The 115,343-nt window shown below is 58.9% G+C and carries 106 protein-coding genes (1 of these 106 running past the window's edge); 50 read left to right on the top strand and 56 right to left on the bottom strand.

Annotation, left to right across the window (positions count from 1 at the left end; all coding sequences use genetic code 11):
• The 3 genes from C7H09_RS03835 to C7H09_RS03825 all read right to left on the bottom strand — a co-directional run.
• Window positions 1-317 carry the beginning of an aminoacyl-tRNA deacylase and HDOD domain-containing protein gene (locus C7H09_RS03835; protein ID WP_106761306.1) on the bottom strand. It extends 1,054 nt beyond the left edge of the window, so 317 of the gene's 1,371 nt are visible here — the first part of the coding sequence; the start codon lies at window positions 315-317; its stop codon lies off the left edge, out of view.
• Window positions 318-433: 116 nt separating this feature from the next.
• Window positions 434-2,509: an ATP-dependent DNA helicase RecG gene (gene recG, locus C7H09_RS03830; RefSeq protein WP_106761358.1), complete on the bottom strand. Its 2,076-nt coding sequence runs from the start codon at window positions 2,507-2,509 to the stop codon at window positions 434-436.
• Between the two features lie 7 nt (window positions 2,510-2,516).
• Window positions 2,517-3,473 (bottom strand): hydrogen peroxide-inducible genes activator, encoded by a 957-nt coding sequence (locus tag C7H09_RS03825; RefSeq protein WP_106761305.1) that lies wholly within the window; start codon window positions 3,471-3,473, stop codon window positions 2,517-2,519.
• Window positions 3,474-3,549: 76 nt separating this feature from the next.
• Between C7H09_RS03825 and C7H09_RS03820 the strand changes: the two genes are divergently transcribed.
• Window positions 3,550-4,425, top strand: coding sequence for an NAD-dependent epimerase/dehydratase family protein (locus tag C7H09_RS03820; protein ID WP_106761304.1), 876 nt, complete (start codon window positions 3,550-3,552; stop codon window positions 4,423-4,425).
• Here C7H09_RS03820 and C7H09_RS03815 read toward each other — a convergent pair.
• From C7H09_RS03815 to gmk, 4 genes are all read right to left on the bottom strand, one after another.
• Window positions 4,418-4,804 carry a RidA family protein gene (locus tag C7H09_RS03815; protein WP_106761303.1) on the bottom strand — a complete coding sequence of 129 codons (387 nt, stop codon included), beginning with the start codon at window positions 4,802-4,804 and terminating at the stop codon, window positions 4,418-4,420. The two genes, C7H09_RS03820 and C7H09_RS03815, sit on opposite strands and share 8 nt — an antisense overlap.
• Before the next feature lie 74 nt (window positions 4,805-4,878).
• Entirely contained in the window at window positions 4,879-7,032 is a 2,154-nt protein-coding gene (locus tag C7H09_RS03810; RefSeq protein WP_106761302.1) for a RelA/SpoT family protein, read from the bottom strand.
• A gap of 178 nt (window positions 7,033-7,210) precedes the next feature.
• Window positions 7,211-7,423 (bottom strand): DNA-directed RNA polymerase subunit omega, encoded by a 213-nt coding sequence (rpoZ, locus tag C7H09_RS03805; protein WP_029654458.1) that lies wholly within the window; start codon window positions 7,421-7,423, stop codon window positions 7,211-7,213.
• 87 nt (window positions 7,424-7,510) lie between these two features.
• On the bottom strand, window positions 7,511-8,143 hold the full coding sequence (gmk, locus tag C7H09_RS03800) for a guanylate kinase (RefSeq protein ID WP_106761301.1): 633 nt from the start codon (window positions 8,141-8,143) through the stop codon (window positions 7,511-7,513).
• A gap of 193 nt (window positions 8,144-8,336) precedes the next feature.
• Here gmk and C7H09_RS03795 point away from each other — a divergent pair, with 193 nt between their 5' ends.
• From C7H09_RS03795 to C7H09_RS03785, 3 genes are all read left to right on the top strand, one after another.
• Entirely contained in the window at window positions 8,337-9,215 is an 879-nt protein-coding gene (locus C7H09_RS03795; protein ID WP_106761300.1) for a universal stress protein, read from the top strand.
• A 177-nt stretch (window positions 9,216-9,392) separates the two neighbouring features.
• Complete coding sequence (locus C7H09_RS03790) at window positions 9,393-9,716, top strand: helix-turn-helix domain-containing protein (protein WP_240616495.1); 324 nt, start codon at window positions 9,393-9,395, stop codon at window positions 9,714-9,716.
• A complete protein-coding gene (locus tag C7H09_RS03785; RefSeq protein ID WP_106761298.1) occupies window positions 9,706-11,055 on the top strand; it encodes a type II toxin-antitoxin system HipA family toxin in 1,350 nt (449 codons plus the stop codon). The genes C7H09_RS03790 and C7H09_RS03785 overlap by 11 nt, the downstream gene beginning before the upstream one ends.
• Window positions 11,056-11,225: 170 nt before the next feature.
• On the opposite strand, the gene C7H09_RS03780 is transcribed toward C7H09_RS03785, so the two are convergent.
• Complete coding sequence (locus C7H09_RS03780; protein WP_106761297.1) at window positions 11,226-12,095, bottom strand: YicC/YloC family endoribonuclease; 870 nt, start codon at window positions 12,093-12,095, stop codon at window positions 11,226-11,228.
• A gap of 178 nt (window positions 12,096-12,273) precedes the next feature.
• Here C7H09_RS03780 and rph point away from each other — a divergent pair, with 178 nt between their 5' ends.
• Window positions 12,274-12,990 (top strand): ribonuclease PH, encoded by a 717-nt coding sequence (gene rph, locus C7H09_RS03775; RefSeq protein WP_106761296.1) that lies wholly within the window; start codon window positions 12,274-12,276, stop codon window positions 12,988-12,990.
• 150 nt (window positions 12,991-13,140) lie between these two features.
• On the opposite strand, the gene C7H09_RS03770 is transcribed toward rph, so the two are convergent.
• Window positions 13,141-13,947 carry an exodeoxyribonuclease III gene (locus tag C7H09_RS03770; protein WP_106761295.1) on the bottom strand — a complete coding sequence of 269 codons (807 nt, stop codon included), beginning with the start codon at window positions 13,945-13,947 and terminating at the stop codon, window positions 13,141-13,143.
• Between the two features lie 81 nt (window positions 13,948-14,028).
• On the opposite strand from C7H09_RS03770, the gene pyrE reads away from it, so the two are divergent.
• Together pyrE and C7H09_RS03760 are read left to right on the top strand one after the other, a co-directional pair.
• A complete protein-coding gene (gene pyrE, locus C7H09_RS03765) occupies window positions 14,029-14,667 on the top strand; it encodes an orotate phosphoribosyltransferase (RefSeq protein ID WP_106761294.1) in 639 nt (212 codons plus the stop codon).
• Between the two features lie 3 nt (window positions 14,668-14,670).
• Window positions 14,671-15,318 carry a DUF4124 domain-containing protein gene (locus C7H09_RS03760; protein ID WP_106761293.1) on the top strand — a complete coding sequence of 216 codons (648 nt, stop codon included), beginning with the start codon at window positions 14,671-14,673 and terminating at the stop codon, window positions 15,316-15,318.
• 80 nt (window positions 15,319-15,398) lie between these two features.
• Here the strand turns inward: C7H09_RS03760 and C7H09_RS03755 are convergent, their stop codons facing one another.
• Both C7H09_RS03755 and C7H09_RS03750 read right to left on the bottom strand, forming a co-directional pair.
• A complete protein-coding gene (locus C7H09_RS03755) occupies window positions 15,399-15,815 on the bottom strand; it encodes a hypothetical protein (RefSeq protein ID WP_106761292.1) in 417 nt (138 codons plus the stop codon).
• Between the two features lie 133 nt (window positions 15,816-15,948).
• Window positions 15,949-16,287, bottom strand: a complete 339-nt coding sequence (locus C7H09_RS03750; protein WP_106761291.1) for a DUF2782 domain-containing protein — start codon at window positions 16,285-16,287, stop codon at window positions 15,949-15,951.
• A 108-nt stretch (window positions 16,288-16,395) separates the two neighbouring features.
• On the opposite strand from C7H09_RS03750, the gene polA reads away from it, so the two are divergent.
• The gene (polA, locus tag C7H09_RS03745; RefSeq protein WP_106761290.1) at window positions 16,396-19,116 is read left to right on the top strand and encodes a DNA polymerase I; all 2,721 of its coding nucleotides are present in this window, start codon (window positions 16,396-16,398) and stop codon (window positions 19,114-19,116) included.
• A gap of 90 nt (window positions 19,117-19,206) precedes the next feature.
• Here the strand turns inward: polA and C7H09_RS03740 are convergent, their stop codons facing one another.
• From C7H09_RS03740 to C7H09_RS03730, 3 genes are all read right to left on the bottom strand, one after another.
• The gene (locus C7H09_RS03740; protein ID WP_106761289.1) at window positions 19,207-20,667 is read right to left on the bottom strand and encodes an OmpP1/FadL family transporter; all 1,461 of its coding nucleotides are present in this window, start codon (window positions 20,665-20,667) and stop codon (window positions 19,207-19,209) included.
• 145 nt (window positions 20,668-20,812) lie between these two features.
• A complete protein-coding gene (locus tag C7H09_RS03735) occupies window positions 20,813-21,934 on the bottom strand; it encodes a PilT/PilU family type 4a pilus ATPase (protein ID WP_106761288.1) in 1,122 nt (373 codons plus the stop codon).
• A 262-nt stretch (window positions 21,935-22,196) separates the two neighbouring features.
• Window positions 22,197-23,231 (bottom strand): type IV pilus twitching motility protein PilT, encoded by a 1,035-nt coding sequence (locus tag C7H09_RS03730; protein ID WP_106761287.1) that lies wholly within the window; start codon window positions 23,229-23,231, stop codon window positions 22,197-22,199.
• A 52-nt stretch (window positions 23,232-23,283) separates the two neighbouring features.
• On the opposite strand from C7H09_RS03730, the gene C7H09_RS03725 reads away from it, so the two are divergent.
• The 10 genes from C7H09_RS03725 to C7H09_RS03680 all read left to right on the top strand — a co-directional run bounded on the left by C7H09_RS03725 (window position 23,284) and on the right by C7H09_RS03680 (window position 32,299).
• On the top strand, window positions 23,284-23,997 hold the full coding sequence (locus C7H09_RS03725) for a YggS family pyridoxal phosphate-dependent enzyme (RefSeq protein WP_106761286.1): 714 nt from the start codon (window positions 23,284-23,286) through the stop codon (window positions 23,995-23,997).
• Window positions 23,998-24,059: 62 nt separating this feature from the next.
• Window positions 24,060-24,893 (top strand): pyrroline-5-carboxylate reductase, encoded by an 834-nt coding sequence (proC, locus tag C7H09_RS03720; RefSeq protein ID WP_106761285.1) that lies wholly within the window; start codon window positions 24,060-24,062, stop codon window positions 24,891-24,893.
• Window positions 24,894-24,915: 22 nt separating this feature from the next.
• Entirely contained in the window at window positions 24,916-25,500 is a 585-nt protein-coding gene (locus tag C7H09_RS03715) for a YggT family protein (protein ID WP_106761284.1), read from the top strand.
• A 201-nt stretch (window positions 25,501-25,701) separates the two neighbouring features.
• Complete coding sequence (locus tag C7H09_RS03710) at window positions 25,702-27,666, top strand: dynamin family protein (RefSeq protein ID WP_106761283.1); 1,965 nt, start codon at window positions 25,702-25,704, stop codon at window positions 27,664-27,666.
• Between the two features lie 122 nt (window positions 27,667-27,788).
• Complete coding sequence (metX, locus tag C7H09_RS03705) at window positions 27,789-28,937, top strand: homoserine O-succinyltransferase MetX (RefSeq protein ID WP_106761282.1); 1,149 nt, start codon at window positions 27,789-27,791, stop codon at window positions 28,935-28,937.
• Window positions 28,934-29,539: a methionine biosynthesis protein MetW gene (metW, locus tag C7H09_RS03700; protein WP_106761281.1), complete on the top strand. Its 606-nt coding sequence runs from the start codon at window positions 28,934-28,936 to the stop codon at window positions 29,537-29,539. The genes metX and metW overlap by 4 nt, the downstream gene beginning before the upstream one ends.
• Window positions 29,536-29,991 (top strand): DUF4426 domain-containing protein, encoded by a 456-nt coding sequence (locus tag C7H09_RS03695; protein ID WP_106761280.1) that lies wholly within the window; start codon window positions 29,536-29,538, stop codon window positions 29,989-29,991. Before metW ends, C7H09_RS03695 begins: the two co-directional genes overlap by 4 nt.
• A 4-nt stretch (window positions 29,992-29,995) precedes the next feature.
• The gene (gene rdgB / locus C7H09_RS03690) at window positions 29,996-30,595 is read left to right on the top strand and encodes an RdgB/HAM1 family non-canonical purine NTP pyrophosphatase (protein ID WP_106761279.1); all 600 of its coding nucleotides are present in this window, start codon (window positions 29,996-29,998) and stop codon (window positions 30,593-30,595) included.
• A gap of 4 nt (window positions 30,596-30,599) precedes the next feature.
• Window positions 30,600-31,748 (top strand): radical SAM family heme chaperone HemW, encoded by a 1,149-nt coding sequence (gene hemW, locus C7H09_RS03685; protein ID WP_106761278.1) that lies wholly within the window; start codon window positions 30,600-30,602, stop codon window positions 31,746-31,748.
• The gene (locus C7H09_RS03680; RefSeq protein ID WP_106761277.1) at window positions 31,748-32,299 is read left to right on the top strand and encodes a hypothetical protein; all 552 of its coding nucleotides are present in this window, start codon (window positions 31,748-31,750) and stop codon (window positions 32,297-32,299) included. Before hemW ends, C7H09_RS03680 begins: the two co-directional genes overlap by 1 nt.
• A gap of 8 nt (window positions 32,300-32,307) precedes the next feature.
• Here the strand turns inward: C7H09_RS03680 and trmB are convergent, their stop codons facing one another.
• The 3 genes from trmB to C7H09_RS03665 all read right to left on the bottom strand — a co-directional run bounded on the left by trmB (window position 32,308) and on the right by C7H09_RS03665 (window position 34,945).
• A complete protein-coding gene (gene trmB / locus C7H09_RS03675; RefSeq protein WP_106761276.1) occupies window positions 32,308-33,024 on the bottom strand; it encodes a tRNA (guanosine(46)-N7)-methyltransferase TrmB in 717 nt (238 codons plus the stop codon).
• 59 nt (window positions 33,025-33,083) lie between these two features.
• On the bottom strand, window positions 33,084-34,613 hold the full coding sequence (locus C7H09_RS03670) for a YifB family Mg chelatase-like AAA ATPase (protein WP_106761275.1): 1,530 nt from the start codon (window positions 34,611-34,613) through the stop codon (window positions 33,084-33,086).
• Between the two features lie 80 nt (window positions 34,614-34,693).
• The gene (locus C7H09_RS03665) at window positions 34,694-34,945 is read right to left on the bottom strand and encodes an accessory factor UbiK family protein (RefSeq protein WP_106761274.1); all 252 of its coding nucleotides are present in this window, start codon (window positions 34,943-34,945) and stop codon (window positions 34,694-34,696) included.
• Between the two features lie 378 nt (window positions 34,946-35,323).
• Here C7H09_RS03665 and glnK point away from each other — a divergent pair, with 378 nt between their 5' ends.
• Window positions 35,324-35,662, top strand: coding sequence for a P-II family nitrogen regulator (gene glnK / locus C7H09_RS03660; RefSeq protein ID WP_106761273.1), 339 nt, complete (start codon window positions 35,324-35,326; stop codon window positions 35,660-35,662).
• A 70-nt stretch (window positions 35,663-35,732) separates the two neighbouring features.
• Complete coding sequence (locus tag C7H09_RS03655; protein WP_106761272.1) at window positions 35,733-37,004, top strand: ammonium transporter; 1,272 nt, start codon at window positions 35,733-35,735, stop codon at window positions 37,002-37,004.
• Between the two features lie 62 nt (window positions 37,005-37,066).
• On the opposite strand, the gene speE is transcribed toward C7H09_RS03655, so the two are convergent.
• Window positions 37,067-37,948, bottom strand: a complete 882-nt coding sequence (gene speE / locus C7H09_RS03650; protein ID WP_106761271.1) for a polyamine aminopropyltransferase — start codon at window positions 37,946-37,948, stop codon at window positions 37,067-37,069.
• Between the two features lie 130 nt (window positions 37,949-38,078).
• On the opposite strand from speE, the gene speA reads away from it, so the two are divergent.
• The 3 genes from speA to C7H09_RS03635 all read left to right on the top strand — a co-directional run bounded on the left by speA (window position 38,079) and on the right by C7H09_RS03635 (window position 41,358).
• Complete coding sequence (gene speA, locus C7H09_RS03645) at window positions 38,079-39,989, top strand: biosynthetic arginine decarboxylase (protein WP_106761270.1); 1,911 nt, start codon at window positions 38,079-38,081, stop codon at window positions 39,987-39,989.
• Between the two features lie 113 nt (window positions 39,990-40,102).
• A complete protein-coding gene (locus C7H09_RS03640) occupies window positions 40,103-40,723 on the top strand; it encodes a sigma-70 family RNA polymerase sigma factor (RefSeq protein WP_420844168.1) in 621 nt (206 codons plus the stop codon).
• Window positions 40,720-41,358, top strand: coding sequence for a ChrR family anti-sigma-E factor (locus C7H09_RS03635; RefSeq protein ID WP_106761268.1), 639 nt, complete (start codon window positions 40,720-40,722; stop codon window positions 41,356-41,358). Before C7H09_RS03640 ends, C7H09_RS03635 begins: the two co-directional genes overlap by 4 nt.
• Before the next feature lie 51 nt (window positions 41,359-41,409).
• Here C7H09_RS03635 and C7H09_RS03630 read toward each other — a convergent pair whose 3' ends face one another.
• Window positions 41,410-42,147: an SDR family oxidoreductase gene (locus tag C7H09_RS03630; RefSeq protein ID WP_106761267.1), complete on the bottom strand. Its 738-nt coding sequence runs from the start codon at window positions 42,145-42,147 to the stop codon at window positions 41,410-41,412.
• A gap of 197 nt (window positions 42,148-42,344) precedes the next feature.
• On the opposite strand from C7H09_RS03630, the gene C7H09_RS03625 reads away from it, so the two are divergent.
• The 3 genes from C7H09_RS03625 to C7H09_RS03615 all read left to right on the top strand — a co-directional run bounded on the left by C7H09_RS03625 (window position 42,345) and on the right by C7H09_RS03615 (window position 46,928).
• Window positions 42,345-44,120 (top strand): acyl-CoA dehydrogenase C-terminal domain-containing protein, encoded by a 1,776-nt coding sequence (locus C7H09_RS03625; RefSeq protein WP_106761266.1) that lies wholly within the window; start codon window positions 42,345-42,347, stop codon window positions 44,118-44,120.
• 138 nt (window positions 44,121-44,258) lie between these two features.
• The gene (gene tcdA, locus C7H09_RS03620) at window positions 44,259-45,059 is read left to right on the top strand and encodes a tRNA cyclic N6-threonylcarbamoyladenosine(37) synthase TcdA (RefSeq protein ID WP_106761265.1); all 801 of its coding nucleotides are present in this window, start codon (window positions 44,259-44,261) and stop codon (window positions 45,057-45,059) included.
• Window positions 45,060-45,080: 21 nt separating this feature from the next.
• Window positions 45,081-46,928 carry a cation:proton antiporter gene (locus tag C7H09_RS03615; protein WP_106761264.1) on the top strand — a complete coding sequence of 616 codons (1,848 nt, stop codon included), beginning with the start codon at window positions 45,081-45,083 and terminating at the stop codon, window positions 46,926-46,928.
• A gap of 9 nt (window positions 46,929-46,937) precedes the next feature.
• Here C7H09_RS03615 and C7H09_RS03610 read toward each other — a convergent pair whose 3' ends face one another.
• The 3 genes from C7H09_RS03610 to C7H09_RS03600 all read right to left on the bottom strand — a co-directional run bounded on the left by C7H09_RS03610 (window position 46,938) and on the right by C7H09_RS03600 (window position 49,981).
• Window positions 46,938-47,918, bottom strand: a complete 981-nt coding sequence (locus C7H09_RS03610; RefSeq protein ID WP_206074259.1) for an NADP-dependent oxidoreductase — start codon at window positions 47,916-47,918, stop codon at window positions 46,938-46,940.
• 94 nt (window positions 47,919-48,012) lie between these two features.
• Window positions 48,013-49,104, bottom strand: coding sequence for an SMP-30/gluconolactonase/LRE family protein (locus C7H09_RS03605; protein ID WP_106761262.1), 1,092 nt, complete (start codon window positions 49,102-49,104; stop codon window positions 48,013-48,015).
• 85 nt (window positions 49,105-49,189) lie between these two features.
• Window positions 49,190-49,981 (bottom strand): alpha/beta fold hydrolase, encoded by a 792-nt coding sequence (locus tag C7H09_RS03600; RefSeq protein WP_106761261.1) that lies wholly within the window; start codon window positions 49,979-49,981, stop codon window positions 49,190-49,192.
• 383 nt (window positions 49,982-50,364) lie between these two features.
• Between C7H09_RS03600 and C7H09_RS03595 the strand changes: the two genes are divergently transcribed.
• Genes C7H09_RS03595 through C7H09_RS03585 form a run of 3 tightly spaced genes read left to right on the top strand, consistent with a single transcriptional unit; the run spans window position 50,365 to window position 53,568 of the window.
• Window positions 50,365-51,405, top strand: coding sequence for an AraC family transcriptional regulator (locus C7H09_RS03595; RefSeq protein WP_106761260.1), 1,041 nt, complete (start codon window positions 50,365-50,367; stop codon window positions 51,403-51,405).
• Complete coding sequence (cls, locus tag C7H09_RS03590) at window positions 51,402-52,838, top strand: cardiolipin synthase (RefSeq protein ID WP_106761259.1); 1,437 nt, start codon at window positions 51,402-51,404, stop codon at window positions 52,836-52,838. Before C7H09_RS03595 ends, cls begins: the two co-directional genes overlap by 4 nt.
• Before the next feature lie 58 nt (window positions 52,839-52,896).
• Window positions 52,897-53,568 (top strand): GntR family transcriptional regulator, encoded by a 672-nt coding sequence (locus C7H09_RS03585; RefSeq protein ID WP_106761357.1) that lies wholly within the window; start codon window positions 52,897-52,899, stop codon window positions 53,566-53,568.
• Here C7H09_RS03585 and C7H09_RS03580 read toward each other — a convergent pair.
• Window positions 53,562-55,745: a patatin-like phospholipase family protein gene (locus tag C7H09_RS03580; RefSeq protein ID WP_106761356.1), complete on the bottom strand. Its 2,184-nt coding sequence runs from the start codon at window positions 55,743-55,745 to the stop codon at window positions 53,562-53,564. The genes C7H09_RS03585 and C7H09_RS03580 overlap by 7 nt on opposite strands.
• A 39-nt stretch (window positions 55,746-55,784) precedes the next feature.
• Window positions 55,785-56,384 (bottom strand): hypothetical protein, encoded by a 600-nt coding sequence (locus tag C7H09_RS03575; RefSeq protein ID WP_106761258.1) that lies wholly within the window; start codon window positions 56,382-56,384, stop codon window positions 55,785-55,787.
• Between the two features lie 234 nt (window positions 56,385-56,618).
• On the opposite strand from C7H09_RS03575, the gene C7H09_RS03570 reads away from it, so the two are divergent.
• Entirely contained in the window at window positions 56,619-56,984 is a 366-nt protein-coding gene (locus C7H09_RS03570) for a hypothetical protein (protein WP_106761257.1), read from the top strand.
• Between the two features lie 3 nt (window positions 56,985-56,987).
• Here C7H09_RS03570 and C7H09_RS03565 read toward each other — a convergent pair whose 3' ends face one another.
• Complete coding sequence (locus C7H09_RS03565; RefSeq protein ID WP_106761355.1) at window positions 56,988-59,720, bottom strand: ATP-binding protein; 2,733 nt, start codon at window positions 59,718-59,720, stop codon at window positions 56,988-56,990.
• Between the two features lie 140 nt (window positions 59,721-59,860).
• Here C7H09_RS03565 and C7H09_RS03560 point away from each other — a divergent pair, with 140 nt between their 5' ends.
• Complete coding sequence (locus C7H09_RS03560) at window positions 59,861-60,094, top strand: DUF2789 domain-containing protein (protein WP_106761256.1); 234 nt, start codon at window positions 59,861-59,863, stop codon at window positions 60,092-60,094.
• Between the two features lie 3 nt (window positions 60,095-60,097).
• On the opposite strand, the gene C7H09_RS03555 is transcribed toward C7H09_RS03560, so the two are convergent.
• The 7 genes from C7H09_RS03555 to C7H09_RS03525 form a co-directional block, all read right to left on the bottom strand.
• Window positions 60,098-61,498, bottom strand: a complete 1,401-nt coding sequence (locus C7H09_RS03555; protein WP_106761255.1) for a GGDEF domain-containing protein — start codon at window positions 61,496-61,498, stop codon at window positions 60,098-60,100.
• Between the two features lie 11 nt (window positions 61,499-61,509).
• The gene (gene xerC / locus C7H09_RS03550) at window positions 61,510-62,442 is read right to left on the bottom strand and encodes a tyrosine recombinase XerC (protein ID WP_106761354.1); all 933 of its coding nucleotides are present in this window, start codon (window positions 62,440-62,442) and stop codon (window positions 61,510-61,512) included.
• Window positions 62,443-62,477: 35 nt separating this feature from the next.
• Window positions 62,478-63,230, bottom strand: a complete 753-nt coding sequence (locus tag C7H09_RS03545) for a DUF484 family protein (RefSeq protein ID WP_106761254.1) — start codon at window positions 63,228-63,230, stop codon at window positions 62,478-62,480.
• Between the two features lie 14 nt (window positions 63,231-63,244).
• Window positions 63,245-64,159 (bottom strand): diaminopimelate epimerase, encoded by a 915-nt coding sequence (gene dapF, locus C7H09_RS03540; RefSeq protein ID WP_106761353.1) that lies wholly within the window; start codon window positions 64,157-64,159, stop codon window positions 63,245-63,247.
• 14 nt (window positions 64,160-64,173) lie between these two features.
• Window positions 64,174-65,424 (bottom strand): diaminopimelate decarboxylase, encoded by a 1,251-nt coding sequence (gene lysA / locus C7H09_RS03535; protein ID WP_106761253.1) that lies wholly within the window; start codon window positions 65,422-65,424, stop codon window positions 64,174-64,176.
• Between the two features lie 37 nt (window positions 65,425-65,461).
• A complete protein-coding gene (lptM, locus tag C7H09_RS03530; protein WP_106761252.1) occupies window positions 65,462-65,641 on the bottom strand; it encodes an LPS translocon maturation chaperone LptM in 180 nt (59 codons plus the stop codon).
• 71 nt (window positions 65,642-65,712) lie between these two features.
• On the bottom strand, window positions 65,713-68,562 hold the full coding sequence (locus C7H09_RS03525) for a class I adenylate cyclase (protein ID WP_106761251.1): 2,850 nt from the start codon (window positions 68,560-68,562) through the stop codon (window positions 65,713-65,715).
• Between the two features lie 127 nt (window positions 68,563-68,689).
• Here C7H09_RS03525 and C7H09_RS03520 point away from each other — a divergent pair, with 127 nt between their 5' ends.
• Window positions 68,690-71,134, top strand: a complete 2,445-nt coding sequence (locus tag C7H09_RS03520) for a sensor domain-containing phosphodiesterase (RefSeq protein WP_106761250.1) — start codon at window positions 68,690-68,692, stop codon at window positions 71,132-71,134.
• Window positions 71,135-71,160: 26 nt separating this feature from the next.
• On the opposite strand, the gene argH is transcribed toward C7H09_RS03520, so the two are convergent.
• Window positions 71,161-72,570 (bottom strand): argininosuccinate lyase, encoded by a 1,410-nt coding sequence (gene argH / locus C7H09_RS03515; protein WP_106761249.1) that lies wholly within the window; start codon window positions 72,568-72,570, stop codon window positions 71,161-71,163.
• 118 nt (window positions 72,571-72,688) lie between these two features.
• Between argH and C7H09_RS03510 the strand changes: the two genes are divergently transcribed.
• The 6 genes from C7H09_RS03510 (at window position 72,689) to C7H09_RS03485 (ending at window position 78,658) form a co-directional block, all read left to right on the top strand.
• Entirely contained in the window at window positions 72,689-73,729 is a 1,041-nt protein-coding gene (locus C7H09_RS03510) for a sensor histidine kinase (protein ID WP_106761248.1), read from the top strand.
• Between the two features lie 6 nt (window positions 73,730-73,735).
• Window positions 73,736-74,491 (top strand): LytR/AlgR family response regulator transcription factor, encoded by a 756-nt coding sequence (locus tag C7H09_RS03505; protein ID WP_106761247.1) that lies wholly within the window; start codon window positions 73,736-73,738, stop codon window positions 74,489-74,491.
• An 86-nt stretch (window positions 74,492-74,577) separates the two neighbouring features.
• The gene (gene hemC, locus C7H09_RS03500; protein ID WP_106761246.1) at window positions 74,578-75,519 is read left to right on the top strand and encodes a hydroxymethylbilane synthase; all 942 of its coding nucleotides are present in this window, start codon (window positions 74,578-74,580) and stop codon (window positions 75,517-75,519) included.
• Window positions 75,500-76,300, top strand: a complete 801-nt coding sequence (locus C7H09_RS03495) for a uroporphyrinogen-III synthase (RefSeq protein WP_106761245.1) — start codon at window positions 75,500-75,502, stop codon at window positions 76,298-76,300. Before hemC ends, C7H09_RS03495 begins: the two co-directional genes overlap by 20 nt.
• A gap of 10 nt (window positions 76,301-76,310) precedes the next feature.
• Window positions 76,311-77,420 (top strand): uroporphyrinogen-III C-methyltransferase, encoded by a 1,110-nt coding sequence (locus C7H09_RS03490; protein WP_106761244.1) that lies wholly within the window; start codon window positions 76,311-76,313, stop codon window positions 77,418-77,420.
• Entirely contained in the window at window positions 77,417-78,658 is a 1,242-nt protein-coding gene (locus tag C7H09_RS03485; protein ID WP_106761243.1) for a heme biosynthesis HemY N-terminal domain-containing protein, read from the top strand. The genes C7H09_RS03490 and C7H09_RS03485 overlap by 4 nt, the downstream gene beginning before the upstream one ends.
• Window positions 78,659-78,731: 73 nt before the next feature.
• Here the strand turns inward: C7H09_RS03485 and C7H09_RS03480 are convergent, their stop codons facing one another.
• From C7H09_RS03480 to rho, 3 genes are all read right to left on the bottom strand, one after another.
• Window positions 78,732-79,736 (bottom strand): 2Fe-2S iron-sulfur cluster-binding protein, encoded by a 1,005-nt coding sequence (locus C7H09_RS03480; protein WP_106761242.1) that lies wholly within the window; start codon window positions 79,734-79,736, stop codon window positions 78,732-78,734.
• A 1-nt stretch (window position 79,737) separates the two neighbouring features.
• Window positions 79,738-81,225 carry a 4-hydroxy-3-polyprenylbenzoate decarboxylase gene (gene ubiD / locus C7H09_RS03475; protein ID WP_106761241.1) on the bottom strand — a complete coding sequence of 496 codons (1,488 nt, stop codon included), beginning with the start codon at window positions 81,223-81,225 and terminating at the stop codon, window positions 79,738-79,740.
• A 155-nt stretch (window positions 81,226-81,380) separates the two neighbouring features.
• Complete coding sequence (rho, locus tag C7H09_RS03470) at window positions 81,381-82,643, bottom strand: transcription termination factor Rho (RefSeq protein WP_106761240.1); 1,263 nt, start codon at window positions 82,641-82,643, stop codon at window positions 81,381-81,383.
• 357 nt (window positions 82,644-83,000) lie between these two features.
• Between rho and moaB the strand changes: the two genes are divergently transcribed.
• The 4 genes from moaB to C7H09_RS03450 are packed head-to-tail and all read left to right on the top strand — an operon-like array spanning window position 83,001 to window position 85,511.
• Entirely contained in the window at window positions 83,001-83,573 is a 573-nt protein-coding gene (gene moaB, locus C7H09_RS03465) for a molybdenum cofactor biosynthesis protein B (RefSeq protein ID WP_106761239.1), read from the top strand.
• 12 nt (window positions 83,574-83,585) lie between these two features.
• Entirely contained in the window at window positions 83,586-84,800 is a 1,215-nt protein-coding gene (locus C7H09_RS03460; RefSeq protein WP_106761238.1) for a molybdopterin molybdotransferase MoeA, read from the top strand.
• Window positions 84,801-84,802: 2 nt separating this feature from the next.
• Window positions 84,803-85,063, top strand: a complete 261-nt coding sequence (gene moaD, locus C7H09_RS03455; protein WP_106761237.1) for a molybdopterin converting factor subunit 1 — start codon at window positions 84,803-84,805, stop codon at window positions 85,061-85,063.
• A 1-nt stretch (window position 85,064) separates the two neighbouring features.
• Entirely contained in the window at window positions 85,065-85,511 is a 447-nt protein-coding gene (locus tag C7H09_RS03450; RefSeq protein ID WP_106761236.1) for a molybdenum cofactor biosynthesis protein MoaE, read from the top strand.
• Between the two features lie 215 nt (window positions 85,512-85,726).
• On the opposite strand, the gene mobA is transcribed toward C7H09_RS03450, so the two are convergent.
• Window positions 85,727-86,317, bottom strand: coding sequence for a molybdenum cofactor guanylyltransferase MobA (gene mobA, locus C7H09_RS03445; protein ID WP_106761352.1), 591 nt, complete (start codon window positions 86,315-86,317; stop codon window positions 85,727-85,729).
• Window positions 86,318-86,374: 57 nt separating this feature from the next.
• A complete protein-coding gene (trxA, locus tag C7H09_RS03440) occupies window positions 86,375-86,701 on the bottom strand; it encodes a thioredoxin TrxA (protein ID WP_106761235.1) in 327 nt (108 codons plus the stop codon).
• Window positions 86,702-87,016: 315 nt separating this feature from the next.
• Here trxA and ppx point away from each other — a divergent pair, with 315 nt between their 5' ends.
• Window positions 87,017-88,498, top strand: coding sequence for an exopolyphosphatase (gene ppx, locus C7H09_RS03435; protein ID WP_240616497.1), 1,482 nt, complete (start codon window positions 87,017-87,019; stop codon window positions 88,496-88,498).
• Window positions 88,499-88,539: 41 nt separating this feature from the next.
• On the opposite strand, the gene C7H09_RS03430 is transcribed toward ppx, so the two are convergent.
• Window positions 88,540-90,483 carry an ATP-binding cassette domain-containing protein gene (locus C7H09_RS03430; RefSeq protein ID WP_106761233.1) on the bottom strand — a complete coding sequence of 648 codons (1,944 nt, stop codon included), beginning with the start codon at window positions 90,481-90,483 and terminating at the stop codon, window positions 88,540-88,542.
• 42 nt (window positions 90,484-90,525) lie between these two features.
• On the opposite strand from C7H09_RS03430, the gene C7H09_RS03425 reads away from it, so the two are divergent.
• From C7H09_RS03425 to C7H09_RS03415, 3 genes are all read left to right on the top strand, one after another.
• Window positions 90,526-91,056 carry a DUF2390 domain-containing protein gene (locus C7H09_RS03425; RefSeq protein ID WP_106761232.1) on the top strand — a complete coding sequence of 177 codons (531 nt, stop codon included), beginning with the start codon at window positions 90,526-90,528 and terminating at the stop codon, window positions 91,054-91,056.
• Between the two features lie 2 nt (window positions 91,057-91,058).
• Complete coding sequence (locus C7H09_RS03420; RefSeq protein WP_106761231.1) at window positions 91,059-91,439, top strand: DUF4124 domain-containing protein; 381 nt, start codon at window positions 91,059-91,061, stop codon at window positions 91,437-91,439.
• Window positions 91,440-91,573: 134 nt separating this feature from the next.
• Window positions 91,574-92,305, top strand: a complete 732-nt coding sequence (locus C7H09_RS03415) for a BamJ family beta-barrel-assembly machinery protein (protein WP_106761230.1) — start codon at window positions 91,574-91,576, stop codon at window positions 92,303-92,305.
• Between the two features lie 62 nt (window positions 92,306-92,367).
• Here the strand turns inward: C7H09_RS03415 and rsd are convergent, their stop codons facing one another.
• Together rsd and C7H09_RS03405 are read right to left on the bottom strand one after the other, a co-directional pair.
• A complete protein-coding gene (gene rsd / locus C7H09_RS03410) occupies window positions 92,368-92,847 on the bottom strand; it encodes a sigma D regulator (RefSeq protein ID WP_106761229.1) in 480 nt (159 codons plus the stop codon).
• Window positions 92,848-92,973: 126 nt separating this feature from the next.
• Window positions 92,974-93,474: a disulfide bond formation protein B gene (locus tag C7H09_RS03405; protein WP_106761228.1), complete on the bottom strand. Its 501-nt coding sequence runs from the start codon at window positions 93,472-93,474 to the stop codon at window positions 92,974-92,976.
• 117 nt (window positions 93,475-93,591) lie between these two features.
• Here C7H09_RS03405 and C7H09_RS03400 point away from each other — a divergent pair, with 117 nt between their 5' ends.
• Window positions 93,592-94,023 (top strand): flagellar basal body-associated FliL family protein, encoded by a 432-nt coding sequence (locus C7H09_RS03400; RefSeq protein ID WP_106761351.1) that lies wholly within the window; start codon window positions 93,592-93,594, stop codon window positions 94,021-94,023.
• Between the two features lie 100 nt (window positions 94,024-94,123).
• Here C7H09_RS03400 and rmf read toward each other — a convergent pair whose 3' ends face one another.
• From rmf to C7H09_RS03380, 4 genes are all read right to left on the bottom strand, one after another.
• Complete coding sequence (rmf, locus tag C7H09_RS03395) at window positions 94,124-94,339, bottom strand: ribosome modulation factor (protein ID WP_106761227.1); 216 nt, start codon at window positions 94,337-94,339, stop codon at window positions 94,124-94,126.
• A gap of 114 nt (window positions 94,340-94,453) precedes the next feature.
• Complete coding sequence (gshA, locus tag C7H09_RS03390) at window positions 94,454-96,013, bottom strand: glutamate--cysteine ligase (protein WP_106761226.1); 1,560 nt, start codon at window positions 96,011-96,013, stop codon at window positions 94,454-94,456.
• A gap of 59 nt (window positions 96,014-96,072) precedes the next feature.
• Complete coding sequence (locus tag C7H09_RS03385) at window positions 96,073-98,403, bottom strand: Tex family protein (protein ID WP_106761225.1); 2,331 nt, start codon at window positions 98,401-98,403, stop codon at window positions 96,073-96,075.
• Between the two features lie 52 nt (window positions 98,404-98,455).
• The gene (locus tag C7H09_RS03380; RefSeq protein WP_106761224.1) at window positions 98,456-100,189 is read right to left on the bottom strand and encodes a GGDEF/EAL domain-containing response regulator; all 1,734 of its coding nucleotides are present in this window, start codon (window positions 100,187-100,189) and stop codon (window positions 98,456-98,458) included.
• 146 nt (window positions 100,190-100,335) lie between these two features.
• Here C7H09_RS03380 and rep point away from each other — a divergent pair, with 146 nt between their 5' ends.
• Entirely contained in the window at window positions 100,336-102,354 is a 2,019-nt protein-coding gene (rep, locus tag C7H09_RS03375) for a DNA helicase Rep (protein ID WP_106761223.1), read from the top strand.
• A 66-nt stretch (window positions 102,355-102,420) separates the two neighbouring features.
• Here rep and C7H09_RS03370 read toward each other — a convergent pair whose 3' ends face one another.
• Window positions 102,421-102,834: a c-type cytochrome gene (locus C7H09_RS03370; protein WP_106761222.1), complete on the bottom strand. Its 414-nt coding sequence runs from the start codon at window positions 102,832-102,834 to the stop codon at window positions 102,421-102,423.
• A gap of 193 nt (window positions 102,835-103,027) precedes the next feature.
• Between C7H09_RS03370 and C7H09_RS03365 the strand changes: the two genes are divergently transcribed.
• Together C7H09_RS03365 and C7H09_RS03360 are read left to right on the top strand one after the other, a co-directional pair.
• Entirely contained in the window at window positions 103,028-103,369 is a 342-nt protein-coding gene (locus C7H09_RS03365; protein ID WP_106761350.1) for a hypothetical protein, read from the top strand.
• A gap of 36 nt (window positions 103,370-103,405) precedes the next feature.
• Complete coding sequence (locus C7H09_RS03360; RefSeq protein WP_420844170.1) at window positions 103,406-104,479, top strand: phospholipase A; 1,074 nt, start codon at window positions 103,406-103,408, stop codon at window positions 104,477-104,479.
• 186 nt (window positions 104,480-104,665) lie between these two features.
• On the opposite strand, the gene C7H09_RS03355 is transcribed toward C7H09_RS03360, so the two are convergent.
• The 10 genes from C7H09_RS03355 to C7H09_RS03310 form a co-directional block, all read right to left on the bottom strand.
• Window positions 104,666-106,018 (bottom strand): phosphohexomutase domain-containing protein, encoded by a 1,353-nt coding sequence (locus C7H09_RS03355; protein WP_106761220.1) that lies wholly within the window; start codon window positions 106,016-106,018, stop codon window positions 104,666-104,668.
• Between the two features lie 162 nt (window positions 106,019-106,180).
• The gene (bfr, locus tag C7H09_RS03350; protein WP_106761219.1) at window positions 106,181-106,657 is read right to left on the bottom strand and encodes a bacterioferritin; all 477 of its coding nucleotides are present in this window, start codon (window positions 106,655-106,657) and stop codon (window positions 106,181-106,183) included.
• Window positions 106,658-106,805: 148 nt separating this feature from the next.
• Window positions 106,806-107,012: a bacterioferritin-associated ferredoxin gene (locus C7H09_RS03345; RefSeq protein ID WP_106761218.1), complete on the bottom strand. Its 207-nt coding sequence runs from the start codon at window positions 107,010-107,012 to the stop codon at window positions 106,806-106,808.
• A gap of 107 nt (window positions 107,013-107,119) precedes the next feature.
• Entirely contained in the window at window positions 107,120-108,400 is a 1,281-nt protein-coding gene (gene pepQ, locus C7H09_RS03340) for a Xaa-Pro dipeptidase (RefSeq protein WP_106761217.1), read from the bottom strand.
• Window position 108,401: 1 nt separating this feature from the next.
• Window positions 108,402-109,307 (bottom strand): LysR family transcriptional regulator, encoded by a 906-nt coding sequence (locus C7H09_RS03335; RefSeq protein ID WP_106761216.1) that lies wholly within the window; start codon window positions 109,305-109,307, stop codon window positions 108,402-108,404.
• Between the two features lie 75 nt (window positions 109,308-109,382).
• Entirely contained in the window at window positions 109,383-110,393 is a 1,011-nt protein-coding gene (locus tag C7H09_RS03330) for an ABC transporter ATP-binding protein (protein WP_106761215.1), read from the bottom strand.
• On the bottom strand, window positions 110,390-111,388 hold the full coding sequence (locus tag C7H09_RS03325) for an ABC transporter ATP-binding protein (protein WP_106761214.1): 999 nt from the start codon (window positions 111,386-111,388) through the stop codon (window positions 110,390-110,392). Before C7H09_RS03325 ends, C7H09_RS03330 begins: the two co-directional genes overlap by 4 nt.
• A gap of 4 nt (window positions 111,389-111,392) precedes the next feature.
• Entirely contained in the window at window positions 111,393-112,325 is a 933-nt protein-coding gene (locus C7H09_RS03320; RefSeq protein WP_106761213.1) for an ABC transporter permease, read from the bottom strand.
• Entirely contained in the window at window positions 112,322-113,371 is a 1,050-nt protein-coding gene (locus tag C7H09_RS03315) for an ABC transporter permease (protein ID WP_106761212.1), read from the bottom strand. Before C7H09_RS03315 ends, C7H09_RS03320 begins: the two co-directional genes overlap by 4 nt.
• Before the next feature lie 79 nt (window positions 113,372-113,450).
• Entirely contained in the window at window positions 113,451-115,013 is a 1,563-nt protein-coding gene (locus tag C7H09_RS03310; RefSeq protein ID WP_106761211.1) for an ABC transporter substrate-binding protein, read from the bottom strand.
• Between the last annotated feature and the right edge of the window lie 330 nt (window positions 115,014-115,343).

The following is a 115,343-nucleotide window of genomic DNA, read 5'->3' as shown; positions in this document are numbered from 1 at the left end:
TGGTCGACCCGCTGATCCACCACCGTCGGCCAACCGGTCAGCGAGGGCAGAGCTGGCAGTTCCTGAAGCCCGGCCTTCTGGCGCACCCGCACCTGTTCGCGCCTCTGCATCATGCGAAGATCCCGGCCCAACCGTTTATTCAGGGCATCAAGATCCAGCATGTCGTCACGGCGACAGATCGCCTGCAAATTCCCTTCGCCATCGCTGAGGAGCGTCATCCGCAACAGATGCGAGGCATCAATCTGGTTGATACCGCGAAAAGACACGCCCGGAGCGTTGTCACCAAGGGCCTGTTGTACCACAACAGGAAGTTCCATAGTCTTCTCCAGACTTTTTGTTAAACGTCTACACCACTACATTCTGCAGTGATTCACCTGCCATGAACATAGCATAGAGCGGCAAAGTTGATATGGCCCCATATACCAAAACGCGATCAGACTTCCCCATAGCGAATATTTTCACCTAACCAGCGTTTGATCAGGGCATTCACCCGGCGGGGCTCTTTCATCAACCGGGGCGCCAGTTCACGCACCGGGGCTATCCAGCCTTTATCCCGTTCGAATTCCGCCAACCGGAACTGCATCAAACCGGTCTGCCGGGTGCCAAGCACTTCACCCGGGCCGCGAATTTCCAGATCCTTCTCGGCAATAAAAAATCCGTCCTGGCTATCCCTGAGCGCCTGCAAGCGGGCCTTGCCGTTTTGAGACAGCGGCGGGTGATACATCAACACGCAGAAGCTCGCCTGCTCGCCACGGCCAACCCGCCCCCGCAACTGGTGAAGTTGCGCCAGGCCCAGCCGCTCCGGGTTTTCAATAATGATCAATGAAGCATTCGGCACATCCACGCCCACTTCAATCACCGTGGTCGCAACCAGAAGATCGAGTTCGCCGTCTTTAAAACGATCCATCATCCCGGCTTTTTCCTGGGCTTTCAGGCGCCCGTGCACCAGGCCAACCGCGAGTTCGGGCAAACGCTCTGCCAACTCCTTGGCGGTCACCTCCGCCGCCTGGCATTGCAAGGCTTCCGATTCCTCAATCAGAGTACACACCCAATAGGCCTGACGGCCCTCCCGGCAGGCCGCGCGCACACGCTCGATGATATCTTCCCGGCGGAACTCCGGCAGCACGATGGTTTCAATGGGCTTACGCCCCGGAGGCAATTCATCAATAACGGAGGTATCCAGGTCGGCGTAGGCGCTCATGGCCAGGGTTCGGGGAATGGGGGTGGCGGTCATAATCAACTGGTGGGGCGCCAGGGTGCCACCCACGCCCTTTTCCCGCAGTGCCAGCCGCTGATGCACCCCGAACCGGTGCTGCTCGTCCACAATCACCAGCGCCAGACGGTCGAACACCACGTCGTTCTGAAACAGAGCATGGGTACCAATCGCAATGCTGGCACTACCATCGGCGACCGCCGCCAGCGCCGCTTGCCGGGCCTTGCCTTTCACTTTCCCCGACAACCAGGCAAGCTGAACGCCCAAGGGTTCCAGCCAGCTCCGGAAATTCTGATAATGCTGCTCTGCCAGTATTTCGGTGGGCGCCATCAGGGCCACCTGGGTGCCCGCGCTGATGGCTTGCAGGGCCGCCATCGCCGCCACCACGGTTTTGCCAGAGCCTACGTCGCCCTGCACCAGGCGAAGCATTGGCAGCGGCTGGCTGAGATCCTGGCGAATGTCTTCAAACACGTGCTTTTGGGCGCCGGTAAGCTGAAATGGAAGCTGCTCCAAAAACTGACGGGACAGTTCACCCGTAGGCAACAGGGGCAAGGCTGCCCGGGCCTGAATCTGCTGTCGTACCTGCAACAGACTGAGCTGGTGAGCGAGCAATTCCTCCATCACCAGTCGCTGCTGGGCCGGGTGCTGCCCGGCCATTAACAAATGCACCGGCGCTCCGGCGGGTGGTGCATGCACCAGCTTTACCGCCTCGCTGATAGCGGGTAGCTGGTAATCTGCCAGCATATCCTCGGGTAACCAGTCGGTAATCGGGTAACGGTCGAGATAACCGAGCGCCTGCTGGCACAGTGCTCGTAGCCGGGGTTGCTGGATACCCTCGGTAAGCGGATAGACCGGTGTCAATGCCGCCTGATCGGGTGCGGGCATAGCCGGAGGGTTGACCTGATATTCGGGATGGTAGAACTCGTAGCCGGCCCGACCCGGGCGGACTTCGCCAAAACACCTTACCCGGGCGCCTTCGGCCAGCTGGTTCTTTTGAGCCGCATTAAAATGAAAAAACCTCAGCACCAGAAAGCCGGTGTCATCCCGCAGGGTAACTTGCAGGCTGCGGCGGCGGCCCATAATCAGGTCGGCTTTCATAACCTCCCCTTCCACCACCGCAACGTCTCCGATTCGAAGGCTCCCCATAGGAATAATACGGGTACGGTCTTCATACCGGTGAGGCAGGTGAAAAAGCAGATCCTGAATCGACTGAATGCCGAGTCTGACCAGTTTTTCGGCCAGGGCATTACCCACGCCTTTAAGTTGGGTAACCGGGATGTCGTCCAGTGACATCATCATCGGCTCAGGCGCTGGCCGTTGCCGGGGTTTCGGTATGCGCCTTCTCCATCACCCGACACTGGCTGGCCGCAAGTGACAGAACATCAATGGCCTTGGGCCGGGGGAAGGTCACCCGCCAGGCCAATGCCACGGTGCGGAAGGGCACCGGCGGAGCGAACGGGCGCACCGCCAGAATGTCCTCGTGATACTTCATGGCAGTCGCCGCAGACAACGGCAGCACCGTAATACCCAATCCCGAAGCCACCATATGCCGGATGGTTTCCAGCGAACTGCCTTCCGTCACCAGTTCCGGCTTGCCGTTGTCCGCCCGTTTGGTGATCGCCTCGACCAGCGGCGGGCAGGATTCCAGAACCTGATCCCGGAAGCAATGCCCCGGCCCCAGCAACAGCAATTGCTCGGTGGCCATCTCCTCGGCGGTGATCTGCTCTTTTTCAGCCAGAGGGTGCGCGGCGGGCAGCAGCACCACAAAGGGCTCGTCATACAGTGGCAGGGTCACCACCTCGGGCTCTTCGAATGGCAGTGCGATGATGATCGCGTCCAGTTCCGAATGCCGGAGTTTCTGGCGCAGATTGGCGGTGTAGTTCTCTTCGATATAGAGCGGCATCTCTGGTGCCGCCCGGCGCAGTTCCGGTAACAGGTGCGGAAACAGATAGGGCCCGATGGTGTAGATGGCGCCCACTTTCAAGGGCGAGTTCAGCTGGTTTTTGCCATCCTGGGCCATATCCTTGATGACACCTACCTGATCCAGCACCCGTTGGGCCTGTTCGATGATGCGCTCGCCCACCTCAGTCACCCGAATGCTGCTTTTACTGCGCTCGAACAACGGAATACCCAGTTCGTCTTCGAGTTTTTTGACCGCCACACTAAGCGTTGGCTGACTGACATGGCAACGCTCGGCGGCGCGGCCAAAATGCCTTTCCCGGGCGAGTGTAACAACGTATCGTAACTCGGTAAGGGTCATGGAAAGCTCCGGTCGGCGTGTACGGGTCGAAGTTGCATGTACTTTATCAACGAAAGCATAAGGATTGAAATTGTCTATGGCAATGACAGACGGCAATCATAAAGCACAAATTCTGGTGGCTGGCTGCGGCAAGCTGGGTGGCGACATTGCCACCGCGCTTCTGAACCACGGGCAGGTGTTTGGGCTGCGCCGAAATCCGCAGAGGGTGCCGGCAGGCATCCGGGGTATTGGTGCCGACCTGTCAGACCCGGCATCTCTTGCGGGCAATCTGCCCCCGGCCCTGGATATCGTAATCTATTGCCTGACACCTTCAAGCTACGACGAACAGGGTTATCATCAGGCCTATGTGACTGGCCTTAAGAATCTGCTTGCAGCCATCGGCGAGCGCCCGCTGAAACGGCTGATCTTTATCAGCAGCACCAGTGTGTATGCCCAGGATGACGACAGCTGGGTAGACGAAACAAGCCCGGCAACACCGGCCCGCTCTACCGGCCAGCAGATCCGGCAGGGCGAGATTACGGCTCTGGAAAGTGGCCAGCCTGCCACCATTGTCCGGCTCAGCGGCATCTATGGCCCTACCCGGCAACGGTTTCTGGAAGAAGTGGTTGAAGGCCGTATGAATCCCCAGCCGCCCGCGCCTTACAGCAACCGCATTCACGAGCAAGATGCCGCTCACGCGGTGGCCTGGCTGGCGGGCAAAGCATTAGATGGCGAGGCTCTGGAGCCGGTATACCTGGCCACCGATTGCGAACCAGTAAGGCTGGATGAGGTAGTCGACTGGGTAAGGCAGCAGATACCGTGCAAAGCGCCGGTGGAAGGTGCTAGGAAAGGTGGCCGGGCGGGCAGCAAGCGCTGCAGTAACAAACAGCTGTTAGACAGCGGATTCCGCTTCCGGTACCCCGACTATCGTGCGGGATACCGGGAGATGATCAACCAGTTGTCGCTCAGCTGAGCACCATAACCGCTTCCATTTCCACCGGAACCCCTTTCGGCAGTGCCGCTACACCCACGGCGGCACGGGCCGGATAGGGCTGCTGGAAATAGGTGGCCATGATTTCGTTTACGGTGGCGAAATTGGCAAGATCGGTCATGTAGATATTCAGTTTGACGATGTCCTTGAGTTCACCGCCAGCCGCTTCGCAAACCGCTTTCAGGTTTTCGAACACCTGGCGGGTTTGGGCGGCAAAGTCGCCAGCAACCACTTCCATGGTTTCCGGGTCCAGCGGAATCTGGCCAGACAGATACACCGTGTCACCCGCTTTGACAGCCTGTGAATAGGTGCCAATAGCCTGGGGCGCATTGTCGGTCTGGATAACAGATTTGTTGGTCATAATCCGAAACTTCCTCTCGTCCAAAACGCCAATCCTCGCCTTTGGGCGTGGCGCCTGTCAACTGCGCAAAGGTCTCAGTAACGCACCCGGCTGATCTGGGTCACAGCCCGGATATTACGCACCCTTCGCATGACCCGTGCCAGATGCTTGCGGCCATGCACATGCACCACCAGGCTGACAATCCCAAATCGGGCGTTCTGATCCTCCACGTTGATTCGGGCAATATTGCCGTCGGCCATGGCCACGGCATTCGCCACCTCGGCAATCACACCACGCTGGCGCTCGAGTTCGACCCGCAACTCCACAGCGAATTCGTCAGTAATGTCCTTGGCCCAGTTCAGGTGCGTCAGCCGCGCCCGGCCGTTGTTGTCGTCTGGCAGCCGTGCACAGGTGTCGGAATGAATCACCATACCTTTGCCGCTGTCCATGACTCCGACAATCGGGTCGCCGGGTATGGGCTTACAACAACTGGCAAAACTCACCAGCAAACCTTCGGTGCCCCGGATAGTGACTGCAGCACCATTGGCTTCCGCCTCGGCCGCCTTCTCCAGGCTGGCGGGTTCGTCGGCCACCAGCTCGCCACCGGACACCAGTTGCCGGGCCACCAGGTAGGCCATCCGGTTGCCCATGCCGATATCACTGATCAGGTCATCAAAGCTGTTCACCTGATTGTGGCTGACCACGGCCTGCTTCTGGGCTTCACTGATATCCGACAGCTTGGCACCAAAGCCTTTCAGTGAACGCTTGAGCAGGGTTTTGCCCAGCTCCAGGGATTCGACACGTTTGCGGGTCTTCAGGGTGTGGCGAATACTGCTGCGGGCCTTGCCGGTAATGACAAAACCCAGCCAGGCGGGATTGGGGCGTGCACCCGGCGCGGTAATAATCTCCACCGTCTGGCCGCTTTGCAGAGGCTGACTGAGTGAAGCCAGATTGCGATTGATCCTGCAGGCCACCGCGGCATTGCCGATGTCGGTGTGAATGGCGTAAGCGAAGTCCACCGGTGTGGCACCGCTGGGCAATTCCATAATCCGGCCACGGGGTGTGAACACGTAAATTTCATCGGGGAACAAATCTACCTTCACGTGCTCGATAAACTCCATGGAGTCATCGGCCCGCTCCCGCATTTCCATCAAGCCCTGAACCCAGCGGTCCACCCGGGACTGGTTGATGGTGGTCACGCCGGAGGCTTCGTTCTTGTACATCCAGTGGGCCGCAATCCCGTTGTTGGCAATGTGCTCCATCTCTTCGGTACGGATCTGGATTTCGATATTCACGTGCATACCGAACAAAGTGGTGTGCAGCGACTGGTAGCCATTGGCCTTGGGCATGGCAATGTAGTCTTTGAAACGCCCCGGAAGCGGCTTGTAGAGGCTGTGGGCGGCCCCCAGAATACGATAGCAGTTGTCTTCGCTGTCGGTGATGATCCGAAAAGCATAGACATCCATGATTTCATGGAAAGATTTCTGCTTGAATTTCATCTTGTTATAGATGGAATTCAGGTGTTTTTCCCGGCCCATAATGCGCCCGGGCAAACCTCGCTCTTCCAGCTTTTCCTGAAGCTTGCCACGGATTTCCTCAATGATTTCCCGGTGGCTGCCGCGAAGCTTTTCCACCGCCTTGGAAATGTATTTGGAGCGCATCGGATACAGCGAGGAAAATCCCAGATCCTCGAGTTCCGTGCAGATAGCGTGCATGCCCAACCGGTTGGCAATAGGCGCGTAGATATCGAGGGTTTCGGCGGCAATCCGCAGGCGTTTTTCGTAGGGCATAGGCCCGAGGGTGCGCATGTTGTGCAGCCGGTCGGCCAGCTTCACCAGAATTACCCGAATATCCTTGGCCATGGCCAGAGTCATTTTCTGGAAGTTCTCGGCCTGGGCTTCGGCCCTGGAGCGGAATTCAATCTGGGTAAGCTTGGAAACGCCGTCGACCAATTCGGCAACATCGTCGCCGAACTGCTCTACCAGGGCATCTTTGGGAATACCGGTGTCTTCAATGACGTCGTGGAGCATGGCGGCCATCAAACTCTGGTGATCCAGCCGAAGGTTCGCCAGGATACCGGCCACAGCCAGCGGATGGGTAATGTACCGATCCCCACTCTTGCGCATCTGGCCTTCGTGGGCCTGCTCGGCGTAATAGTACGCCCTGCGCACCTGGTTGATGCGATTGGTATCCAGATAGGAACTGAGTTCTGTTGCCAGCTCCTCTACTGTTGCTTCTGCTGCCGCCACCGCGCCTCCGAAAATCCGTTAATTGCCGGGCAAACAAAAAGAGCCCGAATGCAAGCATCCGGGCTCTTTCAGTCCTTCCTGGCAAGTTCTATAAGTACACTATAAAACCGCAGGTGCAGATTTCAATGCCTGTTCGCAGTCGGCCAGTGTTTATTACCGGCGCCTGTCGCAAACGGCCTTAATCTTCGTCTTCTTCCAGAAGCAGGTCACGGCTGACCTTGCCTTCAGCGATTTCACGCAGTGCAATCACCGTCGGCTTGTCGTTCTCTTCCGGCACCATCGGCTCGGCACCTTTGGTGGCAATCTGGCGGGCACGCTTGGTGGCCAGCATAACCAGCTGGAAGCGGTTATCAACGTTTTCCAGACAATCTTCAACGGTAACTCGTGCCATTATCTTCCCCGAACAAAAGAATCACAGATTTAGCAGACCGCGTAGTTTACTGCCGCCGGCTCAATTTGTATACAGTGAAAACCCACATCAGCCCCGGTCGCACAAACCATCCAGCAATTGCGCGTAACGCACCTGTTGTACCGGCATCCGTAACCGGCGGCTGCGCGCAATGGCGAGAAGATCCCCAAGTGCCACCGAAAACTCGTCATTCACCACCAGATAGTCAAACTCGACCGCATGACGACACTCTTCCTCGGCTTCAGACAAACGGCGCTCGATGACTTCTGCCGCGTCGGTGCCCCGCCCCACCAGCCGCTCACGCAAAATTGCGGCCGAGGGTGGCACAATAAAAATACTGACACATTCCGGCATCAACCGGCGCACCTGGGCTGCACCCTGCCAGTCGATTTCCAGAATAACATCCCGACCGCTCGCAAGGCGTTCACGCACCCACACCTGAGACGTTCCGTAGTAGTTTCCGAAAACATCGGCATGTTCCAGAAAGTCACCGCGGGCAATCATGGCCTCGAACTCGTCCCGGCTGACGAAGTGATAATTCACACCGTCTTTCTCGCCATCCCGCATCGGGCGGGTTGTGTGAGACACAGACACTCCAAGCCCCGCATCTTCCCGCAACATCTCGGCAACAAGACTGGTTTTGCCCGCACCGGAAGGCGCAGAGATGACAAACAGGGTACCCTGCTCACCGGCCTGACTCATGGCGTATTCACTCCCTAAAGATGACACCGCAACCCGGAGGCGGCGTTAAAACGCCCGGATTATACGGAGTTTGACTTATGTCCGCACCCCGGGGCCAGACCAACTGGTAGTATCATCTGTAACCGCCTGCAAAGGCGTTTACCGGCACACGCACTTTTCTGCCGACACAGACTGACAATAGCGGACACGGAACATGGACAAACTGCTGATCATCATGGACCCCACATCCAAGCACCAGAAAGCGCTGGGGCGGGGAATCGAACTGGCCAGAAAAACCGGCGCCAGTGTGGAAGTGGTTGCTTTTGTGCACGAATATCTCGACGCCCTGCCCAGCGACCAGGCCGTACAACAACGGGCCAAAGAGGCTCTGATCGAAATCAGGGAAAAGTGGCTGCAGCAAATGCTGGCGCTGGCAAACTGCGAAGATCTTGATGTTGTTGCCCGCACCGTGTGGGAGAAAAGCATTCATCGCTGGATCAACCAGCATTGTCGGGACAACAGCATCTCTGCGGTGGTAAAAACCGGCAACCGCTCTGAAACCTTTCTTTACACCCCCACCGACTGGCACCTGATTCGTGAATGCTCCGCACCGGTCATGCTGGTGGCAGAACAAAAGTGGAACAAGGCCCACCCGATACTGGCAGCCGTGGATCTGAGCACCAACAAACCGGTAAAAAAGGCGCTGAACACTCGGATTATCGACCAGGCCTTCCAACTGGCGAGAGCCACCGGCGCCGAACTGCACCTGGTGCACGCCCTGCACACCTCCGTACTGCTGGCAGATCTGGACATCATCGACACCGACGCCCACACCCGCAAACGCCTGGAATCGCTGAAACCGAAGATCGACCACCTGTGCAACACCTGGCATCTAAAGCCGGAGCAGGTTCACGTTGAAACCGGCCCTGCCCAGAAAATCATTCCCAGCATCGCCAGCCGGATCAAGGCTGACATGGTGGTGATTGGCACCACCGGCAAAACCGGCGTCGCCGCCCGGGTGATCGGCAACACCGCCGAAAAGGTACTCACCCACCTGCGTACGGACCTGCTGGCCATCAAACCGGCTGAGTAACAGCGCAGGCTACAATAAAAACGGGGCGATACCCGCCCCGTATGTTGCCCGACATTTGCAGTCCGGCTTATTCCAAATTCCTAATCTGCTCATTGATTAGCGGCCCTTCGCATTTACTACCTCTTTGCTGCACTCCATGGCTACTATAATAGCCATTTTCGATCCTTTACCCCTATAATGGATACAATTGTATCCAATTGGCCGTTGCAGATGAACTTCTCCTTACTTGATGATACGGATGTGAGCCAAGCCTATGCGGCTTATTTGCGAAAGTTACGTCAACGCGCGAAGCTGTCAAGAGCTGCACTGGCAGAGCGAAGCTGTGTACCTGCTGCCACTATTAAAAAATTTGAGTTAACCGGGCAAATTTCATTTCGCCAATTACTGTTACTGTGGCAGACCCTCGACTCGCTGGATAGGCTTTATCAGCTAACGCAACCTGAGAAAGAACTCAGCACTATGCCCTCCAGCATTGACGAGGTGCTGAAAGATGAGTTTTAAACCCATTCAAAAGCTCACCGTAACACGAACGCTACAATCCGGCGAACAGATCGCTGCAGGGGTCTTGGCCCAGAATCGGCAAGGCGTTTTTTTTCAGTATGCAGACAGCTATTTGAAGCAGTTTGGCAATTTATCGCCCTTTACTTTAAGGGCGAGCACACAACTTCAAGCCGCACCTAAACAGCCACACCAGGGTGTGCATGGCGTATTCGGGGATTGCTTGCCTGACGGCTGGGGAATGCTGTTACAAGATCGTATTTTCCGGCAAAAGGGCATTCTGCCTAATCAATTAACAGCAATGGATAGACTGGCCTTTGTCGGTGATAAAGGCATGGGAGCGCTCTCTTTTTCGCCAGCATCTGGATTTTCAGCCACAGCGCACTTCGACATTGATTTGGCAACGTTAGGCTTGGAAGCGCAAACACTGTTCGATACTTCAATGACAGGCTATACGGATAGCAACCACGATGATTTGGATGGGCAGACCCAACATGTGTTGGCCGCATTAGTAGCCGGCGGTAGTTCAGGTGGCGCAAGGCCAAAGGCGCAGATTTATATGCCTGCCGGAGAAACTCAGCATTGCCGAACCTTGGCACAGCCAGGTGATGAAGCCTGGCTGATTAAGTTTACCTCGAAAAATCTAGCGCTCGGGCATGAAGAAGGCTTGTGCGAGGCGGTTTATTTACAGATGGCTGAGCAAGCAAAATGCCAACCGCCTGCCTGGCAACTCATTGAAGCGCCGCATACAAGCGGTGCACCCGCCTGGTTGGCGCTCAAGCGTTTTGATTATGTCGCTGACCATGCCGATTTAACCGGCAAACACAGCTCAGGGCGATTGCATATGCACAGCGCCTGCGGGCTGCTGGATGCAGACTTTCGAACGCCAAGCCTGGATTATATTGACTTGATCAAAGCCAGCCGTCAACTGTGCAAATCTCCAGCCGCTGGGCAACTGCAATTTCGACGTGCGATTTTCAACCTTTTGTCGTCTAACCAAGACGACCACAGTAAAAATTGGGCTTTTTTACAGCAGGATAACGGCCAATGGCAGCTTGCGCCCTTTTACGATGTCACTTATAGCCCGCATCCACTCAATGAACATGCCACCGCATTTGGCGGTTATGGTCACACTCCACCGACTAAGGTTATGCACAAACTGGCCGCAAGTGCTGGCTATGGGACTTGGAATGACGCAAGGCAAGTTATTGAAGAGGTGTCAGAAGCCATCAGCCAATTTACGTATCTGGCACAGCAACAAGGGGTCAGCAAAATCAAAGTATCAGGAATTGCCAAGACACTGGATCAGCGCAAACAGGAAAACGCAGCGCTTTTTCAATAAAGATAGAGCAAGCGTTAAGAATGTTGGTCGGGTCAACATATCAAGGCTCAATACATGAAGTTCGCCAAAGCCGGGTTCCGATCAGAAAGCTTGATAGTCGCACGCTATGGACGAAAAAACAGAAAAGCCCTGTATTAATAATCAAATAACAGGGCTTGCACGGGTAAAAACTATTCGATGTTCTGCACCTGCTCCCGCATCTGCTCGATCAGTACTTTCAGGTCTACCGCAGCACGGGTTACTCCAGCGTCAAAGCTCTTGCTGCTCAGGGTATTGGCCTCACGGTTCAGCTCCTGCATCAGAAAGTCCAAGCGCCGGCCAATCGCATCGTTGCCTTTCAGAGTATCCGTAACCTCACTGATGTGGGCTTCCAGCCTGTCCAGCTCTTCTGCCACATCACTTTTTTGCGCCAGCATCACCATTTCCTGGGCCACACGCTCCGGATCAAGGTCCACTTTGGCCTTCTCAAACCGCTCGCGCAGGCTCTTCTCCTGAGCCGCCAACAGCTCCGGCAGGCGAGCACGCACATCCACCACCAGGTTCGCCATGGTACTTAACCGATCTTCGAACAGGGGACGCAGACGCTCACCCTCCCGTTCCCGAACCTGCACCAGTTCAGTAACCGTCTCGGCAAACAGATCAGCAGCCGCATGGCGCGCGGCACTGTAGTCCTGTTCTGGCACCGACAGCACGCCAGGCCAGCGAAGAATATCCAGGGAATTGATGTGGGCCGGATTGTCCAGCATACGGTTAATGTGATTGGCCGCCTCGTTGACGGCCTTGGCGACGGTCTCATTAATTTCGAAACTCTGTTCGCCCTGCTCCGCCGACTGCAGGCGCATGGAAATATCCACTTTGCCCCGCTTCAGCCCCTTCTTGCGCAATTCTTCCCTGAACCGGTTTTCCAGTTCGCGGAAGGCCTCTGGCAAACGAAAGGATGGCTCCAGGTAGCGATGGTTAACCGTGCGGATCTCGCAGGTCAGTGTTCCCCAGTCTCCCCGGGTATCCTTGCGGGCAAATGCAGTCATACTGCGGATCATAATGGCTCCCTACCTGTGAACGTTTTACCGGAGTTTAACAGGCATTCCGCCCGGGCGGCGAACCCGACCAAAGCCGCACGGTCGGCCAGCGCCCAAAGACAGCGTGTTATACTCGTCCGCTCACATTCAACCAGACCGGCTCCCGCCGGACATTCAAACGGCAATAACAGGACACACTATGCGACCCAGCGGCAGAACGCCCGAGCAACCCAGAAACGTCCGGATCACCCGCAACTACACCCGCCATGCGGAAGGCTCCGTGCTGGTAGAATTTGGTGACACCAAGGTCATCTGCACCGCCTCCGTCGAAAACAAGGTACCTCCTTTTCTGCGGGGCGAAGGCCGGGGCTGGATCACCGCCGAGTACGGCATGCTGCCCCGCTCCACCGGTAGCCGCATGGGCCGGGAAGCCGCCCGCGGCAAGCAGGGTGGCCGCACCGTGGAAATCCAGCGCCTGATCGGCCGATCTCTGCGGGCAGCCGTGGACCTCGAAGCCCTCGGCGAGCACACCATCACCATCGACTGCGACGTTATCCAGGCCGATGGCGGCACCCGCACGGCCGCTATTACCGGTGGCTGCGTGGCGCTGGTGGACGCCCTTAACCACCTGGTGGCCGAGAAGCGCCTGAAGGCGTCACCCCTGAAGCAAATGGTGGCGGCTATTTCGGTAGGTGTGTACAAAGGTGAGCCGGTGGCGGACCTGGATTATCCGGAAGATTCGGAAGCCGAAACCGACATGAACGTAATCATGACCGACAAGGGCGGTTTCATTGAAATTCAGGGAACCGCAGAAGGCGCACCTTTCGAGCAGGGCGAACTGGACAGCATGATGACGCTTGCCCGACGGGCGATTGACCAGTTGTTCGAGATGCAGAAGGCGGCGCTGGCTGAATAAGACCTCAGGCTGACTAAAACGTAGCGGGTTCGGAGGGGGAGACCTTTCCGGAACCGTCTCCGGCCAGGGACGGCCGGAGTCGAGCGCACATGGATGTGCTTGTAGCGTGTCGCGGAAAGGTCTCCCCCTCCGGACACGCGGCAGGTTTAATCAGAAACCGATTTCGATGTCGTAATCCATGATCACCGGGGCGTGATCGGAAAACCGGGTCTCTTCATCAATCCAGCCATCGCGGATAGTTTTCCGGATCCCCGGCGTCAGCAGTTGATAATCCACCCGGATACCCGCCTTTTTGCGCGACCCCTCGGTTTGCTCCGGCCACCAGGTAAACTGGTTGCTTTGCTTGTTGATTTCACGGAACGCATCAACCGTACCCATCTCATCAAACAGTCGATCCAACCACGCCCGCTCGTGGGGCAGGAAGCCGGAGAAATCGGTCTTGTGGTACAGAGGGCTGGCGTCGGTTACATGATGAGCCGTTTGCAGGTTGGCACAGAAGATAAACTGGCGACGCTTGCGCAGGGTTTTCTGCATATGCACGCCAAAGGCGTCCATAAACTCGTCTTTGTGATCGAGAACTGTCAGGTCGTCCTCGCCGGTTAATTCCTCTTCGCGCCCCAAAGCACAGGGTGCCAGCACACAGGCCACCGACACCTTATCAAAATCAGCCTGGATAAAACGGCCTTCGCGGTCTGCCTGTTCGTTGGCAAAGCCGTACATGATGGCCTTTGGGAAATGCCGGGTATAGATACCCACACCACCATGCTCGTTCAGCTCACCGTCAATAAAGTAAGCCTCATAGCCTTCGGGAATCAGATTCCGGTCCTCAACTTCATACGCACGCATGCGGTGATCCTGAACGCAAACTACATCTGCGTCCTGCTCCGCCAGCCAGTCGAAAAAGCCCTTCTCAACGGCCTGTTCAAGACCATTGACGCTGATTGATACTACCCGCATACGTGTTCCCTGATTCGGTTTGTGTGTATGATACCGCTTTTGCGCCTTAATTAAAGATCAAACCCCGCCAGAAGCCTTGCCATGCACGACTATCAGAAAAAATTTATTGAATTTGCCATCCAGCGGAATGTTCTTCGATTCGGAGAATTCACACTCAAATCCGGGCGCACCAGCCCCTACTTTTTCAATGCAGGGCTGTTCAATACCGGAAACGACCTGCTTGAACTGAGCAAGGCCTACGCCGCCGCGATCGAGCGCAGCGGGCTAGATTATGACATCATTTTCGGACCTGCCTATAAGGGCATTCCGTTGGCCACCGTTACCGCCATGGCGCTGGCTACAGGCGGTAACAACAAACCTTTTGCCTTTAACCGTAAAGAGAAGAAAGATCACGGTGAAGGTGGCAATATTGTTGGCGCACCGCTAAAAGGTAAGATACTGATTGTTGACGACGTCATTACCGCTGGCACCGCCATTCGCGAGTCCATGGACATTATCCGGGCCGCAGGTGCAGAGCCTGCCGGAGTACTGATCGCACTGGATCGCCAGGAAAAAGGCAATGGCGAACTCTCAGCCATTCAGGAAGTGGAGCGGGACTTCGGCATCCCGGTTGTCAGCATCATTCGCCTGGAACAGGTACTGGATTACCTGAAAACAAATCCGGAGTTTTCAGGCCACGCGGAGAATGTGGCCCGTTACCGGGATCAATACGGAGTCTGATCCATGCAGCGCCGTCTGGCTGTTTCGTCTATGGTTGCCGGTATGGCGGCGATGGCCCTGCTCTATAGCGCAGGCGCCCAGGCCACCATGTACCGTTACACAGACGCAAACGGACAACTGGTGATCAGCAGCACAATTCCGCAGGAAGCCACCCGGCGCGGATACCAGATCCTGAATAACTCCGGCCGGGTTATCGATACCATTCCCGCAGCCCCCACCGCCGAAGAAATTGCCGCCCGGGAAGCCAAGAAAGAGCGCCAGAGGCAGCGCGAGCGGCAGCAGGAAGAAGACCGGCAGCTACTCAAGCGCTTCAGTCATCCGGATCAGGCCGTTCGAGCGATGCACCGGAAAATGCGCGAACTCGAAGGCATTATTCAGTTGAAGCGGGGCAATATTTCGGTCATCTCCAGCCAGCTGGACGAAGAGCAAAGCCGTGCGGCGAATATGGAGCGGGCTGGCCGGGCCATTCCGGATACCATGCTCGAGAAAATCCAGCGCCTCGAAGCCCAGATACGGGACATTGAGCGCGAAATTTCCGCACAGCGCCAGAGCATTGGGGAAATGAAAAAGACATTCGTTAACGAGGTTGAACGACTGGAAATCATCACTGGCGAGTCTCGCACCCTGCCACTGGATCCCGACGACGGCTAACATCCTCGCCGAACAAACTCCGTAAAGCACAAAGGGCGCCCGGTTGGACGCCCTTTGTGCTTAAACGGTACTCGCCTGCCTCAGGCCGATGCTGTCGCTTTTTTCGCGCTGCTCTTGCGGGCAGCAGGCTTGCGCGCTGCAGGCTTCTTCTCGGTCACAGACTTTTTAGCGTCTTGCGCGGCTTCAGCCACCTCTTCTGCGGCTTCGGTAACAACGTCAGCGCTTTCAGCGGCTTCCTTCTCCAGCTTGGCCACCAGGTCAGAGGCGAAGCTGCCAAAGCGGGTGTTCAATGTCCGCAGTTGCTCGAACAGGTTTTCAGAGTAGCCATTGTAGCGCTTGCGCAGGCCTTTCACGCTGTACTCACGGGCTTCAGCTTCCAGCTTTTCCGCATAGTCGAAAGGCTTGGAAGCCAGCTTTTTCTGCTGCGCTTCGGCACTGTTGATGCCTTTTTCTACGATTTCCTGCAGTTGTTCCTGATAAGTTTTCAGCTTGCCCATGGCGTGTCTCCTGATTTTCGAATCATGTGGCCTGCGGTTAAAACACAAGCACCTTGTAACGTTCGATTATGAGATTACGGCCAAAAATTAGAATGTTCATACTAAACCGCGGAGCAACAGCGAACTTTTCGCGCTACCAGCGAAACAGCACCCAGCTCGGCACCATCAGGCCAGACTCAGTATCCTGCTGCCAGCCACCCCCGTCGGCAGGAACCAGGTAATATTCGGGCCCAACCTCCGGCACTACTTTTATCTCCACCAGCTGCCCGTTTACCCGATACTCGTAAAACACTTCGTTCTTGCCCGGACGGATAACGATTTCCGGCCCGGCCTCCGGTGGCTGATAGTCTGAAATAACCACCGGTTCTTTTGGCGTCTCTACCGGGGTCTGATCCAGAGCGCCGGAATCCTGTGCCAATGCCGATGCACCGAAACAGCCCAGAAGCAGGGCCGAACACGCGATTCGCTTCATTTTCGTGATACCCTTTCCATGAACGACTGGCCGCCCCTTGACGGCCATTTGACTACAGAGTTGCACAAGCCAACCCACGCTTCAATCAGAATCCGGACCTGCTTTGACATGACTGAAAAATCCAACCCGCCTGTGGTTCTGGTAGACGGATCGTCCTACCTGTTCCGCGCATATCACGCATTGCCACCCCTGACCACCAGCAAGAACCATCCTACCGGTGCCATCAAAGGTGTGATCAGCATGCTTCGGCGCCTGGAGCAGGACTACCCGGGCTCGAAAACGGTGGTGGTGTTTGATGCCAAAGGCAAAACCTTCCGCCATGAAATGTACGAAGAATACAAGGCCAACCGCCCACCGATGCCCGAAGACCTGGCGATTCAGATCGAACCGATTCATCGGATTGTCGAAGCGATGGGCCTGCCACTTCTGATTGTGCCCGACGTGGAAGCCGACGATGTGATCGGCACACTCGCCCATGAAGCCACCAGCAAAGGCATTGATGTGGTTGTCTCCACCGGCGACAAGGACATGGCCCAGCTGGTCAGCGATCATGTCACGCTGATCAATACCATGACAGAAACCGCCATGGATCGGGATGGCGTGATTGAAAAGTTCGGCGTTACCCCAGAACAGATTATCGACTACCTGGCACTGGTCGGCGACAAGGTGGATAACATTCCCGGTGTGAACAAGTGCGGCCCGAAAACCGCAGTAAAGTGGCTGGAAAGCTACCAGAATCTTGACAACATCATGGCCCACGCCGACGAGATCAAGGGCAAGATCGGCGAATATCTGCGGGAAGCTCTCGAGACTCTGCCCCTGAGCCGCGACCTGGCAACCATTCGAACGGATGTGGAACTGGCGTTTGGTCTGGAGGATCTGCAAGAACGAACCCAGGATGATCAGGCCCTGCTGGCGCTGTTCAAAGAGTACGAGTTCCGCGGCTGGATTAACGAGCTGGAAGCCGTTGAAACCGAACCCACCTCCAGTGAACCATCTGAGCCAGCCGCTGCACTGGAAAAGCACTACGAGGTAATTACCGGTCAACAGGAGCTCGACCAGTGGCTTAAAGCCCTGGAATCAGCAGAATGCTTTGCTTTTGACACCGAAACCACCAGCCTGCGCTACATGGATGCTGAAATTGTCGGTGTGTCCTTTTCCATTGAGCCGGGTAAAGCCGCCTATGTGCCGCTGGGGCACGATTACATGGGGGCGCCGGAGCAACTCGACAGGGGCGAGGTACTGAACCAGCTGAAACCCTTGCTGGAAAACCCGGAACAGAAGAAAATCGGCCAGAACCTCAAATACGATAAAAACGTACTGGCCAACCATGGCATTCACCTCGAGGGTATTGCCGAGGACACCATGGTGGAATCCTACGTACTCAACTCCGTGGCCACCCGACATGATATGGACAGCCTCGCCAGGCTCTACCTGGATGAGCAAACCATCAGCTACGAGTCCATCGCCGGTAAAGGGGCAAAGCAACTGACCTTCAACCAGATCGATCTGGAGAAAGCCGGCCCCTACGCGGCCGAAGACGCCGACATTACCCTGCGCCTGCACCAGGCTCTCAGCCCCAGACTGAAAGAAACCGGCAAACTTGAGGCCATCTACCGGGACATCGACCTGCCCCTGGTGCCGGTGCTGTCGAGAATGGAACAGCGGGGCACCCTGATCAGTGCCAGCACCCTGCGCCAGCACAGCCAGGAGCTGGCAGAACGCATGGCAGAGCTTGAGAAAGAAGCCCATGAGGTTGCCGGAGAGCCCTTCAATCTGGGCTCCACCAAACAGCTTCAGGCGATTCTGTACGACAAACTCGGCCTGCGGGTGATCAAAAAAACCCCCAAGGGCGCACCTTCCACGGCAGAACCGGTACTTCAGGAGCTGGCTCACGAACACGAGCTACCACATCTGATTGTGCAGCACCGAAGCCTGAGCAAACTCAAATCCACCTATACCGATACCCTCCCGGAACTGATCCACCATCGTACCGGCCGGGTGCATACGTCTTACCACCAGGCAGTAACCGCTACCGGAAGGCTGTCGTCTTCAGAGCCTAATTTACAGAATATCCCGATCCGTACCGAAGAAGGACGACGCATCCGCCAGGCGTTTATTGCGCCGGAGGGGTACAAGCTGCTGGCCGCAGACTATTCCCAGATCGAGCTGAGGATCATGGCCCACCTGTCGGGTGACAAAGGCCTGCTGACCGCTTTCGAGCGCGGCGAAGACATTCACAAAGCCACAGCTGCTGAAGTGTTCGGGGTATCCCTGGAAGAAGTGAGCACCGACCAGCGGCGCAGCGCCAAGGCGATCAACTTCGGCCTGATCTACGGCATGTCTGCCTTCGGCCTGGCCCGACAGCTGGACGTGGATCGCAAAACCGCCCAGGAATACATCGACCGCTACTTTGAGCGTTATCCAGGTGTTCTGAACTACATGGACAACATCCGCAAACAGGCCCATGAAGACGGCTATGTAGAAACTCTTTATGGCCGCCGGCTCTACCTGCCGGAGATCAACGCGCGCAACAAACAGCTGCAGCAGGCCGCCGAACGCACCGCGATCAACGCCCCCATGCAGGGTACAGCCGCAGACATCATCAAGCGGGCCATGATCGAGGTGGATCACTGGCTGCGCAGCGAACATGCCGACGATGCCTGCATGACCATGCAAGTACACGATGAACTGATTATCGAGGTGCGTGAAGACGCAGTGGAGAAGATAAAGGAAGGGCTCGTCCGGCGCATGTCGGCCGCGGCAAGCCTGGATGTCCCGCTGCTGGTTGAGGCCGGTATCGGCGACAACTGGGATCAGGCGCACTGAAAACCAGACAGCCCCTGACATCTCTGGCAGGGGCTGTTTGAACAAAAGTGAGCGGGGCTGAAAAGGCCCCGCTTTAGCTTCAGGCCGACATCAGAACGCCTTGCTGATCTCGAACGCCGCACTCCAGGCACTGAGATCGTACTCTGCAGAGTAGTAGCTCGGGTCTTCCACATTCGGCGCGATCGGTGCAACCTGGCCAGGATTGGCATGCTGGTAGTTGCGCTCGGTGAACTTCGGGTCATCGGTAAACAGAAGGGTGCCAACCGCCACATCCACAGACCATCCACTGCGGGCATCTTTCCACTGGGTACCCAATGTCAGCCAGTGGCGGTTGCTGGACGGAATCCGCGCGGTCAGGTAGTTGTCGACCGGCGACTCATCCCAGGCGTAACCGGCCTTGAACGCCCACGCAGGCGTCGCCTGCCAGATGCCACCCACGTTCACCTGCCAGGTATTCTTCCACTTTTCCGTAATGTGGGTGATCGGGTCGCCCACCATGCCGGAAATCGCACCCTGACCGTTTTCGCGACTGTAGATATCCAGCTCCTGGAAACGGCTCCAGCGCGCATAGGTGGCACCGGCCAGAAGGGTAACGTCGTCGGTCAGTTGATGGCGCACACCAAGGGTTGCCGCTTCCGGAATAGCCAGGGGCACTTCAACACGCTCATTCAGGGTGGTGGTCATGCCGGGCTGAGACGGAACCGGGAAGTTACTGATTTCGGCATCACCCTTGAGCTCCAGTTCAGTTCCCGTCTGGGCACTCAGCGCAAATTGAGTGCGCTCGCTCAGCTCATACAGAAAGCCGACACGGAAAGTCACTCCGATATCATCGCCTTCAATGTCTGCGTAGGGATCCTGCATACCGGCAACGGCTTGTTTGGCCAGTGCATCGGCCTGTGCCTGGGTAGCACCACCCTGCAACGCCTGCTGGAAGGCGGCAGGATACACTCGCCCGGCAATATCCTGATATTTGGTCAGGCGCCCTTCCGCATACATGATGTTAAGCCCGACCCCCATAGACAGCCCTTTGCCGTTGTTCACGGAAATGGACGGTGTGAAGGCAATCGCCTTGAGCTCGGTTTTGTCAGCAAAGTAGCGGCCGACAAAGTTGTCGTCGTAATCGGCTGCCAGGCCGTAGGGCGCATGAATGCCGAAACCGACATCAATGGCATCATTGACTTCATGGGTCAGATAGAAATTCGGGAGTACCGCGAGATCGGCAATATCGCCGCCGGTGTTGCCTTCAACAGGAATGTTAACACCAGGCATGTTCCGGCGAGCTTCGGCACGCTTGGCTTCGGCATCAATATCCAGCACGGCCGCACCGAAAGAAATATTGGTACCAGACAACTGGCTCATACCCGCCGGGTTAAACAGAACGGTGGTGGCATTTTCCGGGTTTGCGGCAGCCCCCGCATTCGCCACGCCCATCTGGCTGGCGCTTTGCTCATTCAGGGAAAAACCGCCGGCAAAAACCGTTGTCGGAACAGCAATAACGGCCAGAGACGCAAGTCGGATAGCTTTTACGAGTGCATTGGAATTCTTGTGCATGGTATCTCCTTTTTAGAATAGCGCGGAGTATACGCAGCACATAGCAAAGGCCTCAAATGCCAAAACTATTGATTCGCAAAACTAACAGATTGCGACTTTAGTATAATACCCCGCCCCGCAACAGCGGGGTGAGGCACGGGCAACATCAGTCGTCCTGGATGGTGAGCTTGTCGACCGACGAGGACAGCTTATCTGCGCCCTGGGCGTCAGTTCCCAGCTTGATCATCAGGCGCAAGTCGTTGGCAGAGTCGGCGTGAGCCAGCGCATCTTCGTAGGTAATTGACCCCTCGGAATACAGCATGTAAAGAGCCTGGTCGAAAGTCTGCATGCCGGACTCGTTGGACTTGGCCATCAATTCCTTGAGCTTGTGCACCTCGCCCTTCCGGATCAGATCCGCCACCAGCGGTGTATTGATCAGAACCTCGATAACGGCTTTGCGCCCTTTTCCGTCCGGCGTGGGCACCAGCTGTTGGGCAACAATGGCGCGAAGGTTCAGCGAGAGATCCATCCAGATCTGGTTATGCTGCTCGGGTGGGAAGAACTGAATAATCCGATCCAGCGCCTGGTTGGCGTTGTTGGCATGCAGGGTGGCCAGACACAAGTGGCCGGTTTCCGCAAACTGCACGGAGTATTCCATGGTCTGGCGGGTACGCACCTCACCAATCAGAATAACGTCCGGCGCTTGCCGCAGGGTGTTTTTCAGAGCGACTTCAAAACTCTCGGTATCGATACCCACTTCGCGCTGGGTAACAATACAGCCCTGATGCTGGTGCACGAATTCGATCGGGTCTTCAATAGAAATGATATGACCCCGGCTGTTCCGGTTCCGGTGCCCGAGCATGGCCGCCAGCGAGGTGGACTTACCGGTACCGGTGGCGCCGACAAACATGATCAGGCCACGCTTGGTCATTGCCAGGTCTTTGATGATATCCGGCAGCGCCAGATCGTCGATCTGCGGAATCTTCACCTCAATCCTGCGCAAAACCATGCCACACAGGTTACGCTGGAAAAATGCCGACACCCGGAACCGGCCGATACCGCGGGCACTGATGGCAAAGTTACACTCGTGGGTCTCGTCAAATTCGGCGCGTTGCCGGTCGTTCATTGCTCCATAGACAAGCTCCCGGGTCTGCTCCGGCGTCAGGGCATTTTTGGTAACCGGCAGCACTTTCCCGTTTACTTTCATGCTCGGCGGCACACCTGCGGTGATAAACAGATCTGAGCCACCCTTTTCGACCATCAGCCGCAACAGTTTTTCGAATTCCATGGTTCTACCTATTTTTTCTCTGCTTAAGCAAACGCTGCAAAACGTTCGATGGCGCTGGGCGTTTGTCCTGCCCGGGACTGTCTGCAGCATGGATGCTGCAGTCAAGCGTACAGGGACGCATTTACAGCGTGTCCCGGGCAGGACAAACGCCCAGCGCCCCGCACCTGACTGCAAGGCCAGGGAGTAACGCCCGAGCCTTTCATAGACTAGTCGAGGATTTGATCCCCGAGAATTCTGTGCAGCTTACGCCAGCACAGATTACTCAGAAGTTATCCGGCATCTTCGCCTTCATACGCGCCGCTTCCCGGGAAATCAGCCCCTTCTGTAACAAACGCTCCAGGCACTGATCCAGCGTTTGCATACCCAGCGAACCGCCGGTCTGAATCGCCGAGTACATCTGGGCGATCTTATCTTCACGGATCAGGTTCCGGATGGCGGCGGTGCCGATCATGATCTCGTGGGCCGCAATCCGGCCACCACCCATCTTTTTCATCAGTGTCTGGGAAATAACCGCCTGCAGGGATTCCGAAAGCATGGAGCGAACCATGGATTTTTCCTCCGCCGGGAACACGTCGACCACCCGGTCAATGGTCTTGGCGGCCGAGGTGGTGTGCAGGGTGCCGAACACAAGGTGCCCGGTTTCCGCAGCGGTCAGCGCCAGACGGATGGTTTCAAGATCCCGGAGCTCGCCCACCAGAATGATGTCGGGGTCTTCCCGCAGGGCCGAACGCAGGGCTTCGTTAAAGCCCAGTGTATCCCGGTGTACTTCCCGCTGGTTTACCAGACACTTCTTGGACTCGTGGACAAATTCGATCGGGTCTTCGATGGTCAGAATATGCTCGTATCGAGTGTCGTTGATGTAGTCCATCATCGCCGCCAGAGTCGTGGACTTACCGGAACCGGTAGGCCCTGTTACCAGCACCAGACCACGGGGAACCGAGGCAATGTCCTTGAAAACCTGGCCCATGCCCAGATCTTCCATGGTAAGCACTTTCGAGGGAATGGTCCGGAAAACCGCACCGGCACCCCGGTTTTGGTTAAAGGCGTTAACCCGGAAACGGGCAACACCGGGCACTTCGAACGAGAAGTCGGTTTCGAGGAATTCTTCGTAATCCTTACGCTGCTTGTCGTTCATGATGTCGTAGATCAACCCGTGCACTTCTTTGTGCTCCATCGGGGGCAGATTAATCCTGCGCACGTCGCCGTCTACACGAATCATCGGGGGCAAACCGGCAGACAGGTGCAAATCCGACGCACCCTGTTTCGCCGAAAAGGCAAGCAGTTCAGTAATATCCATAGGATTCCTCGGAGGGCTTTTTCTTTTAGTCCAGAAGCGGCAAACTCACATCATGAGCAGCATAGCAGACAACATCGGGAGCGTAACCCGACGCATACAAAAAGCAACATTGAACGCAGGCCGGGAGCCAGGCAGTGTGCGCCTGCTGGCGGTTAGCAAGACCCGGCCGGCCAGCGATCTGAAAACGGCCATTGAAGCTGGCCAAACAGCCTTCGGCGAGAACTATCTTCAGGAGGCGCTCGACAAGATGGCGGCGCTGGAGGGCGCTGAGGGTATCGAGTGGCATTTTATCGGCCCCATCCAGTCCAACAAAACCCGGCAGATTGCAGAGGCTTTTGACTGGGTACACAGCGTCGACCGGCTCAAGATTGCAAGCCGCCTGAACGAGCAACGGCCCACTGGCATGCGCCCTCTGGATATCTGCCTCCAGGTGAACATCAACAACGAAGACAGCAAATCCGGCTGCGCCGTTGAGGACCTCGAGCAACTGGCCGCCGCCATTGAAGGCCTGCCAAACTTGCGGTTGCGGGGCCTGATGGCCATACCGGATCCGGATCAGCCAGAAGCCGACCTCCGGCTGAGCTTCCGCAAACTGGCAAAAGCACTGGCCTCGCTGCGCCAGGCGCTCCCTGCAGCCGGGCCTCTGGATACATTGTCGATGGGCATGTCGGGGGATCTCGAACCGGCCATTGCCGAAGGCGCGACCTGGGTTCGGGTCGGCTCGGCACTGTTTGGGGCCAGAGCGCCGAAACACAGCGAAAGCTGAGGCGCGAGGTTCCTGTTATTATCCGCCCTACGAATTCAAACGCAGATCATCTGGAGTGAACCTTGAGCAGATCACCCACCATCTCATTCATCGGCGCCGGCAATATGGCCAGCGGCATAATTGGCGGCATGCTGGACAACGGTTATCAGGCCAGCGATATCTGGGTAAGCGCACCGGATGACAGCCACCTTCAGTCAGTTCGCAAACGTTTCGGCGTGAGCGTCACCACCGACAACCGTCATTGCGCCGAACAGGCCGACATTGTGGTGCTGGCGGTAAAACCCCAGGTGATGGCCGAGGTGTGTAGAAACATTGCTCCGGTTGTGCAGAACACCCGCCCGCTGATGGTATCCATCGCAGCCGGCCTGACCGCAGACACCCTGGATAGCTGGCTGGGTGGCGGGCTGCCGCTGGTGCGGGTAATGCCCAACACACCCTCACTGGTCGGAAAAGGCGCCGCCGGGCTCTTCGCTAACAATCAGGTATCGCAAGCCCACCGGGAGGCGGTTCAGGCGATGTTCCAGAGTATCGGCAGCGCACTCTGGGTAGAGGATGAAAACCTTCTGCACAGCGTCACGGCACTGTCCGGCAGCGGCCCAGCTTACTTTTTCCTGATGCTGGAAGCACTTGAAGCAGCCGCCACCGAGGCAGGCATCGAGCCTGAGACTGCCCGGGCCCTGGCCATACAGACCATGGCAGGTGCCGCCGAAATGGCGGCCAGAAGCGATGACGATCCAGGCCAGCTCAAGCGCAATGTAATGTCGCCCGGGGGCACGACGGAAAGGGCCATCCATACCTTCGAGGACGGCGGTCTGCGCGACTTGGTGAAAAAGGCCTATGCCGCGGCCTATGATCGCTCGGGCGAAATGTCAAAAGAACTGGCCGACAAACAGTAACCGCTAACGGAGATTCAGCTTCATGCTGGCAGACATTGTTATTACCATCCTGCTGATCGCATCGACCTTCTACATGACCATCGTGCTGTTGCGGTTTTTGTTACAGCTGGCGCGGGCGGATTTCTACAATCCAATTTCCCAGTTTGTTGTGAAAGCCACCAACCCGCCCCTGCGTCCACTGCGCCGCTTCATACCGGGCTGGGGTGGCATTGATGGCGCCTCACTGACTCTGGCCGTACTTATTCAGGCGCTGACGTTTTTTCTCATCCTGGTCGCACTCAATGGCGGTATACCGGCAATCAACCCCCTCACCCTGCTGGTCTGGGCCGTACTGAACGTATTGAGTCTGATCGTAAAAATCTATTTCTGGTCGGTTATCGCCGTCGTGGTGGTCAGCTGGATCGCACCGCAGAGCGGCCATCCGGCCATACAGCTGGTTGCCCAGATTACCGAACCGGTAATGCGCCCGGTACGTAACGTTATGCCTTCCATGGGCGGCCTGGATATCTCTCCGATCATTGTGTTTCTGATTCTGAACGTCATTACCGTGGTCATCGACCACATGAAAGTGGCAGCAGGCCTCGGCGCTATCGGCCTGGGCATGTAAGACGCACGCCAGATGCACATCTTGTTACATTCTGATTCAGCATGTAACAAAATTATACTGGTCACTCAAGCCTTTGAGTGACCATACATTTTTCTTGAAAACCCCACCAAAATACCGAAAATGCCGACTCGCTCACCCTCAAACGATGCCCGAAAGGGTTATCATTAAGAGCATTTAATAGTCCCGCAGAAGGATAATCCGATGAACCCTCAGGGAACTCTGTCGCAACAGGTTGAGGCGTACCATAACTGGAAGAAAGAGCTGATCCGCCAGATTGGCCGCTACCGCCTCTGGCTGCAGGACAACAACCTGTTTTCAGACGACGTCAGCACGCGCATTCGTCGTGGCCTGGAGTTGCTGGTTGAAGACGAACTGACCATCGCGTTCGTTGGCGAATACTCCCGGGGCAAAACCGAACTGATCAACGCGCTGTTCTTCTCGGATTACGGCCAGCGGATGCTGCCATCCCAGGCGGGGCGAACCACGATGTGCCCCACTGAACTTTTCTACGACCGCAGCACCAACCAGAACTACGTGATGCTGCTGCCGATCGAAACCCGCACCGGCGAACTTTCCCTGCAGCAGCTGCGCAAACTGCCGCAGCAGTGGGTGAGGTACGAACTGGATGACGAGAATCCGGAGGTCATGCGCAATGTGCTTGCGGAAGTGGCCCGGATCAAAAGTGTATCACCGGACGAAGCCCGCGCACTCGGCTTTGATGAAGACATGCTGGAGCAGGATCGCAGCAACCCCGGCAACGTCCTGATACCCGCCTGGCGCAATGCCCAGATCAGTATTCGCCACCCGTTGTTTGAACGGGGCCTGCGGATACTCGACACGCCCGGGCTGAACGCCCTCGGCTCGGAACCCGAGCTGACCATCAGCATGCTGCCCCGGGCTCACGCTGTTATCTTTGTACTGAGTGCCGATACCGGTGTCACCGCCAGCGATATGACCATCTGGCGGGAATATATCGACACCGAATATGCCGATCACCGGGCTGGCCGGTTTGCCGTACTCAACAAGATAGACGTACTCTGGGACGACCTGCAGGGTGAAGCTCACACCCAGGAATCAATCAGTCGCATCCGCTCTTACACCGCGGAACACCTGGGCATTCGCAAGCATGATGTGGTTCCGCTTTCTGCCAAGCAGGGGTTGCTTGCCCGGGTTCGCAAAGATGACCAGCTATTCGATCGCTCCAATATCGAGCAACTGGAGCAACTGATTGTCCAGCGCATTCTGGTGCACAAGGAACAACTGATCACGCAAAGCCTGATCAACGATTTGCTGGGCATGCTGCAGAACAGCCAGGCAGCCATGCAACACCGGTTGGAAGACCTGGAAGAAGAGCGTCTCGCCTGCTCCGGAAGCACCCTCGACAAGGCAGCGCTGTCACGCCTGGCCGAGCGCGCCCAGCGGGATTACGACTTCTACTACAAAAAACTGATCACCCTGCGCTCTTCGCGGCGACTGATGGCTTCTCAGGGAGACATGCTGGCCAAGCTGGTCAACGAAGAGCGTTTCGAGTCTCATGCCAGCGAAATCCATCAGATGATGTCGAAAAGCTGGACAACCGCAGGCATGAACCGCGCTATGGATCTGTTCTTTGACCGGCTCGAAAGTGACCTGAGCAATCTGCTCGCGGAAGGCAGGTTGGCAGAAAAAATGGTGGGCGCCATCTACCGGCGGTACAACGAAGACACCAGGGCCAGACACCTGGAACCCATTCCGTTACGCGCCGGGCGCCACGTGATTGCCGTTCGAGAGCTGCGCAAAAAAGCCAGACGTTTCCGGGTTAGCCCGAAAAACCTGCTGGCGGAACAGTCAACACTGGTTCGGCGCTTTTTCAATGTCATGGTCGGCGAAGCCCGCACCCTGCATGGCCGGGTTCGTAACGATGTTGAGCGCTGGCCCAATGAAGCCCTGCTGCCCATCATGCAGTTCTCCATGGAGCAAAAACAGCTGCTGGAACACCAGATCCGCCGCCTGCGGGATATGGTGCGCACCGATAGGGACAGCCGCACAGAACGGCAGCGGCTGGACCACGCCACCGCCGACCTGCGCAGGCAGCTGGAACTGGCCGACGCCATGATGCGCCAGATCCGAAAGCCAGCGCCCACCATGTTGCAACAGAAAGTGGTCAACATCTCCGGCGCTGTTTGACAGCGCCGCTGGTTGCAGCAACCCCAGCCCGCCTTTACACTGCAGTGTTGGCGCCAGTTCCGGCGCCAACCCCGGCCTGTGGCCCGACTCCCTGTTGACCGAACCAGGAACTGAACAGATCCATGCCTGACGCCCTGCCCTCGGATTCCGTGGGCCTCGTAAGCCCGAAAACCATTCGCTTCGACGCCCCCCTTGAGCTGGCCTGCGGCCAGACACTGGCCCATTACGAACTGGTGGTGGAAACCTACGGCACCCTGAACGCCGACGCCAGCAACGCTGTATTGATCTGCCACGCACTCAGCGGCCACCATCACGCCGCCGGTTTTCATAGCCTGGACGACCGCAAGCCCGGCTGGTGGGACAGCTGTATCGGCCCCGGCAAGCCCATCGACACCAACCGCTTTTACGTGGTCAGCCTGAACAATCTGGGTGGGTGCCATGGCAGCACCGGCCCCAACAGCCTCAACCCGGACACCGGCAAGCCCTATGGGCCGGACTTTCCCGTCGTCACCGTGGCCGACTGGGTAGCCAGTCAGGCCCGCCTGGCAGACCACCTTGGCATTGAGCAGTGGGCCGCCGTGGTGGGTGGTTCCCTGGGCGGGATGCAGGCGCTTCAATGGAGCCTGGATTTCCCGGATCGCCTGCGCCACGCGGTGGTGATTGCCTCCACGCCCCGGCTCACCGCACAGAATATTGCATTCAATGAAGTGGCCCGCCAAGCCATCACCTCCGACCCGGAGTTCCACGAGGGCCGTTATTATGACGAGAACCTGGTGCCACGCCGGGGGCTGATGCTGGCGCGCATGGTTGGCCACATCACTTATCTGTCAGACGCCTCCATGGGCGAGAAATTCGGCCGGGAGCTGCGGGAAGAAGCCTACAAATTCGGCTTTGATGCCGAGTTTCAGGTGGAAAGCTACCTGCGCTATCAAGGTGAGCGTTTTTCGGAAGTTTTTGATGCCAATACCTATCTGCTGATGACTCGGGCACTCGATTATTTCGATCCCGCCTACGAATTCGGCGGCGATCTGTCGAAAGCACTGGCGCCCGCCACCTGCGAATATCTGGTGCTCTCGTTCAGCACCGACTGGCGCTTCTCGCCCGCCCGATCTGAAGAGATGGTCAACGCCATGATCTCGGCCCGCAAGCGGGTGAATTATGCGGAGATTGACGCGCCCTGGGGCCACGATGCCTTTCTGATTCCAACGCCCCGCTACACCGACATTTTTACCGCCTACATGGACAGGGTTGCCCGGGAGGCTGGCGCATGAGAGCCGATCTTGAAATCATCCAACAGTGGGTGCAGCCTGGAGATCACGTTCTCGATCTGGGGTGTGGTGATGGCACGCTGCTGGATTTCCTGCAGAAAGAGCGCAATGCCACCGGGTTCGGCCTGGAAATCAACCCGGATCACATCACCACCTGCATGGGCAAAGGCGTTCGCGTTATCGAACAGAACCTGGACACCCAGGGGCTGGACAACTTTGATAACGGCATGTTCGACATCGTGCTGATGACCCAGGCCCTGCAAGCGGTGCGCCGCCCCGACAAGGTCATTGATGAAATGCTGCGGGTGGGCCGGGAAGGCATTGTCACCTTCCCCAACTTTGCCCACTGGCGCCTGCGCTGGGGCCTGACCCTGAGCGGAAGAATGCCCGAATCCGACGCTTTGCCGTATAAGTGGTATAACACACCCAATATCAGACTCTGTACCTTCAAGGATTTTGAGGCTCTGTGTCGCCAGAAAGGCATTCGCATCAAGAGCCGGCGGGTGGTGGACGGCCAGCACCAGAATAGCTGGCTGGCCCGGGCCTGGCCTAACCTGATGGGTGAAATCGCGATCTATCGCATTACTCGGGAGACCACATCATGATCACTCAGCATTTACAGCGTTTTGCGCTTACCCTTGCCGCCCTGGTGGCGCTTGCCCTGCCCGCGTTAGCCAGTGCCGGAGAAAAGGACTTTGGTGACTACCGGGTGCACTGGAGCGTTTTCCCCAGCACCTTCCTGACCCCGGAAGTGGCCAAGGCCAACAACCTCCAGCGCAGTAAAGGCATTGGCGTGGTCAACATCTCGATCATGACCGATGATGAGCACGGCCAGATCCAGCCAGTGAGCGGGCAAGTGGAAGGCCAGGTAGCCAACGACATCCAGCAGATCAACTTTCTGGCGTTCCGCCGGATTCAGGAAGGCGATGCGGTCTACTTTATCGCTCAGTACCAGTACCAGTCCGGCGAACTGATGACCTTCAACATCAAGGCGCGGCCCAGTGGCCACGGTGAAGACCTGGCCGTGCGTTTTGCTCACTCTCTGTTCAACGATTAAGGCTATGAATCAGAAACTCGTTATTGCCAGCAACAACCGCGGCAAGATTGCCGAATTCACCGACCTTCTCGGGCCTCTTGGTCTGGCCCCGGTGGCCCAGGGTGAACTCGGCGTGCCTGAAGCCGAGGAACCCGCCGTCACCTTCGTTGAGAACGCTATTCTCAAGGCCCGCCATGCGGCCCGGGAAACCGGCCTGCCAGCCCTGGCCGATGACAGCGGCATTGCGGTGGACGCACTGAACGGAGCGCCCGGCGTTCGTTCGGCCCGTTTTGCCGGAGATCAGGCGTCTGACAGTGACAACGTTCAAGCCTTGCTGGCTGCCCTTAAAGACGTTCCCGAGGCCGAGCGCGGCGCACAGTTCCACTGTGTGCTGGTCTACCTGCGCCACGCCGATGATCCGACTCCTCTGGTGTGCCACGGCATCTGGCCCGGGCACATTCTCACCCAACCCAGGGGCGACGGCGGCTTTGGCTACGACCCGGTGTTTCTGGTGCCGGAACATAACTGCAGCGCCGCCGAGCTAACCCGGGAGCAGAAAGGGGCCATCAGCCACCGTGGCCGGGCATTGGCAAGCCTGATGAGCCAACTCCGGCCGGAGCACTGAGGCTGTGGCCGCCACAATTCCGGTGGCGGTGCTTCCGCCCCTGAGCCTTTACATCCACGTACCCTGGTGCGTACGCAAGTGCCCGTACTGCGATTTCAATTCCCACGCCATCCGGGGTGAGATACCGGAAGCCGCCTATCAACAGGCGTTAATCGAGGATCTGGTGCAGGATCTGGTGCTGGTCCGTGGTCGCCCGATAGAAACCGTGTTCATTGGCGGTGGCACGCCGTCGTTGATGAGTGGCGGGTTTTACCAGAACCTGTTCGCCGAACTCCGAAAACGCCTCGACTTTCTGCCCGACGCCGAAATCACCCTGGAGGCCAACCCGGGCACCCTTGAGGCCGGTCGCTTTGAGGCCTTTCGGGAAGCGGGCATCAACCGGTTATCCATCGGGGTTCAGAGTTTTGATCCGAACCAGCTTCACACGCTGGGCCGAATCCACAACGCAGAATCAGCGCACCAGGCGCTCGACGCTGCCCGCCGGGCCGGATTCGACAATTTCAACGTTGACCTGATGCACGGCCTGCCAGGCCAGACGCCGGAGCAGGCGGTGGCCGATCTGGACGCGGCACTCCACCATAATCCCAGCCACCTGTCCTGGTATCAGCTGACCATCGAACCCAACACCGAATTTTTCTCCCGGCCACCAGACTTGCCGGATGACGACCGGCTGTGGCGGATTTATCAGGCTGGCCGTCAGAGGCTCCGGGAGGCTGGTTTTGACGATTACGAAGTCTCGGCCTGGAGCCTTCCGGGGCGGGAAAGCCGCCACAATCTGAATTACTGGGCGTTTGGCGACTACCTCGCACTGGGTGCCGGCGGCCACGGCAAGGCCAGCCTGGTGGATGGCCGAATCACCCGGTACTGGAAAACCAGGCAACCCGACGCCTACCTGAAACGCATCGGCTCCCGAACGGCTGGCAGTGAAGACATTGCGCCGGAAGACCGGCCACTGGAGTTCATGATGAATGCGCTGCGGCTGAAACACGGCACAGAAGAACACCTGTATTCAGTCCGGACAGGTTTACCCCTGTCGTCGGTTAAGGTACAACTGAAGGCGTTGAGACAACAACAATTGATTGTCCCTGGTCGCATTCAGGCAACGGAACAGGGGCAAAGATACCTGAACAGCCTGTTGGAGCATTTTCTCTGATGGTCTCCGCTCAGCGCCCGCCGCTTATTCCCCTGCGCCCGATGAAGCGCCCCATGAAAGTATCCGTGGGGGTTACCCTGGTTCTGCTGCTGGCGTTGTTTGCCATGAATCAGCCGCTGCACACCGTGGCAGCCCCACAAGGCATAATCAGCCTGCAACTGGCGGGCACTGCGGAGCATGCCCAGCAGATACTGAGCAGTTGGCGGGGTGACAAGCTGGCGCTCGCCCGGGTCTCGCTCTGGCTCGACTTCGTGTTTATAGTCGCTTACCTGGCCACGCTCCTGCAGTTGACCCGCCACTTCACCCGGGACAGGCCGGGCATCCGTGAGCGTATGATCGCCCGCTGGGTACGTACTCTATTCGTGATTGCGGCCATGGCAGATATCGGCGAGAACATTGCCCTGCTGAGCAATTTTACCGAGCCCTCCGACAGCCTGAGCCTGACCGCCACCATTCTGGCGCTGATCAAGCTGACCGGGCTGGTTCTGGGCGTTGCCGGGCTGGTCATTATCAGGGCCTCCCGAAGGCGGCCCCTCACCCCATCAACCTGAGCCGAAACTCAGTTGGTGCGGTAGAACAGCATATCCCATACCCCGTGCCCCAGGTTCTCACCCCGTTTTTCAAACTTGGTGAAGGGGCGGTCGTCCGGGCGCGGTGAATAGCCACCCTGTTCCTGGGTATTGGCAAAGCCTTCAGACTCCACCATCACCTCCAGCATGTGCTCGGCGTAGTTTTCCCAATCCGTAGCCAGGTGAAGAATGCCACCGACCCGGAGCTTGTGGCGGATACGCTGAACAAACTCAGCCTGGATCAGGCGCCGTTTGTGATGCTTCTTCTTGTGCCAGGGGTCCGGAAAGAACACCATCACCCGATCCAGACAGGCATCCGGCAAACACAGGTCAATCACATCGTTGGCGTCGATACTGTACACCCGAACGTTCTCAAGCCCCCGGTCTTCCACTTCCTTGAGCAAGGCGCCCACCCCCGGCAGGTGTACTTCCACGCCGATGAAATCCTGCTCCGGAGCCGCTTCCGCCATCTCCGCCAGGGATTTGCCCATACCAAAACCAATCTCGAGGTTGAGCATGCTGTCACGGCCAAACACTTCCCGGGGGTCAATCATGCCGTCATCGCGGCTCAGGCCGAACTTTGGCCAGCTACGCTCATACGCCTTTTTCTGGCCCTCTGTCATACGACCCTGGCGCAACACAAAGCTGCGAATACCGCGGCGTGTGGTTACCGGGTTCGTATTCTGTGTCTCGTTCTGGTCAGTCATTCTCTGTCCTCAAACATTGCGGCCAATAAGTGCCGGACAGTTTACCAGAGTCCTTGGCGTCAGGCGGAGACTACTGACGATGAACCCTGCTGCCGGTCCAACTGCCGGTAACCCAGGGCCTCCATCACGTGTGACGATGCCAGGCTGTCTGCCCCGTCAAGATCTGCCAGTGTGCGCGCCAGCCTTAGCACCCGGTGCATGGCCCGGGCGGATAATCCGAGCCGCTCCATGGCCCGCCCCAACAAGCGCTCACTGTCATCCGACAAGGCGCAGGCGGTGTCCAGGGCCGCGCCGGACAACTCCGCATTAAGTGCCCCCCGGGCCTGCTGCCTCGCCCTTGCCGCCAGCACCCGGGCGCGCACCTCGGCACTGGATTCGCCAGCGTTGCCATGGCCCAGCAGCAGCTCGCCGGGTGGTACCGGCACCTCCACATGAAGATCAAACCGATCCAGCAATGGGCCGGAAATTTTTGATCGGTAACGCATCACCTGCTGTGGTGAGCATTGGCATTCAATGGTGGGATGGCCACTGTAGCCGCAAGGGCAGGGATTCATGGCCGCGATCACCTGAAACCGGGCGGGAAAGGTAACCTGGCGGGCCGCCCGGCTGATGGCAATGGCCCCGGTTTCCATGGGCTCGCGCAGAACTTCCAGCACCCGGCGCTCGAACTCGGGCAGTTCGTCCAGAAACAACACGCCGCGATGGGCCAGCGAGATTTCACCGGGCCGGGGGCTGCTGCCACCGCCCACCAGCGCCACCGCCGAGGCAGTATGGTGCGGTGCCCGGAACGGCGGATTCCGCCAGCCACCGGCTTTCAGGGGCTGTCCGGCCACCGAATGCACGCTGGCCACTTCCATGGCAGCGGTATCATCAAGTGGCGGTAGAATACCGGGCAATCGGCTGGCCAGCATACTTTTACCCGTCCCCGGCGGGCCGAAAAACAGCAGGTTGTGACCACCTGCGGCCGCGACTTCCAGGGCGCGACGGGGCACCGGCTGCCCCCGCACATCGGCCAGGTCGGCCACGGCATTCATGGCGGATTCATCCGATTCACTGGCTCGCGGCACCGGCACCAGTCGGGCCCGACCGGAAAGATGCTCACAGACCGTCAGCAGATGACTCGCGGCAAACACATCCTCCCGGCTTGCCAGCGCCGCTTCGGCGGCGTTGTCCTGGGGGATCAACAGGCTGTGGCCAGCCTCCCGGGCCGCCAGCACGGCTGGCAGCACCCCCTTCAAGGGGCGAAGCGCACCGTCCAGCGACAACTCCCCCAGAAACTCCAGGTTGTCCAGATTCTCCGCGGGAATCTGGCCAGAGGCGGCCAGAATACCCAGCGCAATGGGCAAGTCGAACCGCCCACCCTCTTTCGGCAAGTCGGCCGGTGCCAGGTTGATGGTGATTCTGCGGGCGGGAAATTCGAAACCGGCATTAAGCAGTGCGCTGCGCACCCGATCCTTGCTTTCGCGGACACCGGTTTCCGGCAAGCCAACAATCGATAAAGCGGGCAAGCCGCCAGACAGATGCACTTCAACCGCAACGGCGGGCGCAGACACGCCGATACTGGCGCGGGAATGAACAATGGCAAGCATGACAACCTTCCATGGCTGATTCAGTGAAAGCTCCGGCCTGACATCCTGTTGCCGGAGCCCTGTATATGGTGGTGCGGAGCTCAGCCCTGCTGGCGCTGCTCCAGTTCGGCAACGCACAACTCAAGAGCTTCTACTTTCTCACGGGTTTTCAGCAGCACCGCCTGCTGGGCATCGAATTCTTCGCGGGTAACCAGATCCAGCCGCGCCAGAATCGAGGTAACCGTTGCCCGGGCCTGTGCCTCGAAGTCGTCGCGGGCGGCTTTGGCCATATCCGGAACAAACTGGCCAAACTGCCCCTGCAGCTGAGAGAAAAGTTCCTGTGGTCCTTTCATAGATCACCTCGCAAAGGGAATAAGTTGTCGGCATCCGACCTTTTGCCATAGCCGTAAAGGGTTGCGCGGGAGTGTAACACAACGCTGGCACTGCCATACTGTACCCGGTCCGCAGTATACTGTCGGCGAGCGGCTACCGGCTGCTCTGTTTTGATTCATGGCTCTGCCTGGCGCACCAACAAGGTGCAAACCGGGTTTCCTGTTTCGGAGGCATTACAGGCAAAGCATTGTTTTAAAAGCTTTTATTTGCGTTGGCACAACCGATGCTAAAGCTCTTGTACGCAATCCGCACAATTGATGTGCGAGAGCGCAGCATCCTGAACTCAACACGCGGCCACCGGCCGTCACGGTTGGGAAGGCTTTACCAAGGAGAACTCAATGAAACTCGTGACAGCGATCATCAAGCCTTTCAAATTGGATGATGTCCGTGAGGCACTATCCGAGATTGGTGTACAAGGCGTAACGGTTACCGAAGTCAAAGGCTTCGGGCGCCAGAAAGGCCACACGGAACTCTACCGTGGCGCAGAATACGTGGTGGACTTTCTGCCCAAGGTAAAAGTGGAAATCGCCATTGGCGATGCTCTGCTGGATCAGGTGATCGAGTCCATCACCAAAGCCGCCAACACAGGCAAGATCGGTGACGGCAAGATCTTCGTGACCGAACTGCAGCAGGCTATCCGGATTCGGACTGGCGAGACCGGCGAAGAAGCGGTCTGAGCCGCCCCGGATTTCCCGACAGCCAACGCAAATACCCCTAACCTGAAGAGCCTTGTGCGGAGGGCTTCCCATGGAAAGCAATCTCTTTCAGCTGCAATACGCTATAGATACCTTTTATTTTCTGGTCTGCGGTGCATTAGTCATGTGGATGGCGGCAGGCTTTGCCATGCTCGAATCCGGGCTGGTGCGCGGCAAGAACACCACTGAAATCCTCACCAAGAACGTCGCCCTGTTTGCGGTGGCCTGCACCATGTATCTGGTGTGCGGCTACGCCATCATGTACGGCGGCAACCTGTTTCTGGGCGACATCGCCCTGGTCGATGTGGACGGTGTACTGGGCAACTTCGGCAGCCGTGACGGCGGCTTTACCGGCGACGCCATCTACTCCGGCGCTTCCGACTTTTTCTTCCAGGTGGTGTTTGTTGCCACTGCCATGTCGATCGTCTCCGGCGCGGTGGCCGAGCGCATGAAGCTCTGGGCCTTCCTGCTGTTCGCGGTGTTCATGACCGGCTTTATCTACCCGATGGAAGGCGCCTGGACCTGGGGCGGTGCCGATGTGTTCGGGCTGTTCAACCTGGGCGACCTGGGCTTCAGCGACTTTGCCGGTTCCGGCATCGTGCACATGGCCGGTGCAGCTGCGGCGCTGGCCGGGGTTCTGTTGCTGGGCCCGCGCAAGGGCAAGTATGGCCCCAACGGCGAGATCCGGGCCATTCCGGGCGCCAATCTACCGCTGGCCGCGTTGGGCACCTTTATCCTGTGGATGGGCTGGTTCGGCTTCAACGGCGGTTCGGTTCTGAAACTTGGTGACATCGCCAGTGCCAACGCCGTTGCCATGGTGTTTCTGAACACCAACGCAGCCGCCGCCGGTGGCGCCATCGCCGCGCTGATTACCGCCCGCCTGATGTTTGGCAAGGCCGACCTGACCATGCTGCTGAACGGAGCCATTGCCGGGCTGGTGGTGATCACCGCAGAGCCCTCCACCCCAAGCGCTCTGATCGCCACCCTCTGGGGTGCGCTCGGCGGCACCCTGGTGGTGTTCAGCATCATCACCTTGGACAAACTGCGCATTGATGACCCGGTCGGCGCCATCTCCGCCCACGGTGTCTGTGGCTTGCTCGGCTTACTGCTGGTACCGGTCACCAACGGCGACGCCAGCCTGGGCGGCCAGCTGATTGGCGCTCTGACCATCTTCGTCTGGGTGTTTGCCGCCAGCCTGCTGGTGTGGAGCATCCTCAAGCTGACCATGGGTATCCGGGTCACCGAGGAAGAGGAGTATGAGGGGGTGGATATCTCCGAGTGCGGCATGGAAGCCTATCCGGAGTTTGTCACCAGCAAGCCCTGAACCGGCTTGCTCTTACGGCAACACAAGACAGGGCGCTCCGGCGCCCTGTCTTGCATTCAGGATCAGGCTTCCTCTGGCCGCACTTCATCTTCCAGCGCATCAATCATGAACTGGGGCATGGCCAGGGCACCGTGGTGAACCCCGGCGTTGTAATAGCGGGTAACAAACGGCCGGTTGTTGGCGTCGTCCTCACGGAAGTACTTCAGTGGGTTATCCTTGCTGCCCATGGTGCAACTCCACCAGCCGGTCGGGTACACCGGTTGCGGAAACGGCAGGGTACGAACGTGAGACAGCCCGGCTTTGGCCATGTCCTGATGAATGTCGCGGATGATGCTGTCGGTATGCAGTAGCGGCGACTCGCTTTGCTGAACAATGATGCCGCCGTCCCGCAGTGCCGCCATGGCATCCCGGTAAAAATCCAGCGCAAACAGACCTTCCGCAGGCCCCACCGGGTCGGTGCTGTCGATGATAATCACATCCACGCTGGCAGGCTCAATGTCCCGCATCCACTGGATGCCGTCGCCGAAAAAGAAGTTGGCGCGGGGGTCGCCGTTGGCCTCACACAACTCCGGAAAATACTTCTCTGACATCCGGGTAACCCGTTCGTCGATCTCCACCTGCCAGGCTTCTTCCACATCCGGGTGCTTCAGCACTTCTCTCAGGGTACCGCAATCGCCACCACCAACAATCACCACTTTCTTCGGGTTCTTGTGGGTGAACAGCGCCGGATGCGTCATCATCTCGTGGTACAGAAAGTTGTCACGGGTGGTCAGCATCACACAGCCATCGAGCACCATCAGGTTGCCGAAGGTTTCGGTTTCATAGATCTCCAGCTTCTGGAACGGCGTCTGTTCTTCGTGCAGCTTACGCTTCACCTGCAGAGAAAAGGCCGTGCCCTGATCCTGGAATACTTCGGTGAACCAGCCTTCGTTCAATGCGGTCATATCTGTCTCCCACTGTGTGCAACTAGCCCGCGCATCTGAAAAGGCCGTATTGTAGGTGCAGCACTGTGCTCCTACAATGCAGAATCACACCGGCCTTCGGGCCATCCGGGTTCCTGACAGGATAGCAAGAATGGCTGAAACCACCCCATCACCCGCCCACAGGGTCTACAACATTGCCCACTGGAGCGACGGCTATATTTCCGTTAACCCTGAGGGCGAAGTGGAAATCTGCCCCGACAGGGGCCGCAGTGATGCCCGCATCAACCTGCCAGCCCTGACCCGCTCACTAGCGGAATCCGGCGTTGCCATGCCGGTGCTGTTGCGGTTCACCGATATTCTGCACGACCGGGTGAACAAACTGTGCGGCGCCTTCAACAAGGTCACCGCCGAGCAGGGCTATCAAGGCCATTACACCGCCGTCTACCCGATCAAGGTGAACCAGCAGCGCCGGGTGGTGGAAGAACTCCTCGCAGCCGAGCCCGCCGCCTCGGCCAATCAGGTAGGCCTGGAGGCGGGCAGCAAACCGGAGTTGATGGCGGTACTGGCGCTGGCCCGTCGACAGGGCTCGGTGATTGTCTGCAACGGCTACAAAGACCGGGAATACATCCGCCTGGCGCTGATTGGCCAGAAACTGGGGCACCGGGTATTTATCGTGGTGGAAAAACAGTCAGAACTGCCGCTGATTCTGGACGAGGCCCGCAACCTGGAGGTCAAGCCGCTGATTGGCGTTCGTGCCCGGCTGGCCACCATCGGCAAAGGCAACTGGCAGAACACCGGCGGTGAGAAGTCCAAATTTGGCCTGTCCGCCAGCCAGGTGTTGGATGTGGTGAACACCCTGCGCCAGGCCAAGGCCCTGGACAGTCTGCAATTGCTGCACTTTCATCTGGGCTCGCAGATCGCCAACATTCGCGACATCCAGACCGGCCTGAAGGAGTGCGCCCGTTTCTACAGCGAGCTGCACAGCCTGGGCGCGCCCATAGGCACGGTCGACATTGGCGGGGGGCTGGGTGTGGACTACGAGGGTACCCGTTCCCGCAGCAGTTGCTCGATGAACTACAGCGTGTTTGAGTACGCCTATAACGTGGTGCATGTGCTGCAAGCAGAATGCGACCGGCTGGGCATTCCCCACCCGGACCTGATCAGTGAATCCGGCCGGGCGTTGACCGCCCATCATTCGGTACTGGTTACCAACGTGATTGACCGGGAAGCCCCGGACAACCGGGCGCCCACCGAACCGGGCGCCGACGCGCCTTCGCCATTACTGGATCTGTGGCGGGATCTGGAGAGTCTGCAAGACCCGGAATCGCCCCGATCCCTGGCCGAGATCTACCACGACGTACTGCACGCCATGGCCGATGCCCAGGCTCAGTTTGCCCACGGCCTGCTATCGCTGCAGCAGCGCGCCCAGGCCGAAACCCTGTACGTGCGTTGTTGCCGGATGCTGCGCAGCGAACTGAATACCGCCAATCGAGCACACCGGGAAATTCTGGATGAGCTCAACGAGAAACTGGCCGAAAAGCTGTTCGTTAACTTCTCCCTGTTCCAGTCTCTACCCGACGTGTGGGGCATCGACCAGATCTTCCCGGTGATGCCCATCAATGGGCTGAACCGGCCGCTGACCCGGCGGGCAGTGATTCAGGACATCACCTGCGACTCCGACGGCCGCATCGATCAGTACGTGGACGGCCAGGGCATCGAAACCACCCTGCCACTGCCGGAACACGACCCACAAGCCCCATTATTGATGGGGTTCTTCATGACCGGTGCCTATCAGGAAATTCTGGGCGATATGCACAACCTGTTCGGAGACACCCACTCGGTGGATGTGCGCCTCGGCGCCGAAGGACACTATCAGGTTGGTGAGCCGATTACCGGCGACACCGTGGCCAAAGTGCTGCGCTACGTGAACTTTGACCCGGTCAGCCTGCTGCAGGCCTACCAGACAAAATTCCGCGACAGCGCCCTGCCCGAACCCCAGCAGTCGGCGCTATTGGCAGAGCTGAGCGCAGGCCTGGAGGGCTACACCTACCTGGAGGAGTAGCCGGGAAATTTTTTATCCCGGATAAATCCACTGAGCGAATGGCGGCGTAAACACTCTCACTGACAAAAAGGTGACGAGTGCATAGAATGATGACGACAAGCCACGCAAATACTATGACAGTCAAGGAGCGTCCGGTGAGCCCACTGGATAAGCAGCCCGAAAAAGCGGAGAAGCGCCGTGATCCCTGGGGCGTTTTGCTTGAGAAAGTCGGTAAGAACCAGGATCGAGAAGCCTATCGTCAGCTTTTCGAGCACTTCGCACCGCAGGTCAAGTATTACGCCATCTCCAACGGCATTGCGAATCTTGCCGAAGAGTTGGTGCAAGAGGTTTTCGTGTCGATCTGGAGGCGCTCCTGCCTATACGACTGGCGCAAAGCAGCCGCTTCCACCTGGATTTTTACCATCGCCCGTAATCAGCGCATCGATATGCTGAGAAAAATGCAGCGCACCAGTGCGGAGATGGCAGTAGAGACCGAAGACCTCTGGCAGATTCCCGGCGAGAATGAAGACGAACCGGTTACTTCACTTCACCGATTAATGTCGGAGCGCCGTGTGCGCGAATCGCTCAGTCATTTGCCGGAAGAACAGATTACCGTGATTGCCAAGGTATACATGGAGCACAAGTCCCACCAGATGGTGGCCGATGAGCTCGACATCCCCCTTGGCACCGTGAAAAGCCGGGTGCGCCTGGCGTTGAATAAATTAAGAGTTATTTTGCAGGACCAAAACGTATGACACGGCATCATCCTGACAGCCTGAGCCTGATGGAATACAGTGCTGGCAACTTGAGTGATCCTCACGCCCTGTGCATTCGCTTGCACCTGGAGCGGTGCCCGCAATGCCGTAGTCGCGTGGACACCCTGGACAGCCTTGGGGCAGTAATGATGGATCATCAGCCCAAGGTCAGTGTGGCAGACACCAGTTTTGACCAGTTGATGGCGCGGATTGACAATACCCCGGAGCCATCGCCCGAGGCTGTTGCCCGGCCTAAAGTAGACCCTCTCATGAAGCTGCTGGGGCAGGATATCAATGATTTGCCCTGGAAACGCCAGCTGGCAGATGTGAGTGTGCTCGACATCAGCGACAAATTCCCCGGCCAGAACGAGCGTGTGGTGCTGCAGAAGCTGGTATCGGGTGGCAAGGCTCCCGCTCATACCCATCGCGGTGACGAAACCACCATTGTGCTGCAGGGCGCATTTTCCGACCAGAATGGTGTGTTCAACCAATGGGACTTTGTGGTCTTGAACGAAGAAGACGAACACCGTCCGGTGGCCGTTGGTTGTGAAGACTGCATTACGCTTTCGGTGCTGAGCGCACCGCTGAAACTGACGGGCACCTTCACCCGCCTGCTCAACCCCTTCCTTCGCTGAACCCTTAGCTGAAACCTTGAATGGGGCGGTTCTGAAACCGCCCCTTTTTTTTCACCAGGGCAGAGCCGAGCCGTCCCAATGAAAAAACCGGCCATTGTCCTTCTCTGACAAGCCCTCAATCACCCGATACAGGTTATCAGCCGTCTGTTCTGGCTGATGCACGTTCAACCGCCCCAGAGATTGCTGAAATGGCTCACTCAGCGCCGAAAACGTTGTTCCCGGGTGCAGTGCAATGCAGGCAATCGGGGCGAAGCGCCGGGGCAGTTCCACCGACAGATTTTTTACCAGCATGTTCAACGCCGCCTTGGAACAACGATAGGCGTACCAACCACCGAGGTGGTTGCCCTCAATCGACCCCACCTTGGCAGAGATTGCCACCAGTCGCTTGAACTGCTTGCCCCTCAACATCGGGGCAAGCGCCTGAATCAGCAGGCCAAAGCCCAGGCAATTCACGGTATAGGCCCGAGACATCGATAGCCTGTCCAGATCCTCCAGCCGCTTCTCCGGAAACATTTCCCCGTCGTGCAGCAGGCCAGCGGCATAGATCACCGTTGTCACCGGGCCGGTATCCTCCAGCCGTTGCTTGAGCGCCGAAACATTCAACTGTTCAGGATCTTCGGCATCCCAGGCCAGGGCATGAAATCGATCGTTCTGAGTCAGCACATCCGGAATCTTTTCCGGGTTTCGACACAATCCGATTACGGATTCCGCCTGCTCCCCCTGCGCCAAACACTGCTCTGCCAGGGCGCTTCCGATCGCCCCCGAAACGCCCGCAATTAGCGTCGTCATGGCTCGTTCTCCTCTTGTCGCTGGCAATGTTTATGAGCATACGAGCCCGAAAAGCGTTAGGGCCAAACACCTATCCGAAAAAAGCAAACCAAAGCATTCAAACAGCCGTATGAATAGCACATCCAGTTGCTCTTACCGAAAACGTAAAGGGCAGCCAGGGGCCAGAGCGGCCACTCAACCACAACAGGAGAGTATCCATGCAATACCAGGCACCCGCGAACGACCTTCGCTTTCTGCTGTTTGACGTGTTGGGCGCAGACACACTGCACGAACTGGAAAAGTACGCCGACGCCACGCCAGACCTGATCTCGGCCGTAATTGACGAGGCAGGTAAACTGGCGGCCGAAGTCATCCAGCCCACCAACCAGACTGGCGACCGCCAGGGCTGCCACTACGATCCAGAGACCAAATCGGTGAAAACTCCGGACGGTTTCAAGGAAGCCTACGCAAAATTTGTGGAAGGGGGCTGGACCGCACTCGACGCACCCATCGAGTTTGGTGGCCAGGGGCTACCCCACACCCTGAAATTCGTGGTGGACGAAATGGTGTGTTCCACCAACCTGTCACTGGGCATGTACCCCGGCCTGACTCACGGCGCTATCAGCGCGCTGCACACCCACGGCTCGTACGAACTGAAGCAGACCTACCTGGAAAAACTGATCTCCGGTGAATGGACCGGCACCATGTGCCTGACCGAGCCCCACTGCGGCACCGACCTGGGCCTGATCCGCACCAAAGCCACACCAAACGACGACGGCAGTTACGCCATCGAAGGCACAAAGATCTGGATTACCGGCGGTGAGCATGACCTGGTGGATAACATTGTCCACCTGGTACTCGCCAAGCTGCCGGGCGCCCCCGACACCACCAAAGGCATCTCCCTTTTTGTGGTGCCGAAGTTCCTGCCGGATTCCGGGGAGCGTAACCCGGCTTTCTGCGGGGGCCTGGAGCACAAGATGGGCATCAAGGGTTCCGCCACCTGCGTGATGAACTTTGAAGGTGCCAAAGGCTGGCTGGTAGGCGAGCCCAACAAGGGCATGAGCGCCATGTTCACCATGATGAACGAGGCCCGCCTGATGGTGGGGATGCAGGGCCTGGGCCTGGCGGAAATGGCCTATCAGGAAAGCCTGGCGTTTGCCAAAGAGCGCCTGCAGAGCCGCTCCCTCAGCGGGCCCAAGAACCCGGACGGCCCCGCCGACCCGATTATCGTACACCCGGACGTTCGCCGCATGCTGATGCGCCAGAAGGTACTGAACGAGGGTATGCGCGCCCTGGCGCTGTTCACCGGCCACCAGCTGGATCTGTCTGTAGCTCACCCGGATGACGCCGTACGGGAGAACGCCGACGATCTGGTGCAGTTGCTGACACCGGTGGTGAAGGCCTTCCTGACCGACGAAGGCTACAACAACGCCAACTGGGGCCAACAGGTGTTGGGTGGCTCCGGTTTTACCCAGGACTGGCCGCTGGAACAGCTGGTGCGCGACGGCCGTATCGCCCGCATCTACGAGGGCACCAACGGTATTCAGGCGATGGATCTGGTAGGCCGAAAACTGGCACTCAAAGGCGGGCAGCTGGTACGCGCCCTGTTTGCCGAGCTGACCGGCTACCTGAAAGACAACCCAGACGCGCCCCACCGCGAGGAACTGAAGGTGTCGATCAAGAGCCTGGAGCAAGCAACCCTGTGGCTGGCACAGAATGCTCCCAAAGACCCGGAGCAGGCAGGCGCCGCAGCAAGCCCGTACCTGCGACTGATGGCGCTGACCGTCATCGGCTATCTCTGGTCTCGCATGGCCGGTGTTGCCCACCGGCAACTGGACGCCGGTGAAGGCAACACGCCGCTGCTGGAAAGCAAGCTGGTGTCTGCCCGATACTACTTCGAAAAGCTGATGCCCGAAGCCGACTGGCTGTTGCGTGACATCGATTCCGGAAAGGACAGCCTGATGGCGTTCGAAGACCAGCACTGGATGGCCTGATCGAATCGCTCGCATTCACAAGCTCTCAAGCCGCGCTCTGCGCGGCTTTTTTGTTTGACCATACCCTGCCCAAAACATCTACGTTACAATTTATCATCACAACACCAATCGTTATTACCCAGCCATTCAAGGCCGCTAATGCATACAGATCCCCCAGACGACTACCAATTCCGCTTCGGCGGCATCGAACGCCTGTATGGCCGAACCGCACTGCACGCCTTTCGCAACGCCCACATTGCCATCGTCGGCCTGGGTGGCGTGGGTTCCTGGGCGGCGGAAGCGCTGGCACGCAGTGGTATTGGCAAGCTCACTCTGATTGATATGGACGACATCTGTGTGTCCAACACCAATCGCCAGCTGCATGCTCTGGAGGGCCAGTACGGTCGCACCAAGACCGATGCCATGGCCGAGCGTTTGCGCGCGATCAATCCCCACGCGGATATTCGTGTGCACTTTGGCTTTGTGACGGTCAAAAACGTGTCAGAGCTGATCACCGAAGATATGACCGGAGTGGTCGATGCCATCGACAGCGTGAAGCCCAAGGCCGCCCTGATCGCCCACTGCCAGCGGCGCAAGATTCCGGTTATCTGTGCCGGTGGCGCTGGTGGCCAGATGGACCCTACCCAGATTCAGGTGGCGGATCTGGCGAAAACCACCCAGGATCCGCTGCTGGCCAAGGTTCGTAATATGCTGCGCCGGGAGTATGGTTTCTCCCGCAATCCCAAGCGGCGTTTTGGCGTGGAGGCCGTATACTCACTGGAGCAGTTGACTTACCCGGCGGCCGATGGCGAGGTTTGCCTTCAGAAGCCCTCCACGGAAGGCCCGGTGCGGCTGGATTGCGCCACCGGTTTTGGCGCCGCCAGCCCGGTAACTGCCAGCTTCGGTTTTTTTGCGGCCTCCCGGTTGCTGAACCGGATTGCCCGCCGGGCAACTCTTTAATTCTCTGATCGGGGCCCTTTTATGGCCGTAAGCACAACGTTGATTCTTGCCGGTATCGGCATTTCTTCCCTGGTTTGCCAATGGATGGCCTGGCGCTTGCGCATGCCTGCCATTTTGTTTTTGTTGGCGGGCGGCATCATTGCCGGCCCGGTCACCGGCTTCCTGCACCCGGAAGCGATCTTCGATGACCTGCTGTTTCCGATGATCTCGCTGGCGGTTGCCATCATTCTGTTCGAAGGCAGCCTGACCCTCCGTTACGACGAGATCCGCGGCCACGGCAAGATGGTGCGCAACCTGATTCCGGTGGGCACGCTGGTTACCTGCCTGATTGGCACCTTGTCAGCCCGCTGGATTCTCGATCTGTCCTGGGAGGTGGCTCTGTTGTTCGGAGCCATCTCCGTGGTGACCGGCCCAACGGTGATCGCGCCCTTGTTACGGGCAGTCCGGCCCAAGTCCAAACTGGCCAACATTCTTACCTGGGAAGGCATCATCATCGACCCGGTGGGTGCCTTACTGGCGGTGCTGGTGTTTGAGGGCATTGTGTCTTGGGGCCAGGGCAATGTCTTTGGTCACTCCCTGTATATCTTCGGCAAAACGCTGGTGGTCGGTTTTCTGATCGGCGCGGCTGCGGGCTACCTGAACGGCCAGGTACTCAGAAAGCACTGGATTCCCCAGTACCTGCACAACGCGGGTACGCTTACCTTCATGCTCGGGGTCTACGCCATCTCCAACGAAATGGCCCACGAATCCGGCCTGCTGACCGTAACCGTCATGGGTATCTGGATGGCCAACATGAAGGAGGTGCCCACCGACAGCATTCTGGAGTTCAAGGAATCCCTGAGTGTGCTGCTGATCTCAGCCCTGTTCATCATTCTGGCTGCGCGGGTGGAGTTCAGTGCCATCGCCGAACTGGGTTGGGGGCTGGTGGCAGTGCTGGCGTGCCTGATGCTGATCGCCCGCCCGGCCAGCATTTTCCTGTCCGCCATTGGCACCAGTCTGAACTGGCGGGAAAAACTGTACCTCAGCTGGATTGCACCCCGCGGTATCGTGGCGGCGGCTGTCTCGGCGCTGTTTGCGTTCCAGCTGGAAAAAATCGGCTATGAAAACGCCGGCGTTCTGGTGCCCCTGATTTTCATGCTGATCATTACCACCGTCACCCTGCAAAGCATCACCGCACGGCCGGTAGCCAAACTGCTGGGTGTGCAGGAACCTCCGGCCCACGGCTTCCTGATTCTGGGTGCCAACCCGGTGGGGCGCCTGATCGCTCAGGCCCTGAAAAAGCATGAGGTGCCAATCATGCTGACCGACACCAACTGGGAAAACGTGCGCCAGGCCCGAATGGAGAATCTGCCAGTGTATTTCGGTAATCCGGTCTCCGAGCATGCCTCCACCCACATGGATCTGACCGGCATTGGCAACCTGCTGATTCTCTCGCCCTACAAGCAAATGAACAGCCTGGCCACCTACCACTTTCTGGACTGGTTCGATGAGCACTCGGTGTTTGGCCTGGCAGAAGGCGATCAGGATCAGCGCGCACGCCTGCAAACAGCGGGCAAGGTACAGCGCACCCGTGGCCTGTTTGATGGCGTCAGCTACGCCAAGCTGGCAAGCCTGGTCAGCCAGGGTTACACCACCAAGACCACCCAGTTAAGCGAAGAGTTCGGGTACGCGCAGTTTCTGGCACAGTATCAGAACCAGGCCATCGTGCTGTTTACCATGAACAGCCGCGACCACATCCATCCGGTGAAAGACATGGAATCGCTGGATCCGGACGACGACTGGGTGTTGATCAGCCTGGTGCCACCGCAGCCGAAAAAAGAGCGGAAAGAGCGGGACGGCAACGGAAAGGCCGAAAGCCCGGCCGCCTGAGCCGGGCCTTTACCGGCAGTCCAGCACCAGTTTGCCACGCACATGCCCGCCTTCAAGCAGGGCGTGTGCGGCTTGCACTTGTTCCATCACGAACGACCGTTCGATGTGCACCCGAACGTCACCGTCTTCGATCAGTTCGGCAATTTCTTCCAGGTGAAATACATCTGGCCGGACGGTCATGCCATGGGCTCTCAACCCCATGGCTTCGGCGGCACTGACAATCTCATCGGCGGTGACCGTTGGTATGGTCACCAGCACCCCGGATTCGGCCAGGGTATGCAGCGCCCGCTTACCGGTTTCACCGCCCACCAGATCCAGCACCACATCCAGCCCGTAGCATTCCTCGGCGACATCAGTGGTGTGATAATCAATCACTTCATGGACGCCCAGCTCAGCCAGAAAATCCCGGTTAGAGGGCGACGCCGTTGCCACCACGTGGGCGCCACGTTCCAGGGCAAACTGCACCGCAAAATGCCCAACCCCGCCTGCTCCGGCCTGTATCAATACCTTCTGGCCAGCTTCCAGACGAGCCACTTCAAACAATGCCTGCCAGGCGGTCAGGGCTGCAACTGGCACGCCTCCGGCCGCCAGCAAGTCCAGTTCGTCGGGTACGATCGCCAGTTCATCCGCCCGGGCCAGAGCATACTGAGCGTAAGCGCCACCGTCTGCATGAAAACCCACCAGCCCCATTACCCGATCGCCCGGCGCCAGGGTATTCACCTGCTCACCCACCGCAACCACCTCACCGGCAATGTCGTAGCCCGGCGTCCAGGGTAGCCTGTTCTCAATCTGGCGAGCGGCAAAGCCCAGCCCTTTGCGGGTTTTCCAGTCGATCGGATTCATCCCGGCGGAGTGCACCCGCACCAGCACCTGCCCTTCTCCCGGCGCCGGAATGGGCGATTCCGCAACCTGCAACACGTCGGATTCGCCAAACTGGTGGTAAACCACGTGGCGCATAAGCTCTGGGGCGTTTACGTCGGACGATGCCATGATGACCTCCGGAAGGCGTGAGGTGAACGGGTAGCGATTCCGCAGTTCCCGAGACCACAGACTAGCAGATCCCGGCGCAGGGCGTTAATGAGGCTCACGGTGGGGATGCTCCAAGGCCAGGAATGGCCTGCAACGGTAACCGCCCGACTCGGTCGTTGTGAAGTGAACCAAAGTATAGAGCTTCCTCGTGGGGATTCACCGAAGTGATTTCCTGCAAATGACTCCCCTGGGTATCCTGCAGACTGGTCAGCACCCGCCCCTGTGCATCAAAGGCCAGCACCAGTCCATAAGCCTGAGGCTTGGGTTTCAGTGCATCCGGCAGTTTGGCCACCAGATCCTTCAGCCAGGGGCTTTGATGGAGCGAGTCCACCTGTGGGTTGCGAAGAGTGGGAAAGGCCACCCAGTAGCGCCCGGCCGCATCCACCGCCAGATTATCCGGGAAGCCCGGCAGGTTATCGGCGAACACCTCAGTCTGCCCGGCCCTGGGGCCAGACAGCCAGTGGCGCAGAATCCGGTACTTCCAGGTTTCATTCAGCAACAGGTAGTCGCCCTCCGGGGAGAGCGCCACGCCGTTGGCAAAATACAGGTTTCTCAGCAGAACGTCGGTCTGCCCAAGGGCCGGATCGTATCTGAGCAGTCGGCCGTGGGGCCGCATTTCCAGCAGATCCAGCATGTAGTCCGGCTGCTGGAAGCGGGAACTGGCGTCGGTGAAATAGATTAGCCCGTCTTTTGCCACTACCACATCGTCGGTAAAGCGAAACGGCGTGCCCTCCGCTTCCCGGGCCAGCACCCGGATTTCACCCTCTCGACTGATGGATAACAGGCCTTTCCAGGCATCGGCAACAATCAGATTGCCTGCCGCATCAAACACCATGCCCAGCGGCCGACCGCCCGTTTGCAGCCAGTGCTCTGAGCGGCCATCGGGAAAGACCCGCACAATCCAACCGTCCTGAGTGCCGGTGTAGAGCACACCGCTGGTATCCACAGTGGTATCTTCAGGACCGTACACCTGCCCCCGGGCCAACAACTCTGCACGCCGAAGATGCTCGTTGGGGGCCAGTACGCCCGTCATCACAGGCGGCTCTGGTGCCAGCCACGCCTTGCTGTCGATGGGTGACGGCGTCAGTAGAAAACCGCCCAGCAACACAAAGCACACCAGTAACCCCGCCAGCAACCATTTGGTCATACACGCCCGCCTTCTTTCGGTTTCCGGGAGTCTTCCGCTCTCCCGACCTAACCTTAGCAGACTTACTGCGACTGTCAGCAAGGGACTAACGGACGAGAAACTCCTGGCACAACTGGGTGAACTCCGACGGCTTTTCGGCGTGTAACCAATGGCCCGCACCGTCAATGACCGCCAGTTCTGAGGCCGGGAACAGTTCCCGAATGGTGGCTTTATGCTTTTCCTGAATATACGCCGAGTCGGCGCCTTTGATGAACAGGACAGGGCCTTCAAAGGGCGCCTCGGCGGTGGGTGCCGCGGCCAGATTGTCATAGCGGGCCTCAATCACCGGCAAGTTCAGGCGCCAGCGGAACAATTCCTGGTCATCACGCTGTTGCTCCGCCGGTATCCGCTCTAGGTTCTTCAGCAAAAACTGCCGGACACCGGCAACCTCGACAAACTCGGCCAGTCGGGCATCGGCCTCGGCACGGGATGTCACACCCTGCAAATTCAGCCGCTGCATGCCATCGAGGATGGCATCATGATGGGGCTTGTAGGTTACCGGCGAAATATCCGCCACAATGATGGAGTGCACCCGCTCCGGGTACGTCAGGGCAACCTGCATGGCAACCTTGCCACCCATGGAATGCCCGAGAATCCGGGCTTTGTCGATGCTATGGGCATCCATATGGGCAATCACATCGGCGGCCATGGCCGGATAGTCCATATCATCAGAATGAGGAGAACTGCCGTGGTTGCGAGCATCCAGTGCGTGTATCTGCCACTGGTTTTCCAGGCGCCGGGTGATCACTCCCAGATTGTCCAGGGAGCCAAAAAGCCCATGCAATACGATCAGGGGATCACCCTCTCCGGAAATTCGGTAGTTCAGTTCAACGGTCATTGGCTGGCAGCCTCCGGTTTCTGGTTGGAAGCGGATACACTACCATCGACAGTACGCGGAGCAAGAGGATTTTCAGGGGCAAACGGCAGGCAAAAAAGAGCCGGGTAAAAACCCGGCTGGAAGGTCACAGACAAACACCTGCAGGATCAACAGTAAAAAATGCTGTCCAGATATTCGGCCAGAGCGAGCACGTTTCTGCGCTCGGTCTCGGTATGGGGTACAAAGATTTCCTGTTGCATACAACACCTCCACTTTGTGCCTGATAACTTCAACCTGATGGCTTACATGCTATCGTTGATGAAGTGACAACCCGTTGACCTGGCGTCCCAACCGTTTGACATTTTGTATCACCAGCCCTGAATAACCCGGAGGCAACACCGATCATGCAGGCCAGAGTTGATTCCACGGAGGCTCCGCAAGTGGCAGCATCCAGCACCCTGGCACTGGTTCATTACCTCGAAGCCCGGGATTTGCTGAACCGACAGCAGGTCGAACAGGCCACCGGGCTGTCTCTGGATACCTTGAAAGATCCGGATCTGAGAATTCCCGCCAGTGCCCACTATCAACTCTGGATCCTGGCTGAACGCCTGACCGGCGACCCGGGCGTCGGACTACACGCTGGCCAGGTGATCGATCCTGAACGGATGGGGCTGGTGGGCCATGTGTTTTTCAATTGCGACACCCTGGGAGAGGCGGTGGTGCAGTATGTGCGCCTGCACCGGCTGATTAACGAAACCGTGACCCTGAGTTTCGAGCAGACACCCGACCAGGCCATTCTGACCTGGCAGCCCGACGAGCCCCGGCATTACTGTCGGCAAGATATGGATCGTACGCTGGCCGCTGCCCTGTGCCGCACCCGCCATTTTATCGACCGGGGCATTCAGACAGACTGGCTGGAAATCGCCCACCCAGAACCCGGTTACGCCAACGAATACCGCAAGCTGTTCGGCGGCTCGGTGTATTTCGGTTGCGGTGTCACCCGTATGGCGTTCGACAGCAAGCATCTGGGCCACCCCATCCCCCATCGCAATCCCTATGTGTATTCCGCGGTGCTGCAACAGGTGAACGCCGTACTGGCCCGCATGCAAACCCGTAAAACCTTCGGCAAGAAAATTCGCCGCCTGATCTCCCGGCAGATGGCCACAGACAAAATTGATGCCGATACCCTGGCGAAACAATGCCACATGAGCCGGCAAACCCTCTATCGCAAACTCAAAAAGGAAGGCCTTACCTTTCAGGAATTGGTGGAACAGGTGCGCCGTGACAAAGCCATGCGTTATGTGGCCGATGACCACTACGCCCTCGGGGAGATCGCGTTCTTACTGGGCTTTTCAGAACTGAGTGCCTTCAGCCGGGCCTTCAAACGCTGGACCGGCGTCGCGCCAGCCCAGTTCCGGGCAACGCATCTGGAGCAGAGCCCATGATGGCAGAGAATTTTTCGCTGTTGGCCCTGCTGCTGTCGCTGCTATATCTGACCGCGCTGGGATGCATTTACCGGATTCTGCTGAGTTACCGTACCGCCCAGGGCGCGATAGCCTGGATTCTGGCACTCATCGGCCTGCCCTACGTGGCGGTACCGCTGTTTCTGATATTTGGCCGCTACCGCTTTGGCGGTTACGTCAAGGTGCGGCGCATGGGGCACCAGTCCATCAACCCTCTGCTGGATCAGTTCGAGAATCAGGACACCTCGATTCCCGGCGAGGACCACACCCACTTTACCGATGAACTTCAGGTGCTGTGTAAGCTGGGCCGCCAGCCCTTCACCAGCGGCAACCGGTGTACCCTGTTGCGGGACGGTGAGGCGACCTTCGAGGCCCTTTTCGAGGCCATGGAGGATGCCCGCCACTACATTCTGCTGGAGTTCTACATTGTCCGCTCCGACCGGGTCGGGCAACGGATCAAGACCATTCTGGAGCGAAAACTGGCCCAGGGGGTAGAGGTCTGGCTGATCTACGACAACATCGGCAGCGCGTTGCTGTCGCGCAAATGGCGCCGGGAACTGGCAGCCGCCGGTGCCCGGATTGCCTCCTTTGGCGACGGCAATATCCGGCGGCGCCGGTTCCAGATCAACTTCCGCAACCATCGCAAACTGCTGGTGTGCGATGGCAGCGTCGGCTTTGTGGGCGGCATCAATCTGGGTGACGAATACCTGGGCACCGCCATGGATCAGGAACCCTGGCGCGATACCCACTGCCGGATTGAAGGCCCGGCGGTGATCGGCTTGCAGCTGGCCTGGCTGGAGGACTGGAACTGGGCCAGCAGCGAACGGCCACAACTTGAATGGTCCCCGGCCGCGACACCGCCGGGCGATGAAGAGGTGCTGATTCTGCCAACCGGGCCCGCCGATACCTGGGAAACCTGCACCCTGTTTTTCCTTAATTGCATCAACAATGCCCGCCATCGCATCTGGCTGGCCTCGCCGTATTTTGTGCCGGATTTTCAGATTATGAATGCGCTGCAACTGGCGGCATTGCGGGGAGTGGACGTACGTATTCTGATTCCTGAAAAATCCGACAGCCCGCTGGTGCGCCTGGCCGCCTATTCGTACCTGGTGAACGCCAGCCAGGCAGGCATTGGTATCTACCGCTATCAACCCGGCTTCATGCACCAGAAAGTGGTACTGGTGGATGATCGCTATGCCGCAGTAGGGACCGCGAACCTCGACAACCGCTCCATGCGGCTGAACTTCGAGATTATGGCCATCAACACCAACCCGGCCTTTATCGGCCAGGTCGACACTATGCTCAAGGACGATCTCAGGCACTGCCGGCGAATGTCTGAAAGCGACTACCAGGATCGCTCCATCGCCTTCCGGCTGGCCTGCCGGGCTGCCCGCCTGCTCGGCCCACTGCTTTGATCTGGCCGATGCTTGTGCCAATATGTCGGGCTGTTTCAGCCGACAAATCGACGCCTTCATGACCGCATTCAAACCCCGGGAAACCCTGACCGAGCAAGTGGCCCGCCACATAGAAAACCTGATCGCCTTTGAACAACTCCGTTCCGGCGAGCGTATTTACGAGAGCGCCATGGCCAAGCAGATGGAAGTCAGCCATGGCTGCATTCGGGAAAGCTTGCTGATGCTGGAGAAGCGACACCTGATAAGGAACGTGCCGCGCAAAGGCGCCTTTGTGACCACCCTGGATGAAAGTTTCGTGCGCAGCCTGTACGAAACCCTGGAGCTCTATCTGATCCATACCGGGCGCAAGCTGGTTCGGCAATGGCAGGCAGACGATATGCAGAAGCTTGAGTTGCTGCATGAGCAGATGCGGGGGTGCTACCAGAAAAACGACTTGATGGCGTTTCTGGAACTGGGCATGGAATACACCAAAGCCTCCCTGGCCTACGCCGACAACTACTTTATTGTGGCTGCCATCGACGACCTCTGGCCCTCCGCCAAGCGCTGCGCCTTCGCCGCCTTCCGCCACGGCGGCAAACAGGTTCTGGAAGACAACCTGGCCTACACCGAAGAATCCATTCGCATTATCCGCGCCCGGGATGAGCAGGCTCTGGCCGACATCCTGCATCGCTATGCCGGGCAGCAATGCGATCAGGTACTGGCCGCTCTGGCGCCCAGGCCAGCTCAGTAAAAAAGCTGGGTGAACGAAAAGCCGATGTTCAGGTAGGCACTCCAGCTATCTTCGTTGTTATACGCGGTTGATATCTGAACCGGCCCCAGGAACGTATCCATACCGGCAAACAGGCTCCAAGAACGCACCAGCCCGGACCAGGAAGCATCATCCATGCTTTCCCAGGCATTGCCGGTTTCAAAGCCGACACCGGCAAACCAGGGCAGCACCGGACCGCCAAACTCCCGTCTTGCCCAGATAGCCCCGAGCGCGGCATCGTTGCCGGTGATTTCCCCCGGTGCGTAGGCAGATAACTGCCGGAAGCCCCCCAGGCGAGAAGCGTTTTCCACACCGGGTTCACCACTGATCACCTGGCGGGTGTACAACAGCCCGGTCACATTGAAGCGCTGCCAGGTACCGGTACCCAGCAACATACCGGTCCAGTCGTCAAATTTGCGATCCGCGCCCAGCCCCGGGCGCTCTAACCGCCCCCGTATCCCGGCAAAGGCACCAGCCTTGGGGTAGAACGCGTCATTGAGGGAATCATGCACCAGCTGCAGCGTGGCATAGCCCTGATGGACATGATCCGACGGCGCTATGGGGGCACCCACTTCGTCCTCTACACTGGCGTAACCTCGCACATACCCCAGGCGAATCTCGCCATTGCCGCCCAGCTCCATGCCTACGGCCAGGTCCAGCTGCCGGAAAGCGACATCAATCTCCGAGACCCGGGCACGGTCTTCGTAGATGCTGTAGTCGTCCCGGCGATACTCGATGCCCAGAACCGCAAACCGGTCATAGCCATAATCCAGCGGCTGATACCACTGGCTGCGCACCCAGGGCTGAGTACCCAGCTGGAAGCTGGTCTGCCACTCGGCTCCCAGCCGATTGAGCTCGGTCATGCGCACGCCGGTGGCCAGGTTGAACCGGGTATCACCGTCAAAGTTGTCTTCGTAACTCAGGCCAAATGCCAGATAATTCGGCCCCCAGCGCTTTTCCCTCACCTGGATGACCAGCACAGTGCCCGCCTCTTCCGGATGCAGAGACCAGGACACCGCCTCGTAATACCCAAGGCCATAGAGTCGCTTGAGATCCGCCTCAAGCTGCGCCACATCCAGCGGTTCGCCCTCTTTCTGGCGTATGCGCTCGCGCAGGAACTTCTGCGCCAGCCGGCTACCCTTACGAAGCTCGATGCGTGCAATCACACCAAGTTGCGGGTGTTCAGCGGTCAACCGGTTGCGGTAGGCCTGCCACTGGTCATCCGGCACTGACAGCCGGTTCAGTTCCACTGCATGATCCCGGGCGCCGGAAGCGCCCAGTTCAAACAGTACCGGCGCATCGTAGAAGTCCGCCGAGCCACGGCCTTCAAGATCCGGCTGAATCAGAATATCCCGCTCACCCAAAAGGCCCAGCTGGAAGTCGGTATTGCGCCGGGTCATCAGGGTGGTCAGCTGGCCGACCACGGAAAAAGCTTCACGAATCTCATCGGTGCTCAGCAGGGGATCGGTAATGTCGACCGCAATCACAACCTCCGCCCCCATGTCACGGGCAACACTGACCGGCAGGTTGTTGGCCACGCCGCCATCCACCAGCAACCGGCCACTGCGCTCCACCGGGGCATAGACTCCCGGGATACTCATGCTGGCCCGAACAGCGTCAGACAGGTTGCCATTGGCAATAACGGCTTCAACACCGGTTTCAAGATCGGTGGCCACCGCCCGAAACGGTATGGGCAACTGGTCGAAATCATCCACCAGCGCGGCATTGCGGGTCAGTTCATTGAGGATAAACCCGAGGTTCTGGCCGGAAACCAGGCCGCCCCCCAGGTGAAAGCCATCCGTGCTCACCCCGATACCCGGCACCAGCGGTAAACGCCAGTCGTTTTGCTTACGTCGAACCGGTTTGTAGGCCCGGCCCGGATCGTCCCGGAAGCTGGACAACCAATCCATGGCAATAAAACGACGCTCGATTTCCTCAACCGGCATACCCGTGGCATAAAGAGCCGCCACCGCGGAACCGGCACTGGTACCCACCACCACATCTACGGGCACCTTCATCTCTTCCAGCACCCGCAGCACGCCAACGTGGGCCATGCCCTTGGCTCCACCACCGCTGAGCACAAGCCCTATGCGCGGCCGCGCGTCAGCGGCCGCCGCCTGTGCGAAGGCCAGCAACAGCAGGCACAGGCTCGCCGGCATCAGCCAGGCTGGCCAGACTCTGTTTGTCTGCCCCATCGATCAGGCTTTCTTGGGCTTGTCGTCTGCCAGAGACAGGTGCGAAGTGTCGGGCACGATGGGCGGTGGCGTGTCCCGTTTGACACCAAGATCGGATCCCGCCGGAGCCAGCGTCCAGTCATCCAGGTGCTCGAACATGGGGGCTTCCATTTCTTCATGCTCGGCCAGCGTTACACCCACCGGGTCGAGCGTCAGGCCGGAGCCTGCAAGTATTTCATCAACCTTCTCTCCGGCCACCGGCAACCGGTCGCCCGGCTCAGCTTCGGGCACACCACTCCGTGGCCTTGGGGCAGCCGCGCCTGCCGGGCGTTCAGCGCCGGCTGCCGGTGCGGGTTGCGGCTCAGGCCGCCGGGGAGGCTCCGTTACATCCGGTTGGGCGCCAGGCATCAACTGCACGTGGGCAATCATGCCATGCTTGTTCAGCACCGCCTGATATTTGTCGGCCTGCACCTTTTCCAGCTTGTTGCGGATAACCACCGGCTGGCCACTGAACATCCGGTCGAGTTGCTCGACACTGGCCTTGAACAGCGCCCGCGCGTTGTTCCGGGCCGCCTCTTCTGTGGTACCGGGCGCACACTCCCCTTTAAATACAAGCTGGTACATATCTATCCCCTGGGTTTCGCCATCGTATTGGCTCCATCATAGCGGAAAAACCGATGGGCATCAGAGCTTAACAAGCGCAATGATCGCAGCCGGAATATTTCAGCAATGCAAACAATTGAAAAATGCACGCCCGGCATGAGGAAAATCAAGCGGAAGTCTGCAACAATAAACTGTAACCAAAGCTTACAGTCCGTAACGCCCGGACACTCAGAGACAGAACAGCGGAGAGTCACCATGCGAACGTCCATGCTTGCCTGCCTTACAGCGGCTGTCTTACTGTTTGCATCATTTGCGGCTTCTGCAGAGAACCTGGATGTACTGATGAGCAAGGTGTTCCCGCCAGGTGAAGCGACCTATATCGGTTTTGAAAGCATCGAGCGGCAGGATATACCGCTGGACGCCAGCATTGACCGGAAATACCTGGTGGTGGACTTCCGCTTTCCCGGTGTGCAACCGGGAACCGATACCCTTCAGGCGAGCGTTCACAAGGTGTGCATGACGCTACTCAAAGATCGCGAACTGATCCGCTCCCTGTCGGACTCCGGCTATGACATGGTTGCCGTCGCCTTCGACCGGCAAACCCAGTTCGACTGCCTGTAACACTCAATCCTGCCCTAGCAGCCGCGGGAAAGACTCGAGGGCCGTATTCACGGCATCCAGGTTAAACGCCTCAACATCCAACAACAACTTTTCGCCAAACCGGGTAACTGCAGGCGAGCGGTGTCGTTGCCCCCACTCCACCACCCGGCTGGCAAACTCCTTCATTTGCTCCGGATCGCCGCTCTCCCGAACGTCCTGCCACTCGTCGCCAAAATCTTCGGCCAGTTTTTTACGTAACCAGCCCCGTTCATGCATACTCATGGTCTGTGCCAGCAAACGTTCGGATTCTTCCGGCGTGCTGTCGTCGTCTGCCTGTTCAACCGAGGCGGCCACATCTGGCAAGACCAACGTAAACACCGAGCCCTGGCCCGGTTCACTGTCCACCGTCAGTTCTCCGCCCATCATTTCCACCAGTTTCCGGCTGATGGCCAGCCCCAGTCCGGTGCCGCCGTAGCGCCGTGAACTCTGGCCTTCCTGTTGCTCAAAGGCATCGAAGATCCTCTCTCTCTGATCTTCAGCAATACCGATGCCGGTGTCGGCCACCGTAACCACCAACCGGTGGTGGCATACATCCGCTGCCTCGCCTTTCTGCTCCGGCCCGCTCTCCAGGGCTTCTGCCACTGCCCGCACCGTCACCCCCCCCTGATGGGTAAACTTGATGGCATTGCCCACCAGATTGAACAACACCTGCCGCAGCCGGGTTTCATCCAGCATCATGGCAGACGGCATGCCTTTGCCGACACTGACCTCCAGGGTAATGCCCTGCTCGGTGGCCCGCAGATCGAAGATGTGCAGCACGTCACTGAGCAGCCGGCGAACCGACACCGGCCCCAGGTCAAGGCGCATTTTTCCGGCCTCAATCCGGGACAGATCCAGAATGTCGTTAATCAGCATCAGCAAACTGCGGCTGCCCGCCCGAATGGCGTTCAGATAATTCCGCTGCTGGGGATCGGTTACTGAATTAAACAACAAATCGCTGTACCCGATCACCGCGTTCATGGGGGTACGGATTTCGTGGGACATATTGGCCAGAAACTCGCTTTTCGAGCGGTTTGCGGCTTCAGCATCACGGGCCAGGCGCTCGGCTTCCAGTTTGGCCGCCCGGAGTTCATCTTCACTCCTGCGCAGGGCATTCTCAGAACGGATCCGTTCGTCTACCTCCAGAGACAGCTTGCGGTTCCAGTACAGGAAGATCAGAACCACCACAATCGCAATCAGGATAATCCGCCGCACCACCGTGTAGTCGGTTTCCTGCTCTATGTCCAGATGAATCCAGCGGTTGTAGATGGCTTCGGTCTCTGACGGCGGCAAGCTCCCCAGGGCCTTGTTGAGAATCCGGTGCAGCGTGGCGTTGGCGGGGCTGATCGCCAGTCTCAGGTCATACTGGTACGGGGTAATGCTGGTAATCCGGAGGTTGGACAAACCCAGCCGGGATACTGTGTAACTGACCGCAGGGAGATGGGTCACCATAACGTCCAGGTCACCATTGGAAAGGGCCAGCAGGCCATCTTCCACCGTTTTCTGCGGGTACAGATCGAGATTCGGATGGTTGATCAGCAGGTAATCATGGCTGGCCTGGCGGTTGACCACGCCCACCCGTTCATCCCGCAATTCCCGCAGATCACCGATAAAACGCCCGGTATCGCGAATTGCCAAGGCGATGGGGACATTCACATAAGCACGGGTAAACAGGAATTCCTGCTCGGTTCTGGGGGTTCTGGACACACCGGGCAGCAGGTCGAGCTCGCCGTCTTTGAGCCGTTGTTCGGCGCTGGCGCGGGTATCCACATCCACCCGCTGAAACCGGATGCCCAGATCTTTTTCCAACCGCGCCAGCAAGTCGGTCACCAGCCCGGCAGGCCGCTCGTCCTGTACAAACTCGAACGGCGGCCAGTCGGAACGCAGGCCAACCCGAATCTCCGGGTTGTCTTTCAACCACGCCTGCTCCTGCAGCGTCAGTGCCACATTATTGCTTTCAACCTGCGGGGCCGGGGCCGTCAACCAGGCCTGGCGAACATTCCGGTGTTCATTGTGAGTCAAAGCCTGGATTGTTCGATCGAAGACCCGGAACAGATGCTCGTCGTCGATAGGCACCTGCAGTACCACATCCGCCGGGCGCTGATCGAGCAGTACCGCCAGAGCGATACCACTGATCATGGCCGATTCCAGATAGTCCGACACCACCGGTACCGGCCCCAGAAAGGCGTCGGCTTCACCGGAAAGCACCCGGCTGATGGCTTCGGCCAGGCTGGCGACCGGAACCGGCGAGAAATTCTCCACCGGATCCAGCAGAGGAAACTGGTTGGGGTCGTCGCCCACAATCACCACCCGCGAGGCCTCAAGATCCGCCAGGTTGCGAATCGCGGCATTTCCGGCACCCACAAATATGCCGTAGGTCAGCGTCATCAGGGGCGAAGTGTGGCGCACTCCGGGAATCACCGGCGCCCCGGGCAAGCGGGTAGTCAGCACAAGATCCGGAGCCTCGCCGTCCGGCAGGCGCTCATCCACAAGCTGATAGGGTTCTACGGGCATTCGCAGCTTTGACGACAGGCGGTTCAGGTAGTCCACCCAGATGCCCGCCATCCGGCCTTCACCGGTGTCGAAGATCAGCGGCACCAGGGTATGGCGTACACCGACGGTAAAGCCATCCTGCCGGGCCAGCCATTGCAATTCCTCCATCCCGAGCAAAGGCGCGGGTGATACCTGGGGCGGGTCGGCCAGCGCCCGGGCCTGCATAACAATAAGCCCCAGACACAACAGAACGGCAACGCTGAACTTCACTGGATATCCTCGAGGGGTTCACTACATTTCAAGAGAACAATACCCGCAAAAAAGCGGAATTTCATTTCATCAGTCGCACATTGGAGCCTACGCCCATGGACACCAGCAAGCACAACCTGCAAACCCTGTTCGAACAACTCGGATTGCCCGCAAACGACAACGCCATCAAAGACTTTATTGCCCGGCACTCGCCCCTGCCAGCAGCAACCGCCATTCAGGACGCCGCCATGTGGTCAGAGAGCCAGTCCCAGTTTCTGGAGGAAGGGCTTGAGGAAGACAGTGACTGGGCCGAAGTAATCGACGAGCTGGATGCACTGCTGCGGCACTGAGCGTCATCGGAGAACAACACGATTACGACCGTCGTCCTTGGCCTGATAGAGCGCCCGGTCCGCCCGTTCGAACGCGGCCTCCTGAGTGTCTCCTTCACGAAACTCGGTGACCCCGGCAGAGAAGGTGACAACTACCCGCTCCCCCTTGAAATGGAATGGCAATTTGGACACGTATTCCCTAAGGCCATCCATCACTTTCTCCGCCTCTTCCGGTGGCGTTTCAGGCAGCAAAACCACAAACTCCTCACCACCAAAGCGGGCAATAAAATCGGTTGATCTCAGGCGCTTGGCCATTTCCCGGGCAACCAACTGCAACACCCGATCCCCTGCCTTATGGCCGTAGGAATCGTTCACCTGCTTGAACAGATCAATATCCAGCACCGCCGCACTCAAGCGCTGGCGATAACGTAACCAGCGGTTGTACTCGAACGACAACCGCTCCTGCCAGGCTTCCCGGTTGGGCAACTGGGTCAGCAGATCGGTGGTCGCCCGCTGGCGCTCGTGCAGCACCTGCGCCTGCATCTGCTCGGAATGGGCCTCCATCAGGGCGAGCTTTTCCTGCATGGCCGCCAGCTCACTGGCTAACAGCGTCTCCCGTTCGGTCTCCCTGGCGTGGAAGCGCTCCAGGGATAATGCTATCGACTCCAAACGCTGCCCCACTGACTCCCTGAGGGTGTCAAGATCGGTGCTGGCTTGTATATCGTTGCCCGCTTTATCAAGCTCAGCCTGAATTTCTTCATTGAGCCTGGCCGTGGCATCCTGTCGATCCACCTGGGCATCACTGTGCTGGGCGAAATGCTCTCTCAAAGCCTGCAAGCGTTCATCAAGACGCTGCAGAAAGGCCTCAAATTCCCGCTGGCTCCGGGTGATGGCGGCAATCACCAGATCCGCGACCCGGTTCAGCCCCTCCCGGAGCACCTCCCAGTCGTTACTGCTGAGCAGGGTCTGCTGCAACTCCCGGGCTTCAGCTTCGGCACCCGGCTCCAGCGAAGCCTGCTGTACCAGTTGGCCCAGCAACTGGCCGATACGGCGGGCAATCCACAAGCGCTGGGTGTTTGCTTCCCGGGCAGCCTCCGAACACCCGGCAGCTTGTGCGTCCGGGTTACTCCCAACCGGCGGGTGGGTCGCCTCGCGATCCACCGCCTCATCCAACAAGGTGATCTGCCGGTCAATCTGATCCTGCAATTCGCGCCAGCGCTGCAGATCCAGATGTTTTTTCCGAAGGTCCTCGCGCAACTGATGCAGCAATTCGTCCAGTTCTGGCCGCTGACCCTCCGACGCCAGGCTGGTGCGCACCAGCATCCGCTCCAGCAGATTGCGTTCAGACTCCCACCGGGCCTCGCGCTCCTCGGCCTGCTCCAGCTCATTGAAATATTTGTCTTTCCAGGAATCTTCCGATCCCATGCTGCACTCCCTTATTGGTCGGAACGACGCTCGCTGCCCGCACCTGTTTTACCAGCCATACGCCGCCGCGCCCGCGGATGGCTCTGATCGTAAACCCGGGCAAGATGTTGAAAGTCAAGATGAGTATAGACCTGAGTAGTGGCGATGTCCGCATGGCCCAGCAATTCCTGCACTGCCCGCAGGTCGCCACTGGACTCCAGCAGATGGGAGGCAAACGAGTGGCGCAGCATATGCGGGTGCAGGCGTTGATCTGCGCCCTGCTGAATACCCCAGCGCGCCAGTCTGCTCTGAATACTTCGCGGGCTCAGACGGTCACCGCGCTGGCTCAGGAACAGCGCAGGCTCGGTATCAGGCGCCAGCCCGCGGCGGCACGCCAGCCATCGCTGCAGGGCAGCCATGGCCTTTCGCCCGACCGGTAGCAGGCGCTCCTTGCTGCCTTTACCCAGCACCCGAACGTTACCGGCTTCCAAATCCAGCGCCGATACATCCAGGCCCACCAGTTCAGACAAACGCAAGCCGGAAGAGTACATAAGTTCGAACATGGCGAGGTCGCGGATATCCAGCAGGTCGTCCGCCCGGGCATCCAGCAGGTGACTGATCTGGTCGACGTCGGCAACCCGGGGCAGTCGGCGGCCACTGCGGGGCGCGCGTATACCTATCGCCGGGTTATCTCTGGCCCAGCCTTCCCGCAACAGAAACTGGTAGAAGCGACGCATGGAGGAGAGGTGCCGGGCAATGCTGCGCCCGGACAGGCCGTCACGACTAAGAGCGGCTACATACCGCCGCACCTGATGCCCGTTGAGATCCGCCCAGCACTCGGTACCCGCGGACACCAGCCAGCCTGCAAGGCGCAGCAGATCCCTCTGGTAATGCTCACAGGTGCGGGGCGAGTGGCGCTTCTCTGCAGCCAGGTGGCGCCCAAAACTGCTCAGTTGCGCCTGCATCGGTTCAGGTAATGCGGTGCCATCCGCGGTGTAATTCACCCCTGGCCGGTCTCGGCCGTCAGGCTTGAGACCGGGGCCCCGCCAGCGGTGTGGCGTTTGAGCATAGGCGGCAGCAGGCGGCTGAGCGTGTCACTGATGTAGCTCAGAAACAACGACCCCATACTCTGGTCAAAGTAGCCCGTCTGACAGCTACCCACCGCAAAGACACCGACCAAACCTTCATGGCGCAGCGGTACCAGAGCCACCGAGGCAATGGCCTCGTCCCGGTCAGGAAACAGGAATTCCCGTTCATTCTCGTGGAACTGGCCGCAGACTGCGCGGTCTCCTTCAAGCAGAGTGCCCAGGCGGGACTGGGCCCGGGCCCTGTTCACCACATGCAAGGCGCCCTGTGAGGGCAGGCCCTGATCGTCACTGAACAACAGCACCGACGCCGCATCCAGGCCAAAATCACCCCGGATACTGTCATCAATGGCGGCGGCCATATCCTGCAGGTTTCTGGCTTCGATCACCTGCATCAGCAACCGTTTACTTTTTTCGAACAGGCGGTCATTGTGGCGGGCGATGGATACCAGTTCGACCAGCTCCCGGCGCAGGGTATCCCGCTGCTCCCTGAACAGATGCACCTGCCGTTCAACAAGAGAAATCGCGCGGCCACTGTCATGGGGGACGGTTAGACTGCGTAACAACTCGTCCTGGTCAATAAAAAAATCCGGATGAGCGCGAAGATAGCTCTCAACCTGTTCCCTGGTAAGCTCCCCGACCTTCTCTTGGGCCGTTTTTTCTGTCATCACGTTCTCCTTGATCAGGCCCCGTTTCTTGTTGAACGGTGGCTCCGGCGACGCCTGGGAGGGCTGTCTCCGGGCAGCCGCAACTGGCCCTCAAACACAGTAACTGCAGGGCCTTCCATCATAACAGGGGCACCTTCCCCCTGCCATTCGATGACCAGACGCCCGCCACGCAGTTCCACTTCAACCCGCTTGCCTAAGCGCCCGCGCAGACGGCCAGCAACAACAGCGGCACAGGCGCCACTGCCACAGGCCAGAGTTTCCCCCGAGCCGCGCTCGAATACCCGCAAACGGGCATGACCTTCATCGATTATCTGCAAAAACCCGATATTGGCCCGGGCCGGAAAGGCAGGGTGCCGCTCCAGCTCCGGCCCCAGGGTCTCTACCGGTGCCGTGTCTACATTCTCCACCAGCAATACCCCGTGGGGGTTGCCCATAGAGACTGCGGACAACTCCAGGGACTGACCTGCCACGTCCAGCGGATACACGGTCTGGCGCGCCCCGGCCTGAAATGGAATGGCGGTGGGCTCCAGCTCCGGCACCCCCATATTCACCAGCACGGAGCCGTCACGACCAAGCTTCAGCTCGATCACGCCGCCCGCAGTCTGCACCCGGATGACCCGCTTGTTGGTTAGGCGCTGATCCCGAACAAAGCGCGCGAAACAGCGGGCACCGTTGCCGCACTGCTCTACCTCGGAACCATCGGCGTTAAAAATCCGATAACGAAAATCGACTTCCGGCAACCCCGGGGGCTCTACCACCAGAAGCTGGTCGAAGCCGACCCCAAAATGACGATCTGCAAGCTCCCGGATCATCTCCGGGCGCAAACGGAATGGTTGGCTGATGGCATCCACCACCATAAAATCGTTACCCAGCCCGTGCATCTTGGTGAACCGCAAAACCGGTCCCTGGTTGCATTTTTGCTGGCTCATCTCTGCGCCCCCGCTCATTCCGGCAGGCAGCTTTCCGGCGCCAACTGGTCGTCCAGTGTTTCCCGGCGTCGCACCACATGCACCTGATTGCCATCCACCATCAGCTCGGGAGGCCGGTTTCGGGTGTTGTAGTTGGACGCCATAACGAAACCGTAGGCACCAGCAGACCGCACCGCCAGGAGGTCACCCGCCTGCAAACGCAGCGCGCGATCCTTGCCAAGAAAGTCACCGGTTTCGCACACCGGCCCCACCAGATCCCAGGTTTTCTCTTCGGTATCCTGGCGCGGTTTTACCGGAACAATCGCCTGCCAGGCGCTATAAAGGGCCGGGCGGATCAGGTCATTCATGGCGGCATCTATAATGGCAAAGTTGCGGTGTTCCGTGCACTTCAGAAACTCCACGCGGGTGATCAGAATGCCCGCATTGGCCGCGATAGAGCGACCCGGCTCCAGCACCAGCTCAAGCTTGCGATCCCCCATACGCTCAATCAGTGCGCCCACATACTCCGAGGGTTTCGGTGGCTGCTCATCGTTATAGGTCACACCCAAGCCACCGCCCATGTCCAGGTGGCGAATGGTAATGCCTTTGGCTGCGAGCGTGTCGATCAGCTCCAGCACCCGATCCAGGGCATCCAGGAAGGGCGCCACGGTGGTCAGCTGAGAGCCGATATGACAGTCCACGCCCTGCACATCCAGGTTCGGCAAAGAGGCCGCACGAGCATAAATGCCCGGAGCCTCATTGATGTCGATGCCGAACTTGTTCTCTTTCAGGCCTGTGGAGATGTAAGGGTGAGTGCCCGCGTCTACGTCTGGGTTTACCCGCAGCGAGACCGGCGCCTTCACACCCAACTCGCCAGCCACCTTGTTCAGGCGATCGAGCTCGGTGTCGGATTCCACGTTGAAGCAACGAACACCGGCTTCCAGGGCACGCTTCATTTCCCACTCCTGTTTTCCGACACCGGAAAACACGACCCGGGAAGCATCCCCGCCAGCTCTCAGAACGCGCTCCAGCTCACCGGCAGAAACAATATCAAAGCCAGCGCCCAGTCGGGCCAGCACGTTCAGAACAGCCAGATTACTGTTAGCTTTGACCGCGTAACAGACCAGGTGCGGGTGGTCTTTCAGGGCGTCATCGTAAGCCCGGTAGTGGCGCTCCAGCGCAGCACGCGAATAAACATAAGCGGGTGAACCAAACTGGCTGGCAATGTCTGAGACAGCTACATTTTCGGCGTAAAGCTCGCCGTCGCGATAATTGAAGTAATCCATATGTGTCCTGAATGCTGAGGTGTTCCGGATGTGTCGATCAGTTCGCCTGGCGTAGGGCCTCGGCGCGCTCCCGGTCGCTGGCGCTGGACTGGATGCCCGGCTTGGCCGCCATCTCCGCTTGCGGATAAAGCGCGCCCTTCTGGCCACAACCAGACACCATAAGCAAAACCGCCATTGGCAGCGCAATCGACAAACGGCAACCTGCCCCGAACTGCATACCCGTTCCCCTGTGTGAATAATGCACGCAGTATACCCGAGTCGCTGCATGCATCGCGAGGTTTCAGCGGCCTACTGAAGGTGGCGGTTGAGTGCGTCTTCCAGGCTGGCGCGATAGCGCAGATATTGGCTGGTCTGGATATCCCGCTGATACAACTGCGGGCCCAGATCGTTAGGCAGGTGCAGGTCGCTGAGATACACCGGATAGGGCTCCCGGCTCTGGCGCAGGGAGCGGATGTAGTGAGCCACTGCCGGAATCAGCTGATCACCGTATTCCTGAACCGTGAACTCCTGCTCATTGCAGTAAATATCGAACCGCAGCCCCCCTTCGCCCTGCTGAACGCCTACAGCCTGCACCTCCAGCCCCCGCGCAAGCAAGCCGGCAGCCAGATCCGGACGCACTTCCGCCAGCCAGCGACCTTCACGGCAGACCAGTTCATAGCATCGCACAGCTGTCCGGAAGTCGAGCGGCTCAGCCTGGCGCAACTGGCGGCGTTCATCAAGGCGCTCCAGAAAGCGCAACAGGGGCGACAACAGTTGTCGCGGCTGGCTGGCTTGTGCCTCCCGAAACCAGAAGCTGCCATGTTCATCTACTACCCAAAGTCTGACCCTGCCACCTTGCGTGCACCAGAAAACCTGCACACAACCTTCCTGGCTGGCCTGGCAGACAGCTCGTAATGCGGGATCATCCTGCAACGCGTAGCGATCCGGGACAACCGGAAGATACTCTTCCTGCGGCTGCCCCAGAACCTCTAGCAGGCCGGAGCCGCCGTCCACCGCCATAAAAGACGGCTCGGCGCCGTGAAACTGCAGCAGGAAAAACCGCTGATCCATTTCGATCAGATAGCGCAACGGATGCGGGCCGGAGCCGCCGGCAAAGAAATGGCGAAGAACGTCGGCAAACAAATCCCGAACCCGCCTTGCCGTTGCCTGGCCATGGCCACGCCCGGAGCTACTCACCCGGATTTCAGGCAATGCGCCCGGATTGGCTGCGGCCTGGGCCAGCACATTCTTCAGACACTGCACGAGGGTGTCACCCGAGGCATAGTGCTGAAGACTGACCTCGTGCCAGCTATTCAGTGTTATCTGATCGATGGTCAGCACCAGATTTTCCCGGGCTCCGCTGAACCCGAGGGAGTCCGTGCGCGCCGAAAGCTTGTGCAGTCCTTTCCCGGTCAGGTGTGCCTGCGGGTCGGCGGCCACGTTCAGCAACAAGAGGTTCCGTAACGGCCGAACCGGCCTCGACAACGCCTTACCGGTAGCAGAAGACAACGGCAGTGGCAGAAATGACTCCAGCGCCTCCAGTATTTCCCGCAGCTCATGAACCGTCGCCACGGTACGGCCGGAACGCACGTTCAGGCGAGTAGACCGGCTCAGCAAGCCATTGCAATAACACCAGACCACCAACTCGGTGAGGTTTCCCGCCCGGCGAATAACCGGTTGCCAGAAGGCATCGGACGGATCTTCCAGATCCCGGTACAGAAGCCAGCCATCAGCTTGCTCACGGTGCTCGGAGCGATGATGAAACGACAAGTTTTCTTCCACCAGCGAAGGCACCAGCCCAGGATTGATCAGCTCGATCTTGCCCGCCTTGCGCTGGAACGCGGCGAAAAGCTTGCGCCCCAGCAAACTGACATCCGCTGGGCTGATTGCCGCCCGGGTGCCCTGCTCCCGGGCCATACCCGACAGCAGCCGGTAACTGTGCGTGAGTTCCGCCACCACAGTGCGGCGCAGAGCGACTACGTCTTCCGCACGCCATCGCTGCCGGTCATCCAGTTCGGCGATGTCGTCGGAGTCCCAGCCCCAGTCGGCCACCAGACTCCGGAGCAACTCTGTCCGCCACTGGCCACCGGTTGTCCCTGCCCGGCTCAGGGGCAAACCCGCCTTCAGATAAAGGCTTCGGCGCACCAACTCCAACCGTTCCGGCGCATCCTGTGTCAGCAGCCAAAGCTCCAGGCGCTGATAGAGCAACAGATACGGATCCAGGGCATCGGCACAGATCACGCCGTGGTGTACAGCCTGCTTGAACCGGGCGGCCAGCAGCGGCGTGTCCCGGTCCACGCCGTAACACTCGATCAGTAATAGCTTGAGAATTGCTTTCCAGGGCGCATCTATGCCCTTGTACAACTGCCAGATGCCAGCCCCGGGCAACTCCTCCCGGGGAATTTCCGGCACCGGTCCGAAATCAATGTAGTCACCGGCCCTGATAAACCGGCAATCGAGTAACTGGCGGCGGCAGCGGTCATAGTCATGCTCGTATTCCACCGGAATCAGCCACCAGAGCGGGTATTGACCGGCCAGGTGGATACTGGTCCGGTAAAACTCATCCAGCAGCAAATAATGCTGAGCGCTGCCGCAGTTCTCGCCAGTCACTTCTGCGCGCTGGCGCCCGGCGCGCCAGTCTGCCGCTGAAAACACGAAAACGTGAAGTTCGACGCCGTAATCTTCCGCCCAGCGGGCCAGACTGTCTGCTTTGTGTTCCAGACGCTGGATGCCAGCCTCCGGCAAATCTTCCCGGTGGCACAGCCAGACGTCCAGATCACTGGTCACCGAGTGGCCCAGAGTGCCCGGGCTACCCATAAGAAAAAGACTGTCGAGATCCGGCTTCTGCACACCCTTGTCACGGTAGTGGAAACTCCGGGCATGACGGCGGGCAGCTCCCAGCACCCGGTCATCCGGTGTGTAACCGGCAAACCCTTCCGGGCAATTGCCGTGCTGGTAGCCGGGCAAGGCTGGGTGATTGCGATGAAACACCAGTGGCAACAATTCCAGCACAATCTGCTGGCGGTAGGTCAATGCCGACAGAGCCCGCTGCCAACGCTGACGATTGACCACAAGAAAGCGGTCGCGGAGCCGCTTCAGAACCTTGCGATCAATTCCGTCCTCAAAATCGAGAACAATAGGTGCAGCGTGAACAGTCAAGGGCACTCCGGAAACAGGTTAATTTCAGCGACACAACGGTTATGATGAAAAATCGCGACTATCTCAGCAGAAACACCGCTATCGGTGTCGCGAATCATACCGCCAGCCCGAGCGAGGTTTCTGCTTCGTGAGAGAATTTTTGATCCAGCGCTACCGGCCGGATACCAACGGTTCGGTTATACGCCCAACCCTGCTCCGTGTCGATGACCAGGGCCGGATACTGCAGGCCGACCAATACGCTGAAGCCATGTTCGGCTACACAGCCAACGCTCTCGGCAAGATGGGCGTCCAGGGCATTCTGGCCTCCCGCCAGGATGACCCCTTTGCCCCCGCCCACCGGCTCAGCCTGGAACGCGGCCAACCGGTACTGGTAACCTTTCGCCATAAACATGGGTACTTTTTCAGCGCCAGTCTGAGCCTCAACCAGAAACGCCGTGATTCCGACCGGGCTGCTTCTGCAGCCGTTACACTCAGGCCCGGCCACCGTCTGGATCCTAATATTCAGAGACTGGCAGAGCAACACAGCGGGTTCGGCCTCTGGGAACTGACCATTGCCACCAACGAGGTTCACTGGACTGAGGGCCTGTACCAGCTGCTGGAACTCAGGCCTGGCACCGAGATCTCCCCGGAACAGGCCCTGTTCTACTGCCAGTCGCACCAGAGCCGCGTGCGGGCGCTGTTTCGCCGTTGCCTGCGCACCGGCCAGCCGTTCCGTATCCCGCTGCAAATTGCCACAGACCGGCAACACCCCCGCAGCGTTGTGCTGGCAGGCCAGGCATTGGCCAACAACGGGCAGATCCGAAAACTCGGCGGTGTTGTCTTTGACCAGAGCGCAATGACAGCACTGGAACGGAACCGCCAGCAGGCCTGGCGCATTCTTGAGGCCACCACCTGCGCCACCGATGATCTTGTGGTTGCGCTGGATACCCGCTTCCGGCTGCTGCACTTCAACCAGCCCTGGGCAGACCAGTTTCAGAAGGCGTTCGAGATCGAACCCCGGCCCGGCGACAGCCTGCGCACCCTGCTCACTGACTTTCCCGTTGAACGAAAACTGATCGAGCGACTCTGGCAGCGGGCGTTCGAGCGCGGGCATTTTGTTGCAGAAACGCCACTCAACCGGCAGGGAGAAAGCCTGCCCCTTTACGAACTCCGTTTCCAGAGCATACACAACGCCCGTGGACAGGTGACCGGCGCCATGCACGTTGCCCGGGATATCAGCGACCGGCTCCGCCACCCCCAGCACGACAAAGATCAAATGCGTTACGACCCGATTACCGGGCTGATGAACCGTCGCGCCTTTCTGGTGCATATCGAGCGGGCACGGAAGCATCGACAGGCAGGATCGCCGCCGGATGCCATTCTGTTACTGGATCTGGATCATTTTGAGCGGTTCAATACCAACCACGGTAGCGGCACTGCAGACCGCTATCTTCGGGCGCTGGCCCGCCATCTTGGTGCCCGCATCCGCCAACGGGATGCTCTGGCCCGCCTGGCGGGCGATACCTTTGCCCTGTATCTGGAGCATTGCCCGGAGGCACGGGCCAGAGAAATTGCCGATGAAATCCGAACACAAATCGCCGAGTTCCGGCTCCGGTGGCAAGACACCCACCTGCAAACCACCTGCTGCGGGGGCTTGCTTATCCTCGGCCCGGACAGCCCGCCACAGCCAGAGCGCCTGCTGAACCGGGCCGCCAGCCTGTGCCACAGCGCGAAAACCGCAGGCAGAAACCAGATCCATACCGGCTACCCGCGCTCCGACATCATGGTGGACAGCGGAACCACCACACTGAAGGATCTGGTGGCCCGGGCCCTGGATCAGAACCACCTGCCACTGGTCTATCAATCGGTTAAACCGCTGGCCAGTGCCACCTGGGGCGACCACATTGAAATACTCTGCCGGATTCCGGGGCAAAAACCTGACGACCCGCCGATAACACCGGATCTGTTTCTACCGGTCGCCGAGCAGTTCGACCTGGCCAGCCGGTTGGATCACCTGGTCATCTTCCAGACTTTCCACTGGCTTGATCAGCACCCGCTGATGAAGCCACGGCTGACTCACTGCAGTTTCAACCTGTCTCTGGCCACCGTCCTGGACGATACCTTTGTTAATTTCATGGCGCAGGTTATCGAGCAATCCCGCTTTGACGCCAGCTGCTTCTGCCTGGAAATCCAGGAGGCCCACGCCCGGGAACACCCGGAGCAGGTAACCCGGCTCTGCCACGCGTTACAGGGTATCGGCTGCAAGGTTGCCCTGCAGGAGGCCGGTGCTTCGGTTGAAAGCTACCAGCTGGCCGCCCGCCTTCCATTCGACTACATCAAGCTGGCCCGGGCACTAATTACGGGGCTTGCCAACGACCCGGTTCAGGCCACCATGGCCGAAGCGCTGCACCGGATTGCTATCGCCGCGGGGCGCCAGACCATTGCGCCATTCATCGAAAACGACGAAACATTGAGAAAGGCACGAACCCTGGGCATTCACTACGGCCAGGGGCACCGGCTGGCGCCTGCGCTTCCTTTGTCGGAGCTGACTCCGGCAGCGGTGGAGCTTGCCACCGGCCGGATCGGGGGATAGAGCGCAGGCCAGAAGCCTGCAGAGGCTTACTTCAGTGCGGCCCGTGCCCGGGCAACTGCCGCACGTACCTGCTTTGGTGCCGTGCCGCCAAGATGATCCCTCGCCTGTACCGAGCCCTCCAGGGTCAGCACATCGAAAACATCCTCAGCAATCACATCCGAGAACTGTTTCAGCTCTTCGAGAGTCATTTCGGACAGGTCGCGATTCTCAGCCACACCAAAGGCGACAGACTTGCCGACGATCTCATGGGCATCCCGGAAGGGCACGCCTTTTTTCACCAGGTAATCCGCCAGATCCGTAGCGGTGGAAAAACCACGCTTGGCCGCCACCCGCATGTTATCGGCCTTGGCTTTGATGGCCGGAACCATGTCGGCGTACGCCTTGAGGCAACCTTTGATTGTGTCCACCGTGTCGAACAGGGGCTCCTTATCTTCCTGGTTGTCCTTGTTGTAAGCCAGAGGCTGGCTCTTCATCAGGGTCAGCAGGCTGATCAGGTGGCCGTTCACCCGGCCGGTTTTGCCCCGAACCAGCTCCGGCACATCCGGGTTCTTCTTCTGGGGCATGATCGAGGAGCCGGTGCAGAAGCGATCTGGCAGGTCGATAAAGTCGAACTGGGCAGACGTCCAGAGCACCAGCTCTTCGCTAAACCGGGACAGGTGGGTCATCAACAAGGCTGCAAAGCTGCAGAACTCAATGGCAAAGTCCCGATCCGAAACAGAGTCCAGGCTGTTTTCCGTGGGCCGGTCAAAGCCCAGCAGCTCGGCTGTCAGGTTGCGATCGATAGGGTAAGTGGTACCCGCCAGCGCCGCCGCACCCAGGGGCATCACATTCACCCGCTTGCGACAGTCCTGCAAACGGTCGGCATCGCGTACCAGCATTTCATACCAGGCCAGCAGATGATGGCCGAAGGTCACCGGCTGAGCGGTCTGCAAATGAGTAAAGCCAGGCATGATGGTGTCGGCTTCACGCTCGGCCAGATCTAACAAGCCGGCCTGCAAGCGAGCCAGTTCCTCGGCGATCACGTCGATTTCGTCCCGCAGATACAACCGGATATCGGTCGCTACCTGGTCATTCCGGCTTCGGCCTGTGTGCAGCTTCTTACCGGTGATTCCGATGCGGTCGGTCAACCGGGCCTCGACGTTCATGTGCACGTCTTCAAGGCTGACAGACCACTCGAAGCGACCGGCTTCAATGTCTTCCTTCACGCCCTTCAGGCCTTCAATAATCTGATCCCGCTCGGCGTCAGTCAGCACGCCGACTTTCGCCAGCATAGTGGCGTGAGCGATGGAGCCGGTAATATCATGGTGATAAAGGCGCTGGTCGAAACCCACCGACGCCGTGAAGCGCTCAACAAAGGCATCCGTAGGCTCGCTGAAGCGGCCACCCCAGGGCTTTTCGGAGGATGTGGTCTGGTCAGACTTGTTCTGATCCGTCATGGTCTATCTTTCCTGCTGACAGCCCGGCATCATCGTGCCGGCAATGAATAAGAGATAAGTTGCGGCATTATAGCATCGCACCGACCCTGAGGAGACACCCCTGAAATCCGACAAAGGCATGAACCACAAGGACACCGGCGAGTTCTACGTGCCCGATCTGTGCCGGGTGCGGGCTGTCTTCATGCTGCTGATTACCAGCGAGCTATTCGTGCTGGTACTGGCGATTGTGCAGGCCCGGAACAGCTGGATCGACTGGAACTACTTTGGGCTTCTATCCCTGTTTGTGCAGTGGACCACCCTGACCAGCGCCGCATTGATCTGCCTGCTGCGCCCCCGACTGGCGCGCATGAGTGTCGGTCGAAGCACCCTGACCATTGTGCTGCTGGTGGTGCTCGATGTTTTTGCATTCAGCCTGTTCGCCGACCGGGTATTGCACCCGGGCAACGGGGGCGACTTGTGGCAGACGGTGGCCAAAAAGCTGCTACTGGCGGCACTGATCGTGCTTATAGTGCTGCGCTACTTCTACCTGCAGAATCAGTGGCAACAACAACGGGAAGCAGAGATGCAGGCCCGGCTGACCTCCCTGCAGGCCCGCATTCAGCCCCATTTTCTGTTTAACAGCATGAACACCATTGCCAGCCTGATTGCCAGCAACCCCGAGCAGGCGGAAGATGCCGTACTCGACCTGTCAGAGCTGTTTCGGGCCAGCCTGCGTACCGACGACCACCTGATTCCGCTGAGCCGGGAGCTTGAACTCTGCCAGCGTTATCTGGCCATTGAATCGCTCCGCCTTGGATCACGACTGACTCTGGACTGGCAGGTATCACCGGGCCTTGAGCAGCAGGCCATCCCTCCCCTGAGCCTGCAGCCCCTGGTGGAAAACGCAATCTATCACGGCATCCAGCCACGACCGGAAGGCGGCACCGTTCGTATCGAAATCTATCCCCGCGGGGGGTTCGTTTACCTGATGGTGCAAAATCCGTTTGTGGAGCCGGAAGACCGGCAGCATCAGGGTAACCGAATGGCCGTGACCAACACCCAGGCCCGGCTACAGGCTCTGTTCGGGGAGCCTGCCGTTCTCAAACACAGCCGCCAGGGCAGCATCTATACTGTGACTTTGCGCCTACCCCGGCGAACAGCCACCCGAAAGGACGAGTAACAAGACATGGACAGCACCCACAAACGCATACTGATCGTCGACGATGAACCCCTTGCCCGCCAGCGACTGCAACGCCTGCTCGACGCCCTGCCCGACTATCGGGTTTGCGGTGAAGCGGTCGATGGCAATGATGCCCTGCGGCAGATTGCAGAACTGGATCCGGACATCGTTCTGCTGGACATCCGGATGCCCGGCCTGGACGGCATGGAAACCGCAGATCGCCTGGCCCGGCTGCAAAGCCCGCCTGCCCTTATTTTTTGCACCGCTTACGACCACTACGCCATCCAGGCCTTCGACGTTCGCGCCATCGCTTATTTGCTGAAGCCCGTGCGCCGTGAGGCCCTGGCCGATGCACTGGCCCGGACAGGCCAGGTTAACCGGGTGCAATTGCAGGCACTGCAGCAGGTGCCGGAACCGGCAGTTGGCCAACTGGCGGTGAAAACACACCGCGGAACAGAACTGATCAACCTGAACGAATTACAGTACTGCGAGGCCGACCAGAAATACGTCACCCTGCATCACAGCCAGGGTGAAACCGTATGCGATTACACCCTTAAAGAGCTGGAGCAGGCATACCCGAACCATCTGATCCGAATTCACCGCCACACCCTGGTTGGCACCCGCTTCATTCGCGGACTCCGCCGCAGCAATGATGGCCAGACCCTGCTGGCCCTGACCTGCGGTGACACCCTGCTGACTGTCAGCCGGCGCCATGCCGCTGGCATCCGTCAGTGGCTGCAGGAGCACCAACCCTCCCCCTGAGGGGGTAGGCCCGGGCGGATTACGGGACTTTTTTTCGGCCACAAGGTAACCTTGTGGGCACACTTTTTTGACCGACAGTGAGCAAGATGTCCAAACGTACTCTACGCATCGCAACCCGCAGCAGCGCTCTGGCCCTCTGGCAAGCCGAATTCATCAAGGCCGAGCTGGAACGCCTGCACGATCACATCACCGTTGAGCTGATCAAGATCAAAACCCAGGGCGACAAGATCCTGGACGTGCCTCTGGCCAAAATCGGCGGCAAAGGCCTGTTTGTCAAAGAGCTGGAAGAAGCCATGCTCGACGGCCGCGCCGATCTGGCGGTGCACTCCATGAAAGATGTGCCCATGGCCTTCCCCGAGGGCCTGGGCCTGGTGGCCATCTGCGAACGGGAAGACCCCACCGACGCTTTTGTCAGCAACATCTACGACAACATTGACCAGTTGCCGGAAGGGGCCGTAGTCGGCACCGCCAGCCTGCGCCGGGAGTCCCAGCTGCGGGCCAACCGTCCGGATCTCCAGATCAGAGTATTGCGGGGCAACGTCAACACCCGGCTGGCCAAGCTCGACGCCGGTGAGTTTGACGCCATCGTATTAGCCAGTTCCGGCCTCAAGCGCCTGGGTTTCCACGACCGTATCCGTTACTCCATGCCCGATACCGTGTCTCTGCCCGCCGTTGGCCAGGGCGCCCTGGGCATCGAGTGCCGGCTGAACGACAGTGAACTGCTCGAGATGCTCGAGCCACTGAACCACACCGACACCGCGGATCGCGTAAAAGCCGAGCGGGCATTGAATCGTCGCCTGGAAGGCGGCTGCCAGGTTCCGATTGCCGCGTATGCCCTGCTGGAAGACCAGGACACGCTCTGGCTGAGAGGCCTGGTGGGCGCGGTAGACGGTTCCGAGATCTTCCGGGTAGAAGGCCGGGCGCCCCGTGCCGAAGGCGAACGACTAGGCCGGGAACTGGCCGAACAGCTGCTGGCAATGGGCGCAGACAAGGTACTGGCTGAAATCTATGGCCACACCCCAAGCTGAACGCACCCTGCGGGGCCGGCGGATACTGGTCTGCCGGCCGGAACCGGAAGCCACCCGCCTGGCGGGTGTACTTGAGCAGATGGGCGCAGACGTCCGCTTGCTGCCGATGGTGGAGCGGGAGCCGTTGCCGGAAACTCCGGAACAAAGAAGCACCCTCCAACAACTGGACAACTTCCACCATGTCGTTGCCGTCAGTCCCTATGCCGCACGGCGCCTGCTGGAGGAAATCGACCACTGGTGGCCACAGATGCCCTCGGGCATTCAGTGGTACGGTGTTGGCGAGGGCACGGCGGCCGTCTTCCGGGAACACGGCCTTGATCCACAGCGCCCCGAGCAGGGCTGGACCAGCGAGGCCTTGCTGAAGCACCCATCGCTGCAGAACCTCCGCAACGAAAAAGTACTGCTGGCCCGCGGCGAGCAGGGCCGGGAACTGCTGCGCCAGACCCTGGCAGAACGAGGCGCCCGGATAACCACCCTGCCACTGTACCGACGCTCCTGCCCGTACTATCCTTCAGAAAAGACAGAAGATATTTTTGCCAGATTCCGGCCCGATGTGGTCATTGCGCTTTCCGGCGAAACACTGAACAATCTGGTGAGCGTCGGCGCTGGATACCTGGACAGACTGGCTGAAGCGCTGATCGTGATCCCGGTAGAGCGGGTCGCCGCACTTGCGCGCAGCCTGGGGTTGCCCAGAACCTTTGTTCCGGACAGCCTGGCGAACGACGAACTGGCTCTTAGTGTGGCTTCCCGGTTAACACAGGACGCCCTCGACAACGGATAACCGAGTAAGGATGCCCGTGACAGACACAAGCAAACAACTGCCCGCCCCGGTTACTGCCCCCCAGACAGGGCGCCCACGCCTCTGGCCACTCTGGATCGCTGCCATCCTTGCGTTGTTGCTGGCGATAGCCCTGGGAGCCTGGAGCTACCTGCAATGGCAAAAACACCAGACCGCCCTGCAGGCTATTCAGACCCTGCAGCAGGATGCGGATCAACTTGAAAACCTGTATGGCAGCCGGGGCAGCGAGCAGGCCCGGCGGCTACAGGCACTGGAAACCCGGCTGGCTGAACAGCGCGAACTGATCGCCACCCAGCAACGCCAGATCGACCATAACGCCCGCGAACTGCTTGAGGCCGGTAATCGTACCCGAACCGACTGGCTACTGGCCGAAGCCGAATACTTGCTGCGCATCGCCAATCAGCGCTTGCTGATAGAAAAAGACATTCGCGGTGCGCTTTCTGCCCTGCAGTCTGCCGACGAGGTATTGCGGGAATCCGATGATATTGGTGTTTACCCTGTGCGCCAGCAGTTGGCCCGGGAGGTTCAGTCACTACGAAGCATCCAGAGTGTCGACCGGACCGGCCTCTACCTTCGGCTTGAGGCTGCCATTGCCGCCATCAACGACCTTACCGACCAGGCTCTGATCAACGACCGGGCACCCGGCTTTGGTATGCTGGCCGATGAAAACAACCCCGCGGATGGCAGTAACCGCTTTACCCGGGCGTGGAACCGCTTCCTCGACACCCTGAAGGAAGTTGTTGTTATCCGGCGTATGGACGAGCCGGTCAAGCCATTGCTCTCACCCGATCAAAGTGCCTGGGCCCGCCTTAACCTGCAACTGATGCTGGAAGAAGCAGAGATGGCGGTACTTCGCGGCAACCAACCTCTTTACGAGCGGGCGCTGAACAAGGCCATTACCACCATCAATGACTGGTACGACAGCACCAACCCCACCATCAGTGGCCTGAACGAAACCCTGACCGAACTGGCCAAAGGCGATGTGGATCCCGAACTCCCCGACATCAGCCAGTCCCTCGGCCTGCTGAAAGAGCGCCTCGCCGGCCGCCTGGCCGCAGATGACGGCAACAGCGAAGCGGGCAAGGGAGAGCCCGAGTCATGATCCGTATTCTGCTGATCCTGCTGATTGCCCTGCTGGCAGGAACCGCGCTGTCGATGGGGCTGACCTACGATCTTGGCTATATCCGGATCAGCCTGGGCCGCTACCTGATCGAAACCAACTTCTGGGTCGGCCTGGCACTGATTATCGGCCTCGTTGTGCTGATTACCGGCAGCATCAGCGCATTACGCCGCTTCCGCCAGGGTAGCGGAGTGGTCGCCGGCTGGATGGCCCGCGGCGGCGAGCGAAGAGCCCGCCGACGCACCACTCAGGGGCTGCTGTCGCTGGCCGAAGGTAACTGGGCCCGGGCCCGAAAACTGCTGACCAGCTCGGCGGAACATGCTGATACACCACTGATCAACTATCTGGCGGCCGCCCAGGCGGCGTTCGAATGCGATGATCATGACGCCGTGGATGAGCTATTACGCAAGGCGTTCGAGAGTACTCCGGGCTCCAGTCTGGCTGTTGGCCTGACCCAGGCGCAGCTGCAACTGGCCGGTAACCGGCCGGAGCAGGCACTGGCTACGCTGTTGCGACTGCGCAAAGAAGCCCCCCATCACCCGTTCGTTCTGAAGCTCCTGAAGAATGCGTATCTGAAACTTGAAGACTGGCGCGAGCTTGCAAAACTGGCCCCGGATCTTCGCAAGCGCAGTGTCGCCACCCCCAAAGAACTGGACGATCTCGAGCGTGAGGTGTGGCACAACCTGCTGGAGCGGGCCGCCGATGAGTGTCGCCGGGCTCGGGCAGAGAACTCTGAGGCACCTCTGGAGCCCCTGACCCGCCTTTGGGATGAGATGCCCGGCTTCGTGCGCCGCGACGAATTCACCATCAGGGACTATGCCGGTTTGCTTGCCAGCCTCGGCGACGAGGCCCAGGCCGAAACCCTGTTGCGCAAGGTGCTACGCAACCATTGGAGCGACGAGCTGATCAACCTGTACGGCCGCATCCGGGGCACCCACCCCGAAGAGCAACTGCTGATGGCCGAACAGTGGATGAAAGACCGCCCGAACAACCCGGAACTGAAGCTCGCCCTGGGCAGGCTTAGCCTCCGAAACGAACTCTGGGGTAAAGCAAGGGAGTATTTTGAGGCAAGCCTGCAATTAAGGCGCAGCCGCGAGACCATGGCTGAGCTTAGCCGTCTGAATGCTCACATGGGCGAGGAAGCAGCAAGCATCAAACTACTGATGCAGGAGCTGGAAACCGATAATGGGCTGCCGGATCTTCCGATGCCACGGGCGTAACCTTTTCTCTGGGGCAGACATGAAAAAGGCCAGCATCACCGCTGGCCTTTTTCATGTCTGCCCGGCATATTGGCTACTGACGCGGCGCATACTCCAGTACATCCGAATAGAACGCGGACTCAGGTAACCCCTCCGCCACCAGGGCATCCATCAGGGTATACACCATGCCGGGGGAGCCACTGGCGTGAACTTCCACATTGTGCCAGTCGAACCCCGATGCCAGTACGGCGTGTACCAGCTGGTCGTGATGCCCGCTCCAGTCGTTGTCGTCATCGTCACCGACCACCGGAACGAAGCGAAAGACCGGCCAGTCGTCCTGCCACTGCCGGGCCATTGAGCGCAGGTACATATCTTCATGCTTGCGCACCCCCCAGAACAGCCTGACCGGATGATCAAAGCGGGTTTCCTGCAGGTAATCCACCAGGCTTTTCATCTGCGCAAAGCCTGTGCCAGCGGCCACCAGCAGCAATGGCTTTTCCGGTGCCGCCGCCAGGCAAGCCTTGCCGTGAGGCAGCTCAACCGTGACTTCCTGCCCGGAGGTTAAGGCGTCGATCACTTTCCGGGCCGAAATCCAGTCCGGTGACGCCTGAATATGCAATTCGATCTGCTCAGCGGACGGACTGCTGGCAATGGAAAAATAGCAGGGATCGGTCTCTGGCAGAATCACCGCCAGATATTGCCCCGCATGGAAGGCTACATCCCGGCGGCGCGGTAGCTGCAGCGCCACCCGATAAACATCGTGACTGATCAGGCGGACATCCACGACCCGGGCCTGATACCGGCGTGGTTGAAAGTTTCCTGGTGCCATAACGGCGGGTATCTCCAGTTCAAGATCGGTAAGCGCCAGTGTCCGGCACATCATAAGCCGCTCACCGACCGGTACAGAAAGTTGATTGCGGGTATTCAAGGCGCCGCCGCTCATCAGCCGCGCTTCGCAAATCTCACACACGCCATTGCGGCACGCCGCAGGCACCCGAATACCCGCCTGTGCTGCCGCCGAGAGCACATCTTCATGGTCTGGCACCCGGTATGCCAAACCTGATGGCTGCAAACGGACACGGCGGGCCAGCTTGTCCATATCAGTCAGGGCGGGGTTCGGAAATTTCAATCCCCAGGCTATCCCAGATCTCGTCAACCCGCTGGCGCACGTCCTCGGTCATGGTAATAGCCGTGCCCCACTCCCGGTCGGTTTCTCCCGGCCATTTGTTGGTCGCATCCATGCCCATTTTCGAGCCCAGCCCCGACACCGGAGACGCAAAATCCAGATAATCAATGGGCGTGCTCTCTACCAGAGTCGTATCCCGGGCAGGGTCCATGCGGGTTGTGATCGCCCAGATCACATCTTCCCAGCTGCGGGCGTTGACATCGTCATCGGTCACAATCACGAACTTGGTGTACATGAACTGCCGGAGGAACGACCAGACCCCCATCATCACCCGCTTGGCATGGCCCGGGTACTGCTTTTTCATGGTGACCACCGCCAGCCGATAGGAACAGCCTTCCGGCGGCAGGTAAAAATCCACAATCTCCGGGAACTGTTTCTGCAGAATGGGAATAAACACTTCGTTCAGTGCCACCCCAAGAATCGCAGGCTCGTCGGGCGGGCGACCGGTGTAGGTACTGTGGTAGATCGGGTCGTGGCGATGGGTGATGCGCTCCACGGTAAACACCGGGAATTCATCCACTTCATTATAGTAGCCGGTGTGATCACCAAACGGCCCTTCCGGCGCCATGTCATCCGGATAGATGAAGCCTTCCAGCACGATCTCGGCACTGGCGGGCACCTGCAAATCACTCAGCCCGGCCTGCACCAGCTCGGTGCGGGCACCCCGCAGCAAACCGGCAAAGGCATATTCCGACAGAGTATCCGGCACCGGGGTCACTGCTCCGAGAATGGTGGCCGGATCGGCCCCCAACGCCACGGCCACCGGATAGGGCGCATCCGGATTGGCCCTGCGGAATTCCTGGTAATCCAGAGCCCCGCCACGATGACTGAGCCAACGCATGATCAACCGGTTACGGCCGATCACCTGCTGCCGATAAATGCCCAGATTCTGCCGTTCTTTATTGGGCCCCCGGGTAATCACCAGCGGCCAGGTCACCAGCGGGCCAGCATCACCGGGCCAGCAGTGCTGCACCGGTATCTGGTAAAGATCGACCTTGTCTTTCTCGATCACCACATCCTGACAGGGCGCGGAGCGCAGCACCTTGGGGCTCATGCGCATCACCTGCTTGAACAGGGGCAACTTCTCGATGGCGTCCCGAAAGCCCTTGGGGGGATCCGGCTCCTTCAGAAAGGCCAGCAGCTTTCCGATTTCCCGCAATGCACTCACGTCGTCCTGCCCCATGCCAAGGGCCACCCGTTTTGGCGTACCAAACAGGTTGGCCAGTACCGGCATGTCGTAACCTTTCGGGTTTTCGAACAGCAGCGCCGGGCCTCCGGCACGCAGGGTACGGTCACAGATTTCAGTCATTTCGAGATGAGGGTCGACTTCAGCCGTCACCCGCTTCAACTCACCCAGCTTTTCCAATTGGGCAATAAAGTCTCTCAAGTCACTGTATTTCATGATGCGCTCCGATCCTGGCGTGCATTCTTACGGAGGTTGGCCTTGTCTGGATCTTGACCTTCGGGCTGACAAAACCCGGGGCGGGACGGGATAAATCGCAAAAAGCCGCCCGGATGCACGAAGACACCGAGGGCGGCCTTGTTACCAAGCCAGTATCAACGACGCTTCATTGACTGGAAGAACTCGTCATTGGTCTTGGTGTCTTTCAGTTTGTCCAGCAGGAATTCGATCGCTGCGGTGTCATCATCCATGGAGTGCAGCAGTTTACGCAGAATCCACACGCGCTGGATGTCCGCCTCGGACATCAGCAGATCCTCACGGCGGGTGCCGGAGCTGCGGATGTTGATGGCCGGATAGGTGCGCTTCTCGGCGATCTTGCGATCCAGATGCACTTCCATGTTACCGGTGCCCTTGAACTCCTCGTAAATCACCTCGTCCATCTTCGAGCCAGTGTTAACCAGCGCGGTTGCCAGGATGGTCAGGCTACCGCCTTCCTCAACATTCCGGGCAGCACCGAAGAAACGCTTGGGCTTTTCCAGGGCGTGAGCATCAACACCACCGGTCAGCACCTTACCGGAAGACGGAATCACGGTGTTGTAAGCCCGGGCCAGACGGGTGATGGAGTCCAGCAGGATAACCACGTCCTTCTTGTGCTCGACCAGGCGCTTGGCCTTTTCGATCACCATCTCGGCCACCTGGACGTGACGGGCCGGTGGCTCGTCAAAGGTGGAGGCGATGACTTCGCCGCGCACGGTGCGCTGCATCTCAGTCACTTCCTCTGGCCGCTCGTCAATCAGCAGTACCATGACATGGCACTCTGGATTGTTGCGGGTGATGGACTGAGCAATGCTCTGCATCAACAGCGTCTTACCGGCCTTGGGCGGAGACACGATCAGGCCCCGCTGGCCTTTTCCAATCGGCGCCACCAGATCCAAAACCCGAGAGGAAAGGTCCTCAGTGCTGCCGTTACCGGCTTCGAGCGTGAGACGCTCATCCGGGAACAGCGGCGTCAGGTTCTCGAACAGAATCTTGTTGCGGGCATTATCCGGCTTGTCAAAGTTGATCTCGTTGACTTTCAGCAGGGCAAAGTAACGCTCGCCGTCTTTCGGGGGCCGGATCTTGCCGGAGATGGTGTCGCCGGTACGCAGGTTGAAACGGCGGATCTGGCTGGGCGACACGTAAATGTCGTCAGGTCCGGCCAGATAGGAGGCATCGGCGGAACGTAGGAAGCCGAAGCCATCCTGCAGAATTTCCAGTACACCGTCACCGTAGATGTCTTCGCCGCTCTTGGCGTGTTTTTTCAGGATGGTGAAAATTACATCCTGTTTACGCGAACGAGCCAGGTTGTCGAGGCCCATTTCTTGCGCAATATCGAGCAATTCGGGCACGGATTTCTGCTTGAGTTCAGTAAGATTCATAGTTTGTTGAATTTTCAGGAATGGAAGTAAACGACTGTTGGAATGACAGGGGTGCCCCTGAACGTATTGAACGAATTAAGCTGAAACTAGGCGCTGGCCAGGTGGAGCAACCGGTGAAGTTGGAAGCCGGATAAAAAATGCTGAAGCCAGAGAGTGGGAACAACCGTTCGCCGGGCAACGGCATAATCGGTTACTTTTACAGCAGATGTCAAGTCCCGTGCTGAAATTATGCGTTTATCCGCACGAGCCGCGCCACACCCGCGCCTCAAAGTCCCTCCGAGGGGTTACTCCCTTCCCTTACGGGGCTCTGATCGGGATACTGTCATCATAACTGAACACTGACACCGGAGCTTTTTCATGAGCAGTGAACGCACCCGCGAACTCAACCCACTGAATATTGCGATTCTGACCGTATCCGATACCCGTGGCCCGGACCAGGACAGTTCCGGTCAGTTTCTTGAAGACAGCGTACTGGACGCCGGGCATCGCCTGATCAGTCGGCGTATTTTGCCAGATGACATCTACCTGGTACGGGCGTTAATTTCCCAGTGGGTCGCCTCGTCTGACATTCATGTTGTGCTGATCACCGGCGGCACCGGATTCCACGAGCGGGACAGCACGCCGGAAGCTCTGGCACCCCTGCTGGACAAGAGCATTGAAGGTTTCGGGGAAGAATTCCGCCGCCTGTCTGCAGCCGAAATCGGCACCTCCACCATTCAGTCCCGGGCGTTTGCCGGTCTCGCCAATCACACGGCGATTTTCTGCCTGCCCGGCTCGACCGGCGCCTGCCGTACCGGCTGGAATGGCCTGATCGCACCGCAACTGGACAGCCGCCACGGCCCGTGCAACTTCTCAGAGTTGGTTCTGCGCAAACCCGAGCGCCCGTACCAGCGTGTGTTTGAGGCCATTGGCCAGCGGGCTAAGCGGTAAGCAGGAGCGACTATGGCAAATTCACAGCTGACATCGGTTGATGATGCTCTGCAGCATATTCTGGCCAGTGTGGCGACAGAATCCGCAAACGAAAACGTGCCTTTGGCCCAAAGTCTTGGCCGGGTGCTGGCGGCCGATCAATACGTTCCCGCAGACGTGCCCCCGGCGGACAACAGTGCAGTGGACGGCTACGCTATCGCCACCCGAGACGTTCAGCCGAACCAGGCTCTGCCGGTCTCGGATCGGATTCCTGCCGGTACCGCGCCGAAAGCCCTGAAGCCGGGCACAGCGGTTCGGATTTTCACCGGTTCGGAGATTCCTGACGGTGCCGATGCGGTGATCATGCAGGAGCGGGTGGAGGTCACCGACGCCGGTATCCGTGTGATGGCCGAGGTGAATGCTGGCCAGAACATTCGTCGCCAGGGGCAGGATCTTGCCAAAGGCACGCTGGCGCTGGCGGCTGGTACTCTAATCCGCCCTCAGGAAATGGGGCTGCTGGCATCGATGGGCGTCGGTGAGGTGGCAGTACGCCCGCGCCTGAAAGTGGCGGTGCTGACCACCGGCGACGAACTGGTGGAGCCCGGCCAACCCCTGGCAAAGGGGCAGATTTACAACACCAACCGTTACACCTTGCTGGGCCTGTTGGCCGAGGCAGGTTGCGAGGTGGTGTTGTGTGAGTCTCTGGAAGACACCCGGGAGCAGACCCGGAACCGGCTGGAACAGGCGGCGGCCAGCGCCGATTTACTGATCACCAGTGGCGGTGTGTCGGTGGGCGAGGAAGATCATGTCAGGGCGGTGCTGGAGGAATCCGGCGCCCTGTCGCTTTGGCGGATGGCCATCAAGCCGGGCAAGCCGCTGGCCTTTGGCTCGGTGAACGGTACCCCGGTTCTGGGCTTGCCGGGCAACCCGGCCGCAGTGCTGGTGACCTTTCTGGTGGTGGCCATGCCCTACATTCGCAAATGCCAGGGCCGCCATCACATTTTGCCCCGGGGTGAATGGCTGCCCTCAGCGTTCGAGGTAAACACGGCGTCTGTGCGGCGGGAATTTGTCCGGGCCCGAAAGCAGGGTTCTGCCAGCGAAGCGCGGGTTGAAGCTTATCCGAACCAGAGTTCCGGCGTGCTCAGTTCGGCCTGCTGGGGCGACGGTCTGGCGGTGGTGCCGGAGCACAGCACCGTGCAGCCGGGAGACTCTGTTCTCTATTATTCATTTGCTGAATTGCTGGGCTAATTATGACTACTCCAACGATCACCATCCGTTTTTTTGCCCGCTTGAGGGAGGAGCTGGACACAGAGTCCATGTCGCACCCGCTGCCCGAGGGGCAGACGGTGGCTGAGCTTTTATCCACGCTGTCCGGGCGCGGTGGCGCCTGGGCCCAGCTGACCGGGGATCAGCCGGTAATGGTGGCGGTCAATCAGGCCATGGCCAAGCCCGGCACCCGGTTGCAGGCGGGTGATGAAGTGGCGTTTTTTCCACCGGTGACAGGAGGCTGAGATGATTTCCGTCCAGACGGAGGATTTTGATGCCGGTGCCGAGTATCAGGCCTTGCGTAACAGCGGCTCTGGCACCGGTGCCATTGCCACGTTTACCGGGCTGGTGCGGGACTCCGGGGACCTTTCCGGGGTTACCGGGCTGTTTCTGGAGCACTATCCGGGGATGACGGAGCAGGTAATTCAGGGGTTGATTGATGAGGCGTCCCGGCGTTGGGACGTGCGCGAGGCGCGGGTGATTCATCGGGTGGGGTCGCTGGCGCTGTCGGATCAGATTGTGTTCGTCGGGGTGTGCAGTGCTCACCGGGGTGATGCCTTTGCGGCCTGTCAGTTCATCATGGATGCTTTGAAGACGTCGGCGCCTTTCTGGAAGAAGGAGGTTACGGCTGAGGGTGGGCACTGGGTGGAGCAGAAGGCTTCGGATGTTGCTCGCAGTGAGGGCTGGCAATAAGCCTGCGTATTGGAGCCTGCCGCCCGGCCAGCACTTGGGATAGGCTGCCCGAAAAACGCCACGAGCACATCCATGTGGGCTTGGGCTCCGCCATCCCTGGCTCCGCACATTTTCGGGCAGCCTATCCCAAGTGCTGACCTACCAGTGTATGAGCCCTGGGGCGTCGCCAGCTCAGCGACCTACGTAAACTGTTAGCCGATCTGACAACGCGCCTGTCAGTGCTCCAGATCCTGCAGGTTGTTCCGGTTCGCAAACACCTCCCCGGTTTCCGGGCAATCCACCGCCACCGCAGCCACCGATTTCGCAAACCCCATCACCCGGCGGTTGTCCGACGCCAGCCATTGTTCCAGCTGATCCATCAGAGCCACCGGATAGACGCCGTGCAGCGGGTGTAAGCGGCCGTTGTGTTCGGCGATGGCCGGGCGGTCGGGTTGGGTTTTCCAGGCTGTGACGAGGGCGCTGAGGGTGTCCGGGGTGATGCCCGGGGTGTCGCAGGGGCAAACCAGTACCGCCCGGGCGCCCAGTGTGTGGGCGGTTTTCAGGCCGGTGAGTAGTCCGGCCAGCGGGCCCTGACCCTGCAGGTGTTGTGGGTCTTGCAGGATGTGGCCGGGAGCCAGGTGTTCGTAGGTTTCGAGGGATCTGTTGGCACTGATGCAGACGGTCGGGGTGACGGCTTTCAGGGCATGCAGTACCCATTCAGCCATGGCCTGGCCGCACCAGGGCATCAGGCCTTTGTCCTGGCCGCCCATGCGGGTGCCTTTGCCGCCTGCCAGCAGCAGACCGATGATGGATTCGGGTTGGGTCATGGCGTAAAAAAACCGCCCGTGACGCAAGGTTCAGGGGCGGTTTCCTTCAACAGCGAATCAGAGGTTGCTGTCGAGGAAGGCGGCCAGCTGTGACTTGGACAGGGCGCCGACTTTGGTTGCATCTACGTTGCCGTTCTTGAACAGCATCAGGGTCGGGATACCACGGATGTTGAACTTGGGCGGGGTTTGTTCGTTTTCGTCGATGTTGAGTTTGCAGACCTTGAGCTTGCCTTCGTATTCCTCGGCGATTTCTTCGAGGACCGGGGCAATCATTTTGCACGGGCCACACCACTCGGCCCAGTAGTCTACCAGCACCGGAATGTCGGACTTCAGAACATCCTGTTCAAAGGACGCGTCGGTGACATTAACGATATTTCCGCTCATTATCTTTTCCTGATTCAGGCGTCCCCCGGGCGGTTTTCTGCCTGTCGGAGTAACGCTGTTGGCTATAGTGTGCGATGGCTTACGTGTTCATCGCGCACCCGGATTAAGACAGACCCGATACTTTACGCGATTGATCACCCGGATGTGAAGCATGTTTAACCGGCCTGCGGCCTGATCCACGTCAGTATTGTCCGCAAGCATTTGCTGACATTTCCGGGGGCTTTCACTTATAGTACCGCAACGTTCACACCACACAGGATGCCTTTTGACGTGACGGTCGCATCTACCGCCGAGACACCTGCAACCACCCCGGACATGCTCGCTACCATCGATCTGGGCTCCAACAGTTTCCACATGGTGGTTGCCCGTCTGGTGAACGGAGAAATCCGCACCGTTGAGAAAATGGGCGAGAAGGTGCAGCTGGCTGCCGGGCTGGATCAGTGTAACCGGCTGACCGAAGACGCCCAGCAGCGTGGCCTGGCGTGTCTGGAGAAGTTTGCCCAGCGGCTTCAGGGTATGCCCCGTGAAGCGGTGCAGATTGTTGGCACCAACGCCCTGCGTGTCGCCCGCAACGCACCGGAGTTCATTGCCCGGGCCGAGGAGGTGCTGGGTTATCCGGTGGAGATCATTGCCGGCCGGGAAGAGGCCCGGCTGATCTATCTGGGGGTTTCGCATACGCTCGCCGACGATGAGGGCGCACGCCTGGTCATCGACATCGGCGGGGGCAGCACCGAGCTGATTATCGGGCAAAGGTTTGAGCCCCGTCAGCTGGAGAGCCTGCACATGGGCTGTGTCTCTTTCCGCAACCGCTATTTCCCGGATGGCCGGATTACCCGACGGGAGCTGGACAAGGCAATTACCCACGCCGAGCAGGAACTTCAGGTGATTCGCCAGCAATATCGCAGTGCGGGCTGGCAGAGCAGCGTGGGTTCTTCCGGGTCTATCAAGGCAATTGCCAATGTTCTGGCGTCACTGAAAATCAGTGACGGCACGATCACACGGGAGGGTATGGAGGATCTGCGCCAGCGGCTACTGGACATGGGCAACATCGAGCGCCTGGCCGAGTTGGGGGTGCGTGAAGAACGGCTGAATATTTTTGCCCCGGGCTTTGCCATTTTGCTGGCGGCATTCCGGTCGCTCGACATCCAGAAGATGACCTATGCCGACGGCGCATTGCGGGAGGGCTTGCTGTACAACCTTGTGGGCCGCATTCAGCACGAGGACGTGCGGGAGCGAACCATCTCGGCCCTGCAGGAGCGCTATCTGGTGGACCAGGCCCACAGTGCCGCGGTGGAAAAGACCGCCATTGCCGCCTGGGAACAGGTGGCGGACGACTGGAGCCTGCGCACATCCGCGGATGAAGACGTTCTGCGCTGGGCCTGCCAGTTACATGAAATCGGGTTGGCGATCTCTCATACCCAGTATCACAAGCATGGCGCCTACATTCTGCGTTATTCCGATCTGGCCGGATTTACCCAGCCCTTTCAGGTAGAGCTGGCTGCGCTGGTACGGGGCCACCGCAGGAAGTTTGCACCGGCAGTGTTGGAGAACATCGATGCAGAAGACCACGCCCGCGTTACCTACCTGTGTGTGCTCTTGCGCCTGGCCGTCCTGATCCAGCATCCGCGCAATCTGGAGCCCGCGCCGGAGTTCACTCTGCGTGGCAACAGCAACCGGCTGTTGGTGGAGTTTCCCCAGGGCTGGCTGGAGAGCCGTCCGCTGACACGGGCAGACCTGGAAAACGAGAAGGACTACCTGGCCCGTCAGGACTTTGTGCTGGAAGTTGCGGGCGGATAATCCGCCCGCATTCCGAGCCCGCCCGTTAGGGGGTATTCCGGCTAAACCGCAGACAATTCCTCTTCCAGGGTTTCGACGGTCTCGCTGACCTCCAGCCATTCGGCTTCGGCACTGTCAAGCTCCCGCTTGCAGGCGGTCTGCTCCGCCAGCAGGGTCCTCAGCCGCTCTTTCCCGCCATCCTCATACACTGCAGGATCGGCAAGGCCCTGCTCAATGCCGGACAACTGCTGTTGCAAACTGTCCATGCGGGCTTCCAGGGCCGACTGCTTTTTCCGCCAGGGGCTCAGCTTCTGCCTCAGTTCGGCCTCAAGGCGTTTCCGGGCCTTGCGTTCGTCTGCACTCAGAGTCGCAGTACCCGCAGCAGCCAAGCTGGCAACTTCCTCTACCTGCCGTTTCGGCGGAGCCTCTTCATCCTTGCGCCGCTCTGCCAGCCAGCGTTCATAGTCTTCCAGATCCCCCTCGTATTCTGCCACCCGGCCATCCGATACCAGCCAGAATTCATCCACGGTGTTGCGTAGCAAATGTCGGTCGTGGGACACCACGACAATGGCGCCGTCGAAGTTCTGCAGCGCCATGGTCAGGGCCTGGCGCATTTCCAGATCCAGGTGGTTGGTGGGCTCATCGAGCAACAACAGGTTCGGCTTTTGCCAGGCAATGATCGCCAGTGCCACCCGGGCCTTTTCACCGCCGGAGAAAGAACGGATCGGCGCCAGCGCTTCGTTACCATGGAAGTCAAAACCACCAAGGAAATCACGAACCCGCTGTTCCGGAGCGTTAGGCACCAGCCGCTGCAGATGCAGAAAAGGGCTGGCATCCAGATCCAGGGACTCCAGTTGATGCTGGGCAAAGTAACCGATCGCCAGGTGCTCACCACAGGTGCGCTCACCGGCCAGCAGGGTACCGGTGCCCCGCAAGGCATCCATAAAGGTGGATTTACCGGCGCCATTGGGGCCCAGCAGGCCAATCCGCGAACCCGGCAACAGGGTGACATTGATCCCCTTCAGTATCGTTTGCTCACCGTGCCCGGCTGCACCGTGGCGGATCGACAGCAAAGGATTGGAAACTTTATCGGCCACCGGAAACTCGAAACTGAACGGTGAGTCCACGTGGGCAGGCGCTATGCGTTCCATGCGCTCCAGTGCCTTGACCCGGCTCTGGGCCTGCCGTGCTTTGGTGGCCTTGGCCTTGAACCGGTCAATAAAACGCTGGATTTCGGCTATGCGCGCCTGCTGACGCTCATACCCGGCCTGCTGCTGGGACAGTCGCTCGGCCCGCTGGTGCTCAAAGGCTGAGTAGTTGCCAGTATAAAGTACCAGCTGTTTCTGGTCGAAGTGCACCAGGTGGGTGGCGACCCGATCCATAAAATCCCGGTCATGGGAAATAAACAACAGGGTGCCAGGGTATTTGCGGAGCCAGTTCTCCAGCCACAGGCAGGCGTCCAGATCCAGGTGGTTGGTAGGTTCATCCAGCAGCAAAAGATCAGATGGCCGCATCAGCGCCTGGGCCAGATTCAGCCGGATCCGCCAGCCGCCGGAAAAAGCCGATACCGGCCGGTCTGCATCACTGTCAGCGAAACCGAGCCCCCGCAACAGCGCCTCGGCCCGGCGGGGCGCGGACCAGGCTTCGTGCAGATCCAGCTCACCATGCACCCGGGCCATGGCGTGGTCGTCATTACCTTGTTCTGCCTCGGCCAGCGCCTGCTCCAGTCGGCGCAACTCAGCGTCGCCATCAAGCACGAAATCCCGAGCCGAGCGGGCAGAGGCTTCAACTTCCTGCGCCATGTGTGCGATCCGGCAGCCACCGGACAGCGACACCAGGCCCTGCTCCGGCGCCAGGCCTCCGAGTAACAGCTGGAAAAGGCTCGATTTTCCAGCGCCGTTTGCACCGACAATCGCAACACGCTGGCCCGGCTGTACAGTCAGGTTCACGTTTTCTAGCAACCAGACGCCGCCTCGTTGTAAACTGAGATCGGTTATCGTTAACATAGATTTATTTTTCCAACATTGACGGTCGGGAAATCGCCAGTCATGAGCAAACCGAACGCCGCACTGACGGAGCTTCCGGTCAATATTCAACCGGACAATCCGTTATGGCGTTACGCACTGGCGCAGTGGCAGAATCCCGACCTCGCCCGGGACTGCCTCGAACTGCAGTCTTCGGGCTGGAGCGTAACCAGAATTCTCTGCGCCGGTTGGCTGGGCAACCAGGGTTGTCCGTTCTCCGGCTTTGAAGGCGCTACGGTAACAGAGTGGCGCAGCCGTGTAACCGGTAGCATTCGCAATGCGCGCAAGGCCATACCCCGCAGCCACGGCGACTGCGAGGCTCTGCGGGAAGCTTTGGCGGCAGCAGAACTTCAGGCTGAACGAATAGAACTTGCGTTGGCCTGGCAAACATTGAAAAACCTAACACCGGAGAACGGCACTGTGCCAGAACCCGTCACCCAGATCAGGCAAAATCTTGTTGCGGCAGCCCCCTGCGACTCCCTGCCTGTCGACACAGCTGAACTGCTGGACAGCCTGGCCTGCCAGTTGGCAGGCGCACAACCGGGAGGCACCTGATTATGGTGACCAAATGGCTGATCCGGCTAGCCTTCCCGGCTCTTGGCCTGCTGCTGATCCTGATTTTTTTTGGTCTGAGCGACCCACAACAGGTCTCGGAGCCTGCACAAACCCAGCCGACAGAAAGCATACCCTCTTTTGAAGGACTGCTCCCCTCCCCCATGCCTACGGATGGCCCGGAAATCGTTTTTAAATGGCGGGACACCGATGGCAACTGGCACTATGCCGACCAGCCACCGGCACAGGGGCCCTGGAATGCTCTGGCAATTGAGCGCCCCGATGCGCTTAACCGGGATCGCCGGGTAGCGGATCCGGAAAACGACTGGCAGGCCCCCTATCGCGCGCCCTATTCGCTGAACGGTGCCCCGGCCAACGGTTCATAGGCACCAAAGCCATTGAAAACGGGCACTGATTAACACATGTTCAGTGGCATACAGCGCCTGAACCCGTTACCTTTGGCTCCTCTTTTTCTCATTCAGGGCCGCAGAGCCCCGCAACACGTGCAAAGGATAAAGCAATGAAGAAAACTCTACTGGCAATTGCTGTTACCGGCATCATGGCAGGCTGCTCCACCGCACAGGAAGAGCCTTCAAACCCGGCCCTGGAAACCACCCCTGAAAAAGTCAGCTATGGCATGGGCCTGGTATTGGGTGAGCGCATGGGCAACGACTTGCCCGATTTGCAAATGGAGCAGTTTCTGCAGGGTATCCAGCATGGTCATGCTGGCGAAGACACCAACAAACGCCTGACCCGCGAGCAAATCCAGGAAGCCCTGATGGCCTATCAGCAGGACCTTCAACAGCAGCAGGAACAGCAGTACGAAGAGCTGGCCAAGAAGAACAAGGACGCCGGGGAGGCTTTCCTTGCTGAAAACGCGGAGCGGGACGAAGTATCGACCACCGAATCGGGTTTACAGTACGAAGTGGTTGAGGAAGGCAGCGGTGACAAACCGACAGCGGAAGATCAGGTACGCGTACACTACACCGGCGAACTGATCGGCGGCGAAGTCTTCGACAGCTCCCGCGAGCGTGGCGAGCCCGTCACCTTTGGCCTGAACCAGGTTATTCCGGGCTGGACAGAAGGCCTCCAGCTGATGAGTGAGGGGGCTCGGTTCAAGCTGTACATCCCTTCAGACCTGGCCTATGGCCCGGGCGGCAATCAGGCCATCGGCCCGAACGAAACGCTGGTCTTTGATGTTGAGCTGCTGGCAATCAACCCGGGCGCCAACGAGTCCGGCAACGAAAATTAATAATTGCGGGAACAGAAAAGCCGGCTCCGGGAGCCGGCTTTTTTACGGGAAAACAAAGGAACTCAGGCCGAAGTGACCTTGCCCGCATGGGCATTGTGTAGATTCTCGATCAGGCAGTCTTCCAGCTCAAACCGTGATGCCAATACCTCGCCCAGTTGCGACAGCTCATCAAACAACCCCCGCAGCTGTTCTTCTGTGAGTGCCCGGCCATCGACCAGATCGTTGAAGTTGAGCACCACTTCCGTGGTCTGCTGGATGCGCGGGTACAGTTTCTCAGCCAGTTCTACCCCGCCATCATCAAAATCCCGGGCTTCCTGAAGCAGCTGTTCATACACTTCGAAGTGGCCCGCAGACACATAGTCCACCAGCAACTCGCACAAGCGCACCAGGCTGGCACCAAGCTCTTCGGTACGAGACAGGTCGTCTTCGCCGGACAGCTCGCAATACTGAACCAATAGCTGCTGACGCGCTTGCAGCCAACGATCGATCAGCTCACTGACACCGCCCCAACGCTCCCTGGCATTCCGACAATTTTCCAACATGACCCTGACTCCCAAAGATTCAGCTCTGCGGCTGTTTCGCCTTCTGTGCGCTCCGGCTGGCACCGGAGCGCGGCTTTCTGACATTCAACTTACCCCAGGCCCACAAGCCTCGCAACCATTTCAGGGCTACCAGGCAGCTTTGGCCGGATACCGGCGAAACATGACAAACAGGCCGAGTAAAATCAGCAGGGAAAAGAACACCGCCGTCCAGCCGGGGATACTCAACCCCAGAAAACGCCAGACCACTTCGGCACAATCACCGGTACCCTTGAGGGCCGTTTGCAGCACCTCGAACCAGGGCAGCACATCCAGCAGATAATCCACCGACGGCCCACAGGCCGGTGCCTGATCTGCGGGCAGGCTCTGCAGCCACAACTGCCGCCCGGCCACACCCAGCCCGGCACCAGCAGCAATCACCAACAGCAGGCCGTAGATGCGATTACCCACGCCAGCGGGGCCATGCACAAAGGCCAGCAGGCTTACCAGACCCGCGCCCATAAAGCCGAAACGCTGGAGCCAGCAAAGCGGGCATGGCTCCAGCCCCATGACATGTTCCATAAAAAAGGCCACTGCCAGCAACCCGGCAGAAACCAGAAAGATCAGCCCGAATATCCATCTGCTTGTCAAAACGTTACTCCGAAATCATTATGTGAACTGCACGATTGCTGGCAGCCTGATATGCTCCTCTTCAGGCGAGCAACGTCGCTGCCGAACTCATCCTAACCCATGAACCCACAAGCGCCTATGACCATTCAAGGAAAACTGCTGCCAACGTTTCTGGCCCTGATCCTGACCCTGTGCAGCACCACTACATTCGCGGAAGATGAAGAGGAAACCGAGGGCAAGCCCGTTGCCGATTACATTGCCATGGAGCCCGCCTTTGTAACCCAGGTGGGCGTACCGGGCAGCAAGGTAACCTACCTCAAGGCAGCCGTTACCCTGCGTGCTGATGGCGCAGATACCCGGCCCGCGGTCGAGGCCCATATGCCAAGACTACGCCATGAACTGGTGATGCTGTTTGGTGAACAGACCGAAGTGGATCAGCTATCGTCCGTGGAAGGCCAGCAGGCGCTGTTGGAAGAAGCCAGAAACCGTATTAACGGTGTGCTGAAGGAACAACAGACCGGCCAGTCCGTCACCGGCGTGCTGTTTACAGAATTTGTGGTGCAACGATAGACCGGAACGACAAGAAGCGCAGCGGCAAGAATTCCCGGCGAATGGGCCGGGATAAACCACCCGGAAGCAGAAGCCAGGGGCCCGCTTGCACCTGGGGGGCTCAGGCAATCCGGGAAAACAGATCGCCTGAATCTTTCAGCCGTTCCTGGCGGATGCTATTGGCGTCCTCCCAGCCTGCCTCCCAGGCCGCTATGACCACGTCGCCCCGATAAGGGCAGCGGGCTTTACCCATGCCCATGGTGCTTGCCATGTAACCTTGCCGATACGCCTTATTGAGGGATTCCACATCCCAGCCGAGCTTGATGTCTGTCGCCATGACTCACCCCGTTTGTCTGATGTAATCAAACGTAACATCAGGTTACGGGTGCAGCAAATGCCGGTTGCCCGTTCTGTGCGCCACGTCGCCGGGCCGCTGTGACGCACAGTGCAGTCAGGATTTCAGGTACGCGTCCAGGAACTCGGCAAAGGGCCGGGGGTCACTGGCTTCAAGCTCTTCCTGCTCAACCAGGGATCCGGCACTCTGGCTCTGAAATTCTGCCAGGGTCTCGTCTGACAATGCTTCCGAGCGCAGGGTCTGCTGATGCTGACGGGACATGGCCAGCACCCAGTCCCGATGGCCCAGGCCAGATTCCCGCATGGCGTGCAGTACCCGCGCCGAGGGCACCGACCATTCATCGCCCGCCAGCTTGGCTTGTTGAACCGCCAGCGCCTTGCGGTAGGTTTCGCCGCCCTGCAAAGCATCCAGCTGTTCCGCCAGCGGCTGCAGGCCGTCGAGAATACCCGTGGCCGCAACGCCCACAGGCACCCGTTCCCCGGCTTTGCACAGGGTCACTGATAACGACCGGCCAGAGGCCACCACATCCTTGTAGTTGTCATCCAGGCGCTCGCATTCCCGGTCGTCGATTCTCGGTGAATCCGACAACAGGCAATCCAGCAGAAACAGATCCAGAAAATCCACCTGCTCAGCGGTAATACCCACCGGCGAGAAGGGATCAAGATCCAGACAGCGGACTTCAATGTATTCCACGCCCCGGGCATCCAGCGCCTGTATCGGCTTTTCGCCACTCTCGGCGGTGCGTTTGGGGCGAACCGCACTGTAATACTCGTTCTCGATTTGCAGAACGTTGGTATTGATCTGGATAAACTGGCCGTCGTCGCGGCGCGTTCCGACGGCCTCATAGGCGGGCCAGTTGGTGTGGATCGCCCGGTCCAGAGTTTTGGTGTACGTGCCCAGTTCATTGAAACAGATATTCAGCGATGCCTGGGCGTTGTTGTGATAGCCCAGGTCGCCCATACGCAGTGAGGTTGCCGCCTCCCCAAACCAGGTCTGATCGTCAAACCGGGCCAGATCGTGCTGCACACCAGCCACAAAACTGGCATCCAAAGCGGGCGAGGTACCGAACAGCAGCATCAGCAGCCAGCTGCGACGGCGGAAGTTGCGGATCAACCAGAAGTACTGGTCTGATTTAAAGTTCCGCAGGCTCTCCGTGTTCCCAAGCAGCTGTTGCCAGTTCTGCCAGAAGCTGTCGGGCAACGACATGTTGTAATGCACCCCGGCAATACTCTGCATTACCCGGCCATAGCGCACTGCCAGTCCCTGGCGGTACACGTGCTTTAACTGGCCAATGTTCGAACTGCCGTACTCGGCGATGGGAATACTGGCGTCACCATCAATTTCGCAGGGCATACTGGCGGCCCAGAAGACTTCATCCTGCAGATTTTGCTGAACAAAGCGATGGATATCCCGCAGGGATTCCAGCATGGCCCCGGTGCTGTTGAACACCGGAGTGATCAGCTCCAGCAGCGCTTCGGAATAGTCGGTGGTGATGCGCGGGTGGGTCAGGGCCGACCCCAGCGCCTGCGGATGCGGGGTCTGAGCAATAAAGCCGTGGGCGTCTACCCGCAGGCCTTCTTTTTCAACACCCTTGAGGAAACCGTCCCAGTCGCTGGCTGCGAACTGCTGGAACAGGGCGTGGCGGGACTGTGCCATGGTGAACTCCTGTTGCCGCCACCGCCCCTGCAGAGGGCGGCCAGCGGTGTCTGTATTGGTTACCGGCCGCTCTTGCGGGCAGACGCCAGTGCCTGTGCAAGTGCGCCCGCCATGGCGCCCTGGGGTGCGGCCTGTGCCTGACCACCCCGTGCTTTGCTGCCGGCCGCTTTGCCGGAACTGCGCTCGCCACCGCGGGCAGGTTTGTTCTCGGCGCCGGGCTGGTCATCCATACGCATGGACAGGGCAATCCGTTTACGGGGAATGTCCACTTCCATGACTTTGACCTTAACGATGTCTCCGGCCTTCACCACTTCCCGCGGGTCTTTGATAAAAGTATGGGACAGCGCCGAAATATGCACCAGTCCGTCCTGATGCACACCGATGTCGACAAAGGCCCCGAAGTTGGTGACGTTGGTCACGGAACCTTCCAGCACCATACCCGGTTTCAGGTCGTTCAGGGTTTCCACCCCTTCCTCGAAGTGGGCAAAACGGAATTCCGGCCGCGGATCCCGGCCCGGCTTTTCCAGCTCCGCGATAATATCCTTGATGGTCGGCACCCCGAACTGCTCGGTCACATAATCCTCGGGCTTGAGGCTGCGCAGGAAGGCGGAGTCTCCCAACAGGCTATCGACACTCTTGCCGTTGCGCTTGGCAATGGCCTCAACCACACCGTAGGCTTCCGGGTGCACCGACGAGCGATCCAGGGCATTGTCGCCACCGGCAATCCGCAGGAAACCCGCGGCCTGTTCGAACGTGCGGTCGCCCAGCCGGGACACTTTCAGCAACTGCTTGCGGCTGGTGAACTTACCGTTCTGGTTGCGGAAATCAACGATGTTCTGGGCAATGCTCTGGTTCAGGCCCGACACCCGGGTGAGCAGAGGCACAGACGCGGTATTCAGGTCCACACCGACACCGTTTACACAATCTTCCACCACGGCATCCAGGCTACGGGACAACTGAACCTGAGAGACATCGTGCTGGTACTGCCCCACCCCGATGGACTTGGGTTCAATTTTCACCAGCTCCGCCAGCGGGTCCTGCAGGCGACGGGCGATGGAAACCGCGCCCCGGATGGTCACGTCCAGATCTGGCAGTTCCCGGGAGGCAAATTCCGAAGCCGAATAGATGGACGCACCGGATTCGTTCACCACAATGCGGGCCAGTTTGAGCTCCGGATGTTTCTTGCACAGGTCGCCCACCAGCTTCTCGGTTTCCCGGGAGGCGGTGCCGTTGCCGATGGCCACCAGTTCGATTTTGTACTTCTGGCACCAGGCCGCCATCTGGGCGATGGACTGATCCCAGTTGTTCCGGGGTGCATGGGGGAATATCGCGCCGTGGTCCACCACCTGGCCGGTGCCGTCGATGACGGCCACTTTGACACCGGTACGCAAGCCCGGGTCCAGCCCCAGAGTCGGCCGGGGGCCCGCCGGGGCCAGCAACAGAAGATCTTTCAAGTTAGCGGCAAACACATTGATGGCCTCGGTTTCGGCGGCTTCACGCACCTGGGCCATTAAATCGGTTTCAATCTGGGTGGACAGCTTTACTCGCCAGGTCCAGCGCACCACATCAGACAGCCATTTGTCAGCCGCACGGCCGTTGTCGCGAATGTTCCAGTGGGCGGCAATCCGCTGCTCGGCCGGGTGCGGCTGGCGGCGATCGTCCTCGCCGTCACCCATCACCAGACTGTAGGCCAGCACGCCTTCATTACGGCCACGCAAAATCGCCAGTGCCCGGTGGGAAGGGACTTTCTTCAGGGGCTCAATATGATCAAAGTAATCGCGGAATTTCGCGCCTTCGTTTTCCTTGCCCTCAACCACCGTGACCTTCAACTGGCCCTGCTGCCAGACAAAGTCCCGCAGGCTACCCAGCAGTTCGGCGTCTTCGGCAAAGCGCTCCATCAGGATATAGCGGGCGCCATCGAGCGCCGCCTTGGTGTCGTCGATTTTTGCTTCCGGGTTCAGATAGGCTGCGGCCACCTGCTCCGGATCCTGGGAGGGATCATCAAACAGGGTATCCGCCAGCGGCTCCAGCCCTGCTTCCCGGGCGATCTGCGCCTTGGTGCGACGCTTGGGCTTGAACGGCAGGTACAGGTCTTCCAGCCGGTTCTTGGTATCCGCCGCGGCAATGGAGGCCCGTAACTCATCGGTCAGTTTGCCCTGCTCCTCGATGCTGTTGAGGATGGTGCCGCGACGGTCTTCCAGCTCCCGCAGGTAACGCAGCCGCTCTTCCAGGGTTCGCAACTGGCTGTCGTCCAACGAGCCGGTCACTTCTTTCCGGTAACGGGCGATGAAGGGAACGGTCGCGCCTTCATCAAGCAGGGTAACCGTGGCGTCGACCTGTTGTTCACGTACGCCGAGTTCGTCAGCAATGCGCCGGGAGATACTGTTCATGCAACCTCGATCTGGTATCGCGTTCGGAATTAATGCGCAAAGGTACAGCGGCTTACTTCTGCAGGCAAGCGGACTGGTTGCGGCGGTTCATGAATTCCACTAGATCCTGCCAGGGCATGGGGCGGGCAAAATAGTAGCCCTGGATCTCGTCACAGTGCTGCTGGCGCAGGAATTCCAGCTGGCCCTCGGTCTCAACACCTTCGGCCACCACACTGATCTGCAGGCTGTGGGCAAGACTGATAATCGCCCGGATAATATGCTCGGCATCGGCCGACTGCCCCAGTTCCTGCACAAAGGACTTGTCGATTTTCACCAGCGAGATCGGCAGGTGCTGAAGATTGCTCAGGGAGGAAAAACCCGTGCCAAAATCGTCCAGAGCAAAACTGATACCCAACTGGTTCAGTTCCCGCAGGCAACGCTGAGCATACTCAGGATCGTGCATCATGGCGCTTTCCGTCAGTTCCAGCTCCAGCAAACTGGTGTCGACATTGGCATTGAAGATAATGCGGAAAATGGTTTCGGTCATTTTCCGGTCGTGGAACTGGCGGAAGGACAGGTTGACCGCGAACACCAGCCCCGGAAAACCCAGCTCGGTGCACTCCTGCAGGCGTTTGCAGGCCTGTTCGATCACCCAGTAACCAATGGGCACAATCAGGCCACTGCGTTCGGCCACCGGAATGAATTCGTCTGGCCCAACCAGCCCGCGCTCCGGGTGGTTCCAGCGCAGCAGGCATTCCACGCCCCGTACCTCCTCGGTGGCCAGATCAATTCGGGGCTGGTAATAAAGTTCCAGTTCGCCGCCACGCAGGGCGTTGCGCAGATCGGTTTCGAGCCGTAACTGGTAACCCGCAGAGATGTGCAGTTGGCGATCGTAAAACCGGTAGCTGGTGCCGGGGTCTCGCTTGGCTTCAAACATGGCCCGGTTGGCCCGCCGCAACAGATCATCCGGGCTGTCCCCGGCTTCCGGGTAGGTCGCCACACCCACGCTGGCATTGACCACCACATTCTGGCCATCCACCGTCAGCGGCTCGCCCAGAGCATTCACCACCTTGCGGATAATCTGGGTAATGTCGAGGGAGTCTTCCACTTTCTCCACGATAATGGCGAGTTCATCCCCGCCTATGCGCATCAGAGAATCCACCCGCCGCAACTTGTTGCGCAGGCGCTCTGCCAGCCGGAACATCAACTGATCGCTTTTCTGATAGCCGAAGGATTCGTTGATGTTGCGGAAGTCATCGATATTTAGGTGCAGCAAGGCCAACCGGTGACCTGCCCGCTCGGCCCTCAGAATCGCCTGCTGCAGGCGATCAAAAAACAGATCCCGGTTGATAAAACCCGTGGCCACTTCCCGGCCCAGCTGGCCATGGGCCGACTCTGCCAGTAACGCCCGATACCACAAACATTTGACCGCCCGGCGGAACTGCCAGGCATCCAACCCCTGGCGACTGAGGTAATCAGAGGCGCCGCCGGCCACAAGCTCGAGGGACATGTCTTCAGACGTGTCGGCGCTGATCGCCAGAATGGGCTTGTCTTCACTGGCCACCAGCAAATACTGCAAAAACGACGACTCGGATCCGCTGTGGAAAGCACAGTCCCAGACAATGACATCAAAACTGGCATTGGCGATAAGATCGTCGCAGTCGACCAGATCCGGGCACCAGATGGCATCACTGCAGGCATCCGGGTCGCCCGCAAGCATGGCGCTGTACCAAAGGTAATCGCTGTACTCCGGCGTCAGTACCAGTAGGCGAATACAATCGGGCCTAGTATCGCTGGGTGATGTCATCGGGTAAGATCCATGTGTCGGCACGGTGAAGCAGAATCCATGTGAACAAGCATAGCTGATAGATCCGCAAGGTACAGCATGGCGGGCTGGTGTAGAATAGGTTCTTTCTCTCTTTTACAACCCCGTAGCGCTTTGGCCTTAACACTGTGAACAAGCTCAACCCCAGACAACGTGAAGCAGTCCGCTATGCCGATGGCCCCCTGTTGGTGCTCGCTGGCGCCGGTAGTGGCAAAACCAGCGTGATCACCCGCAAGATCGCCTATCTGATCGAGGAGCTGGGCATTCCCGGCCGTCACATTGCCGCCGTCACCTTTACCAACAAGGCCGCCCGGGAAATGAAGGAGCGGGTCGGGCGCATTGTCGACCGGGGCAAAACCCGCGGGCTGATTGTCTCGACCTTCCACAACCTTGGCCTGAACATGATCCGGGAAGAGCACCAGCACCTGGGTTATCACCCGGGTTTCTCGATCTTCGATGCCGAAGACGCCAAGGCGCTTTTGCAAGACCTGATGATGCGGGAAGCCAGTGCCGATGCCGGAGACGAGCTGAACGATGTGCAAATGACGATTTCCTCCTGGAAAAACGCCATGCGCAGCCCCGCCGAAGCCTACAGTAAAGCGGCAGATGAGCGTGAGCAGCGCATTGCCATCGTTTACAAGCACTACAACGAATACCTGAAAGCTTATAACGCCGTGGATTTTGACGATCTGATTCTGCTGCCGGTACAGCTGTTCCGGGACGACCCCGAGGTGCTGGCCAAGTGGCGCCGCAAGATCCGCTACATGCTGGTGGATGAGTACCAGGACACCAACGTGTGCCAGTACGAATTGGTGAAACAATTGGTCGCCGAGCGAGCAGCCTTTACCGTGGTAGGTGACGACGACCAGTCCATCTATGCCTGGCGCGGTGCCCGCCCTGAAAACCTGGCGCAGCTGAAAGAGGATTTCCCCAGCCTGAAAATCGTCAAGCTGGAGCAGAACTACCGCTCCACCAGCCGGATTCTGCGCTGCGCCAACACGGTGATTGCCAATAATCCCCATGTGTTCGACAAGGCGCTGTGGAGCGACCACACCATCGGTGAGGAAATCCGCATTATCCGCTGCCGTAACGAGGATGCCGAAACCGAGCGCGTGGCCACCGAAATTATCCATCAAAAACTGAGGGACGGCCTGGATTTCAAGGATTTCGCGGTTCTGTACCGGGGCAACCACCAGGCTCGGCTGCTGGAAATGAAGCTGCAGGCCTACCAGATTCCCTACCGGCTCAGTGGCGGGCAGTCGTTCTTCTCGAAGAACGAAATCAAGGATGCCATGGCGTATCTGCGGCTGATGATCAACCCGGATGACGATGCCGCATTTCTGCGGGTGGTGAACGTACCCCGTCGGGAGATTGGCCCGCGCACCCTGGAGCAACTCAGCCACTACGCTCGCGCCCGCAACGTCAGCCTGTTCAAAGCGCTGGGCGATATGGGTGCAGAAGCCCACGTCACCGAGAAGGGGCTGGACCGCCTGCGGCGCTTCGCCCACTGGGTCGACAAAACCTGCGAGCGGCTGTTCGCCGAAGACCCGATTCCGGTGGTGAAACAGCTGTTTACCGACATCGAATACGAAGAATGGCTGCACCAGCATTCCGGCAGCCCGAAGCAGGCGGAACGGCGGATGGAAAACATCTGGTACCTGGTGGAATCGATCCAGCGCATGCTCGACGACGGCAAGGGCACCGCCGATGAAATCGGTATCGAAGACGCCATTGCCAAGCTGGTATTGCGAGACATGATGGAGCAGCGCGAGGAAGAGGACGACAGCGACAAGGTTCAGCTACTGACCCTGCACGCTTCCAAGGGCCTGGAGTTTCCCCACGTGTTCATCATGGGGCTGGAGGAAGAGATTCTGCCCCATCGCAGCAGCATTGAAGAAGGCAACGTGGAAGAAGAACGTCGGCTGATGTACGTGGGCATCACCCGGGCGCGAGAAACCCTGGCCCTGACCTATGCCGCCACCCGCAAACAATACGGCGAAAAGCTGGAAACCATTCCCAGCCGGTTTCTGGATGAATTGCCGGAAGACGATGTGAAATGGGAAGGCTCCGGAGAACAGGACAAAGAAGCCAACCAGAAAAAAGGCAAAGCCACCCTCAGCGCGCTGATTGGCGATCTTGGCCTGTAATCCGAAACAGCCTCGCTAAAACCACGAAGCCCCGCACAAGGCGGGGCTTCGCAGGAACAACGGCGCTTACTTGCTGGCGTCGACCAGATGCTCGACCGCTGCCGAGATTTCTTCATCCGGGCAGCTGGCGCAACCGCCTTTCGGAGGCATGGCGTTGAAGCCATTGATCGCATGGTCGATCAAGGTGTCCAGGCCCTTTTCGATGCGCGGCGCCCAGGCACCGCTGTCGCCGATCACCGGTGCACCGGCCGCCCCAGTGGTGTGGCAGGCCATGCAGACCGCATCGTACACTTCACTGCCTGAACGCGGGCCAGCACTGGCGGTAGCTGCGGGAGCGGCTGCTTCACCGCACTCTTCACCCTGCAGGCACACTTCACCCACCGGCTGGATACGGGCACGGATTTCATCTTCGACACTTGCCAGCGCTGTGCCAGCGGCCAGGCCGAAACCAAGCAGACCAACAGCCAGGACTCTCTTCATCTTCACAATGCACCTCGCATTTGAGCGTTATAATCTTTCAGTCGCCGCATTATAGCGATAGAGCCCCCGCAAAAAAACCTGAGAGCAAAATCAGAAGTTGATTTCAACCATTTTAATGACAATTTCGTAGGTTGTTATTCGTTGCCTGCGGTTTCCGGTACCATAACGCCACCGTTCCGATATGAGCCTGCTTATGAGCGATTCCCGACACTCCCCGATACAACGCAAGCGCCGAATGCTGCTTGTTGTCGAGTTCGGCAGCCTGGCCATTCTGCTGCTTTCGATGAGCTGGTTCAGCAGCCAGGCCTCTGCGGAAGCGCCGATCTCCAGCGCCTGGCTTCTGATACCGGCGGCCGCTAGCCTGGGCGTATTTCTGAGCTTTATCGGGCTGATGTATCTGCGCTGGGTTGTCTCGGCCAGCGATGAGCGCCGGGGCCGCCACAAGCTGATTTTTGTTCTGCTGGCGACCAGTTTACTGGGCGTTTGGGTTTACGGCATCGCCAGCACCTGGCTCAGCCTGACGGCCGCTACCTGAGGTATCACCATGATGCGCCTGCATTCTGTCATCGCAATGCTTTGCCTCGCTGTAAGCTCCTGTGTTGTTGCTGAAGAGTCACCCGCCACAGCAGCGGAGGTAAACTGCGCCCTGATCAAGAGTGGTGTGCAGCGGCTGGCCTGCTACGACGCGCGGCAGGATCCAAAAAAAGAGCGAAAGAAGGCCTCGGATACGGAACTGAAGGAAGCCGCAAAAACGGCCGAACAACTGGTGGCCGACAGGAAGGCCCGCGAAAAAATTGTTGGCAACGCACTGGATAACGACCCGGACGACGGCGTGATGGCGGCGATGGTAGACAGTTATCTGAGCTCCGAGCAGGCCATTTTTTCGTTTGCTGGCAGTTTTATTACCCACCGGCCCAACTATCTTCTGCCGGTAACCTGGGTTGAAAACCCCAATGCACGCCCGATCAGCCCCCGGCTGGGTGAGATTGGCTACGACTACGACCTGGAGAACGAGGAAGCCAAGTATCAGATCAGTTTTAAAGTGCCGTTGCTGACCGGCATTTTTGACGAGCGGACAACGCTGTGGTTCGGCTATACCCAGAAGTCGTTCTGGCAGGTGTACAATCAGGATGAGTCTGCGCCGTTCCGGGAAACCAATTATGAGCCCGAGTTATTCGTGCTTCAGTCTTTGAACTGGCAGTTTGGCCCGGGTACGCTGAGTGCGATGTCGCTTGGCTTCAATCATCAGTCTAACGGTCAGTCGGAGCCACGGTCGCGGAGCTGGAACCGGGTTACCGGCACAGCGGCTTACAGTTACGGGCGCTGGCTGTTCATGCTGAAGCCGTGGTACCGGATTCCGGAAACCGGCAGTGATGATGATAATCCGGACATGGATGCCTATGTGGGCCACGCCAGCTATCACGCGGTGTACAAGCTGACGGAAGACCGGACTTTTTCTCTCAAGCTGTTGAACAATCTGCGATCCCACAACCGGACGTCAGTGGAGTTCGGTTACAGTTTTCCGGTGGGGGATACGTTGAAGGGGTTTTTCCAGTACTACAACGGCTACGGGGAGAGTCTTATCGACTACAACAAGCGCATTCACCGGATCGGTTTCGGGATTATGTTGAATGACTGGCTGTAACAGCGGTCGACACAATCGCCTCTGCGTCGGCGGAAGGTCAAGTGGGGCGGAAGACCAGGGTGGCGGTGCTCCCTTCTGAAACACGCTCCTTCGGCACGTCCATGTGACGCTTGAGCTTCGCCATCCATGGCGAAGCACAGTTCCAGAAGGGAGCACCGCCACCCTGGCCCCTTATCTACGTGCAAACTATCCGTTCAAACGCTCCATTTCCGCCAGCAACTCTTCGGTTTTCGCTTCCATCAATGCCTTGTCGCCACGCGCCTCAACGTTCAACCGCACCACCGGCTCGGTGTTGGACATACGCAGGTTGAACCGCCAGGTGTCGAATTCCACACTCAGGCCATCCACATGACTGATGGCTTTGGCGCCAACGCTGTATTTGGCTTCGATGGCGGCGATCACTTTTGGGGGGTCGCTGATGGTGCGGTTGATTTCGCCGCTGGCGGGGTAAGCTTCGATGCGGGCGTCGATCAGGGAGGACAGGGTTTGGCCGCTCTGGCACAGGCGTTCTGCCACCAGCAGCCAGGGGATCATGCCGCTGTCGCAGTAGGCGAAGTCGCGGAAGTAGTGATGGGCGCTCATTTCGCCGCCGTAAACGGCATCCTCGTCGCGCATTCTTTGTTTGATGAAGGCATGGCCGGTTTTGCTTTCGACGGCTTCACCGCCCGCGGCCTGCACCAGGTCAAGCGTGTTCCAGGTCAGCCGGGGGTCGTGGATGACTTTGCCGCCACCGATTTTGCGCAGGAACTGGTCGGCCAGCAGGCCGACGATGTAGTAGCCTTCGATAAAGCGGCCGTTTTCGTCGAAGAAGAAGCAGCGGTCGTAGTCGCCGTCCCAGGCAATGCCCATGGCGGCGCCGTTGTTGATGACGGCGTCGGCGGTGGCGGAGCGGTTTTCCGGCAGGATCGGGTTGGGCACGCCGTTGGGGAAGTGGCCGTCCGCTTCGTGGTGGACTTTGATGAAGTCGAAGGGCAAATGCTGTTCGAGCTGATCAATCACCAGGCCTGCGCCACCGTTGCCGGCATTGCACACGATGCTCATGGGCTTGAGACTGCTGGCATCTACGTAGCCCAGCAGGTGGTCGATGTAGGCGCTCATTACTTCCAGGGTTTCGTATTTACCTTGCTGCGGGGCATTGGCGAAGGGTTCCAGCACCCGGTCGCGGATGTCGTTCAGGCCATTGTCGGAGCTGATGGGCCGGGATTCCGGACCGACCATTTTCATGCCGTTGTGGTCTTTCGGGTTGTGGCTGGCAGTAACCATAATGCCGCCGTCCATCTGGTAATGGCTGGTGGCAAAGTACACCTGCTCGGTGCCACACAGGCCGATGTCGAACACGTCGGCGCCTGCGGCCATCAGGCCGGAACTCAGGGCTTCGGTAATTTCCGGGCTGGACAGGCGGATGTCGTAGCCGACGATGACTTTTTTCGCTCCGGTGACTGCCACGTAGGCCCGGCCGATCTTCTCTGCAAGGATGGGGTTGAGTTGGTCTGGCACGCGACCGCGCAGGTCGTAGGCCTTGAAGCAGGACAGGTCCATTTCAGTCTCCGAAAACAGGTAACGATGTTGAGCCAGGCATTCTGGCCGGAATGACCGGCATTCTACCTGTTCTGGAGCACTATTGGGGGCAGGAACGGAGGAAAAATCGTTACACAACAGGCCCCGGCCCCTTAAACAGGGGCCGGGGCCGAAAGCGGGTGCTTACTCGGCTGCGGAGGATTGCAGCTGGATGTAGTTCTGGATGCCCATCTGGGAAATCATTTCCAGCTGGGTTTCCAGCCAGTCGATGTGCTCTTCTTCGCTGTCCAGAATGCTGCGGAACAGCTCCCGGCTGGTGAAGTCCTGCACCTGTTCACAGTAGATAATGGCTTCTTTCAGGTCGGCATGAGCGGTGTGCTCAAGTTTGAGGTCACACTCGATCATTTCCTGGACGTTTTCACCGATCAGCAGCTTGTTCAGATCTTGCAGGTTGGGCAGGCCTTCGAGGAACAGAATCCGCTCGATCAATTGGTCAGCGTGCTTCATCTCGTCGATGGACTCTTCGTACTCCTTGGCCGCCAGCTTGGTGATGCCCCAGTCTTTGTACATCCGGGAATGCAGAAAATACTGATTAATGGCGGTCAGTTCATTGGCCAAAACCTTGTTCAGATGCTGAATGACTTTTTTATCGCCTTTCATTGCCGAATCCTTTTTATCTCTGAAGCGTTAGCCCACAAGGATAGTCGGTTTTACGGCAAGAAAAAATATCGGATGGGAATGGGTGCCGAATGACAACCGGTGCCCCGGGCACTGCGGCCGGAAAGCACCGGTTAGCAGGCAGACTGTATCAGGCTGGCTGGGCCAGCATATTGGCCATGGCAAGGTAGTCCGGAGAGCGGGCTTCGCGCAGGATCTCCCGGGCGGTGCAGGCACAGCGGCCACACTGGCGCCCCACACCCAACTCTTTACCGAGCTGGCGCATGGAGCTGACACCGTTATCGGCCGCTTTGCGAATTTCTCTGTCTGTTACCCCGAAACACAAGCAAACATACATTGGGCTTTCTCACTAACAGCACTAAAGTTAGTGATAATTATTGTTATTACCAAACGAGATTGCAAGCCTTTTGCGAAAAGAATTGTTCAATAAAGTAACAATACCTGTCAGCGCGAGAGGTTGCGGGCTCCCGTGGCGGTCACCACCACGTTGTCCTCAATACGAATCCCTCCGCAACCGCTCAGCTCGGCGATCAGCGCTTCATTCAGATACTGCCCGGCCGCGCTGTTTCGTATCGGTTCCAGCAACGACGGTATGAAATACAACCCGGGCTCAATGGTCACCACCATGCCCTCTTCCAGGGTTCGGGTCATACGCAAAAAGGGCGCATCGGCCGGTGGTGGCGTGGGTTTGCCGGCCACATCGTGTACCTGCACGCCGAGGAAGTGCCCGATGCCGTGGGGGAAGAAGGCCCGGGTAATGCCCTGCTCCACCATGGCCTCGTCGCTCAGGCCAGATACCAGGCCGGAGGCCGACAGCAGCGCAGCAATGCCCTGATGGGTTTTGCGGTGAATATCAACATAATCCACCCTCGGGGCCACCATGTCGCAGAGCCGCAACTGCAGCGCTTCCAGACCTTGTACCAGAGCCGCAAAACGGGGTTCGCCAGGGGCGGCGGTGGTGCGGGTAATATCGGAACAGTAGCCGCGATAGCGCACACCGGCATCGATCAGCAGGCTGCGGGGTTTCTGCGGCGCACAGGTATCGTAGTACTGGTAGTGCAGTGTACCGGCGTGCTCGTTCAAGCCAATAATGCTGTGATAAGGAGCGTCGGCTTCCCGCTGGCCAGTGGCCTGCTGGTAGGCCAGGTTGATGCCGAATTCGCTCTCCCCCTGCAGGAACGCCCGGGCCGCGGCCTGGTGCCCCACCAGGGCATGCCGGTTGGCTTCAGCCAGGCACTCGATTTCGTAAGCGGTTTTGTGAACCCGGGTTTCCTCGATGGCCGCCAGCAAGGCCTCCGGATTGTGCTCCCCGGGCACTGCCTCAAGCACCTGCGGGTCGCCGACCACCGCCAGGCGCTTGGTTGCGCCCAGTTCCGGCACCCCCGGCTCGGGACGACGACGAACCTCAATCACCTGCTGCCAGGGCTCGGCCGCCAGCTCTGGTGTGGCGTGCCAGAAATCCACCGGCTGATACAGCCAAAGCACCGGCGCCTGGCCCGGGCGAATCAGCAGCCAGCTGTGCTCCTGGCCAGTCAGCCCGGTCCAGTGCAAAAACGGGCCGAAGCCCTGAAAGACATAGGCCTGATCATCCCGATGGCGATACGGTGCGGCGCCGGAGGCAATCAGCAGACTGTCAAAGCCCTCCGCCGCCAGAACCCGCTCGTAACGGGCCTGCAGTTCACGCAGATGAGCCGGTTGCAGGGAAAGCAGATCTTGTTCAGGCATATCAGTTGTCCAGTTGATTCCATAAATTCACGATGTCGTCTGAGCGTGCGTCCCGCAGGCGCACCAGACGGATTTCCAGCGGAATGTCCCAGCGCTCATCACCCGCCCGGATCAGACTGCCAAACTGTTCACTTTTCTCGGTCATCCGCCGGGGCAACCAGCCCATCCCAAAGCCCTGCTTCACCAGCGCCTTAATGCTGGCCGACTGGGTATTTTCGTTCAGCGGCAACAGGTTGGCGGTGAGTTTTTTGCGCAGCAGATGGCCCTCGATGGCCGACTGCAAAAAACCCCGGCTGTGATAGGCAATCAACGGCACCGGCTGCTCTGGTGTGCCCGGCAGCGGGTACCGGGGCTGGCCCTGTTCATCAGTAATGCTCACCGGCACCAGAGTTTCCTGGCCGATGGTGAGCCACTGGAGCTTGTCGGCATCCCAGCGCTCACCCCAGGGCAAGTCCCGATGCCAGTAACACAGCACCAGGTCACACTCGCCACTCTCCAACGCATCCAGAAACTGCGAACCTACCCAGTTGGTGGCCGTCAGATTCAGCTGCAAGCGGCCGCTAATGCCCGCATCCTGTGCCCAGCCCTGATAGAAGTGCGAAAACAACCCTTGGGTAGAACCGACACTGATCCGCGCAGATGCCTCGGCATCCAGTGCCGCCACCCTGTCCCGGGTATCCCGGACATCCCGGGTAATCCGCTCGCACAACTCCCGAAACAGCTCGCCTGCCGGGGTCAAGGACAACGGCAGGGTCTGGCGGTTAACCAGGGTGGTGCCCATGGACTCTTCCAGCAGCTTGATCCGGCGGCTGAACGTGGGCTGGCTCACGTGCTGCTGTTCCGCAGCACGTGAAAAATGGCGGGTACGGGCAAGGGCCAGAAAATCTTCCAGCCAGCGTATTTCCATGCAGTCCTCTGAGGTCAGACCTGAGTAACAACCAATACGGTTTTGCAGGCATGATAGCCCAACCGCGTGCAGGTGTTACAAACGGCCTTCCTCAACGGCATGGCAAGCCACCTGTCCGCCACCGTCAGTGGCGATCAATTGCGGTATCTCCTGCCGGCAACGATCGTTGGCGTAAGGGCACCGACCGTGGAACACACAGCCCGACGGCAGGTTCACCGGGGTGGGCACTTCACCCTGCAGGCGAATATGGTTCGGGCGATCGTCTTCCAGTTTCGGAATGGCCGACAGCAGCGCCTGGGTGTAGGGGTGCCTTGGCGTTGCGAACAGGGTTTTGGTATCTGCCAGCTCGCACACCCGGCCCAGGTACATCACCGCCACCCGGGTACCAAAATGCTCCACCACCGCCAGATCGTGGGTGATGAACAGGTAGGTCAGGCCGCGGCTTTCCTGGGCATCCATCAGCAGGTTCAGCACCTGGGCCTGAATGGACACGTCCAGCGCGGAGATCGGCTCATCGGCCACAATAAACTCCGGGTCGACCGCCAGTGCCCGGGCAATGGCAATCCGCTGGCGCTGGCCACCGGAGAACTCATGGCCAAAGCGACTGCCCCAGTCCGGGTCGATGCCCACCGAGTGCATCACTTCGTGGATCTTGTCGCGCACCTCGGTGGCGGCCCAGCCCGGGTGATGAAAGCGAATCGGCTCTTCCAGGGTTTGCTGGATGGTCATCCGCGGGTTGAGCGAGGCATAGGGGTTCTGGAAGATCATCTGCATCTTGCGGCGATACGGCAGCGCCGCCTTGCCTTCCAGATTATCGATACGCTGGCCGTCGTAATGGATTTCGCCCGCGCTTGGCGACAACAATCCCATCACCGTGCGGGCAACGGTGGATTTGCCACAGCCGGACTCGCCCACCACGCACAGGGCCTCGCCCTTATGCACCTCCAGGTTGACCCCGTTGATGGCGTGCACAGCTTCCTGCTTGCGGCGGAAACGGCCACCTTCAAAGGTAATCTGCTCCAGAAGGTTACCGGAGAGGTCGAAGCGCTTCTCCAGATCACGAATACTTACCAGAGGGGAGGTCATGATTCGGCCTCCTGCATGCGTTTCTCCTGCTCAATCAAGTTGGCCACCTCGTAACAGGCCACATCCACGTTGCCAGAACGCACATACTCGGGCATGGCGCGCTTGCAGTGGTCGGTGGCAAACGAACACCGGGGATGGAACGGGCAGCCGGTGGGGACATTTTTTAGCGACGGCATGGAGCCGGGAATCTGGAACAACCGGGCACCGGGCTCGCCCATTTGCGGCAAGGCGTTGATCAGCCCCTGGGTATACGGGTGCTGAGCGTCGTTGATGATTTCCCGGGTTGGCCCCTGCTCGATAATCCGGCCGGAGTACATCACCAGCATGCGCTGGGTCACCTGAGACACCACACCCAGATCGTGGGTAATCAGCATCAGCGCCACGTTTTCCTGTTCGCACAGGTTCAGCAGCAGATCCATGATCTCCGCCTGGATGGTGACATCCAGCGCCGTAGTCGGTTCATCCGCGATGATGATCTCCGGGTCCAGCAACAGGGCGATGGCAATAATCACCCGCTGGCGCATACCGCCAGACAGCTCGTGGGGATACTGATCCAGCCGTTTTTCCGGTGACGGAATCTGCACCTTCTGCAGCCGGTCCAGCGCGATGGCCCGGGCTTCTTTCTTGCTGATCTTGCGATGGGCCAGAATAGCCTCGACCATCTGGGTGCCGATGGTGAGCACCGGATTCAGGGTCATCATCGGATCCTGGAAGATCATGGCAATACGGTTACCACGAATCTTGCGCAGTTCACGCTCGCTCATGGCCGCCAGATCGCGGCCTTCAAACAGGATCTGGCCGCCCGCAATGTAACCCGGCTTGGCGATCAGGTTAAGAATGGAGAACGCCGCCACCGATTTACCGGCACCAGACTCCCCCACCAGCCCCAGGCGCTCGCCTTTGTCGAGGGTGAAGCTGATGCCGCGCAGGGCGGTCAAATCGCCACCACGCACCGCAAACCGCACATCCAGATTTTTTACTTCCAACAGTGCCATGGTGTTACCCCTTGTACAGCCGTGGGTTCATCACATCCCGCAGCCAGTCACCCAACAGGTTGATGACCAGCACGAGCACCACCAGCACCAGGCCCGGGATCAGGGTGATCCACCAGGAACCGCTCTGGATGTAGTCAAAACCGGATTTGATCAGCGAGCCCAGCGACGGCTGGGTTTCCGGCATGCCCAGGCCCAGGAACGACAGGGCCGCTTCGGAGATAATCGCGTTGGCAATCTGTACCGTGGCAATAACGAAGATCGGCGACAGGGTGTTGGGCAGAATGTGCCGGAACATGATCCGGGGTGTGCCAAAGCCCATAACTTTGGCGGCATCCACATACTCTTTCTTTTTCTCCGCCAGTACAGAGGCGCGCACGGTGCGGGCAATCTGCGGCCACTCCGCCACCCCGATGATGAAGATCAGCATATAAATGGCGATCTCGCCAAACATCAGATTGCCGAAGCTGGCCTTGAACACTGCACCCACAATAATCGCCACCATCAGGGTGGAGAACGACAATTGCACGTCGGCAATGCGCATCAGCACCGCGTCGATTTTGCCACCCAGGTAGCCCGCCAGCAGGCCAAACAGAATGCCCAGCACCGCCTGCAGCACCACCGCGCCGAAACCGATCATCAGCGACACCCGGGTGCCGTACAGAATGGTGGACAACAGGTCGCGGCCCTGCGCGTCGGTGCCCAGCGGGAACGCAGGGTCTGAGCCATCCAGCCCCACCGGCGGCAGTTCCGAGTTGAGAATGTCGATCTGGGCCAGATCGTAGGGGTCTGCAGGCGCCAGCAGCGGCGCAAACACCGCCGACAGTACCATCAGCATCAACACCACAAAGCTGATCACCGCCACCTTGTCGCGCTTGAAGCTGTACCAGAAAAAGGACTCGCGGAAGCGGTCCCAGCGGGAAACCGTTGCCGTTGTCATGCTTTCTTACCTGTCAGTTTAACGGTGGGGTTGACCAGTCCGTAGATCAGATCCACCAGAGTGTTGGTAATCACAAAGATCAGGCCCACAACCATCAGGTAAGCCACAATCAGGGGAATGTCACTGCGGGTGATGGCCTCCAGGAACATCAGGCCCAGGCCCGGCCACTGGAACACGGTCTCGGTCAGAATGGTGTAGGCCACCATAATGCCGATCTGCACGCCACCCACGGTAATCACCGGCAGCATAGTGTTCTTCAGGGCATGCAAAAAGTTGATGCGCCCCGCCGCCAGGCCCTTGGCCCGCGCATAGCGGATGTAATCGCTCTGCAGCACTTCCATCATTTCGGCCCGAATCAGGCGGATAAACAGCGGCAACATGATCGAGGCCAGGGACACACAGGGCAGGATCAGGTGCGCCAAGCCCTCGGCGGTAAACAATCCGGATTCCCAGGTACCAAACAGGTGCACCAGATCATCGCCACGACCATAAGACGGCAAGCCGCCTTCGGTGGTAAAGAAATCGTTCAGCCACTGGCCCCAGCCGGTGTCGTCCGGGAACCAGCTGACGGTTACACCGATGGAAAACAGCTGAATCAACACAATGGCGGTCAGGAATACCGGGATGGAGATACCCACCGTGCTCACCCCCATAAAAAACTTCGATAACCAGGCCTGGGGCCGGATAGCGGCATACACACCGATAGGCACCGACAGAAAAATAATCATCAGGCTGGCACCAATCACCAGTTCCAGGGTGGCAGGCAGGTGCTCCGCAATAACCTCCAGCGCGGGCTTGCTGTAAAAATAGGAGTTCCCCAGATCGCCCTGCACAGCCTTACCGGCAAAACGCAGATACTGAACCAGGAACGGGTCGTTCAACCCGAGCTCCTCACGAATGGCTTCCCGTTCCTCGGCCGAAACGGACATGCCCACCATTTCCTGAAGCGGATCCCCGAGGCCATCCTGAATGGCAAAGGCGATGAGGCTGATCACAAACATGACCAGTACCGCCTGGGATATCCGCTGAACCAAAAACGCTAGCATCAAGAAGTTACCGTTAGTGAATGCTTGAAGGCCCCGCTCCCGGGCGGGAGAGGGGCTTGGGGGTCAGATGACTGCCCGGTTATTCAACAACCAGGTCACCCAGGTACGGGAAGTTCATCACGTTGAGCACCGGCTCAATGTTCACGCCCTTCTTCGCGGCCCAGGCCAGATCCTGCCAGTGCAGCGGAACGAACGCGGCATCGTCGTACAAACGCTTCTCAACTTCCTGCAGCATCGCCGCCCGCTTCTCCAGATCGGTCTCTACGTTGGCTTTTTGCACCATCGCGTCGATTTCCGGGTTGCAGTAGTTTCCGGCGTTGTACTGGCCGGCACCGGTGTCGGCATCCGGGCAGAAGGTCAGGAATTCGAAGAAGTTGGCAGAGTCTTCGGTGTCTGCGTGCCAGCCGATCAGCATCATGTCGGCCGCGCGGTTATCAAACTCGGGCCAGTACTGCGCCTTGGGCAGAGTTTTCAGATCCACCTTGATGTTGATGCGGGCCAGCATGGCCGCCGCTGCCTGGGCGATCTTGTCGTCGTTCACGTAACGGTTGTTCGGCGCCATCATGGTGATGGTGAAACCGTCTTCGTAACCGGCTTCTTTCATCAACTGCTTGGCCTTGGCCACATCGAAACGCGGCTTCAGGCTGTCGTTGTGGCCCTGATAACCGGCCGGAGACATCTGCGCGGCTGGTGTGGCAAAGCCTTTCATGATCTTGGCGGCAATGCCTTCCTGGTTGATGGCGTAAGCAATGGCCTGGCGCACCTTCGGGTTCTTGAAGGCTTCCACCCGCTCCTGGTTCATGTGGAACAGGATGATGCGGGTACCGCTCATGGTTACCAGTTCGCTGTTGCGGTCGCGCTTGATGCGGTCCAGATCATTCGGCGGAACCGGTGCAATAAAGTCGACACCGCCAGACAGCAGCGCAGAAACGCGGGTGGCATTTTCCTTGATCGGGGTCAGCACAATCTTGCCGACGTTGCCCGGGGATTGGGTGTCCCAGTAGCCATCAAAGCGCTCGAACTCAACCCGCACGCCCTGTTTACGGTCGGTAACGGTGTAGGGGCCGGTACCGGACAGGTTCTCAGACGCAAAGGAATTGCCGTGCTTGAGGATCGCGCTCTTGTCTTTGCCGCCCTCGGTCTGGCCGCTGTAGAACTTGCTGTCGAGCGGAAAGATGTAGGTGGCGGTGTTCAACAGCAGCGGGTAGGGCTCGCTGGTGACCAGCTCAAAGGTGTAGTCGTCGATTACGTTGATGCCTGTGAACGGCTTGAAAATCGCCTTGAAATCCTGGCTCTGCTTCAGGCGTTCGAAGGTAAACTTGACATCGGCGGTGGTGAGTGTGTTACCGGAGTGGAACTTCACACCCTCGCGCAGCTTGAAGCGCATGGTGTTTTCGTCAACACGCTCCCAGCTTTCAGCCAGCCGGGCTTCAAAGCCCAGATCCTTGGTCCAGCGGATCAGCGGGTCAAAGGTCATGTGGGACAGTTGCAGAATGCCGCCAGACAACTGCTCGTGGATATCCAGGGTGACCGGGTCGGCGTCGTACGCCATTTTCAGTTCTTTCGTCGCATCGGCTGCCAGAGCCACCGGCGCAGACGCCAGGGCCATGGAGCCAACAAAAGCTGCCAGTATCTTTTTCATCGCGTTTTCCGTCGCTGTTTTAGGAATTTTCACGGAACATCGGTGCAGCACGGCACCGATTGCCTGGCAAACAAGCTAGGAGTCTGCGCGGCAGAAGTGTTTTGAGCAATTGCCTCCGCCGCGCCGAATCACGGTTGTGCCCGAGAGTATATGCGCAGTATCCAACCGGATAGAGTCACGATTTTCTATTCAGGCAATCAAGACGGTTATAGGCAAGTTCACAACCGTAGCCCGACCACTCAGCACGGCCCGGCACGCCGCCTCAGATTGCCTATGTCAGCCTCATCAGCGAACTCATCCGCCTGAGGTTAAGCGACAGGCAGACCAGAT

Source organism: Marinobacter fuscus (assembly GCF_003007675.1).
Lineage (GTDB): Bacteria > Pseudomonadota > Gammaproteobacteria > Pseudomonadales > Oleiphilaceae > Marinobacter > Marinobacter fuscus.
This window is presented reverse-complemented; position numbering and strand designations above follow the sequence as displayed.

Coding starts and splice junctions, on each gene's coding strand:
- recG (WP_106761358.1), bottom strand. CDS start 2,509: ATGATGTCACTGGACGACATCCCGGTTACCCAACTTAAAGGCGTGGGT.
- C7H09_RS03825 (WP_106761305.1), bottom strand. CDS start 3,473: ATGACCCTTACCGAGTTACGATACGTTGTTACACTCGCCCGGGAAAGG.
- C7H09_RS03820 (WP_106761304.1), top strand. CDS start 3,550: ATGGCAATGACAGACGGCAATCATAAAGCACAAATTCTGGTGGCTGGC.
- C7H09_RS03815 (WP_106761303.1), bottom strand. CDS start 4,804: ATGACCAACAAATCTGTTATCCAGACCGACAATGCGCCCCAGGCTATT.
- rpoZ (WP_029654458.1), bottom strand. CDS start 7,423: ATGGCACGAGTTACCGTTGAAGATTGTCTGGAAAACGTTGATAACCGC.
- gmk (WP_106761301.1), bottom strand. CDS start 8,143: ATGAGTCAGGCCGGTGAGCAGGGTACCCTGTTTGTCATCTCTGCGCCT.
- C7H09_RS03795 (WP_106761300.1), top strand. CDS start 8,337: ATGGACAAACTGCTGATCATCATGGACCCCACATCCAAGCACCAGAAA.
- C7H09_RS03790 (WP_240616495.1), top strand. CDS start 9,393: ATGGATACAATTGTATCCAATTGGCCGTTGCAGATGAACTTCTCCTTA.
- C7H09_RS03785 (WP_106761298.1), top strand. CDS start 9,706: ATGAGTTTTAAACCCATTCAAAAGCTCACCGTAACACGAACGCTACAA.
- C7H09_RS03780 (WP_106761297.1), bottom strand. CDS start 12,095: ATGATCCGCAGTATGACTGCATTTGCCCGCAAGGATACCCGGGGAGAC.
- rph (WP_106761296.1), top strand. CDS start 12,274: ATGCGACCCAGCGGCAGAACGCCCGAGCAACCCAGAAACGTCCGGATC.
- C7H09_RS03770 (WP_106761295.1), bottom strand. CDS start 13,947: ATGCGGGTAGTATCAATCAGCGTCAATGGTCTTGAACAGGCCGTTGAG.
- pyrE (WP_106761294.1), top strand. CDS start 14,029: ATGCACGACTATCAGAAAAAATTTATTGAATTTGCCATCCAGCGGAAT.
- C7H09_RS03760 (WP_106761293.1), top strand. CDS start 14,671: ATGCAGCGCCGTCTGGCTGTTTCGTCTATGGTTGCCGGTATGGCGGCG.
- C7H09_RS03755 (WP_106761292.1), bottom strand. CDS start 15,815: ATGGGCAAGCTGAAAACTTATCAGGAACAACTGCAGGAAATCGTAGAA.
- C7H09_RS03750 (WP_106761291.1), bottom strand. CDS start 16,287: ATGAAGCGAATCGCGTGTTCGGCCCTGCTTCTGGGCTGTTTCGGTGCA.
- polA (WP_106761290.1), top strand. CDS start 16,396: ATGACTGAAAAATCCAACCCGCCTGTGGTTCTGGTAGACGGATCGTCC.
- C7H09_RS03740 (WP_106761289.1), bottom strand. CDS start 20,667: ATGCACAAGAATTCCAATGCACTCGTAAAAGCTATCCGACTTGCGTCT.
- C7H09_RS03735 (WP_106761288.1), bottom strand. CDS start 21,934: ATGGAATTCGAAAAACTGTTGCGGCTGATGGTCGAAAAGGGTGGCTCA.
- C7H09_RS03730 (WP_106761287.1), bottom strand. CDS start 23,231: ATGGATATTACTGAACTGCTTGCCTTTTCGGCGAAACAGGGTGCGTCG.
- C7H09_RS03725 (WP_106761286.1), top strand. CDS start 23,284: ATGAGCAGCATAGCAGACAACATCGGGAGCGTAACCCGACGCATACAA.
- C7H09_RS03715 (WP_106761284.1), top strand. CDS start 24,916: ATGCTGGCAGACATTGTTATTACCATCCTGCTGATCGCATCGACCTTC.
- C7H09_RS03710 (WP_106761283.1), top strand. CDS start 25,702: ATGAACCCTCAGGGAACTCTGTCGCAACAGGTTGAGGCGTACCATAAC.
- metX (WP_106761282.1), top strand. CDS start 27,789: ATGCCTGACGCCCTGCCCTCGGATTCCGTGGGCCTCGTAAGCCCGAAA.
- metW (WP_106761281.1), top strand. CDS start 28,934: ATGAGAGCCGATCTTGAAATCATCCAACAGTGGGTGCAGCCTGGAGAT.
- C7H09_RS03695 (WP_106761280.1), top strand. CDS start 29,536: ATGATCACTCAGCATTTACAGCGTTTTGCGCTTACCCTTGCCGCCCTG.
- rdgB (WP_106761279.1), top strand. CDS start 29,996: ATGAATCAGAAACTCGTTATTGCCAGCAACAACCGCGGCAAGATTGCC.
- C7H09_RS03680 (WP_106761277.1), top strand. CDS start 31,748: ATGGTCTCCGCTCAGCGCCCGCCGCTTATTCCCCTGCGCCCGATGAAG.
- trmB (WP_106761276.1), bottom strand. CDS start 33,024: ATGACTGACCAGAACGAGACACAGAATACGAACCCGGTAACCACACGC.
- C7H09_RS03670 (WP_106761275.1), bottom strand. CDS start 34,613: ATGCTTGCCATTGTTCATTCCCGCGCCAGTATCGGCGTGTCTGCGCCC.
- C7H09_RS03665 (WP_106761274.1), bottom strand. CDS start 34,945: ATGAAAGGACCACAGGAACTTTTCTCTCAGCTGCAGGGGCAGTTTGGC.
- glnK (WP_106761273.1), top strand. CDS start 35,324: ATGAAACTCGTGACAGCGATCATCAAGCCTTTCAAATTGGATGATGTC.
- C7H09_RS03655 (WP_106761272.1), top strand. CDS start 35,733: ATGGAAAGCAATCTCTTTCAGCTGCAATACGCTATAGATACCTTTTAT.
- speE (WP_106761271.1), bottom strand. CDS start 37,948: ATGACCGCATTGAACGAAGGCTGGTTCACCGAAGTATTCCAGGATCAG.
- speA (WP_106761270.1), top strand. CDS start 38,079: ATGGCTGAAACCACCCCATCACCCGCCCACAGGGTCTACAACATTGCC.
- C7H09_RS03640 (WP_420844168.1), top strand. CDS start 40,103: ATGACAGTCAAGGAGCGTCCGGTGAGCCCACTGGATAAGCAGCCCGAA.
- C7H09_RS03635 (WP_106761268.1), top strand. CDS start 40,720: ATGACACGGCATCATCCTGACAGCCTGAGCCTGATGGAATACAGTGCT.
- C7H09_RS03630 (WP_106761267.1), bottom strand. CDS start 42,147: ATGACGACGCTAATTGCGGGCGTTTCGGGGGCGATCGGAAGCGCCCTG.
- C7H09_RS03625 (WP_106761266.1), top strand. CDS start 42,345: ATGCAATACCAGGCACCCGCGAACGACCTTCGCTTTCTGCTGTTTGAC.
- tcdA (WP_106761265.1), top strand. CDS start 44,259: ATGCATACAGATCCCCCAGACGACTACCAATTCCGCTTCGGCGGCATC.
- C7H09_RS03615 (WP_106761264.1), top strand. CDS start 45,081: ATGGCCGTAAGCACAACGTTGATTCTTGCCGGTATCGGCATTTCTTCC.
- C7H09_RS03610 (WP_206074259.1), bottom strand. CDS start 47,918: ATGGCATCGTCCGACGTAAACGCCCCAGAGCTTATGCGCCACGTGGTT.
- C7H09_RS03605 (WP_106761262.1), bottom strand. CDS start 49,104: ATGACCAAATGGTTGCTGGCGGGGTTACTGGTGTGCTTTGTGTTGCTG.
- C7H09_RS03600 (WP_106761261.1), bottom strand. CDS start 49,981: ATGACCGTTGAACTGAACTACCGAATTTCCGGAGAGGGTGATCCCCTG.
- C7H09_RS03595 (WP_106761260.1), top strand. CDS start 50,365: ATGCAGGCCAGAGTTGATTCCACGGAGGCTCCGCAAGTGGCAGCATCC.
- cls (WP_106761259.1), top strand. CDS start 51,402: ATGATGGCAGAGAATTTTTCGCTGTTGGCCCTGCTGCTGTCGCTGCTA.
- C7H09_RS03585 (WP_106761357.1), top strand. CDS start 52,897: ATGACCGCATTCAAACCCCGGGAAACCCTGACCGAGCAAGTGGCCCGC.
- C7H09_RS03580 (WP_106761356.1), bottom strand. CDS start 55,745: ATGCCGGCGAGCCTGTGCCTGCTGTTGCTGGCCTTCGCACAGGCGGCG.
- C7H09_RS03575 (WP_106761258.1), bottom strand. CDS start 56,384: ATGTACCAGCTTGTATTTAAAGGGGAGTGTGCGCCCGGTACCACAGAA.
- C7H09_RS03570 (WP_106761257.1), top strand. CDS start 56,619: ATGCGAACGTCCATGCTTGCCTGCCTTACAGCGGCTGTCTTACTGTTT.
- C7H09_RS03565 (WP_106761355.1), bottom strand. CDS start 59,720: ATGCAGGCCCGGGCGCTGGCCGACCCGCCCCAGGTATCACCCGCGCCT.
- C7H09_RS03560 (WP_106761256.1), top strand. CDS start 59,861: ATGGACACCAGCAAGCACAACCTGCAAACCCTGTTCGAACAACTCGGA.
- C7H09_RS03555 (WP_106761255.1), bottom strand. CDS start 61,498: ATGGGATCGGAAGATTCCTGGAAAGACAAATATTTCAATGAGCTGGAG.
- xerC (WP_106761354.1), bottom strand. CDS start 62,442: ATGCAGGCGCAACTGAGCAGTTTTGGGCGCCACCTGGCTGCAGAGAAG.
- C7H09_RS03545 (WP_106761254.1), bottom strand. CDS start 63,230: ATGACAGAAAAAACGGCCCAAGAGAAGGTCGGGGAGCTTACCAGGGAA.
- dapF (WP_106761353.1), bottom strand. CDS start 64,159: ATGAGCCAGCAAAAATGCAACCAGGGACCGGTTTTGCGGTTCACCAAG.
- lysA (WP_106761253.1), bottom strand. CDS start 65,424: ATGGATTACTTCAATTATCGCGACGGCGAGCTTTACGCCGAAAATGTA.
- lptM (WP_106761252.1), bottom strand. CDS start 65,641: ATGCAGTTCGGGGCAGGTTGCCGTTTGTCGATTGCGCTGCCAATGGCG.
- argH (WP_106761249.1), bottom strand. CDS start 72,570: ATGACGGATCAGAACAAGTCTGACCAGACCACATCCTCCGAAAAGCCC.
- C7H09_RS03510 (WP_106761248.1), top strand. CDS start 72,689: ATGAACCACAAGGACACCGGCGAGTTCTACGTGCCCGATCTGTGCCGG.
- C7H09_RS03505 (WP_106761247.1), top strand. CDS start 73,736: ATGGACAGCACCCACAAACGCATACTGATCGTCGACGATGAACCCCTT.
- hemC (WP_106761246.1), top strand. CDS start 74,578: ATGTCCAAACGTACTCTACGCATCGCAACCCGCAGCAGCGCTCTGGCC.
- C7H09_RS03495 (WP_106761245.1), top strand. CDS start 75,500: ATGGCCACACCCCAAGCTGAACGCACCCTGCGGGGCCGGCGGATACTG.
- C7H09_RS03490 (WP_106761244.1), top strand. CDS start 76,311: ATGCCCGTGACAGACACAAGCAAACAACTGCCCGCCCCGGTTACTGCC.
- C7H09_RS03485 (WP_106761243.1), top strand. CDS start 77,417: ATGATCCGTATTCTGCTGATCCTGCTGATTGCCCTGCTGGCAGGAACC.
- C7H09_RS03480 (WP_106761242.1), bottom strand. CDS start 79,736: ATGGACAAGCTGGCCCGCCGTGTCCGTTTGCAGCCATCAGGTTTGGCA.
- ubiD (WP_106761241.1), bottom strand. CDS start 81,225: ATGAAATACAGTGACTTGAGAGACTTTATTGCCCAATTGGAAAAGCTG.
- rho (WP_106761240.1), bottom strand. CDS start 82,643: ATGAATCTTACTGAACTCAAGCAGAAATCCGTGCCCGAATTGCTCGAT.
- moaB (WP_106761239.1), top strand. CDS start 83,001: ATGAGCAGTGAACGCACCCGCGAACTCAACCCACTGAATATTGCGATT.
- C7H09_RS03460 (WP_106761238.1), top strand. CDS start 83,586: ATGGCAAATTCACAGCTGACATCGGTTGATGATGCTCTGCAGCATATT.
- moaD (WP_106761237.1), top strand. CDS start 84,803: ATGACTACTCCAACGATCACCATCCGTTTTTTTGCCCGCTTGAGGGAG.
- C7H09_RS03450 (WP_106761236.1), top strand. CDS start 85,065: ATGATTTCCGTCCAGACGGAGGATTTTGATGCCGGTGCCGAGTATCAG.
- mobA (WP_106761352.1), bottom strand. CDS start 86,317: ATGACCCAACCCGAATCCATCATCGGTCTGCTGCTGGCAGGCGGCAAA.
- trxA (WP_106761235.1), bottom strand. CDS start 86,701: ATGAGCGGAAATATCGTTAATGTCACCGACGCGTCCTTTGAACAGGAT.
- ppx (WP_240616497.1), top strand. CDS start 87,017: ATGCTCGCTACCATCGATCTGGGCTCCAACAGTTTCCACATGGTGGTT.
- C7H09_RS03430 (WP_106761233.1), bottom strand. CDS start 90,483: ATGTTAACGATAACCGATCTCAGTTTACAACGAGGCGGCGTCTGGTTG.
- C7H09_RS03425 (WP_106761232.1), top strand. CDS start 90,526: ATGAGCAAACCGAACGCCGCACTGACGGAGCTTCCGGTCAATATTCAA.
- C7H09_RS03420 (WP_106761231.1), top strand. CDS start 91,059: ATGGTGACCAAATGGCTGATCCGGCTAGCCTTCCCGGCTCTTGGCCTG.
- C7H09_RS03415 (WP_106761230.1), top strand. CDS start 91,574: ATGAAGAAAACTCTACTGGCAATTGCTGTTACCGGCATCATGGCAGGC.
- rsd (WP_106761229.1), bottom strand. CDS start 92,847: ATGTTGGAAAATTGTCGGAATGCCAGGGAGCGTTGGGGCGGTGTCAGT.
- C7H09_RS03400 (WP_106761351.1), top strand. CDS start 93,592: ATGACCATTCAAGGAAAACTGCTGCCAACGTTTCTGGCCCTGATCCTG.
- rmf (WP_106761227.1), bottom strand. CDS start 94,339: ATGGCGACAGACATCAAGCTCGGCTGGGATGTGGAATCCCTCAATAAG.
- gshA (WP_106761226.1), bottom strand. CDS start 96,013: ATGGCACAGTCCCGCCACGCCCTGTTCCAGCAGTTCGCAGCCAGCGAC.
- C7H09_RS03385 (WP_106761225.1), bottom strand. CDS start 98,403: ATGAACAGTATCTCCCGGCGCATTGCTGACGAACTCGGCGTACGTGAA.
- C7H09_RS03380 (WP_106761224.1), bottom strand. CDS start 100,189: ATGACATCACCCAGCGATACTAGGCCCGATTGTATTCGCCTACTGGTA.
- C7H09_RS03370 (WP_106761222.1), bottom strand. CDS start 102,834: ATGAAGAGAGTCCTGGCTGTTGGTCTGCTTGGTTTCGGCCTGGCCGCT.
- C7H09_RS03365 (WP_106761350.1), top strand. CDS start 103,028: ATGAGCGATTCCCGACACTCCCCGATACAACGCAAGCGCCGAATGCTG.
- C7H09_RS03360 (WP_420844170.1), top strand. CDS start 103,406: ATGCTTTGCCTCGCTGTAAGCTCCTGTGTTGTTGCTGAAGAGTCACCC.
- C7H09_RS03355 (WP_106761220.1), bottom strand. CDS start 106,018: ATGGACCTGTCCTGCTTCAAGGCCTACGACCTGCGCGGTCGCGTGCCA.
- bfr (WP_106761219.1), bottom strand. CDS start 106,657: ATGAAAGGCGATAAAAAAGTCATTCAGCATCTGAACAAGGTTTTGGCC.
- C7H09_RS03345 (WP_106761218.1), bottom strand. CDS start 107,012: ATGTATGTTTGCTTGTGTTTCGGGGTAACAGACAGAGAAATTCGCAAA.
- pepQ (WP_106761217.1), bottom strand. CDS start 108,400: ATGCCTGAACAAGATCTGCTTTCCCTGCAACCGGCTCATCTGCGTGAA.
- C7H09_RS03335 (WP_106761216.1), bottom strand. CDS start 109,307: ATGGAAATACGCTGGCTGGAAGATTTTCTGGCCCTTGCCCGTACCCGC.
- C7H09_RS03330 (WP_106761215.1), bottom strand. CDS start 110,393: ATGACCTCCCCTCTGGTAAGTATTCGTGATCTGGAGAAGCGCTTCGAC.
- C7H09_RS03325 (WP_106761214.1), bottom strand. CDS start 111,388: ATGGCACTGTTGGAAGTAAAAAATCTGGATGTGCGGTTTGCGGTGCGT.
- C7H09_RS03320 (WP_106761213.1), bottom strand. CDS start 112,325: ATGACAACGGCAACGGTTTCCCGCTGGGACCGCTTCCGCGAGTCCTTT.
- C7H09_RS03315 (WP_106761212.1), bottom strand. CDS start 113,371: ATGCTAGCGTTTTTGGTTCAGCGGATATCCCAGGCGGTACTGGTCATG.
- C7H09_RS03310 (WP_106761211.1), bottom strand. CDS start 115,013: ATGAAAAAGATACTGGCAGCTTTTGTTGGCTCCATGGCCCTGGCGTCT.